This window comes from Streptomyces sp. NPDC053493 (genome assembly GCF_044544825.1).
GTDB lineage: Bacteria > Actinomycetota > Actinomycetes > Streptomycetales > Streptomycetaceae > Streptomyces.
The window spans coordinates 1,087,661-1,198,996 of sequence record NZ_JBITXS010000001.1 but is presented as its reverse complement, the minus strand read 5'-3'; the positions used below and the strand labels follow the sequence as shown (position 1 = coordinate 1,198,996).

Annotated in this window: 107 protein-coding genes and 4 tRNA genes (2 of these 111 only partly in view); 71 read left to right on the top strand and 40 right to left on the bottom strand. The window is 72.0% G+C overall.

Going from position 1 to position 111,336, the window contains the following annotated elements; genetic code table 11:
• Together ACIGO8_RS05510 and ACIGO8_RS05505 are read left to right on the top strand one after the other, a co-directional pair.
• Positions 1-842, top strand: partial view of an oxaloacetate decarboxylase gene (locus tag ACIGO8_RS05510; RefSeq protein ID WP_399724087.1) — the 3' portion only. 52 nt of this gene lie to the left of the window's left edge; only the last 842 of its 894 coding nucleotides appear in the window; the start codon falls outside the window, past its left edge; it ends in the stop codon at positions 840-842.
• Positions 839-1,105, top strand: a complete 267-nt coding sequence (locus ACIGO8_RS05505) for a hypothetical protein (RefSeq protein ID WP_399724084.1) — start codon at positions 839-841, stop codon at positions 1,103-1,105. Before ACIGO8_RS05510 ends, ACIGO8_RS05505 begins: the two co-directional genes overlap by 4 nt.
• 94 nt (positions 1,106-1,199) lie before the next feature.
• On the opposite strand, the gene ACIGO8_RS05500 is transcribed toward ACIGO8_RS05505, so the two are convergent.
• The 5 genes from ACIGO8_RS05500 to ACIGO8_RS05480 all read right to left on the bottom strand — a co-directional run bounded on the left by ACIGO8_RS05500 (position 1,200) and on the right by ACIGO8_RS05480 (position 5,017).
• A complete protein-coding gene (locus ACIGO8_RS05500) occupies positions 1,200-1,409 on the bottom strand; it encodes a hypothetical protein (RefSeq protein WP_399724081.1) in 210 nt (69 codons plus the stop codon).
• A gap of 103 nt (positions 1,410-1,512) precedes the next feature.
• Positions 1,513-2,019, bottom strand: coding sequence for a DUF664 domain-containing protein (locus ACIGO8_RS05495; protein ID WP_399724079.1), 507 nt, complete (start codon positions 2,017-2,019; stop codon positions 1,513-1,515).
• 122 nt (positions 2,020-2,141) lie between these two features.
• Positions 2,142-4,148 carry a serine/threonine-protein kinase gene (locus ACIGO8_RS05490; protein ID WP_399724076.1) on the bottom strand — a complete coding sequence of 669 codons (2,007 nt, stop codon included), beginning with the start codon at positions 4,146-4,148 and terminating at the stop codon, positions 2,142-2,144.
• 95 nt (positions 4,149-4,243) lie between these two features.
• Positions 4,244-4,648, bottom strand: coding sequence for a DUF1992 domain-containing protein (locus ACIGO8_RS05485; protein ID WP_399724073.1), 405 nt, complete (start codon positions 4,646-4,648; stop codon positions 4,244-4,246).
• Between the two features lie 165 nt (positions 4,649-4,813).
• Entirely contained in the window at positions 4,814-5,017 is a 204-nt protein-coding gene (locus tag ACIGO8_RS05480) for a cold-shock protein (RefSeq protein ID WP_046908818.1), read from the bottom strand.
• A gap of 261 nt (positions 5,018-5,278) precedes the next feature.
• On the opposite strand from ACIGO8_RS05480, the gene ACIGO8_RS05475 reads away from it, so the two are divergent.
• Complete coding sequence (locus ACIGO8_RS05475) at positions 5,279-6,148, top strand: menaquinone biosynthetic enzyme MqnA/MqnD family protein (RefSeq protein ID WP_399724070.1); 870 nt, start codon at positions 5,279-5,281, stop codon at positions 6,146-6,148.
• A gap of 32 nt (positions 6,149-6,180) precedes the next feature.
• Here ACIGO8_RS05475 and ACIGO8_RS05470 read toward each other — a convergent pair whose 3' ends face one another.
• Complete coding sequence (locus ACIGO8_RS05470; protein ID WP_399724068.1) at positions 6,181-7,257, bottom strand: alpha/beta hydrolase; 1,077 nt, start codon at positions 7,255-7,257, stop codon at positions 6,181-6,183.
• A 181-nt stretch (positions 7,258-7,438) separates the two neighbouring features.
• Between ACIGO8_RS05470 and mqnC the strand changes: the two genes are divergently transcribed.
• The 4 genes from mqnC to ACIGO8_RS05450 all read left to right on the top strand — a co-directional run bounded on the left by mqnC (position 7,439) and on the right by ACIGO8_RS05450 (position 11,432).
• On the top strand, positions 7,439-8,638 hold the full coding sequence (gene mqnC, locus ACIGO8_RS05465) for a cyclic dehypoxanthinyl futalosine synthase (RefSeq protein WP_399724065.1): 1,200 nt from the start codon (positions 7,439-7,441) through the stop codon (positions 8,636-8,638).
• A 16-nt stretch (positions 8,639-8,654) separates the two neighbouring features.
• Complete coding sequence (locus tag ACIGO8_RS05460) at positions 8,655-9,254, top strand: imidazolonepropionase-like domain-containing protein (RefSeq protein WP_399724063.1); 600 nt, start codon at positions 8,655-8,657, stop codon at positions 9,252-9,254.
• 123 nt (positions 9,255-9,377) lie between these two features.
• The gene (locus ACIGO8_RS05455) at positions 9,378-10,070 is read left to right on the top strand and encodes a demethylmenaquinone methyltransferase (protein WP_399724060.1); all 693 of its coding nucleotides are present in this window, start codon (positions 9,378-9,380) and stop codon (positions 10,068-10,070) included.
• 75 nt (positions 10,071-10,145) lie between these two features.
• The gene (locus ACIGO8_RS05450) at positions 10,146-11,432 is read left to right on the top strand and encodes a geranylgeranyl reductase family protein (protein ID WP_399724057.1); all 1,287 of its coding nucleotides are present in this window, start codon (positions 10,146-10,148) and stop codon (positions 11,430-11,432) included.
• Here ACIGO8_RS05450 and ACIGO8_RS05445 read toward each other — a convergent pair.
• Complete coding sequence (locus tag ACIGO8_RS05445) at positions 11,398-12,372, bottom strand: GlxA family transcriptional regulator (protein WP_399724054.1); 975 nt, start codon at positions 12,370-12,372, stop codon at positions 11,398-11,400. The genes ACIGO8_RS05450 and ACIGO8_RS05445 overlap by 35 nt on opposite strands.
• 103 nt (positions 12,373-12,475) lie before the next feature.
• Between ACIGO8_RS05445 and ACIGO8_RS05440 the strand changes: the two genes are divergently transcribed.
• The gene (locus ACIGO8_RS05440) at positions 12,476-13,345 is read left to right on the top strand and encodes an NAD(P)-dependent oxidoreductase (RefSeq protein ID WP_399724051.1); all 870 of its coding nucleotides are present in this window, start codon (positions 12,476-12,478) and stop codon (positions 13,343-13,345) included.
• Positions 13,346-13,429: 84 nt separating this feature from the next.
• Here ACIGO8_RS05440 and ACIGO8_RS05435 read toward each other — a convergent pair whose 3' ends face one another.
• Entirely contained in the window at positions 13,430-14,254 is an 825-nt protein-coding gene (locus ACIGO8_RS05435; protein WP_399724048.1) for a C40 family peptidase, read from the bottom strand.
• Between the two features lie 658 nt (positions 14,255-14,912).
• Here ACIGO8_RS05435 and ACIGO8_RS05430 point away from each other — a divergent pair.
• The 16 genes from ACIGO8_RS05430 to ACIGO8_RS05355 all read left to right on the top strand — a co-directional run bounded on the left by ACIGO8_RS05430 (position 14,913) and on the right by ACIGO8_RS05355 (position 32,833).
• A complete protein-coding gene (locus tag ACIGO8_RS05430; protein WP_003956195.1) occupies positions 14,913-15,272 on the top strand; it encodes an NADH-quinone oxidoreductase subunit A in 360 nt (119 codons plus the stop codon).
• A gap of 17 nt (positions 15,273-15,289) precedes the next feature.
• Positions 15,290-15,844 (top strand): NADH-quinone oxidoreductase subunit B family protein, encoded by a 555-nt coding sequence (locus tag ACIGO8_RS05425; RefSeq protein ID WP_265863904.1) that lies wholly within the window; start codon positions 15,290-15,292, stop codon positions 15,842-15,844.
• A gap of 88 nt (positions 15,845-15,932) precedes the next feature.
• On the top strand, positions 15,933-16,664 hold the full coding sequence (locus ACIGO8_RS05420; RefSeq protein ID WP_399724045.1) for an NADH-quinone oxidoreductase subunit C: 732 nt from the start codon (positions 15,933-15,935) through the stop codon (positions 16,662-16,664).
• Positions 16,661-17,983 (top strand): NADH-quinone oxidoreductase subunit D, encoded by a 1,323-nt coding sequence (locus ACIGO8_RS05415; protein ID WP_399724042.1) that lies wholly within the window; start codon positions 16,661-16,663, stop codon positions 17,981-17,983. The genes ACIGO8_RS05420 and ACIGO8_RS05415 overlap by 4 nt, the downstream gene beginning before the upstream one ends.
• Positions 17,980-18,723 (top strand): NADH-quinone oxidoreductase subunit NuoE, encoded by a 744-nt coding sequence (nuoE, locus tag ACIGO8_RS05410; RefSeq protein WP_399724040.1) that lies wholly within the window; start codon positions 17,980-17,982, stop codon positions 18,721-18,723. Before ACIGO8_RS05415 ends, nuoE begins: the two co-directional genes overlap by 4 nt.
• Positions 18,723-20,072: an NADH-quinone oxidoreductase subunit NuoF gene (gene nuoF, locus ACIGO8_RS05405; RefSeq protein ID WP_399724036.1), complete on the top strand. Its 1,350-nt coding sequence runs from the start codon at positions 18,723-18,725 to the stop codon at positions 20,070-20,072. Before nuoE ends, nuoF begins: the two co-directional genes overlap by 1 nt.
• A complete protein-coding gene (locus ACIGO8_RS05400; RefSeq protein ID WP_399724033.1) occupies positions 20,069-22,549 on the top strand; it encodes an NADH-quinone oxidoreductase subunit G in 2,481 nt (826 codons plus the stop codon). Before nuoF ends, ACIGO8_RS05400 begins: the two co-directional genes overlap by 4 nt.
• A gap of 29 nt (positions 22,550-22,578) precedes the next feature.
• Positions 22,579-23,907 (top strand): NADH-quinone oxidoreductase subunit NuoH, encoded by a 1,329-nt coding sequence (nuoH, locus tag ACIGO8_RS05395; RefSeq protein WP_399724340.1) that lies wholly within the window; start codon positions 22,579-22,581, stop codon positions 23,905-23,907.
• The gene (gene nuoI / locus ACIGO8_RS05390; RefSeq protein ID WP_399724030.1) at positions 23,900-24,514 is read left to right on the top strand and encodes an NADH-quinone oxidoreductase subunit NuoI; all 615 of its coding nucleotides are present in this window, start codon (positions 23,900-23,902) and stop codon (positions 24,512-24,514) included. Before nuoH ends, nuoI begins: the two co-directional genes overlap by 8 nt.
• Entirely contained in the window at positions 24,511-25,368 is an 858-nt protein-coding gene (locus ACIGO8_RS05385; RefSeq protein WP_399724027.1) for an NADH-quinone oxidoreductase subunit J, read from the top strand. The genes nuoI and ACIGO8_RS05385 overlap by 4 nt, the downstream gene beginning before the upstream one ends.
• Positions 25,365-25,664 carry an NADH-quinone oxidoreductase subunit NuoK gene (gene nuoK / locus ACIGO8_RS05380; RefSeq protein WP_399724024.1) on the top strand — a complete coding sequence of 100 codons (300 nt, stop codon included), beginning with the start codon at positions 25,365-25,367 and terminating at the stop codon, positions 25,662-25,664. The genes ACIGO8_RS05385 and nuoK (ACIGO8_RS05380) overlap by 4 nt, the downstream gene beginning before the upstream one ends.
• Positions 25,665-25,674: 10 nt before the next feature.
• The gene (gene nuoL / locus ACIGO8_RS05375) at positions 25,675-27,615 is read left to right on the top strand and encodes an NADH-quinone oxidoreductase subunit L (protein ID WP_399724022.1); all 1,941 of its coding nucleotides are present in this window, start codon (positions 25,675-25,677) and stop codon (positions 27,613-27,615) included.
• Positions 27,616-27,620: 5 nt separating this feature from the next.
• Positions 27,621-29,207, top strand: a complete 1,587-nt coding sequence (locus ACIGO8_RS05370; RefSeq protein ID WP_399724020.1) for an NADH-quinone oxidoreductase subunit M — start codon at positions 27,621-27,623, stop codon at positions 29,205-29,207.
• Complete coding sequence (nuoN, locus tag ACIGO8_RS05365) at positions 29,204-30,865, top strand: NADH-quinone oxidoreductase subunit NuoN (RefSeq protein WP_399724018.1); 1,662 nt, start codon at positions 29,204-29,206, stop codon at positions 30,863-30,865. Before ACIGO8_RS05370 ends, nuoN begins: the two co-directional genes overlap by 4 nt.
• A 159-nt stretch (positions 30,866-31,024) precedes the next feature.
• The gene (locus ACIGO8_RS05360) at positions 31,025-31,966 is read left to right on the top strand and encodes an AraC family transcriptional regulator (protein WP_399724015.1); all 942 of its coding nucleotides are present in this window, start codon (positions 31,025-31,027) and stop codon (positions 31,964-31,966) included.
• A 42-nt stretch (positions 31,967-32,008) separates the two neighbouring features.
• A complete protein-coding gene (locus tag ACIGO8_RS05355; RefSeq protein ID WP_399724010.1) occupies positions 32,009-32,833 on the top strand; it encodes a carbohydrate-binding protein in 825 nt (274 codons plus the stop codon).
• Between the two features lie 42 nt (positions 32,834-32,875).
• Here ACIGO8_RS05355 and fahA read toward each other — a convergent pair whose 3' ends face one another.
• Entirely contained in the window at positions 32,876-34,108 is a 1,233-nt protein-coding gene (fahA, locus tag ACIGO8_RS05350) for a fumarylacetoacetase (RefSeq protein WP_399724008.1), read from the bottom strand.
• 224 nt (positions 34,109-34,332) lie between these two features.
• On the opposite strand from fahA, the gene ACIGO8_RS05345 reads away from it, so the two are divergent.
• On the top strand, positions 34,333-35,598 hold the full coding sequence (locus ACIGO8_RS05345) for an LPXTG cell wall anchor domain-containing protein (protein WP_399724005.1): 1,266 nt from the start codon (positions 34,333-34,335) through the stop codon (positions 35,596-35,598).
• Between the two features lie 66 nt (positions 35,599-35,664).
• Here ACIGO8_RS05345 and ACIGO8_RS05340 read toward each other — a convergent pair whose 3' ends face one another.
• On the bottom strand, positions 35,665-37,662 hold the full coding sequence (locus ACIGO8_RS05340) for a CocE/NonD family hydrolase (protein WP_399724002.1): 1,998 nt from the start codon (positions 37,660-37,662) through the stop codon (positions 35,665-35,667).
• Positions 37,663-37,926: 264 nt separating this feature from the next.
• Here ACIGO8_RS05340 and ACIGO8_RS05335 point away from each other — a divergent pair, with 264 nt between their 5' ends.
• The gene (locus ACIGO8_RS05335; protein ID WP_399723999.1) at positions 37,927-38,937 is read left to right on the top strand and encodes a polyprenyl synthetase family protein; all 1,011 of its coding nucleotides are present in this window, start codon (positions 37,927-37,929) and stop codon (positions 38,935-38,937) included.
• Between the two features lie 94 nt (positions 38,938-39,031).
• Positions 39,032-40,264 (top strand): outer membrane lipoprotein carrier protein LolA, encoded by a 1,233-nt coding sequence (locus ACIGO8_RS05330; protein ID WP_399723997.1) that lies wholly within the window; start codon positions 39,032-39,034, stop codon positions 40,262-40,264.
• A gap of 90 nt (positions 40,265-40,354) precedes the next feature.
• Here the strand turns inward: ACIGO8_RS05330 and ACIGO8_RS05325 are convergent, their stop codons facing one another.
• The 3 genes from ACIGO8_RS05325 to ACIGO8_RS05315 all read right to left on the bottom strand — a co-directional run bounded on the left by ACIGO8_RS05325 (position 40,355) and on the right by ACIGO8_RS05315 (position 44,035).
• The gene (locus ACIGO8_RS05325; RefSeq protein WP_399723994.1) at positions 40,355-41,677 is read right to left on the bottom strand and encodes a M28 family metallopeptidase; all 1,323 of its coding nucleotides are present in this window, start codon (positions 41,675-41,677) and stop codon (positions 40,355-40,357) included.
• A 149-nt stretch (positions 41,678-41,826) separates the two neighbouring features.
• Entirely contained in the window at positions 41,827-43,080 is a 1,254-nt protein-coding gene (locus ACIGO8_RS05320; RefSeq protein WP_399723990.1) for a serine hydrolase domain-containing protein, read from the bottom strand.
• A 31-nt stretch (positions 43,081-43,111) separates the two neighbouring features.
• Positions 43,112-44,035 carry an alpha/beta hydrolase gene (locus ACIGO8_RS05315; RefSeq protein ID WP_399723988.1) on the bottom strand — a complete coding sequence of 308 codons (924 nt, stop codon included), beginning with the start codon at positions 44,033-44,035 and terminating at the stop codon, positions 43,112-43,114.
• 117 nt (positions 44,036-44,152) lie between these two features.
• On the opposite strand from ACIGO8_RS05315, the gene ACIGO8_RS05310 reads away from it, so the two are divergent.
• Positions 44,153-45,277, top strand: a complete 1,125-nt coding sequence (locus tag ACIGO8_RS05310) for a helix-turn-helix domain-containing protein (RefSeq protein WP_399723985.1) — start codon at positions 44,153-44,155, stop codon at positions 45,275-45,277.
• A 10-nt stretch (positions 45,278-45,287) separates the two neighbouring features.
• On the opposite strand, the gene ACIGO8_RS05305 is transcribed toward ACIGO8_RS05310, so the two are convergent.
• Together ACIGO8_RS05305 and ACIGO8_RS05300 are read right to left on the bottom strand one after the other, a co-directional pair.
• Entirely contained in the window at positions 45,288-45,944 is a 657-nt protein-coding gene (locus ACIGO8_RS05305; RefSeq protein ID WP_399723982.1) for a hypothetical protein, read from the bottom strand.
• Positions 45,945-46,043: 99 nt separating this feature from the next.
• A complete protein-coding gene (locus ACIGO8_RS05300; protein WP_399723979.1) occupies positions 46,044-46,370 on the bottom strand; it encodes an ArsR/SmtB family transcription factor in 327 nt (108 codons plus the stop codon).
• A 93-nt stretch (positions 46,371-46,463) separates the two neighbouring features.
• On the opposite strand from ACIGO8_RS05300, the gene ACIGO8_RS05295 reads away from it, so the two are divergent.
• Both ACIGO8_RS05295 and ACIGO8_RS05290 read left to right on the top strand, forming a co-directional pair.
• Positions 46,464-47,666, top strand: a complete 1,203-nt coding sequence (locus ACIGO8_RS05295; RefSeq protein WP_399723975.1) for an MFS transporter — start codon at positions 46,464-46,466, stop codon at positions 47,664-47,666.
• Positions 47,663-48,223 carry a DUF1203 domain-containing protein gene (locus ACIGO8_RS05290; RefSeq protein ID WP_399723972.1) on the top strand — a complete coding sequence of 187 codons (561 nt, stop codon included), beginning with the start codon at positions 47,663-47,665 and terminating at the stop codon, positions 48,221-48,223. Before ACIGO8_RS05295 ends, ACIGO8_RS05290 begins: the two co-directional genes overlap by 4 nt.
• On the opposite strand, the gene ACIGO8_RS05285 is transcribed toward ACIGO8_RS05290, so the two are convergent.
• Both ACIGO8_RS05285 and eno read right to left on the bottom strand, forming a co-directional pair.
• Positions 48,213-49,199: a HEAT repeat domain-containing protein gene (locus tag ACIGO8_RS05285; RefSeq protein WP_399723970.1), complete on the bottom strand. Its 987-nt coding sequence runs from the start codon at positions 49,197-49,199 to the stop codon at positions 48,213-48,215. The two genes, ACIGO8_RS05290 and ACIGO8_RS05285, sit on opposite strands and share 11 nt — an antisense overlap.
• 89 nt (positions 49,200-49,288) lie before the next feature.
• Entirely contained in the window at positions 49,289-50,593 is a 1,305-nt protein-coding gene (eno, locus tag ACIGO8_RS05280) for a phosphopyruvate hydratase (protein WP_399723967.1), read from the bottom strand.
• Between the two features lie 186 nt (positions 50,594-50,779).
• Here eno and ACIGO8_RS05275 point away from each other — a divergent pair, with 186 nt between their 5' ends.
• A complete protein-coding gene (locus tag ACIGO8_RS05275; protein ID WP_399723964.1) occupies positions 50,780-51,202 on the top strand; it encodes a MarR family winged helix-turn-helix transcriptional regulator in 423 nt (140 codons plus the stop codon).
• 69 nt (positions 51,203-51,271) lie between these two features.
• Here the strand turns inward: ACIGO8_RS05275 and ACIGO8_RS05270 are convergent, their stop codons facing one another.
• A complete protein-coding gene (locus ACIGO8_RS05270; protein WP_399723961.1) occupies positions 51,272-52,051 on the bottom strand; it encodes an NAD(P)H-dependent oxidoreductase in 780 nt (259 codons plus the stop codon).
• Between the two features lie 148 nt (positions 52,052-52,199).
• On the opposite strand from ACIGO8_RS05270, the gene ACIGO8_RS05265 reads away from it, so the two are divergent.
• Positions 52,200-53,060 carry a helix-turn-helix transcriptional regulator gene (locus ACIGO8_RS05265; protein WP_399723958.1) on the top strand — a complete coding sequence of 287 codons (861 nt, stop codon included), beginning with the start codon at positions 52,200-52,202 and terminating at the stop codon, positions 53,058-53,060.
• Here ACIGO8_RS05265 and ACIGO8_RS05260 read toward each other — a convergent pair.
• On the bottom strand, positions 53,057-54,004 hold the full coding sequence (locus tag ACIGO8_RS05260; protein ID WP_399723955.1) for a helix-turn-helix domain-containing protein: 948 nt from the start codon (positions 54,002-54,004) through the stop codon (positions 53,057-53,059). The two genes, ACIGO8_RS05265 and ACIGO8_RS05260, sit on opposite strands and share 4 nt — an antisense overlap.
• Before the next feature lie 268 nt (positions 54,005-54,272).
• Positions 54,273-54,671: an ATP-binding protein gene (locus ACIGO8_RS05255; protein ID WP_399723953.1), complete on the bottom strand. Its 399-nt coding sequence runs from the start codon at positions 54,669-54,671 to the stop codon at positions 54,273-54,275.
• A 140-nt stretch (positions 54,672-54,811) separates the two neighbouring features.
• Here ACIGO8_RS05255 and ACIGO8_RS05250 point away from each other — a divergent pair, with 140 nt between their 5' ends.
• From ACIGO8_RS05250 to ACIGO8_RS05240, 3 genes are read left to right on the top strand one after another with little or no spacing between them, the layout of a single operon-like run.
• On the top strand, positions 54,812-55,726 hold the full coding sequence (locus ACIGO8_RS05250) for a Scr1 family TA system antitoxin-like transcriptional regulator (RefSeq protein WP_399723949.1): 915 nt from the start codon (positions 54,812-54,814) through the stop codon (positions 55,724-55,726).
• Positions 55,723-55,914: a DUF397 domain-containing protein gene (locus ACIGO8_RS05245; RefSeq protein ID WP_399723946.1), complete on the top strand. Its 192-nt coding sequence runs from the start codon at positions 55,723-55,725 to the stop codon at positions 55,912-55,914. Before ACIGO8_RS05250 ends, ACIGO8_RS05245 begins: the two co-directional genes overlap by 4 nt.
• Positions 55,911-56,597 (top strand): DUF6882 domain-containing protein, encoded by a 687-nt coding sequence (locus ACIGO8_RS05240; RefSeq protein WP_399723943.1) that lies wholly within the window; start codon positions 55,911-55,913, stop codon positions 56,595-56,597. Before ACIGO8_RS05245 ends, ACIGO8_RS05240 begins: the two co-directional genes overlap by 4 nt.
• A gap of 24 nt (positions 56,598-56,621) precedes the next feature.
• Here ACIGO8_RS05240 and ACIGO8_RS05235 read toward each other — a convergent pair whose 3' ends face one another.
• The 3 genes from ACIGO8_RS05235 to ACIGO8_RS05225 all read right to left on the bottom strand — a co-directional run bounded on the left by ACIGO8_RS05235 (position 56,622) and on the right by ACIGO8_RS05225 (position 59,203).
• Positions 56,622-57,074: a VOC family protein gene (locus tag ACIGO8_RS05235; protein WP_399723941.1), complete on the bottom strand. Its 453-nt coding sequence runs from the start codon at positions 57,072-57,074 to the stop codon at positions 56,622-56,624.
• A gap of 148 nt (positions 57,075-57,222) precedes the next feature.
• On the bottom strand, positions 57,223-58,236 hold the full coding sequence (gene rarD / locus ACIGO8_RS05230) for an EamA family transporter RarD (protein ID WP_399723939.1): 1,014 nt from the start codon (positions 58,234-58,236) through the stop codon (positions 57,223-57,225).
• 100 nt (positions 58,237-58,336) lie between these two features.
• A complete protein-coding gene (locus ACIGO8_RS05225) occupies positions 58,337-59,203 on the bottom strand; it encodes an NmrA family NAD(P)-binding protein (protein WP_399723937.1) in 867 nt (288 codons plus the stop codon).
• A 95-nt stretch (positions 59,204-59,298) separates the two neighbouring features.
• Between ACIGO8_RS05225 and ACIGO8_RS05220 the strand changes: the two genes are divergently transcribed.
• The 4 genes from ACIGO8_RS05220 to ACIGO8_RS05205 all read left to right on the top strand — a co-directional run bounded on the left by ACIGO8_RS05220 (position 59,299) and on the right by ACIGO8_RS05205 (position 65,058).
• Complete coding sequence (locus ACIGO8_RS05220) at positions 59,299-59,679, top strand: winged helix-turn-helix transcriptional regulator (protein ID WP_399723934.1); 381 nt, start codon at positions 59,299-59,301, stop codon at positions 59,677-59,679.
• Positions 59,680-59,765: 86 nt separating this feature from the next.
• Entirely contained in the window at positions 59,766-60,602 is an 837-nt protein-coding gene (locus ACIGO8_RS05215) for a hypothetical protein (protein WP_399723931.1), read from the top strand.
• Positions 60,599-62,872 (top strand): bifunctional serine/threonine-protein kinase/ABC transporter substrate-binding protein, encoded by a 2,274-nt coding sequence (locus ACIGO8_RS05210; RefSeq protein WP_399723928.1) that lies wholly within the window; start codon positions 60,599-60,601, stop codon positions 62,870-62,872. Before ACIGO8_RS05215 ends, ACIGO8_RS05210 begins: the two co-directional genes overlap by 4 nt.
• Before the next feature lie 2 nt (positions 62,873-62,874).
• Positions 62,875-65,058: a bifunctional serine/threonine-protein kinase/ABC transporter substrate-binding protein gene (locus ACIGO8_RS05205; RefSeq protein ID WP_399723926.1), complete on the top strand. Its 2,184-nt coding sequence runs from the start codon at positions 62,875-62,877 to the stop codon at positions 65,056-65,058.
• Positions 65,059-65,085: 27 nt separating this feature from the next.
• Here ACIGO8_RS05205 and ACIGO8_RS05200 read toward each other — a convergent pair whose 3' ends face one another.
• The 5 genes from ACIGO8_RS05200 to ACIGO8_RS05180 form a co-directional block, all read right to left on the bottom strand.
• The gene (locus ACIGO8_RS05200; protein ID WP_399723923.1) at positions 65,086-66,165 is read right to left on the bottom strand and encodes a 2-oxoacid:ferredoxin oxidoreductase subunit beta; all 1,080 of its coding nucleotides are present in this window, start codon (positions 66,163-66,165) and stop codon (positions 65,086-65,088) included.
• A complete protein-coding gene (locus ACIGO8_RS05195; RefSeq protein ID WP_399723920.1) occupies positions 66,158-68,095 on the bottom strand; it encodes a 2-oxoacid:acceptor oxidoreductase subunit alpha in 1,938 nt (645 codons plus the stop codon). Before ACIGO8_RS05195 ends, ACIGO8_RS05200 begins: the two co-directional genes overlap by 8 nt.
• A 274-nt stretch (positions 68,096-68,369) precedes the next feature.
• Positions 68,370-69,053: a LuxR C-terminal-related transcriptional regulator gene (locus tag ACIGO8_RS05190; protein WP_399723917.1), complete on the bottom strand. Its 684-nt coding sequence runs from the start codon at positions 69,051-69,053 to the stop codon at positions 68,370-68,372.
• 230 nt (positions 69,054-69,283) lie between these two features.
• Positions 69,284-70,570: a sensor histidine kinase gene (locus ACIGO8_RS05185; protein ID WP_399723914.1), complete on the bottom strand. Its 1,287-nt coding sequence runs from the start codon at positions 70,568-70,570 to the stop codon at positions 69,284-69,286.
• Positions 70,571-70,776: 206 nt separating this feature from the next.
• Positions 70,777-71,937 (bottom strand): sensor histidine kinase, encoded by a 1,161-nt coding sequence (locus tag ACIGO8_RS05180; protein WP_399723912.1) that lies wholly within the window; start codon positions 71,935-71,937, stop codon positions 70,777-70,779.
• A gap of 243 nt (positions 71,938-72,180) precedes the next feature.
• Between ACIGO8_RS05180 and ACIGO8_RS05175 the strand changes: the two genes are divergently transcribed.
• From ACIGO8_RS05175 to ACIGO8_RS05115, 13 genes are all read left to right on the top strand, one after another.
• On the top strand, positions 72,181-72,597 hold the full coding sequence (locus ACIGO8_RS05175; protein WP_399723909.1) for an NADH-quinone oxidoreductase subunit A: 417 nt from the start codon (positions 72,181-72,183) through the stop codon (positions 72,595-72,597).
• Positions 72,588-73,175, top strand: a complete 588-nt coding sequence (locus ACIGO8_RS05170; protein WP_399723906.1) for an NADH-quinone oxidoreductase subunit B — start codon at positions 72,588-72,590, stop codon at positions 73,173-73,175. Before ACIGO8_RS05175 ends, ACIGO8_RS05170 begins: the two co-directional genes overlap by 10 nt.
• Positions 73,172-74,677 (top strand): NADH-quinone oxidoreductase subunit C, encoded by a 1,506-nt coding sequence (locus ACIGO8_RS05165; protein ID WP_399723903.1) that lies wholly within the window; start codon positions 73,172-73,174, stop codon positions 74,675-74,677. Before ACIGO8_RS05170 ends, ACIGO8_RS05165 begins: the two co-directional genes overlap by 4 nt.
• Entirely contained in the window at positions 74,674-75,642 is a 969-nt protein-coding gene (locus ACIGO8_RS05160) for an NADH-quinone oxidoreductase subunit H (RefSeq protein ID WP_399723900.1), read from the top strand. The genes ACIGO8_RS05165 and ACIGO8_RS05160 overlap by 4 nt, the downstream gene beginning before the upstream one ends.
• The gene (locus ACIGO8_RS05155) at positions 75,642-76,220 is read left to right on the top strand and encodes a NuoI/complex I 23 kDa subunit family protein (RefSeq protein ID WP_399723897.1); all 579 of its coding nucleotides are present in this window, start codon (positions 75,642-75,644) and stop codon (positions 76,218-76,220) included. The genes ACIGO8_RS05160 and ACIGO8_RS05155 overlap by 1 nt, the downstream gene beginning before the upstream one ends.
• Entirely contained in the window at positions 76,217-76,765 is a 549-nt protein-coding gene (locus ACIGO8_RS05150) for an NADH-quinone oxidoreductase subunit J (protein WP_399723895.1), read from the top strand. The genes ACIGO8_RS05155 and ACIGO8_RS05150 overlap by 4 nt, the downstream gene beginning before the upstream one ends.
• Entirely contained in the window at positions 76,765-77,136 is a 372-nt protein-coding gene (gene nuoK / locus ACIGO8_RS05145) for an NADH-quinone oxidoreductase subunit NuoK (protein WP_399723891.1), read from the top strand. The genes ACIGO8_RS05150 and nuoK (ACIGO8_RS05145) overlap by 1 nt, the downstream gene beginning before the upstream one ends.
• Positions 77,133-79,133 carry an NADH-quinone oxidoreductase subunit L gene (locus tag ACIGO8_RS05140; protein WP_399723888.1) on the top strand — a complete coding sequence of 667 codons (2,001 nt, stop codon included), beginning with the start codon at positions 77,133-77,135 and terminating at the stop codon, positions 79,131-79,133. The genes nuoK (ACIGO8_RS05145) and ACIGO8_RS05140 overlap by 4 nt, the downstream gene beginning before the upstream one ends.
• 27 nt (positions 79,134-79,160) lie before the next feature.
• Positions 79,161-80,846 (top strand): NuoM family protein, encoded by a 1,686-nt coding sequence (locus tag ACIGO8_RS05135; protein WP_399724337.1) that lies wholly within the window; start codon positions 79,161-79,163, stop codon positions 80,844-80,846.
• Positions 80,843-82,363 carry an NADH-quinone oxidoreductase subunit N gene (locus tag ACIGO8_RS05130; RefSeq protein ID WP_399723886.1) on the top strand — a complete coding sequence of 507 codons (1,521 nt, stop codon included), beginning with the start codon at positions 80,843-80,845 and terminating at the stop codon, positions 82,361-82,363. The genes ACIGO8_RS05135 and ACIGO8_RS05130 overlap by 4 nt, the downstream gene beginning before the upstream one ends.
• Positions 82,364-82,398: 35 nt before the next feature.
• Positions 82,399-82,869 carry a large conductance mechanosensitive channel protein MscL gene (mscL, locus tag ACIGO8_RS05125; RefSeq protein ID WP_399723883.1) on the top strand — a complete coding sequence of 157 codons (471 nt, stop codon included), beginning with the start codon at positions 82,399-82,401 and terminating at the stop codon, positions 82,867-82,869.
• Positions 82,870-83,038: 169 nt separating this feature from the next.
• Entirely contained in the window at positions 83,039-83,902 is an 864-nt protein-coding gene (gene htpX, locus ACIGO8_RS05120; protein ID WP_399723879.1) for a zinc metalloprotease HtpX, read from the top strand.
• Positions 83,899-84,306 (top strand): YccF domain-containing protein, encoded by a 408-nt coding sequence (locus ACIGO8_RS05115; RefSeq protein WP_399723877.1) that lies wholly within the window; start codon positions 83,899-83,901, stop codon positions 84,304-84,306. Before htpX ends, ACIGO8_RS05115 begins: the two co-directional genes overlap by 4 nt.
• Positions 84,307-84,386: 80 nt before the next feature.
• On the opposite strand, the gene ACIGO8_RS05110 is transcribed toward ACIGO8_RS05115, so the two are convergent.
• On the bottom strand, positions 84,387-85,619 hold the full coding sequence (locus tag ACIGO8_RS05110) for an APC family permease (RefSeq protein WP_399723874.1): 1,233 nt from the start codon (positions 85,617-85,619) through the stop codon (positions 84,387-84,389).
• A 57-nt stretch (positions 85,620-85,676) separates the two neighbouring features.
• Here ACIGO8_RS05110 and ACIGO8_RS05105 point away from each other — a divergent pair, with 57 nt between their 5' ends.
• Positions 85,677-85,946, top strand: coding sequence for a GlsB/YeaQ/YmgE family stress response membrane protein (locus tag ACIGO8_RS05105; protein ID WP_399723871.1), 270 nt, complete (start codon positions 85,677-85,679; stop codon positions 85,944-85,946).
• Between the two features lie 2 nt (positions 85,947-85,948).
• Here ACIGO8_RS05105 and ACIGO8_RS05100 read toward each other — a convergent pair whose 3' ends face one another.
• The 3 genes from ACIGO8_RS05100 to ACIGO8_RS05090 form a co-directional block, all read right to left on the bottom strand.
• Complete coding sequence (locus tag ACIGO8_RS05100) at positions 85,949-86,596, bottom strand: alpha-ketoglutarate-dependent dioxygenase AlkB family protein (RefSeq protein WP_399723868.1); 648 nt, start codon at positions 86,594-86,596, stop codon at positions 85,949-85,951.
• Positions 86,593-87,090 (bottom strand): methylated-DNA--[protein]-cysteine S-methyltransferase, encoded by a 498-nt coding sequence (locus ACIGO8_RS05095; protein WP_399723865.1) that lies wholly within the window; start codon positions 87,088-87,090, stop codon positions 86,593-86,595. The genes ACIGO8_RS05100 and ACIGO8_RS05095 overlap by 4 nt, the downstream gene beginning before the upstream one ends.
• A 96-nt stretch (positions 87,091-87,186) precedes the next feature.
• On the bottom strand, positions 87,187-87,678 hold the full coding sequence (locus ACIGO8_RS05090) for a YajQ family cyclic di-GMP-binding protein (RefSeq protein WP_399723862.1): 492 nt from the start codon (positions 87,676-87,678) through the stop codon (positions 87,187-87,189).
• A 170-nt stretch (positions 87,679-87,848) separates the two neighbouring features.
• Between ACIGO8_RS05090 and ACIGO8_RS05085 the strand changes: the two genes are divergently transcribed.
• Positions 87,849-87,930, top strand: a tRNA-Tyr gene (locus tag ACIGO8_RS05085).
• Between the two features lie 80 nt (positions 87,931-88,010).
• Here the strand turns inward: ACIGO8_RS05085 and ACIGO8_RS05080 are convergent.
• Both ACIGO8_RS05080 and ACIGO8_RS05075 read right to left on the bottom strand, forming a co-directional pair.
• Positions 88,011-88,667: an NAD(P)H-binding protein gene (locus tag ACIGO8_RS05080; RefSeq protein WP_399723860.1), complete on the bottom strand. Its 657-nt coding sequence runs from the start codon at positions 88,665-88,667 to the stop codon at positions 88,011-88,013.
• Between the two features lie 2 nt (positions 88,668-88,669).
• Positions 88,670-89,956, bottom strand: a complete 1,287-nt coding sequence (locus ACIGO8_RS05075; protein WP_399723857.1) for an amidohydrolase family protein — start codon at positions 89,954-89,956, stop codon at positions 88,670-88,672.
• 226 nt (positions 89,957-90,182) lie between these two features.
• Between ACIGO8_RS05075 and ACIGO8_RS05070 the strand changes: the two genes are divergently transcribed.
• The 6 genes from ACIGO8_RS05070 (at position 90,183) to ACIGO8_RS05045 (ending at position 92,754) form a co-directional block, all read left to right on the top strand.
• Positions 90,183-90,255, top strand: a tRNA-Thr gene (locus ACIGO8_RS05070).
• Between the two features lie 43 nt (positions 90,256-90,298).
• Positions 90,299-90,371: transfer RNA gene (locus ACIGO8_RS05065), tRNA-Met, on the top strand.
• 88 nt (positions 90,372-90,459) lie between these two features.
• Positions 90,460-90,624 (top strand): 50S ribosomal protein L33, encoded by a 165-nt coding sequence (gene rpmG, locus ACIGO8_RS05060; protein WP_003956487.1) that lies wholly within the window; start codon positions 90,460-90,462, stop codon positions 90,622-90,624.
• Between the two features lie 83 nt (positions 90,625-90,707).
• Positions 90,708-91,160 (top strand): MaoC family dehydratase N-terminal domain-containing protein, encoded by a 453-nt coding sequence (locus tag ACIGO8_RS05055; RefSeq protein WP_399723855.1) that lies wholly within the window; start codon positions 90,708-90,710, stop codon positions 91,158-91,160.
• 2 nt (positions 91,161-91,162) lie between these two features.
• Positions 91,163-91,591 carry a MaoC family dehydratase gene (locus ACIGO8_RS05050; protein WP_399723852.1) on the top strand — a complete coding sequence of 143 codons (429 nt, stop codon included), beginning with the start codon at positions 91,163-91,165 and terminating at the stop codon, positions 91,589-91,591.
• A gap of 56 nt (positions 91,592-91,647) precedes the next feature.
• Positions 91,648-92,754 carry a UDP-N-acetylmuramate dehydrogenase gene (locus tag ACIGO8_RS05045; protein WP_399723849.1) on the top strand — a complete coding sequence of 369 codons (1,107 nt, stop codon included), beginning with the start codon at positions 91,648-91,650 and terminating at the stop codon, positions 92,752-92,754.
• A 36-nt stretch (positions 92,755-92,790) separates the two neighbouring features.
• Here ACIGO8_RS05045 and ACIGO8_RS05040 read toward each other — a convergent pair whose 3' ends face one another.
• Entirely contained in the window at positions 92,791-93,423 is a 633-nt protein-coding gene (locus tag ACIGO8_RS05040) for an NAD(P)-dependent oxidoreductase (RefSeq protein ID WP_399723846.1), read from the bottom strand.
• Between the two features lie 87 nt (positions 93,424-93,510).
• Between ACIGO8_RS05040 and ACIGO8_RS05035 the strand changes: the two genes are divergently transcribed.
• On the top strand, positions 93,511-94,107 hold the full coding sequence (locus tag ACIGO8_RS05035; RefSeq protein ID WP_399723844.1) for a TetR/AcrR family transcriptional regulator: 597 nt from the start codon (positions 93,511-93,513) through the stop codon (positions 94,105-94,107).
• Positions 94,108-94,134: 27 nt separating this feature from the next.
• On the opposite strand, the gene ACIGO8_RS05030 is transcribed toward ACIGO8_RS05035, so the two are convergent.
• Both ACIGO8_RS05030 and ACIGO8_RS05025 read right to left on the bottom strand, forming a co-directional pair.
• The gene (locus tag ACIGO8_RS05030; protein ID WP_399723841.1) at positions 94,135-95,175 is read right to left on the bottom strand and encodes an adenosine deaminase; all 1,041 of its coding nucleotides are present in this window, start codon (positions 95,173-95,175) and stop codon (positions 94,135-94,137) included.
• A gap of 155 nt (positions 95,176-95,330) precedes the next feature.
• Positions 95,331-96,557 carry a pyridoxal phosphate-dependent aminotransferase gene (locus ACIGO8_RS05025; protein ID WP_399723838.1) on the bottom strand — a complete coding sequence of 409 codons (1,227 nt, stop codon included), beginning with the start codon at positions 96,555-96,557 and terminating at the stop codon, positions 95,331-95,333.
• A 313-nt stretch (positions 96,558-96,870) separates the two neighbouring features.
• On the opposite strand from ACIGO8_RS05025, the gene ACIGO8_RS05020 reads away from it, so the two are divergent.
• The 10 genes from ACIGO8_RS05020 (at position 96,871) to ACIGO8_RS04975 (ending at position 110,229) form a co-directional block, all read left to right on the top strand.
• Positions 96,871-96,943, top strand: a tRNA-Trp gene (locus ACIGO8_RS05020).
• 106 nt (positions 96,944-97,049) lie between these two features.
• A complete protein-coding gene (gene secE / locus ACIGO8_RS05015; protein ID WP_399723835.1) occupies positions 97,050-97,337 on the top strand; it encodes a preprotein translocase subunit SecE in 288 nt (95 codons plus the stop codon).
• 44 nt (positions 97,338-97,381) lie between these two features.
• On the top strand, positions 97,382-98,263 hold the full coding sequence (nusG, locus tag ACIGO8_RS05010; RefSeq protein WP_399723833.1) for a transcription termination/antitermination protein NusG: 882 nt from the start codon (positions 97,382-97,384) through the stop codon (positions 98,261-98,263).
• A gap of 159 nt (positions 98,264-98,422) precedes the next feature.
• Positions 98,423-98,857, top strand: coding sequence for a 50S ribosomal protein L11 (rplK, locus tag ACIGO8_RS05005; protein ID WP_128980827.1), 435 nt, complete (start codon positions 98,423-98,425; stop codon positions 98,855-98,857).
• Positions 98,858-98,935: 78 nt separating this feature from the next.
• Entirely contained in the window at positions 98,936-99,664 is a 729-nt protein-coding gene (gene rplA / locus ACIGO8_RS05000; protein ID WP_399723829.1) for a 50S ribosomal protein L1, read from the top strand.
• Between the two features lie 164 nt (positions 99,665-99,828).
• Positions 99,829-100,824 carry a hypothetical protein gene (locus ACIGO8_RS04995; protein WP_399723826.1) on the top strand — a complete coding sequence of 332 codons (996 nt, stop codon included), beginning with the start codon at positions 99,829-99,831 and terminating at the stop codon, positions 100,822-100,824.
• Between the two features lie 333 nt (positions 100,825-101,157).
• Complete coding sequence (gene rplJ, locus ACIGO8_RS04990; protein ID WP_399723824.1) at positions 101,158-101,688, top strand: 50S ribosomal protein L10; 531 nt, start codon at positions 101,158-101,160, stop codon at positions 101,686-101,688.
• 120 nt (positions 101,689-101,808) lie between these two features.
• Positions 101,809-102,195: a 50S ribosomal protein L7/L12 gene (gene rplL / locus ACIGO8_RS04985; protein ID WP_399723821.1), complete on the top strand. Its 387-nt coding sequence runs from the start codon at positions 101,809-101,811 to the stop codon at positions 102,193-102,195.
• Positions 102,196-102,738: 543 nt separating this feature from the next.
• Entirely contained in the window at positions 102,739-106,221 is a 3,483-nt protein-coding gene (rpoB, locus tag ACIGO8_RS04980; protein ID WP_399723819.1) for a DNA-directed RNA polymerase subunit beta, read from the top strand.
• A 108-nt stretch (positions 106,222-106,329) separates the two neighbouring features.
• A complete protein-coding gene (locus tag ACIGO8_RS04975; RefSeq protein WP_399723817.1) occupies positions 106,330-110,229 on the top strand; it encodes a DNA-directed RNA polymerase subunit beta' in 3,900 nt (1,299 codons plus the stop codon).
• Between the two features lie 79 nt (positions 110,230-110,308).
• Here the strand turns inward: ACIGO8_RS04975 and ACIGO8_RS04970 are convergent, their stop codons facing one another.
• The 3 genes in view from ACIGO8_RS04970 to ACIGO8_RS04960 are tightly spaced (at most 42 nt apart) and all read right to left on the bottom strand, a layout consistent with a single transcriptional unit that may run on beyond the window.
• Positions 110,309-110,572, bottom strand: a complete 264-nt coding sequence (locus tag ACIGO8_RS04970; RefSeq protein WP_399723815.1) for a hypothetical protein — start codon at positions 110,570-110,572, stop codon at positions 110,309-110,311.
• A complete protein-coding gene (locus ACIGO8_RS04965) occupies positions 110,559-110,822 on the bottom strand; it encodes a hypothetical protein (RefSeq protein WP_399723812.1) in 264 nt (87 codons plus the stop codon). The genes ACIGO8_RS04970 and ACIGO8_RS04965 overlap by 14 nt, the downstream gene beginning before the upstream one ends.
• Before the next feature lie 42 nt (positions 110,823-110,864).
• On the bottom strand, positions 110,865-111,336 hold the 3' portion of the coding sequence (locus ACIGO8_RS04960; protein ID WP_399723809.1) for a peptidoglycan-binding protein. Its footprint extends 440 nt past the window's final position; the window shows 472 of its 912 coding nt (coding positions 441-912); its start codon lies off the right edge, out of view; its stop codon occupies positions 110,865-110,867.

The following is a 111,336-nucleotide window of genomic DNA, read 5'->3' as shown; positions in this document are numbered from 1 at the left end:
CGCTGATCGGCGTCTACGACATGTACTCGGCCTCCGTGGCCGCCGAGCACTACGACGGGATGTTCGTCTCCGGCTTCGGCTTCGCGGCCTCGTACTACGGGCTGCCCGACATCGGGTTCATCGCCTGGCCGGACATGGTGTCCTTCGTGCAGCGGCTGCGCGGCGCGTTCCCGCGCCACCACCTTCTCGTGGACATCGACGACGGCTACGTCGATCCCGAGGTGGCCTGCCATGTCGTCGAGGGCCTCGAGCGCATCGGGGCCTCCGGCGTGATCCTGGAGGACCAGAAGCGGCCGCGGCGCTGCGGCCACGCGGACGGGAAGCAGGTGCTGCCGCTCGACGAGTACCTGGCCAAGCTGGAGATGGTGCTCCAGACCCGGCGCGACATGGTGGTGGTGGCCCGTACGGACGCCACGGACGAGGACGACATCCTGCGCCGGGCCGCGTGCCTGGCGGCCACCGACGCCGACGTGGTCCTGGTGGACGGCGTACGCAGCGTGGAGTGGATCCGGCGGATCCGTGAGGTGGTCGACGGCAAGCCGCTGCTGTTCAACCAGATCGCGGGCGGCAAGTCGCCGCGGCTCTCGCTCGGCGAGCTGTCCGAGCTGGGCGTGGACGTGGCGATCTACAGCACGCCGTGCCTCTTCGCGGCGCACGAGGCGATGGACTCGGCGCTCGCGGAGCTGCGGCGCTCCGACGGCCGGCTGCCGTCCTTCGACCCGGACAGCGGGATCGGCGTTGCCGCCTCGACGCGGCTCCTGGAGCGGAACATCGCCCGCCACCACGACGCCGAGCCGCACCGGGTCCGGCCCCGCCAGGCGCCCGCGCGGGTCGGCGCGTGAGCCCGCTGATCCCGCGGCCGCGGGCCGCCCTGCCCGTCCTCGGCGCGGTGCTGCTCGCGGCCTCCGCCGCGGCGCCCGCCGCCGCGGGCGGCAGCCTGGTGACGGTGATCGACAACTCGCACGCCGACTCGGTCCTGGAGGTCGACCGGGCCGCCAACGTCCAGTACGGCAGCAGCGGCACGGCCGGCAGCGACCACGACGGAAGCGCGGTCGACGCCGTCTCGGCGCTGGTCGGCGCCGTCCACCCGGACAGGCAGGACTGACCGCTCCCTCCCCGCGGTACGCCGAACGGCCGGACACCTCCCTCGCGGTGTCCGGCCGTTCACGCTGCCCGGGCCCGTCAGCCGCCGGCCGGCGTCAGTCCTCCTGCAGGTCCGGCTGCCCCTGCTCGTTGAGCTCGACCGGCTCCGGCCCCTCGTGCTCGTGGGCGACGGCGACGGCGACGGCGACGGCGGCGGAACCGGCGGGCGCGGCAGGCGCGGCGACCGCGGTGGCGGCGAAGCCGAGGACGGCGCCGGTCAGGGCGAGGGCGGCGACAAGGGCGCGGGAGGTGGTGGAAAGGTTCATGCCCGGGAAACGAGCCCGCCGGGCGGCCGGTCACGCAGTGTGACGCGGGAGAGGGAGAGGCGCGCGCCGCCGCCCCGAGCGCCCCGGCCGGCCGAGCGCCCCGCTACCGCCGTTCGACCAGGCCGCGTACGTACGCCGCCTGCCCGACGTGCTGGTTGCCCTCGGCGACCACGCTGATCAGGCGGACACCGAGGGTGACGTGCGGCGTCCAGCGGGTGTCGACGACCCGGTCCAGGTCCGCGTTGGTGACCGAGCCGACGTGCTCGACCGTACGGGCCTGGACGGCGTCGTGGTAGCCGAGGAGCAGGTCCGCGGACGCGCGGACGGCGGCGACCTGCTTGCTGCTGTGGCCGAAACCGGTGGCGTCCTCGGGGAAGGGCAGGCCGAAGCGGCCCGACCAGCCGTCGGCCGTCCACGTCTGCTCGGTGCCGAAGGCGTCGGCGATGTGGTCGTCCTGAACGCGGGTCAGGTGCCAGACGAGCCAGGCGATCGTGTTGGCGTCGGGGTCGACCCGTACGGTGAGGTCGTCCTCCGACAGCCCCTCGACCGCCTCGTGCACGGCCTCGCGGACCCGGCCGAACGCGTCAAGGAGAAGGTCGGCGCTCTTCATGGCCCCACCGTACGACGAACACCGGCACCGCGCCGGTCCACGCCCGCCCGGCCGGGGAGGCCCGCCCACCAGACCGGTGCAGCCCGGCCTCCCGGCCGGTGACCCGGCGCCCGGGCCCCGCCTCAGGCGCGCTCGTAGTGGTAGCCGTCGCCGTGGGAGGGGCCCACGTCGTGCGTGATGCCGGTGGGCACGGCGAGCTTGAAGGCCGACGTGTCGCCGTTCGCGCAGTAGGGATAGCCGCCCGAGCGGGCCTGGTCCACGATGGTGGCGCCCAAATTGATCCGCTTGCCGCCGTCGGTGACCGAGGTCAGCTTGGCCACGTACTCGCAGTGCGCGCCGTTGACGTCGTTGATCATCCGGGCGGCGATCTGGCCGGGCGCGACCCGGTAGAGGTAGACGGTTCCCGGCTGGCCGATGTTGTACGGGCTCGTGTACTTCCAGGTGCCGACGAAGGCCGACGGGACGCGGTTGTCGGAGGCCGGCGCCGGCTGGGGAGCGGTGGTGGCGGGCGGCCTGGTGGTGGTGCCGCCCGACGCGCTCCCGCCGCCCGACGCGCTGCCGCCGCCCGACGACCCGCCGGACGCGCCGCCCGAGGAGCCGCCCGCGCCGCTCGCGGAGCCGCCGCCGCCGCCCGATCCCGTACCGCCGCCGGACGCCGGCAGACCGCCGCCGGAGCCGCCGCCCGGCCCGCCGGGCGGCTGGGCGCCGGCGGTCGGCGTGCCGCCCGGAGCGGCCGTGGCCGGCCGGCCGGGCGACGGGGCGCCGGTGGTGGGCGTGCCGGACGGCCCGCCGGCCGTGGCGGTGACCGAGGGCCCGGGGCCCGCGCCGACGTCGTGCTGCCGCGCGTTGTCGTCGATCAGCTTCACCACCGTGCCGCTGACGCCGAGGACGACGAAGACGGCGGCCACGACCGCCCACACGCGGGAGGCGCGGCGCGGCTCGCGCCGCCCGCCGGCCCCGGCGGTGGCCGGCGTTCCCGATGCCGCCCCGGCGCCCGAGGTCCCGGCGCCCGACGCTCCCGCGCCGGCGGCTCCCGCGGCGTCGTCCGGAGTCTTCGGGAGCAGCCCGACCGTGCCCGTACCGGCCGCCGCCGCGCCCTGCGCGCCGCCTTCCTCCGCGGCCTTCGTCTGCGCCGCCTCCCGCTCCAGCTCCTCCGACAGCGCCTCGGCGTCCAGCAGCCGGGCCGCCTGCCGGGCGAGCCGGGCCACCAGCTCGGGCGGCAGCCAGGCCCCGGCCGTGGGGCCGCGGCCGGACTCCTCGCCCGGCAGGGCCGGGTCGGCGAGCAGGGCCGCGATGCCGGGGCGCTGGTCGGGATCCTTGACGAGGCAGCGGGCGATGAAGGCGCGCAGCTCCTCGGACTCGACCCGGTCGAGCTCGGGCTCGGCCTCGACGATCTGGAACATGATCGCGTGCTGGTTGCTGGCGCCGTGTCCGAACGGCAGCCGGCCGGTCGCCGCGTACATCAGGACGCAGCCGAGCGCGAAGACGTCGGCGGCCGGGCCGAGCGACTCGCCCCGCACCTGCTCGGGAGCCATGAAGCCGGGCGAGCCGACCACCATGCCGGTGCTGGTCAGCAGCGACTCGACCGACGGCTCCAGGGCGCGCGCGATGCCGAAGTCGATCACTCGCGGGCCTTCGACGGTGAGCATCACGTTGGACGGCTTGAGGTCGCGGTGCAGGATGCCGGCGCCGTGGATGCCCTGGAGGGCCCGGAGCAGGCCGAGCGCGAGGGCGAGGATCGAGTCGGCGGGCAGCGGGCCGTGCTCGCGGACGACCTGCTCCAGTGAGGGCCCGGGCACGAAGCCGGTGACGACCCAGGGCCGGTCGGCGTCCGGGTCGGCGTCCAGGACGGGTGCGGTGTAGTGCTCGCCGACCTTCCGTACGGCCTCGATCTCGCGCCGGAAGCGGGCCCGGAACTGCGGGTCCTGCGCGTGTTCCGCGTGCACGACCTTCACCGCCACGGTCCGGCCGCTCCCGGAGCGGGCCAGATAGACCCGTCCCATGCCTCCGGAGCCGAGCCGTCCGAGCAGCCGGTACGGCCCGATCAGCCGCGGATCGCCGGAGCCGAGCGGCTCCAGTCCGCTGCCGCCCCGCCCCTTCGCGTCACGTTTGCCTTTCTCGCCGCTCATGCCGGTGAAGTCCCCCTGGTCGTCCCTGATGCATGGTCAAGTGGAGCGCGCCTCAGGGTAGATGAGGACTCACGAGGAGGGGACGACGGTTGCGGTTACCGCTCGGTACGGGCCCGGCGCCACTGTGCGACGGCCTCCTCGACGTCGAAGAGGGCCAGCTTCAGTGGCGGCCCGGCCGGCGGGCGGGCGAGGGCCTCGGCGATCTTGGTGTTGATCTCGCCGAGGATCCGGCGCAGCTGCGACTCGGAGACGGCGGCCCGGGCGGCCCGCGCCGCGTCCTCGGCCTCCTTGCGCAGGGCGAGGGCCGGCGGCAGCACCGAGGCACCCTCGCGGTGCATCTTCCGCTTGATCCACCACAGCTCGTCGTAGGGCGCGGTGTCCTCGGCGAGCGGCTTGCCGAAGCCCTCGAGCCGGGAGAAGTCGCCGCGCTCGGCGGCCTCGCGGATCTGCTTGTCCACGAATGACTCGAAGCTGACGCCGGGCGGTTTCCGTTCGGTCATGCGTCCAGCGTACGAAGGCCCGCGGCCGGGCCGGTAGGGCGCGGGAAACGGCAGGAGCCCCGTCAGCCCGGGGCGGAACGGCAGGAGCCCCGTTCCGTGCGCTGGGCGCGCACGGAGCAGGGCTCCTTGGGTACAGCTCTAGAGATCGCGATCGATCCGGGTCACTTAGACCGGGGTGACGTTCTCCGCCTGCGGGCCCTTCGGGCCCTGGGTGACGTCGAAGTTCACCTGCTGGTTCTCCTCGAGGGAGCGGAAACCAGACGCGTTGATCGCGGAGTAGTGGACGAAGACATCCGGGCCGCCGCCTTCCTGGGCAATGAAGCCAAAGCCCTTTTCAGCGTTGAACCACTTCACGGTTCCGGTAGCCATGAGCCCTCCTATGGGCCAAAGGGTCGCCCTGCTCCAGAACCTGCAACCAAGTCTGAAAACTACAAAAGCCTGCGGGTTACATGCTCCGCAGGCTCTGTACTGCAAGGGAAACCAAACTGCAACTTGCGTTGAGCGTAGCACGCAGCGTGCTCGAAGCGGTAGAGGTAAAGATCACGTCACCCGCATGTTTGATCCGTTCGAGTGTGCTGACACGTGGGACCCGGGGAGGTCCACGCTACGAGACGGGTCTAGCCTCGCGATGTGGACAATGCAACCGATGACCACCAGCCCAGCCGGCCCCGCGTCGGCCACATCCAGTTCCTGAACTGTCTGCCCCTGTATTGGGGCCTGGCCCGCACCGGGACGCTCCTCGACCTCGAGCTGACGAAGGACACCCCGGAAAAGCTCAGCGAGCGGCTGGTGCGCGGCGACCTCGACATCGGGCCGGTCACCCTCGTGGAGTACCTCCGCAACGCGGAGTCGCTGGTCGCCCTGCCGGACATCGCCGTCGGCTGCGACGGGCCCGTCATGTCCTGCGTGATCGTCTCGCAGCGTCCGCTGGAGCGTCTGGACGGGGCGCGCGTGGCGCTCGGCTCGACCTCCCGCACCTCCGTGCGCCTGGCGCAGCTGCTGCTGGCCGAGCAGTACGGAGTGACGCCCGACTACTACACGTGCCCGCCCGACCTCGGCCTGATGATGCAGGAGGCGGACGCGGCGGTGCTGATCGGCGACGCGGCGCTGCGGGCCTCGCTGCACGACGCGCCGCGGCTCGGGCTCCAGGTCCACGACCTGGGGCTGATGTGGAAGGAGTGGACGGGTCTTCCGTTCGTCTTCGCGGTGTGGGCGGTCCGCAAGGACTTCCTGGCGCGCGAGCCGGAGACCGTGCACGACGTCCACCGGGCCTTCCTGGCCTCGCGTGACCTGTCGCTCGAGGAGGTCGCCAAGGTGGCGGAGCAGGCGGCGCGCTGGGAGGCCTTCGACGCGGAGCTGCTGGAGCGGTACTTCCGTACGCTCGACTTCCGCTTCGGCCCGGAGCAGCTGGCCGGTGTCCGGGAGTTCGCCCGCAGGACCGGCCCGACGACCGGTTTCCCCGCGGACGTACGGGTGGAGCTCCTCGCCCGCGCCCACTGACGGCCCACCGGTCGGCGCGCGCGGGCGGCGGCTCAGGCCTCCGAGCGGATCGGGCCCTGCATGTGCGCGCTGATCCAGGCGATCGTCCCGTCGTTCATGCCCCGCATGTAGGACGCGGCGTTGTGCTTGCCGTCCTGGATGATCTGGAGGCGGGTCTTCACCGGGCCCCTGGTGTACTTCCGCATGAAGTTCCGCAGGTTCGTCAGGCCCGATTCGCGGGTGCCGATCTGGAAGCCGATGAACACCTCGTTGCCGGGCGTGTCGGGCTTCCTGCCGAGGGCGGCGGCCAGCCTCTCCGGGTTGTTGGCCTGCCGCTCCGCCTCGTGTCCCTTCCACAGCGGGGAGTCCGGGACGGTGTCGGGTCCGGAGGCGATGACGGCCTTGAACTTGTCCGGCTTCTGCAGCACGGACTTCAGTCCGGCGAAGCCGCCCGAGGACGAACCCATGAAGGCCCAGCCGTCCCGGGACCTGAAGGTGCGGAAATTGGCCCGGACGAAATCCGGCACGTCCTCGGTCAGCCAGGTGCCGATTTTCGCCTGGCCCGGAATATCACTGCCGTCCCGGTAGAACTCGGCGTCCGGGTTGAGCACGGGCATCACGACGATGAACGGAAGGCTCTTTCCCTCGTCCGCCCAGCGGCTGATGTTGCCCTGGAGGTCGATGCCCTTGCCCGTCCAGTAATTCGTCGGGTAGCCCTTTCCGCCCGGCAGCGAGATGAGGACCGGGAAGCCGCTGTCCGCGTAGGCCGGGTCGAAATACTGCTTCGGCGCCCACACCCACACCCGGCCCGTGAATCCCGACTTCTCGCCCGCCAGTTCGGTCACGCCGATCTTCGTGCCGTCCTCGAGGCTGCGGTGCACGGTGAAGGAGGCCTTCGGCCCGGTCGGGAAGACGGTCTCGGGCACCGCCGGCTCCGGCACGCCCGCGTGCCGGCCCTTGCCGCCCGGCTTGTGCGTCTGCACGGCCGCCTGCCGCTGCGCGCCCTTGCTGCTTCTCGGCGTGTCGAACGACACCGGGTCGCCCTCGTCGGAGCAGCCGGCGACCAGCGTCAGCGTGGTGCCGAGGGCGAGGGCGGCCGCGAGGGTCCGGGAGATGCGGCGTCGGTTCATGGCGGGCTCCGGTACTTCGGTCAGGTCTGGATCGGAAGATTCCGGGTCATACGGCGGATTCCGATGAAGGAGAGGGATCCGGCGCCCGATCGGTTGGCTCGGGACCGGCCCGAATCCGCCACGAGGTGCTGGCGTAGGCTGGTTCGGTCTCGTCAGCACCCCTCCGAAAGGGACACACCCGGTGACCGAGAAGGCCGAACTCCAGTCCGTTCTCGACCGCGCCGCCGCGGGTGGCCGGATCACTCCCGAGGAGGCGCTCGACCTCTATCGTTCGGCGCCGCTGCACGCCCTCGGTGCCGCCGCCGACGCCGTGCGCCGCCGCCGGTACGCGGGGACCGAGCACATCGCGACGTACATCATCGAGCGCAACATCAACTACACGAACGTCTGTGTGACGGCGTGCAAGTTCTGCGCCTTCTACGCGCCGCCGAAGGACACCAAGAAGGGCTGGACCCGCGACCTCGACGACATCCTGCGCCGCTGCGCGGAGACCGTGGAGCTCGGCGGCACCCAGATCATGTTCCAGGGCGGCCACCACCCGGACTTCGGCGTCGAGTACTACGAGAAGCACTTCGCGGCCATCAAGGCGGAGTTCCCGCAGCTGGTCATCCACTCCCTCGGCGCCTCCGAGGTCGAGCACATGGCCCGCATCTCCGGCGTCTCCGTCGAGGAGGCCATCACCCGCATCCACGCGGCCGGCCTCGACTCCTTCGCCGGCGCCGGCGCCGAGCTGCTGCCGGAGCGCCCGCGCAAGGCGATCGCCCCGCTGAAGGAGAGCGGCGAGCGCTGGCTGGAGATCATGGAGATCGCCCACAAGCTGGGCGTCGAGTCCACCTCCACGATGCTGATGGGCACCGGCGAGACCAACGCCGAGCGGATCGAGCACCTGCGGATGATCCGTGACACGCAGGACCGGACGGGCGGCTTCCGTGCCTTCATCCCGTACACGTACCAGCCGGAGAACAACCACCTGAAGGGCCGTACGCAGGCCACCCTCTTCGAGTACCTGCGCATGATCGCCGTCAGCCGGCTCTTCATGGACAACATCGCCCACATCCAGGGCTCGTGGCTCACCACGGGCAAGGAGATCGGCCAGCTGACCCTGCACTACGGCGCGGACGACCTCGGGTCGATCATGCTGGAGGAGAACGTCGTCTCGTCGGCGGGCGCGAAGCACCGCTCGAACCTGCGCGAGATGATCGACATGATCCGCACCGCCGACCGCGTCCCGGCGCAGCGCTCCACCACCTACGAGCACCTCGTCGTCCACGACGACCCGGCGAACGACCCGGTCGACGAGCGCGTCGCCTCGCACATCTCGTCCACCGCGATCGAGGGCGGCACGGCGCACCCGGAGCTGAAGCTCCTCGACGCGCACTGACCGGGGACCGAAGCCCATGCTGACGCTGCACGTCGCCGACGGGTCGCCCGAGAGCGCGGTCCTGGTCGACGGCGCGCGCCTCGCGGCCGTCGGCCCGTACGAGGAACTGGCCGCCGCGCACCAGGACGCGCGGCTGCGCCGGTGGCCCGGCATCCTCACGCCCGGGCTGCTCAACCCGTACGGCCCCGAGCTGCTCGAGCAGACCTACCACCCGGACCCGCGCGAGGCCGCGGAGTTCGGCACCGAGCCGGTCACGGGCGAGCGGGCGCGGGCCCTGTTCCGCGCCGACCCGGCGCGGCTCGGCGCGAGTGCCCGGCGCGGGGTGCAGCGGCTGCTCGCGCACGGGACGGTCGCCGTCGCCGGCGAGCTGACCGGCCGCGCCGCGCAGGACGCGGTGCGCCGGGCCGGGCTCGCCGTGGGGCAGCGCCCGCCGAACCTGCCGGGCCCGGCGGCCCTCTCGCCGACGCCGCTGGTGCTGCTGCCGCGCCTGGCGGCGGGCGGCCCGGCGCGCTTCGCCGTCTTCGACGTACCGGACCGGGCGGCGCTGGTCCGGCAGGGCGCGGGCACGTGCGTGGCGACGGTCCTCGGCGGCCGCCTCGTCTACCGCGCCCGCTGACCGCGACGCGGTCCTCGGCTGCCGAGGCGCCCGGCGGACCCGCACCCGGCCGCCGGGGCCCGCCCTGCGACAATGCGGGCGTAACGTCATCCAGCAGTACGACACGAGCGAGGCCGAACGCCAGTGACCCGCGCACACCTGGACAAGCAGCCGCACGAAGTCGCCTCGATGTTCGACGACGTGGCGGAGAACTACGACCTCACCAACGACGTCCTGTCCCTCGGCCAGGACCGGTACTGGCGCAAGGAGGTCGCCAAGGCGGTCGACGCCCGTCCCGCGCAGAAGGTCCTGGACCTCGCCGCCGGCACCGCGACCTCCTCGCAGCCGTTCGTCCGCGCCGGCGCCTACGTCGTGCCCTGCGACTTCTCCCTCGGCATGCTGCGGGTCGGCAAGAGGAAGCACCCGTGGATGCCGTTCACCGCCGGCGACGGCACCCGGCTGCCGTTCAAGGACGACGTCTTCGACGCCGTCACCATCTCCTTCGGCCTGCGCAACATCCAGGACACCGACCAGGCCCTGCGCGAGCTGTACCGGGTGACGAAGCCCGGCGGCCGGGTCGTCATCTGCGAGTTCTCGCACGCCACCTGGGCGCCGTTCCGCACCGTGTACGAGGAGTACCTGATGCGCGCCCTGCCGCCGGTGGCGCGCGCCGTGTCGTCCAACCCCGACGCGTACGTCTACCTCGCCGAGTCGATCCGCGCCTGGCCCGACCAGCCGGCGCTCGCCGAGATGCTGCAGAAGGCCGGCTGGTCGAAGGTGGCCTGGCGGAACCTGACGGGCGGGATCGTGGCCCTGCACCGCGGCTTCAAGGCCTGACCCTCCGCAATAGACTGCGACCGCCCCCATCCCTCGACCTTCGACGTCGACCTCGAACCCCCGGGAGACCCCGCCGTGACCGAGCAGCCCCTGTCCGAGCACAGCGCAGATGTGATCGTCGTCGGTGCGGGCCCGGCCGGCTCGACCACGGCGTACTACCTGGCCAAGGCCGGACTCGACGTCCTGCTCCTGGAGAAGACCGCGTTCCCGCGCGAGAAGGTCTGCGGCGACGGCCTCACCCCGCGCGCCACCAAGCAGCTCGTCTCCATGGGCATCGACATCTCCGAAGAGGCCGGCTGGCTGCGCAACAAGGGCCTGCGGATCATCGGCGGCGGCGTCCGGCTCCAGCTCGACTGGCCGGATCTCGCCTCCTACCCGGACTACGGACTCGTCCGCAAGCGCGACGACTTCGACGAGATGCTGGCCCGCCAGGCGCAGAAGGCCGGCGCGCGGCTCTACGAGCGCTGCAACGTCGGCGCCCCGGTCGTCGACGACCGCACCGGCCGGATCACCGGCGTCCACGCCAAGCTCGGCGAGGAGAAGCGCGAGGTCACCTTCCACGCGCCGCTCGTGGTCGCCGCCGACGGCAACTCCACCCGGCTGTCGCTCGCCATGGGCCTGCACCGGCGCGAGGACCGGCCGATGGGCGTGGCCGTCCGGACGTACTTCACCACGCCCCGCCACCAGGACGACTACCTGGAGTCCTGGCTGGAGCTGTGGGACCGGCGCGGCCCGCAGGACCGGCTGCTGCCCGGCTACGGCTGGATCTTCGGCATGGGCGACGGCACCTCCAACGTCGGCCTCGGCATCCTGGACTCCTCCTCCGCCTTCCGCGAGCTGGACTGGCGCGAGGTGCTCAAGGCGTGGTGCGCGTCCATGCCGGAGGACTGGGGCTTCACTCCGGAGAACATGACCACGCCGATCCGCGGCGCCGCCCTGCCGATGGCCTTCAACCGCCAGCCGCACTACACCAAGGGCCTGCTGCTGGTCGGCGACGCCGGCGGCCTGGTCAACCCGTTCAACGGCGAGGGCATCGCCTACGCGATGGAATCCGGCCAGATCGCCGCCGACGTCATCGTCCAGGCGCACGCCCGGGCCACTCCCGCCCAGCGCGAACTGGCGCTGCGCAACTACCCGCGGATCCTCAAGGACACCTACGGCGGCTACTACACGCTGGGCCGCGCCTTCGTGAAGCTCATCGGCAACCCGAAGGTCATGAAGATCGCGACCCAGCGCGGCCTGAGCCACCCGGTCCTCATGAAGTTCACGCTGAAGATGCTGGCCAACCTCACCGACCCGACGGGCGGCGACGCGATGGACCGCATCATCAACGGCCTCTCGAAGGTGGCCCCGAAGGCGTGAACGAGCGCCGGTAGGCGGTGGGGGAGAGGCCGACCGTACGGGTGAAGTGGCGGCGCAGGTTCGCCGCCGACCCGAGGCCGCTCTCCTCGCCGATCCGCTCCACCGGCAGATCGGTCGCCTCCAGGAGCGCCTGCGCCCGCGCCACCCGCTCCCGCAGCAGCCACTGCAGCGGCGTGGTGCCGTGCACCTCCCGCACCCGCCGGTGGAAGGTGCGCGGGCTCATCCGGGCCCGGCGGGCCAGCTGCTCCACGGTCAGCGGCTCGTGCAGGCGCTCCAGGGCCCACCGGAGCGCCGGGCCGAGGTCGTCCTCGTCGCGCGGCGGCAGCGGCGCCGGCACGTACTGCGGCTGTCCGCCGGGCCGGTGCGCCGGGACGACGAGCCGCCGGGCCAGCTCGCCCGCCACCGCCGCGCCGAGGTCCTTCCGTACGAGATGCAGGCACAGGTCCAGGCCGGCGGCGGCGCCCGCGCCGGTGAGCACGCGCCCCTCGTCGGTGTAGAGCACCGAGGCGTCGACGGTCACCCGCGGGTGGCGGGCGGCCAGCGCGGGCGCGTAGTTCCGGTGGACGACGGCGCGGTGGCCGTCGAGCACCCCGGCCGCCGCGAGCGCGAAGGCGCCGGTGCACATCGACACCAGGCGGGCTCCCGCCGCGTCCGCCTCCCGGAGCGCCGCGACGAGCTCGGCCGGCAGCTCCCCGCGGCCCTCGGCCACCGCGTCCGGCACCGACGGCACGACGACCGTGTCCGCGCCCGCCAGGCCGTCGAAGCCGTGCGTGGCGTGCGGGGCCGGTCCGCACACGCGGAGCGTGTACCAGGGGTCGGCCAGGTCGGTGTGCGGCACTCCGAACACCATGGAGATCGTGGACAGCTCGTACAGGTCCCAGGGAGAGAGGACGCCCTGTGCGTCGGGGACGAGGGCGACGGCGACCGTTCCAGCGCTCATGGGCCCGACCGTACGCGAACCGTCTGACACCGTGGCAGGAACCGTGCGCCACGGGTCAGTTCCGCCGCTGTCGGCGCGCTCACCGCGCTGCGAGCGTGGAGCCATGCGTACACAGCCTGTTCCCGTCACCGTCGTCGGCCTCGGACAGATGGGCGCCGCCCTCGCGGGCGCGTTCCTCGCCGCCGGCCATCCCACCACCGTCTTCAACCGGACGCCCGACAAGGCCGCCCCGCTCGTCGAGCGGGGCGCCGTCCGCGCCGCCACCGTCGCCGAGGCCGTCGCGGCGAGCGAGCTCGTCGTGGTCTGCGTCCTCGACTACGACGCCGTCCACGCCCTCCTCGGTCCGGTCGCCGGCGCCCTGCGCGGCCGGGTCCTGGTCAACCTCACCTCCGGCTCGCCCGAGCAGGCCCGCGCGGCGGCCGAGTGGGCCGCCGGGCACGGCATCGGCTATCTCGACGGCGGGATCATGACCACTCCGCCCGGCGTCGGCGACAGCGCCAACATGATCCTCTACGCGGGAGGTCCGGAGCTCCTGGCCGCCCACCGCCCGGCCCTGGAGGTCCTCGGCGACCCGGTCGACCTGGGCCCGGACGCGGGCCTGGCCTCGCTGTACGACGCCGGGCTGCTCGGCCTGATGTGGTCGGTCTTCGGCGGCTGGCTGCACGCCACCGCGCTCGCGGGCGCGGACGGGGTGCCGGCCGCGGAGTTCACGGCGGTGGCGGTGCGCTGGCTGCGCACGGTGTCCTGGTTCCTCACCACGTACGCCGGGCAGATCGACGCGGGGGAGTACCCGGGCGACGACGCCACCATCGACGTCCAGGTGGCGTCGATCGCGCACCTGCTGCACGCGGGCGAGGAACGCGGGATCGACAACCGGCTGCCGCGGCTGCACCTGGAGCTGATGCGGGAGGCGGTCGAGGCCGGACACGGCGGCGACAGCTACGCGAGGATCATCGAGTCGTTCCGGAAGTAGCCGCCCGGTCCGGACGAGACGCGGCGAAGGGCCGTCGCTCCCCCGAGGAGTGACGGCCCTTCGCCGTGCGCGGAGCGGGCGGGATCAGAGGATCCGCACGGCGCCCGACGGCGGGTCCCAGTCCAGGTCGCGCTCGACGACACCGGTGGACGGGTTCTGCGCGCCGACGTACTTGCCGCCGCCGACGTAGATGGCGACGTGGTACGAGCCGCTGCGGCTGCCCCAGTAGAGGATGTCGCCCGGCTGGAGGTCGCTCAGGGAGACGGAGGTGCCCATGCTCGACTGCGAGCTGGAGACGCGCGGCAGGTCGATGTTGGCCTGGCGGTAGGCGGCCTGCACGAGGCCGGAGCAGTCCCAGGAGTTGGGGCCGGTGCCGCCGGAGACGTAGGCGTCGCCGACCTGGGCGCGGGCGAAGGCCACGATGGCGGCGGCGGAGCCGGTGACGGCCTGCGAGGAGGAGCTCGAGGAGCCGCTGTCGGAGGCGGACGCGGAGTACGCGGAGAGCGAGGTGCGCTGCGCGGTGCGGGAGGCGCGCTCGCGGGCCTCGGCGCGGGCCTTCTCGGCCTTCTCGGCCTCGGCCTTGCGGTCGGCCTCCTCCTTGGCCTTCTTGGCGTCCTTGGCGGCCTTCTGCAGGGCGGCGTTCTCCTGGGCGGCCAGGGTCTGGTCCAAGGCCTCCTGCTGGCTCGCCTCGGCGGAGGCGGAGACGGCGCTCGCGAGGTCGGCGTCGAGGGAGCCCAGGGTGGGCATCTCGAGGGTCGTCTCGGTCACCGGCTCGGCGTTCGCCGGCGCGGCGGCGCCGGCCACCGCGATGGTGCTGAGGACGCCACCGGCAACTCCTGCCCGGAACGCGAGCTTCGAGGCGCTGCGGCGGGGCTTCCGGTGGCTGGGTATGTGAGCGGTCTGGGACATGAGTACAACCGCTATCAGGGCTTCACGGTTCCCTTCAAGAAACGTGGGTTGCGCCACAGTTACGTCCGGAACCTTCTAATCCGCTTCTCTCGCACCCTTATTGACGCCGTAACGGGCAAAACGGTCACGGCCCATTGCCGCCTTGATCACGCGTTTTCAATGAAACGCCCGAATTGCCCGCCGCTTACCACCTCTTCACGTGGATGGCCAAGCCCCGCTCTTCCGGTGGCCGAGGTAGTGTGGTGCAGGTCACATCGGGGCTCGTGAACGCGCGCACGTGTCCACCCGGGTACGCCGGACCCCTCGACCGGGCGACGGCCGGTTCCCTTATCACTCGGGCGCGTCCCATCGCCAATTTGCGTGTAGTGCCCAGCGCTTGATAGTGCAAGACCCCTCCGACCAGCGCTTTCCGGCGCGGATGTCACATATGGTGATCGCCTGGGTGCTTCGCGTGGCAAGATCACCGCTCATCCGACTTCATGATCGTTCGTCGGGTGGTGGAGATCACAAAGTCCTTGTCGTACCCCGTGTCGCAGATCACAGAGGGCCGGGCTTAAGATACGCGGCGTCGGGCTTGTGAACTGCCTCACATGTGGCGATCTTCCGCGAGCCGACGGTGCGGTCCAACGGTCAAGGACGACTGGAAGGAGCGAGGAGCGTGAATGCGTACGCGCCCATCCTCGTGCTCGGTGCCCTGGGAGCGGGGTTTGCGATCTTCTCCGTGGTCATGGCCACGCTCATCGGGCCAAAGCGGTACAACAGGGCGAAACTCGAGGCGTACGAGTGCGGCATCGAGCCGACACCGACGCCGGCCGGAGGCGGTCGCTTCCCGATCAAGTACTACCTGACGGCGATGCTCTTCATCGTCTTCGACATCGAGATCGTCTTCCTCTACCCCTGGGCGGTCAGCTTCGACGCCCTGGGGCTTTTCGGGCTCGTGGAGATGCTGCTCTTCGTGCTCACCGTCTTCGTCGCCTACGCGTACGTGTGGCGGCGCGGCGGCCTGGAATGGGACTGAGGGGCTGAGGAGCACCCATGGGACTCGAAGAGAAGCTGCCGAGCGGTTTTCTGCTGACGACCGTCGAACAGGCCGCGGGCTGGGTCCGGAAGGCCTCCGTCTTCCCCGCGACCTTCGGCCTCGCCTGCTGCGCCATCGAGATGATGACCACCGGAGCGGGCCGCTACGACCTGGCCCGCTTCGGCATGGAGGTCTTCCGCGGCTCCCCGCGCCAGGCCGACCTGATGATCGTCGCCGGCCGGGTCAGCCAGAAGATGGCGCCCGTCCTGCGGCAGGTCTACGACCAGATGCCGAATCCCAAGTGGGTCATCTCCATGGGGGTTTGCGCGTCCTCGGGCGGAATGTTCAACAACTACGCGATCGTGCAGGGCGTCGACCACATCGTCCCGGTCGACATCTATCTGCCGGGCTGCCCGCCGCGCCCGGAGATGCTGATGGACGCGATTCTCAAGCTCCACCAGAAGATCCAGGGCTCCAAGCTCGGCGTGAACGCGAAGGAAGCGGCCCGCGAGGCGGAGGAGGCGGCGCTCAAGGCGCTGCCGACCATCGAGATGAAGGGTCTGCTGAGGTGACCGACGCACGCGCGGCCACCGGGCCGCAGCCGACGACGAAAGCCGCGCCTCCGCGCCGCGCGGGCGGAGAAGGGAACGGGACGGCACCGTGAGCGACGAGACACCCAACCCCGAGAAGGAACTCAGCGCGCAGAACCTGCCCGGCCAGCGCGGTGACCACGGCGAGGAGGTCCGCCTCCAGCGCGGCATGTTCGGTGCCGCCGACGGCGGCGACACCTCCGGCTACGGCGGCCTCGTCCGCTCGGTCCGCCTGCCCGGACCCGCCACCCGCCCGTACGGCGGCTGGTTCGACGAGGTGGCCGACGAGCTGGAGGGCGCCCTGGAGGAGCAGGGCCTCGTCCCGGAGAACGCGATCGAGAAGACGGTCGTCGACCGCGGCGAGCTCACCTTCCACGTCGAGCGCGAGCACCTCGTCCGCGTCGCCCGCACCCTGCGCGACGACCCCGCCCTGCGCTTCGAGCTGTGTACCGGCGTCTCCGGCGTCCACTACCTCGGCGACAAGGGGCGCGAGCTGCACGCCGTCTACCACCTGCGCTCGCTCACCCACGGCCGGCTGATCCGCCTGGAGGTCTCGGCGCCCGACGCCGACCCGCACATCCCGTCGCTCGTCTCGGTCTATCCGACCAACGACTGGCACGAGCGCGAGACGTACGACTTCTTCGGCATCGTCTTCGACGGCCACCCCGCCCTCACCCGGATCATGATGCCGGACGACTGGCAGGGCCACCCGCAGCGCAAGGACTACCCGCTCGGCGGCATCGCCGTCGAGTACAAGGGCGCCCAGATCCCGGCTCCGGACCAGCGGAGGTCGTACTCGTGAACACTCCTGACGCCTCCGCGCGCGAGACCACCGAAGGCACCGTCTACACGGTCACCGGCGGCGACTGGGACGAGGTCGTCCAGACCGCCGCCAAGGCCGACGACGAGCGCATCGTCGTCAACATGGGTCCGCAGCACCCGTCCACCCACGGCGTGCTCCGGCTCATCCTGGAGATCGACGGCGAGACCGTCACCGAGGCCCGCTGCGGCATCGGCTACCTCCACACCGGCATCGAGAAGAACCTCGAGTACCGGACCTGGACGCAGGGCACCACCTTCGTCACGCGCATGGACTACCTCACCTCGTTCTACAACGAGACGGCGTACTGCCTCGGCGTGGAGAAGCTGCTCGGCATCACCGACCAGATCCCGGACCGGGCGAGCGTCATCCGGGTGCTCCTCATGGAGCTCAACCGGCTCTCCTCGCACCTGGTGTGCATCGCCACCGGCGGCATGGAGCTCGGCGCCACCACGATCATGATCTACGGCTTCCGGGACCGCGAGATGATCCTGGACCTGTACGAGCTGATCACCGGCCTGCGCATGAACCACGCGTTCATCCGGCCCGGCGGCCTCGCCCAGGACCTGCCGCCCGGCGCCGTCGACGCCGTGCGCGAGTTCGTGAAGACCATGAAGAAGAACCTGCCGGAGTACGACAAGCTCGCCACCGGCAATCCGATCTTCAAGGCCCGGATGCAGGACGTCGGCTACCTCGACCTCACCGGCTGCATGGCGCTCGGCGCCACCGGACCGATCCTGCGCTCCGCGGGCCTCCCGCACGACCTGCGCAAGACCGACCCGTACTGCGGCTACGAGAACTACGAGTTCGAGGTGCCCACCGCCGACAGCTGCGACGCCTACGGCCGCTTCCTGGTCCGCCTGGAGGAGATGCGCCAGTCGCTGCGGATCGTCGAGCAGTGCCTCGACCGTCTGGCGCCGGGACCGGTCATGGTCGGCGACAAGAAGATCGCCTGGCCCGCCCAGCTCGCCCTCGGCCCCGACGGCCTCGGCAACTCCCTCGACCACATCAAGAAGATCATGGGCACCTCCATGGAGGCCCTGATCCACCACTTCAAGCTGGTCACCGAGGGCTTCCGGGTCCCGGCCGGGCAGGCCTACGCGGCCGTCGAGTCGCCCAAGGGCGAGCTCGGCGTCCACGTCGTCTCCGACGGCGGCACCCGCCCCTACCGGGTCCACTTCCGCGACCCGTCCTTCACCAACCTCCAGGCCATGGCCGCGATGTGCGAAGGCGGCCAGGTCGCCGACGTCATCGTCGCCGTCGCGTCCATCGACCCCGTGATGGGAGGCGTCGACCGATGACGGACGGACACACCAGTCTCGGGATGCCCCAGCTGCCCGCGCCCGACTACCCGGCCGACGTCCGCGCCCGCCTCGAAGAGGACGCGAAGGCGATCGTCGACCGCTATCCGGGGTCCCGCTCCGCGCTCCTGCCGCTGCTGCACCTCGTGCAGGCGGAGGAGGGCCACGTCACCCGGACCGGCATGCGGTTCTGCGCCGAGATGCTCGGCCTGACCACCGCCGAGGTCACCGCCGTCGCCACCTTCTACTCCATGTACCGGCGCAAGCCCTCCGGCGACTACCAGGTCGGCGTCTGCACCAACACGCTGTGCGCGGTCATGGGCGGCGACGCCATCTTCGAGGAGCTCAAGGAGCACCTCGGCGTCGGCAACAACGAGACCACCGCGGACGGCAAGGTCACCCTCGAGCACATCGAGTGCAACGCGGCCTGCGACTTCGCGCCCGTCGTGATGGTCAACTGGGAGTTCTTCGACAACCAGACGCCCGAGTCCGCCAAGCGGCTCGTCGACGACCTGAGGGCCGGCCGGCCCGTCGCCCCGACCCGCGGCGCGCCCCTGTGCACCTTCAAGGAGACCGCCCGCATCCTCGCCGGCTTCCCCGACGAGCGCGAAGGCGCCGTCGAGGCCACCGGCGGCGCGGGACCGGCCTCACTGGTCGGCCTGCGCCTGGCCAAGGGCGAGTCCCCGCACCACCGAATCGTCCATCCGCGCGGCGAGGCAGCCAGTGAGGAGGGGGAGTGATGACCTTGGCGGCCGAGATCAACAACAGCAGCCCCGAGAAGCTGCTGTCACCCGTCCTGTCGGCGTTCTGGGACGAGCCGGAGTCCTGGACCCTGGAGACCTACCGGCGGCACGAGGGCTACGAGGGCCTGCGCAAGGCCCTCGCCATGTCGCCCGACGACCTCATCGCGTACGTCAAGGACTCCGGTCTGCGCGGACGCGGCGGCGCCGGCTTCCCGACCGGCATGAAGTGGCAGTTCATCCCGCAGGGCGACGGCAAGCCGCACTACCTCGTCGTCAACGCCGACGAGTCCGAGCCCGGCACCTGCAAGGACATCCCGCTCCTCTTCGCCAACCCGCACTCGCTCATCGAGGGCATCGTGATCGCCTGCTACGCGATCCGCTCCTCGCACGCCTTCATCTACCTGCGCGGCGAGGTCGTGCCCGTGCTGCGCCGCCTCCACGAGGCCGTGCGGGAGGCCTACGAGGCGGGATACCTCGGCAAGGACGTCCTGGGCAGCGGACTCGACGTCGAACTCACCGTGCACGCCGGCGCCGGCGCGTACATCTGCGGCGAGGAGACCGCCCTGCTCGACTCGCTCGAAGGGCGCCGCGGCCAGCCCCGGCTGCGCCCTCCCTTCCCCGCGGTCGCCGGTCTGTACGCCTGCCCCACCGTCGTGAACAACGTCGAGTCCATCGCCTCGGTTCCCGCGATCCTGAACAAGGGCAAGGACTGGTTCACCTCGATGGGCACCGAGAAGTCCCCGGGCTTCACGCTCTACTCGCTCAGCGGCCACGTCGCCTCGCCCGGCCAGTACGAGGCCCCGCTCGGCATCACCCTGCGCCAGCTCCTCGACATGAGCGGCGGGATGCGGCCCGGCCACCGGCTGAAGTTCTGGACCCCGGGCGGCTCCTCCACGCCGATGTTCACCGACGAGCACCTCGACGTCCCGCTCGACTACGAGGGCGTCGGCGCGGCCGGCTCCATGCTGGGCACCAAGGCGCTGCAGTGCTTCGACGAGACCACCTGCGTCGTGCGGGCCGTCACCCGCTGGACCGAGTTCTACGCCCACGAGTCCTGCGGCAAGTGCACGCCCTGCCGCGAGGGCACCTACTGGCTCGTCCAGCTGCTGCGCGACATCGAGGCCGGCAAGGGCGTCATGTCCGACCTCGACAAGCTGAACGACATCGCCGACAACATCAACGGCAAGTCCTTCTGCGCCCTCGGCGACGGCGCCGCCTCGCCGATCTTCTCGTCCCTGAAGTACTTCCGCGACGAGTACGAGCAGCACATCACGGGCAAGGGCTGCCCCTTCGACCCCGCCAAGTCGACGGCCTGGGCGGACAAGCACCGGGAGGTGAACGCATGACCGTCACCACGTCCGCCCCCGGCGGCGGGGCCGCGGCGGTGCCGCCGGAGGACCTCGTGACGCTGACGATCGACGGCATCGAGGTCTCCGTCCCCAAGGGGACCCTGGTGATCCGCGCCGCCGAACAGCTCGGCATCGAGATCCCGCGCTTCTGCGACCACCCGCTCCTCGACCCGGCCGGCGCCTGCCGCCAGTGCATCGTCGAGGTAGAGGGCCAGCGCAAGCCGATGGCGTCCTGCACGATCACCTGCACCGACGGCATGGTCGTCAGGTCGCAGCTGACCTCGCCGGTCGCCGAGAAGGCCCAGCACGGCGTGATGGAGCTGCTGCTCATCAACCACCCGCTGGACTGCCCGGTCTGCGACAAGGGCGGCGAGTGCCCGCTGCAGAACCAGGCCATGTCGCACGGGCAGGCCGAGTCCCGATTCGAGGGCGTCAAGCGGACCTACGAGAAGCCGATCCCGCTGTCCACGCAGGTGCTGCTCGACCGCGAGCGGTGCGTGCTGTGCGCGCGCTGCACCCGCTTCTCGCAGCAGGTCGCCGGCGACCCGATGATCGAGCTGATCGAGCGCGGCGCGCTCCAGCAGGTCGGCCTCGGCAACGGCGACCCGTTCGAGTCGTACTTCTCCGGCAACACCATCCAGATCTGCCCGGTCGGCGCGCTCACCTCCGCCGCCTACCGCTTCCGCTCCCGGCCCTTCGACCTGGTGTCGTCGCCGAGCGTGTGCGAGCACTGCGCGGGCGGCTGCGCGACCCGCACCGACCACCGCCGCGGCAAGGTCATGCGACGCCTTGCCGCCGAGGACCCGGAGGTCAACGAGGAGTGGATCTGCGACAAGGGCCGCTTCGCCTTCCGCTACGCGCAGCAGCGTGACCGGCTGACGACGCCGCTGGTGCGCAACGAGGCCGGCGTGCTCGAGGCGGCGTCCTGGCCCGAGGCGCTGGAGGCCGCCGCGCGCGGGCTGGTGCGCGGGCGCACCGGCGTCCTGGCGGGCGGCCGGCTGACGGTCGAGGACTCCTACGCGTACGCCAAGTTCGCCCGGGTCGCGCTCGACACCAACGACGTCGACTTCCGGGCCCGCGTTCACTCCGGCGAGGAGGCCGACTTCCTGGCCTCCGTCGTCGCGGGCCGCGGCCGGGACCTGGACGGCTCGGGGATCACGTACACCTCGCTGGAGGCGGCGCCCGCCGTGCTGCTCGTCGGCCTGGAGGCCGAGGAGGAGGCGCCCGGCGTCTTCCTGCGGCTGCGCAAGGCCTGGCGGAAGAAGGGCCAGAGGACGTACGCGGTCGCCGCGTTCGCCACCCGCGGCCTGGAGAAGGCGGGCGGCACGCTGCTCGCCGCCGCTCCCGGCACGGAGACGGAGTGGCTGGACGCCCTCACCTCCCGGGTGGGGCTCTCGGCGGATGGGCTCGCCGCCGCCGAGGCGCTGCGCCAGGAGGGCGCCGTCATCGCCGTCGGCGAGCGGCTCGCCGGAGTGCCCGGCGCGCTCACCGCCGCCGTGCGGGCCGCGACCGCCACCGGCGCGAAGCTGGTGTGGATCCCGAGGCGGGCCGGCGAGCGCGGCGCCGTCGAGGCGGGCGCCATCCCGGCGCTGCTGCCCGGCGGCCGGCCCGCGACCGATCCCCGCGCGCGCGATGAGGTCGCGGCGGTCTGGGGCGTACGCGAACTCCCGCACGGTTACGGCCGCGACACCGGCCAGATCGTCGAGGCGGCCGCCACCGGCGAACTCGGCGCGCTGCTCGTCGGCGGCGTCGACGTCGACGACCTGCCGGACCCGGCACGCGCCCGTGAGGCCCTCGAAGCGGCGTTCGTCGTCTCCCTGGAGCTGCGCCCCGGCGCGGTCACGGAGCGGGCGGACGTGGTGCTGCCGGTCGCCGCGGTCGCCGAGAAGCCCGGCACCTTCCTTAACTGGGAGGGACGGGCCCGGATGTTCGAGGCGGCGCTCAAGCCGGAGCAGATGACCCGGCCGCTGCCGCCCACCGACGCCCGCGTCCTGCACATGCTGGCCGACGCCATGGACGCCCACCTCGGGCTGCCCGACCTGCGGTCGGCGCGCCGCGAGCTGGACCGCCTCGGCGGCTGGCGGGGCGAGCGGGCCTCCGAGCCGGCCGAGCCCGGCCAGGCCGCCGCCCGGCCCGGCGACGGCGAGGCAGTCCTCGCCGGCCACCGGATGCTGCTCGACCTGGGCCGCCTCCAGGAGGGCGACGAGGCGCTGGCCGGCACCCGCCACGCCGCCGTGGCCCGCCTGTCGCCCGCGACGGCCGCCGACACCGGCGTGAAGGACGGCGACCTCCTGGAGGTCACCGGTCCCACCGGCTCGGTCGTCTTCCCCCTGGCCGTCACCGAGATGCCCGACCGGGTGGTCTGGCTCCCGCTGAACTCCCGGGGCCACGGCGTCCTCGCCGGCACGGGCGCCCGGCCCGGCGACCCGGTCCGTATCGGCCCGGCCACCACGTCGACGGAGGTGCAGGCGTGAACACGCTCCTCGCCGCGGAAGACCTGTCCATGTTCGGGCGCGACCCCTGGTGGCTCGTCGCGATCAAGGCGGTGTTCTGCTTCGCGTTCCTCATGGTGACCGTGCTCTTCTCCATCGTGTGGGAGCGCAAGGTCGTCGCCTGGATGCAGTTGCGCATCGGGCCCAACCGGCACGGTCCCTGGGGCATGCTCCAGTCGCTCGCCGACGGCATCAAGCTGATGCTGAAGGAGGACGTGATCGTCCGCCGGGCCGACAAGGTCGTGTACGTGCTGGCGCCGATCGTCGCCGCCATCCCGGCCTTCATGGCGATCGCCGTGATCCCCTTCGGCCCGGCCGGCAACGAGGTGTCGATCTTCGGCCAGCGCACCACGATGCAGCTGACCGACCTGCCGATCGCGATGCTCTACGTCCTCGCGGTCGCCTCGGTCGGCATCTACGGCATCGTGCTGGCCGGCTGGTCGTCCGGCTCCACCTACCCGCTGCTCGGCGGTCTGCGTTCCTGCGCGCAGATGATCTCGTACGAGATCGCGATGGGCGCGGCGTTCGCCTCCGTCTTCCTCTACTCCGGGTCGATGTCGACCTCGGCGATCGTGGAGGCGCAGGCCGACCGCTGGTACGTCGTCCTGCTGCCGGTCTCCTTCATCATCTACATCGTCACGATGGTGGGCGAGACCAACCGGGCGCCGTTCGACATGCCGGAGTCCGAGGGCGACCTCGTCGGCGGCTTCAACACCGAGTACTCGTCCATCAAGTTCGCGATGTTCATGCTCGCCGAGTACGTGAACATGGTGACGGTCTCGGCCGTGTCGGTGACCCTCTTCCTGGGCGGCTGGCGGGCCCCGTGGCCGATCAGCACCTTCTGGGAGGGCGCCAACCACGGCTGGTGGCCGATGCTGTGGTTCGTCCTCAAGGTGCAGCTGCTGCTGTTCTTCTTCATCTGGCTGCGCGGCACGCTGCCCCGCGTCCGCTACGACCAGCTGATGAAGCTGGGCTGGAAGGTCCTGATCCCGGTCTCGGTGGTCTGGCTGATGCTGGTCGCCACCGTCCGCGCGCTGCGCAACGAGAACTACGACTTCCAGTCGATCGTGCTGTACGTCGCCGGGGCCGTCCTCGCGGTGCTGCTGCTCTCCTTCGTGGTGGACCTCTTCCGCGACAAGAAGGCCAAGGGCCAGGCGCCCGCGGCCGAGAGCACCCGGCCGTTCGACCCGATGGCGGGCGGCTTCCCCGTACCGCCCAAGCCCGGACAGTCCCTGCCGCCCGTACCGCGGCGCCGGCCCCGCGGCGAGCGGGAGCTGATTGTCAGTGGTGGCTCCGATACTGCTACTGCGAGTGAGGGAAAGGAGACGGACGGTGTCTGATTTCCAGAATCCGGTGGCCGGCTTCGGCGTGACCTTCAAGGCCATGTTCAAGAAGCGGCTGACCGAGCAGTACCCGGAGCAGCAGAAGACGACGGCGCCCCGCTTCCACGGCCGCCATCAGCTCAACCGTCACCCCGACGGCCTGGAGAAGTGCGTCGGCTGTGAACTGTGCGCCTGGGCCTGCCCGGCCGACGCCATCTACGTGGAGGGCGCCGACAACACCGACGAGGAGCGCTACTCGCCCGGCGAGCGCTACGGCCGCGTCTATCAGATCAACTACGCCCGCTGCATCCTGTGCGGGCTGTGCATCGAGGCGTGCCCCACGCGCGCGCTGACGATGACGAACGAGTTCGAACTGGCCGACTCCTCCCGCGAGAACCTGATCTACACCAAGGAGCAGCTGCTCGCCGGCCTGGAGGAGGGCATGGTCGACACGCCGCACGCCATCTACCCGGGCACCGACGAGCAGGACTACTACCGGGGCTCCGTCACCGAGGCCGCGCCCGGCACCGTCCGTCAGGTCGCCGTCTCCAAGGGCGAGGCGCAGGAGGGCGAGTCGACGTTCGGCGAGTCGGAACCGGCGTCGGGGAAGGTGGTGGGCCGATGAGCGCGCTCGCCGCCGCCACGACCTCCACCGGCGAGGCCTTCCAGTTCTGGGTGCTCGGCACCGTCGCCCTGATCGGCGCGCTGTGCACGATCCTCATGCGCAAGGCCGTCCACTCGGCGCTCTGCCTCGCCGGCACGATGATCATCCTCGCGGTGTTCTACCTCGCCAACGGCGCGTACTTCCTGGGCATCGTCCAGATCGTCGTCTACACCGGCGCGATCATGATGCTGTTCCTCTTCGTGGTCATGCTGGTCGGCGTCACCGCCGCCGACTCGCTGAAGGAGACCATCAAGGGCCAGCGCTGGTGGGCCGCGGCCTGCGGGCTCGGCTTCGGCATCCTGCTGGCCGCCGGCATCGCCAACGCCTCGCTGAAGGACTTCAACGGCCTCGGCACGGCCAACACGGCGAACGGCGGAAACGTGGAGGGCCTCGCCGCCCTCGTCTTCACCAAGTACGTCTTCGCCTTCGAGATCACCGGCGCCCTGCTGATCACGGCCGCCGTCGGCGCCATGGTCCTCACCCACCGCGAGCGCACCGAACGCGCCCGCACCCAGCGCGAGCTGTCCGAGCAGCGCGTCCGCGAGGGCCGGCACGTGCCGCCGCTGCCCGCGCCCGGCGTCTACGCCCGGCACAACGCGGTGGACATCGCCGGACTGCTGCCCGACGGCACGCCCGCCGACCTCACCGTCATCTCGACCCTGCGCAAGCGCGGCCAGATCCGGGACGTGTCGAGCGAGGCGCTCGCCGACCTCAAGGCCCTCGAACAGCGCTCCGAGGAGCGCCTCGGCCGGGACCGGGAGGACGTCCGGGACATCCGTGACCAGGTCCGGGACGAAGAGGAGGCCACCCGGTGAATCCCGTCAACTACCTGTATCTCGCCGCCCTGCTGTTCACCATCGGCGCGGCCGGGGTCCTCATCCGGCGGAACGCGATCGTGGTCTTCATGTGCGTCGAGCTGATGCTGAACGCCTGCAACCTCGCGTTCGTCACCTTCTCCCGTATGCACGGCAACCTCGACGGCCAGGTCATCGCCTTCTTCACGATGGTCGTGGCCGCCGCCGAGGTCGTCGTCGGACTCGCGATCATCGTGTCCGTCTTCCGTGCCCGCCACTCGGCCTCGGTCGACGACGCCAGCCTGATGAAGCTGTGAGGGGCTGACCGTGGACAATCTCATCGCGCTGCTCGTCGCGGCGCCCCTGCTCGGAGCGGCCGTCCTGCTGTGCGGCGGACGGCGGCTCGACAAGACCGGGCACTGGCTCGGCACCCTGATGGCCGGCGCCTCCTTCGCGATCGGCCTGGCCCTGTTCGCCGACATGCTCTCCAAGAGCGCCGACGACCGGGCCCTGCACCAGCGGCTGTTCAGCTGGATCCCGGTCGAGGGCTTCCAGGCGGACATCGCCTTCCAGCTCGACCAGCTGTCGATGACCTTCGTGCTCCTGATCACCGGCGTGGGCACGCTCATCCACGTCTACTCGATCGGGTACATGGAGCACGACGAGCGGCGCCGCCGCTTCTTCGGCTATCTCAACCTGTTCGTGGCGGCGATGCTGCTGCTCGTCCTCGCCGACAACTACCTCCTGCTCTACTTCGGCTGGGAGGGCGTCGGCCTCGCCTCGTACCTCCTGATCGGCTTCTGGCAGCACAAGCCCAGCGCGGCCACCGCCGCCAAGAAGGCCTTCCTGGTCAACCGGGTCGGCGACATGGGCCTGTCCATCGCGATCATGCTGATGTTCACCACCTTCGGGACCTTCGCCTTCGGGCCGGTCCTGGAGGCCACCGGCGAGACCGGTGAGGGCAAGCTGACCGCGATCGGTCTGATGCTGCTGCTCGCGGCCTGCGGCAAGTCCGCCCAGGTGCCGCTGCAGTCCTGGCTCGGCGACGCGATGGAGGGCCCGACCCCGGTCTCGGCCCTCATCCACGCCGCCACCATGGTGACCGCCGGTGTCTATCTGGTCGTCCGCTCCGCCGACATCTTCAACGCGGCGCCGGACGCCCAGCTCGTCGTCACCGTCGTCGGCGCCGTCACGCTCCTGTTCGGTGCGATCGTCGGTTGTGCGAAGGACGACATCAAGAAGGCGCTGGCCGGTTCGACGATGTCGCAGATCGGCTACATGATGCTCGCGGCCGGCCTCGGCCCGATCGGCTACGCCTTCGCGATCATGCACCTGGTCACCCACGGCTTCTTCAAGGCCGGACTCTTCCTCGGCGCCGGTTCGGTCATGCACGGCATGAACGACGAGGTCGACATGCGCAAGTACGGCGCCCTGCGGACGTACATGCCGGTCACGTTCGTCACCTTCGGCCTCGGCTACCTCGCGATCATCGGCTTCCCGGGCCTGTCCGGCTTCTTCTCCAAGGACAAGATCATCGAGGCGGCCTTCGCCAAGGGCGGCACCGAGGGCTGGATCCTCGGCGCGGTCACCCTGCTCGGCGCGGCCATCACCGCGTACTACATGACCCGCGTGATGATCCTGACCTTCTTCGGCGAGAAGCGCTGGCAGCCCGCGCCCGACGCCGACCAGGTGGCCAGCGCCGAGCCGGCCGCCGAGCACGCGGAAGGCCGGATGCCGCACCCGCACGAGTCGCCGAAGTCCATGACGGTCCCGATGATCCTGCTGGCCTTCGGATCGGTCTTCGCCGGCGCCTTCTTCGGCGTCGGGGAGCGCTTCGTGAAGTGGCTGGAGCCGGTCACCGGCTTCGAGCACGGCCACCCGCCGATCGGCGCCGCCGCGATCACCACCTCCACCGTCGTGGTCATGGTGCTCGGCGTCGGCCTCGCCTGGCTGCAGTACGGGCGCCGGCCCGTGCCGGTGGTCGCCCCGCGCGGCTCGCTGCTCACCCGGGCCGCCCGCCGCGACCTGCTCCAGGACGACTTCAACCACGTCGTCTTCGTCCGCGGCGGCACCCACCTGACCCGCTCCCTCGTCTACGTCGACCACAGCCTCGTGGACGGAGTGGTCAACGGCACCGCGGCCTCGGTCGGCGGCCTGTCCGGCAGGCTGCGCAAGCTCCAGAACGGCTACGCCCGGTCGTACGCGGTCTCCATGTTCGGAGGTACGGCGGTGCTCATCGCCGTCACCCTGCTGATGAGGGCGGTGTAACTCCCATGTCCTTCCCGCTCCTTACGGTGACGGCAGCGGTGCCCGCGGTGGGCGCCGTTCTCACCGCCGCGGTGCCCGCCGCCCGCCGCACCGCCGCCAAGTGGCTCGCGCTGCTCGTCTCGCTCGCCACGCTCGCGCTCGCGGCCGTCGTCTTCGTCCGCTTCGAGCCCGGCGGCGAGCGCTACCAGCTCACCGAGTCGCACTCCTGGATCAAGGACTTCGGCGTCCGCTACGAACTCGGCGTGGACGGCATCGGGGTGGCGCTGATCGCGCTCACCGCGCTGCTGATCCCCTTCATCGTCCTCGCCGGCTGGCACGACGCCGACCCGATGGAGACCTCCTCCAAGCGGTGGCGGCCCACCCAGGGCTTCTTCGCCCTGATCCTCATGGTCGAGGCGATGGTGATCCTCTCCTTCGAGGCCACCGACGTCTTCCTCTTCTACATCCTGTTCGAAGCCATGCTCATCCCGATGTACTTCCTCATCGGCGGCTTCGGCGACCGCGCCCACGCCGGCACGGACGAGAACGCGGCCGCCCAGCGCTCCTACGCGGCGGTCAAGTTCCTGCTCTACAACCTGGTCGGCGGCCTGATCATGCTGGCCGCGGTCATCGGGCTCTACGTCGTCGCCGGCAACTTCTCGCTCACCGAGATCGCCGAGGCGCGGGCGAACGGCTCGCTGGAGATGGCGACCAGCACCGAACGGCTGCTGTTCCTCGGCTTCTTCTTCGCCTTCGCGGTGAAGGCGCCGCTGTGGCCGCTGCACACCTGGCTGCCGAACGCGATGGGAGAGGCCACCGCCCCGGTCGCGGTCCTCATCACCGCGGTCGTCGACAAGGTCGGCACCTTCGCGATGCTCCGCTTCTGCCTCGGCCTCTTCCCCGAGGCGTCGAAGTGGGCCACACCGGTGATCGTCGCCCTCGCCCTGATCAGCATCGTCTACGGCGCGCTGCTCGCGGTCGGCCAGCGGGACATCAAGCGCCTGGTGGCCTACGCGTCGATCTCCCACTTCGGCTTCATCATCATGGGCATCTTCGCGATGACCAGCCAGGGCCAGTCCGGTGCCACGCTCTACATGGTCAACCACGGCATCTCCACGGCCGCCCTGATGCTGGTCGCCGGCTTCCTGATCTCCCGGCGCGGTTCGCGGCTCATCGCCGACTACGGCGGTGTGCAGAAGGCGGCGCCGGTGCTCGCCGGCACGTTCCTGATCGGCGGTCTCGCCACCCTGTCGCTGCCCGGACTCGCCCCGTTCGTCAGCGAGTTCCTGGTCCTGGTCGGCACCTTCGCGCGCTATCCGGTGGCCGGGATCATCGCCACCACCGGCATCGTGCTCGCCGCGCTCTACGTCCTCGTCCTCTACCAGCGGACGATGACCGGCCCGGCGAAGGAGGAGACCCGGAGCATGCCGGACCTGCGGGCGCGCGAGCTCGCCGTGGTGGCCCCGCTGATCGCCGTGCTGATCTTCCTCGGCGTCTTCCCGAAGCCGCTGACCGACGTCGTCAACCCGGCGGTGCGGCACACCATGTCCGATGTCCAGCAGAAGGACCCCCAGCCTTCTGTGCCGATTCAAAACCTGGAGGCGGCCAAGTGAGCGCATCAGCCGTCGCACCCGCTGTCCACACCCTGTGGACGACGGCCGCCGGGCCGATCGAGAAGATCCCGGCACCGCACATCGAGTACACCCAGCTCTCACCGGTGCTCATCGTGGTCGGCGCGGCCGTCCTCAGCGTCCTCGTCGAGGCGTTCGTGCCGCGCAAGGGCCGCCACCTCAGCCAGGTGTTCCTGAGCGTCCTGGCCCTCGCCGCCGCCTTCGCGGCGGTCGTCGGCCTCGCCGCCGGAGGCTACGGCACCACCAAGGCCCACATCGCGGCCATGGGCGCCATCGCCGTCGACGGACCCGCCCTGTTCCTCCAGGGCACGATCCTGCTCGCCTCGATCGTCGCCGTCCTCACCTTCGCCGAGCGCAGGCTCGACCCGGCCGACCACGGCCACAAGGTCGACTCCTTCGCCGCCGAGGCCGCCGCCGTCCCCGGCAGCGAGCAGGAGCGGGCGGCCGTCAAGGCCGGTTTCACCACCACCGAGGTCTTCCCGCTGGCCCTGTTCGCGGTCTCCGGCATGCTGGTCTTCCCGGCCGCCAACGACCTGCTGACGCTCTTCATCGCCCTGGAAGTCTTCTCGCTCCCGCTCTACCTGCTGTGCGCCGTCGCCCGCCGCAAGCGGCTGATGTCGCAGGAGGCCGCGGTCAAGTACTTCCTGCTCGGCGCCTTCTCCTCGGCGTTCCTGCTCTTCGGGATCGCCCTGCTCTACGGCTACGCGGGCTCCGTGTCGTACGCCACCGTCGCCGACGTCGTCAGCGGCGACGTCACCGCCATCGACCCGGCGCTCGCCGCCACCATGGGCAACGACGTCCTGCTGCTCATCGGCTTTGCCATGGTGATGACGGGCCTGCTCTTCAAGGTCGGCGCCGTCCCCTTCCACATGTGGACGCCGGACGTCTACCAGGGCGCGCCGACGCCCGTCACCGGCTTCATGGCCGCGGCCACCAAGGTCGCCGCGTTCGGCGCGATGCTGCGGCTGCTGTACGTGGTGCTGCCCGGCCTCACCTGGGACTGGCGGCCGGTCATGTGGGCCGTCGCCATCGTCACCATGCTGGGCGGTGCGATCGTCGCGATCACCCAGACCGACATCAAGCGGATGCTGGCCTACTCGTCGATCGCGCACGCCGGCTTCATCCTGGCCGGTGTCATCGCGGCCACGCCGAGCGGCGTCTCGTCGGTGCTGTTCTACCTGGTCGCGTACTCCTTCGTGACGATCGGCGCCTTCGCCGTGGTCACGCTGGTGCGCGACGCGGGCGGCGAGGCCACGCACCTGTCCAAGTGGGCCGGGCTCGGCCGCCGTTCGCCGCTGGTCGCGGCGGTCTTCGCGGTGTTCCTGCTCGCCTTCGCCGGCATTCCGCTGACCTCCGGGTTCTCCGGCAAGTTCGCGGTGTTCAAGGCGGCGGCGGACGGCGGCGCGGGCGCGCTCGTCGTGGTCGGTGTGGTCTCGTCGGCGGTCGCCGCGTTCTTCTACATCCGGGTGATCGTGCTGATGTTCTTCAGCGAGCCGAAGGCGGACGGCCCCACCGTCGCCGTGCCCTCGGGCCTGACCTCGCTCGCCATCACGGCCGGTGTGGTGGTCACGCTGGTGCTCGGCTTCGCGCCGCAGTACTTCCTGGACCTGGCCAACCAGGCGGGCGTGTTCGTCCGCTAGCCGTACCGCGCCCCAAGGGCCCGGCCTCCGCGCACCGCGGCGGCCGGGCCCTTCCGCGTCGGCCTTCGGCCACCGAGCGCCCAACGGGTCGCCCCGCCAAGGTCGCTGTGCCATCGTGGAGGACCGGATTGGTCTCGACCAGTTGAGGGAGGCCGCACGATGCGGGGCACCACCGTGCCGCCCGGCACCGCCTGCGCCGAGCCCGGGCCCGGCGCGCTGCCCGTCCACCGGCTGGAGGTACGCCTCCCCGACGGCGTGCCGTTCGCCGTCGGCAGCTTCGACAGCATCGGCCCGATGTCCCGGGCCGCCTTCCCGCACCGCCACACCTTTTACGAGTTCGTCCACGTCACCCGGGGCACCGGCACCCACGTCGTGGACCTGGCCCGGTGGGAACTGCGCCCGCCGCACCTGGGCCTGATCCTGCCCGGCCAGGTCCACCACTGGGAGGACGCCCGCGACCTCGACGGCACCGTCGTCCTGTTCACTCCCGAGTTCCTGCTCGACCACCCGGGCGACCGGGAACTCCTGCGCCGCCTGGGCGAACATCCCTGGCTCCGCCTCGACCCGGCCGCGCACGCCCGCACCGCCCGGCTGATGGCCGAACTCACCGAGGAGTACGGCCAGGTCGACGCCGGCTTCGCCACCGTGCTCCGGTCGCTGCTGCACGTCCTGCTGGTGCGCACGGCCCGGCTCGGCGACCGCGCCGAGGGCCGCCGGCGCCCGCCGCCACCCGGACGGCAGGCGGCCGTCGCCGAGGAGTTCGCCCGGCTCGCCGCCCGTACCGGAGCGGACGGCGCCCGGTCCGTACGGGAGTGCGCGGAACGGATCGGTGTCACTCCCGGCTATCTCACCGAGGCCGTACGGGCGGTGCTGGGCCGCACGCCGGCCGGACTGCTGCGGGAGGCCCGCGCCCAGGAGGCCCAACGCCTGCTGGCCCGTACGGACCTGTCGGTGCGGCAGGTCGCGGCCAGGACGGGCTTCGAGGACCCGGCGTACTTCTGCCGCTTCTTCCGCCGGGAGGTCGGGATGAGCCCGGGCGACTTCCGAAAGCACCACGACCGCCGGGTTCCGTCCATCGAAGCGGGCCCGGCCGCGCCCTAGGTTTCTGGTCGATCGTTCAGCCCCCCCACTCGAGGAGCAGGCATGGACAGCGAGACCAGCACCGGGCACATCACCCGCAAGGCGGTCCTGCGGGCGGCCGTCGCGGCCGGCATGGCCGTCCCCACGGTGCTCATGGGCGTCCCCGCGCTCGCCCGTACCCTCACCGGCGGCACCGTCGCGCCCGCGCTCACGCCGGAGTGCGACGACGGCGACCACCCCACCGTCGAGCAGATCGAAGGCCCCTACTTCAAGCCCGCCTCGCCTCTGCGGTCGAGCCTCCTGGAGCCGGGGCTGCCCGGCGTGCGGCTCACCCTCAGCGGCTACGTCTTCGGGCGGGCCTGCCTGCCGGTGGCCGGGGCGCTGCTCGACTTCTGGCAGGCCGACACCAACGGTGCCTACGACAACGCGGGCTTCCGCCTGCGGGGCCACCAGTTCACCGGCGCCGACGGCTCCTTCAAGCTCAGCACGATCGTGCCCGGGCTCTATCCGGGGCGCACCCGGCACCTCCACGTCAAGGTGCAGGCCCCGGGCCGGCCGGTCCTGACCACCCAGCTGTACTTCCCGGGAGAACCGCGCAACAACACCGACTCGATATTCGACGCACGGCTGCTGATGACCGTGCGCGACGCGGGCGGAGCCAAGGAGGCGGCGTTCGACGTCGTCCTCGACGTGCCGCAGACCCCGGGGCCGACGCCCACGCCGACCCCGACGCCGACCACGCCCGGCGGCACCTGGGCCGTGGGGACCGCGTACCGGGCCGGGGACGCGGTCACCTACGCCGGGCGGGCCTATGTGTGCCTTCAGGCGCACACGGCCCAGCCCGGCTGGGAGCCGCCGACGGTGCCCGCCCTGTGGCGGGCGGCCTGAGGCACCGGCACCGGGACGGCGGCTCCCGGCCGGCCGAGGAGGTCAGGCCGCGGCGTTCGGCACGATCCGGCCGGTGACCTCGCCGAGGGCGACCCGGGTGCCGTCCGGGCCCGGGGCCCAGGCGGTCAGGGTGACCTCGTCGCCGTCCTCCAGGAACGTCCGCTTGCCGTCGGACAGTTCGAGCGCGTCGCGGCCGTTCCAGGTGAGCTCCAGGAGCGAGCCGCGCTGGCCGACCTCGGGGCCGGAGACCGTACCGGAGCCGTACAGGTCACCGGTGCGCAGGGAGGCGCCGTTGACGGTCATGTGGGCGAGCTGCTGGGCGGCCGTCCAGTACATGGTGGAGAACGGCGGCTCGGCCACCGCCTCGCCGTTGATGCTGACGGTGATCCGCAGGTCGAAGCCGCCGGGCTCCTCCTCCGTGGAGTCGTCCAGGTACGGCAGCAGGCCGAAGTCCCGGGCGGGCGGCGCGACGCGGGCCGCGTCCAGGGCCTCCAGCGGCGTCACCCACGCCGACACGGAGGTCTGGAAGGACTTGCCGAGGAACGGGCCCAGCGGGACGTACTCCCAGGCCTGGATGTCACGCGCCGACCAGTCGTTGAGCAGCGTCAGACCGAAGACGTGCTCGCGGAAGTCGCCCAGCGCGACCGGCCGGCCCAGCTCGGACGGCGTGCCGACGAGGAAGCCGACCTCCGCCTCGATGTCCAGCTTGACCGACGGGCCGAAGACCGGCGCCGGGTCGGCGGGCGTCTTGCGCTGGCCGGCCGGGCGGACGACGTCGGTGCCGGAGACGACGACGGTGCCGGCGCGGCCGTGGTAACCGATCGGCAGGTGCTTCCAGTTGGGCGTGAGCGCGTCGCCGTCGGGACGGAAGATCCGGCCGACGTTGGTGGCGTGGTGCTCGCTGGCGTAGAAGTCGACGTAGTCGGCGACCTCGTACGGCAGGTGCAGGGTGACCGCGTCCAGCGGGTGGAGCAGCGGCTCCACGACCGGCCGGTGCGCGGGCACGGTCAGCCAGCCGGTGAGCGCGCGCCGCACGTCGCGCCAGGCGGTGCGGCCGGCCGCGAGCAGCGGGTTGAGGCTGGGCTGCGCGAGCAGCGCGGCGTAGGGAGATCCGAGGGCGTGCGCCGCGGCGCCCGCGTCGAGCACATGCCCGCCGATCCGGACGCCGAGCCTCCGCCGCTCGGGCTCGTCGGCGGTGGAGAAGACGCCGTACGGAAGGTTGTGCGGGCCGAAGGGGTCGCCCTCGGGCAGGTCGAGCGGGCTCTGCTCGGGCATCGGTGCTTGCCTCGCTTTCCAGGTGTGTGGAGGACACGTTACGGCGCGCGCGAGGGCCGGGAGGGTGAGCGAGGTCACACCGGAAGTGCCGACCCGGTGGGCAACTGTCGGACCTTTACCTCGGTCATATGTTCGCCGGGCTGCCGCGCCGCGTGAGACACCCGCAGGCGCGGCGGCCCCCCAACTCCGTCCGTCGTCTTCGTCCGACCAGAAAAAGGTCCACCTTGAAGATTCGCCGCATCGTCGCGACCGCCGTGGCCGCCGCCGTGACCACGCCGGTCGTGCTCCTCTCCGCCGCGCCCGCCTTCGCCGACACGAAGCCGGCCGCGACCGCCGAGCAGCAGGACAGGAAGCCGACGATCGAGGAACTGAAGCTCGGCGTCGAGAAGGCGCAGAAGGCGTACGACGCCGCCGTCATCGCCCACGACAAGGCCGAGAAGGCCTTCGACGACCTCCAGAAGGACGGCAGCGAGCTGAAGGTCAAGGCCCAGCAGGCCAAGGCCGCCGCCGCGACCGCCGCCGAGGAGGCCGCCAAGGCCAAGAAGGCCGTGGACGACGCCCAGAAGAAGCTGGACGAGGCCGCCGAGGCCGACAAGCCCGCCGCCCAGCAGGAGCTGGACACGGCGAAGGCCGCCCAGGCGACCGCCGACGCGACCGCCAAGACCGCCGACGAGACGGCGAAGGCGGCGCAGAAGACCTTCAGCGACGCGCTCGTCGCGGCCGCCGCCGAGTCCGAGCGGGCCCGCCAGGACAAGGTGAAGGCGTCCGACGCCCTCAAGGCCGCCCAGAAGGCGCTCGACGAGGCCCTGGCCGAGGATCCCGACGGCTGCGAGGACGTCTACGACACGCTCACCCTCCGCCTGTCCGGCCCGAAGAAGATCACCGCGGGCAAGAGCGGTGACTTCTCGCTGCGGATCACCAACGGCACCGGCCTCCGGCTGGACCGGCCGAGTGCCCTGGTCAACGTGATCGACACGGCCAAGGGTGACGGCAGCCTCAACAAGTGGGTGCACGTGAAGGCGTCGGTGAACGGTTCGTCGTGGAACGACGTCCCGGACGCGGACTTCGGCGTCGTCGATCTCAAGTCGCTGGACAACCGCGCCACGGCCGAGGTGAAGTTCCGGGTGACCGTGGACGCCAAGGCGCCCAAGATCACCGCCGCGTTCCTGGCCACGGCCGACTACGACAACAACGACGGTTCGTGCGGCTGGGGCGGCGGCGCCTTCGCCGACTTCGACATCGTCAAGGCCGCCAAGCCCGCCCCGGGCAAGCCCGGCACCGGCTCCACCGGTGGCAACGGCAACACCTCGGCGCAGGGCGGCTCGTCCAAGACGCCCGTGACCAGCACCGGCACCACCGGGGGCACGCTCGCCAAGACCGGTGCGGGCTCCGCCACGATGCCGATCGCGCTCGCGGGCGGCGCGGCGCTCGTGCTGGGCGCCGGCGCGGTGGTCGTCGGCCGTCGCCGCAAGGCCGGCGCGGACGCGTAACCCTCACCACAGGGCAGCGGGAGGGCCCCGTTCCGGCAGGACCGGAGCGGGGCCCTTCCGCTGTCCCTATCCCGCCGTGCGCGGGATGCGCTCCTCCCATGTGCGGTGGAAGACGACCTCCTCGCCCTCCGTGCAGACCACCTCGTCGGAGGTGTGGAAGGCGTCCGCGTCGCAGGAGATCTCCGAGCGGGTCTCGACGCGGACGTCCCAGGCCAGGTCCGGCCGGTGCAGGCGGATCGACCAGTCGGAGCGGGTGCGGGCGGTCAGCGGCCCGGACTCGGCGACGGTGCAGGTCTCCAGGGCGTCCTCGGTGACCTCGAGGCCGTCCGGGTAGAGCCGGGTGCCGCCGGGGCGCGGGTCGACCTCCAGGCGCCATTCGCCCTTGGCGACGTCGCGGACGACGAGCCGTTCGGGCTGCGGCTCCTCCAGGGTGCGCGGCGAGCTGACGCCGAGCGGCTCGGCGTGTTCGGGCCCGGCGAACTCGACGGTGTCGTCGGTGGGGGCGCGGACGGGGAGGGTGAGGGAGGAGCCGGCCGGGTCGAGGGTGAAGCCGGCGGCGTCGGGCCGGGGCCAGATCCAGGGCCAGTACGTGGAGGAGACGGCGAGCCGGACGCGGTGGCCGGGCGGGAAGGCGTGGCCGATGGCGCCGAGTTCGAAGGCGTACGGCTCGGTCTCGCCGATCCGGGCCGCCACCGCCCGGTCCGGGCCGTGGCGGGCGGAGAAGTTCAGCGCGCCGCGGGTCACCAGGGTGGAGGAGCCGTCCGGGGCGATGTCGCAGAGCCGGGCGATCACCTGTCCGGTGGGCGCGGCGGTGCGCAGCGCGAGGCGTACGGAAGGGCGGCCGAGGATCTCGACGGGTGCGCCGTCCTCGGGCACGGGGAAGTCGAAGCAGGCCGAGTGGGCGTCCTCGGCGCGCTGGTCGGGCGGCAGGTCGGCGTCGTTGCCGCAGGGCATGAAGCGGCCCGCGTCCAGGCCGGTCTGCTGGGGCGAGTCGACGACGACCGGGTCGCCCTGGAGGCCGTACGTGACGGGTGTGACGTGCGGGGACGGCCAGGCCGGGTCGGCGACCCAGCGGCCGGGCAGCTCCTCGTAGACCGTGGCGGGCGGGTGCGAGGCGGTGATCCAGGAGCGCAGCAGCGGCTCGGCCATGACGTCGCCGGCCCGGCCCTTGAGGTGGTGGTCCCACCAGCGCAGCGTCTCCTGGAGGAAGCCGATGGCCGGTCCGGGCGGCCGGCCGCGGTCCGGGTACTGGTGCGACCAGGGCCCGATGATGCCGCGGACCCGGTCTCCGGGCAGGTGTTCGACGAGTCGCAGCACGGTGTCGCGGTAGGGGTCGTGCCAGCCGCCGACGGCGAGCACGGCGGCCTTGATCGCCGAGTGGTCCTCGCGGACGCTGCCGTGCCGCCAGTAGGCGTCGCGGGTCTGGTGGGCGAGCCAGGTGTGGACGGAGGGCCGCACGCCCTCCAGGCGCTCCAGCCACGTCTCGCGCCACGTCTCGCCCGCGTGGAGCGGGTCGGGCGGGCGGGAGGCGAAGGCGAGCAGGGCCGCGGACCAGGCGTGCATGCCGACGGCGAGGACGGAGCCGCCCAGGTAGTGCACGTCGTTGTCGTAGCGGTCGTCGGTCGAGCAGACGGTGACGACGGCCTTGAGCGGCTCGGGCGCGAGGGCGGCGATCCGGAGCGCGGTGAAGCCGCCCCAGGAGATGCCGAACATGCCGACGGCGCCCGAGCACCACGGCTGCCCGGCGAGCCAGTGCACGACGGCGACGCCGTCGGCGAGCTCGGTGGCGTCGTACGGGTCGCCCGGCAGGCCCCCGCTGTTGCCGTGGCCGCGCACGTCCACCCGTACGGAGGCGTAGCCGTGGCCCGCGTACCACGGATGGCGCTGCCGGTCGCGCGGCGCGGTGCGGTCGGTCAGCCGGTACGGCGTGTACTCGAGCAGGGCCGGTACGGGCTCGTCGGTGAGCGGCCGCCAGACGCGCGCGTAGAGCTCGGTGCCGTCCGGCATCGGGACGCGGAGGTCCTCGTGCCGGGTCTCGTACGGGAAGTCGGTACGGATCTTCATGGTGCTGACCTCGTGCCTGCCTCGGCTCGTGCCGGTGTCGAGCACTGTTCGGTGCAAAAGAGGTACTTCTGGTCGTATCAGCTGATCACGAACATACCGGGGGTGACGGGAAGGCGCCCACGGTGATCGAAACGTGACCGGATACGCTGGCTTGAGTGAATGGACCGACACATCGACAAACCGCGTCGCCGGGGAGTCGTGGGCGTCCGGTCCGGCAAGCGGCAGGAAAGCGTCATCAGGCGTCAGCAGACAGGAGACCCCCTCGTGACCGTCGTCGGGCCGTTCGGTCTTAGCGTGCGGGACCAGGCTCTCGAAGCCGATGTCCAGACCGGTTTGGCCGCCGTGGAGGCCGGCCTCCTCGACGCCACCAAGAGCGACGTGCCGTTCATCACCGAGGCCGCCCAGCACCTGGTCCTGGCCGGCGGCAAGCGGTTCCGGCCGCTGCTCGTGATGCTCACGGCGCAGTTCGGCGATCCCTACGCGCCGGGTGTCGTTCCCTCGGCCGTCGTCGTCGAACTCACCCATCTGGCCACGCTCTACCACGACGACGTCATGGACGAGGCGGCCGTGCGGCGCGGTGTGGACAGCGCCAACACCCGCTGGGGCAACTCGCTCGCCGTCCTCACGGGTGACTTCCTCTTCGCCCGCGCCTCGCACACGCTGGCGGACCTCGGACCCGAGGCCGTACGCATCCAGTCGGAGGCGTTCGAACGCCTCGTGACCGGCCAGATCCTGGAGACGGCCGGCCCGCAGGAGGGCCGCGACCCGGTCGAGCACTACCTGGACGTCCTCGGCGGCAAGACCGGCTCGCTCGTGGCCGTCTCCTGCCGCTTCGGCGCCATGATGGCCGGCGCCGACGACAGCATCGTCGACATCCTCACCCAGTACGGCGAGCGGCTCGGCGTCGCCTTCCAGCTCGCCGACGACGTCCTCGACATCGCCTCCGACTCCCACGAGTCCGGCAAGACCCCGGGCACCGACCTCCGCGAGGGCGTCCCCACCCTGCCCGTGCTCTACCTGCGGGCCGCCGCGGCCGCCCACGGGCGCCCGGAGGACCTGGAGCTGCTCGCCCTCGTCGACGGCGACCTCACCGACGACGCCCGGCACGCCGAGGCGCTGCGCCGGCTGCGCGTCCACCCGGCCCTGGAGCAGGCCCGCCGCGACACCCTGCGCTACGCGGAGGAGGCCCGGGCCATGCTCGCGCCGCTGCCCGAGGGCTACGCGAAGGCGGCCCTGGAGGAGCTGTGCGACGCCGTGGTGCACCGCGCGGGCTAGGCCTCGCCTAGGGGTTCTCGGGGTGGGGTCATCCTCGAGAGGTACGCCGGGTTGATCCCGGGGGCTGACGATTCCGTGGGGCCGGGCTGGTGTGATGGATCCATCAAGCACGGTCCATGAGGGCACGGAGGGAACGCAGACCATGGCAGCACAGCGCAAGGCGAGTCGTTACGTCGTCCCGGTCGCGGTGGCCGGTGTGGCCGCGGCGACCATCGGGCTCGTACCCGCGCTCGCGGCGTCGGGTGACCCGGACCTGCCGGAGATCACCGCGCAGCAGCTCATCGAGAAGATCGCCGCGTCCGACACCCAGACGCTGTCCGGCACGTTCAAGATCAGCACGGACCTGGGGCTGCCGTCCTTCGCGGGTCTGCTGCCGTCGGCCCCGGCCGGCGGGTCCGCCTCGGCCGACCCGTCCGCGAAGCTGACCGAGCTGGTCTCCGGCTCGCACACGCTGCGGGTGGCGGCCGACGGTCCGGACCGGCAGAAGCTGACGCTCCTCGACGGCTCGGACGAGTACAGCCTCATCCACAACGGGGACGACGTCTGGGCGTACGACAGCAGGTCGAACGAGGTCTTCCACGAGAAGGACGGCAAGAAGGGCGAGGGCCACCGGGGCGAGGCGCCCGAGGAGAAGCTGCCCGCCACGCCGAAGCAGCTCGCCGACGAGGTGCTCAAGGCGGCCGGCGACACCACCTCGATCACCGTCAGCGGTACGGCGAAGGTGGCCGGCCGGGACGCCTACCAGCTCGTCGTCACGCCCAAGCAGTCCGGCTCGACGGTCGAGTCGGTCACGATCGCGGTGGACGCGGCCAACGGCACTCCGCTGAAGTTCACCCTCGCCTCCGTCAGCGGCGGCAAGCCGGTCGTCGACGCGGGCTTCACCAAGGTCGACTTCGGCAAGCCGGACGCCGGCACCTTCGCCTTCACGGCGCCCAAGGGCGCGAAGGTGACGGAAGGCGCGGCGGAGCGGGCCGGCAAGGACGCCGAGGACGAGTTCGACAAGGGCTTCGGCAAGGAGTTCGGCGGCCTGTTCGGCGACCTCGGGAAGCCGGGGAAGAACGGTCCGCAGGGTCCGGAGGTCATCGGCGAGGGCTGGACCACCATCGCGAAGCTGGACTCCGGCGCACCGGCGCCGAAGACCGACGAGGCGCCGCAGGAGGTCCAGGGCTTCCTGGACGCCCTCGGCGAAAAGGTGAGCGGGAAGTTCGGCTCGGGCACCGTCTTCAAGACGAAGCTGGTGAACGCGCTGCTGACGCAGGACGGCCGGATCTACGTTGGCGCCGTCACGCCGCAGACGCTCGTGGACGCCGCGAACGCCGGCAAGTAGCCGGCGCACGGCGCGTGTTGGGACCCCGGGTGGGTCGGGGCGATGGTCACCGACCCACCCGGGCGTTTCTGTGTGCTTCCGGCCGGGGCCTTACGGGAAGGTCAGCTTGAAGCTGTTGATGTAGCCGGTGTCGATCGACGCCTTGTCCTGGACGCGCAGCTTCCAGACGCCGTTGGCGACCTCGGTGGAGGCGTTCACGGTGTAGGTCTGGTTGATGTTGTCGGCGCTGCCGCCGGCACGGTTGTGCAGGTTGTAGACCGAGCCGTCGGGGGCGATGAGGTCGACGACCAGGTCACCGATGTAGGTGTGGACGATGTTCACACCGACGGCGAGGTTGCTGGGCGCGTTGCCCGTGATGCCGGAGACGGTCACGGAGGAGGTCACCGCGGCGCCGTTGTCCGGGACGGAGACGTCGGCGGTGTTCTCGAAGACCTTGCCGGTCGGCGGCGTGGTCGTGCCGGTCGCCAGGTTCCAGATCGCGTACGCGATGGCGTCGGCGTTGCGGTCCAGGGCGGTGTCGTTGATGTTCGCCGTGGTATCGCACGAGGAGTGGTAGCAGCGGTCGAAGGCCTGGCCGGCCGTGCCGCCCCACTTCTGCGCCTGGGCACTGGTCTTGGTGTAGTCGGCGCCGGAGAAGAGGCCGCCGACCGGGACGCCCGCGCTCTTGAACGGCGCGTGGTCGGAGCGGCCGTCGCCCTCGGTCTCGATCTCGGTCGGGATGCCGAGGCCGGCGTAGTAGTTCTTGAAGGTCTGCTCGATGGTCGGGTCGTCGTCGTAGACGAAGTAGCCCGGGTTCGGCGAGCCGATCATGTCGAAGTTCAGATAGCCGCTGATCTTCGCGCGCTCGGTGGCCGCCAGGTTGTTGACGTAGTACTTCGAGCCGACCAGGCCGAGCTCCTCGGCGCCCCACCAGGCGAACCGTATGTGCTTGGTGGGCTGGAGCTGGGCGCGGGAGACGGCGAGCGCGGTCTCCAGGATGGCGGCGGAGCCCGAGCCGTTGTCGTTGATGCCGGGGCCCGAGGTGACCGAGTCGAGGTGCGAGCCGGACATGACGACCTGGTTCGGGTCGCCGCCCGGCCAGTCGGCTATCAGGTTGTAGCCGGTGGCGCTGTTGTACGTGAACTGCTGGAGCGTGGTGGTGTATCCGGCCGCGTCCAGCTTGGCCTTCACGAAGTCGATGGACGCCTTGTAGCCGGTACGGCCGTGGGCGCGGTTGCCGCCGTTGTTCGTGGCGATCGACTGCAGGTCGGTCAGGTGCTGCTTGACGTTGGTGACCGAGATGTCGGGCGGCGTGACGGCCGCGGCCGAGTCCGGCGCGGCGGGCGCGGCGGAGGCCGGGACGGCGCCGGCGAAGGCGCCGAGGACGAGCGCGGAGGCGCCGGCCAGGGCGGAGAGTCTCGCGGAGAGTTTCATGTGGGGGCTCCGGATTCCGAACTGGGGATGGGACGGAACGTACGAGCGCCTCGCACCGTGGGTGGTGCGAGGCGTTGGAGCTGTGCGGCTGCGCTGTGTGTGACGAATGTTCAGCGAGAGTTTGACTTCGCGTCAAGAGCAGAAACCGGTCAGGAGTGTTCGCTTACCGAACATCCGAGCGTCCGCTGCCGCAGGGTGGCGAGCGCGCCGTCGATCGGATGGGGCTGCGGCCGCCCCGGTCCGTTCCACCGCATCAGGTTGACGGCGAAGGAGACCTGCCGCCCGCCGTCGTCCCGGGTCATCGTGACCGTGCCGGCTCCCCAGACCGTGCCCTCGTTGCCCCAGAAGGTGCCGCAGCCCGGGACGTCGAGCCGGTGCAGCCCGAGGCCGTACTCGATCCTCGAGCCGTCGAGTGCGATCACCGGGACCGTGCGCCGCATCTGGGCGAGCGAGGACGGTGCGACGACCCGGCCGGCGAGCAGCTCGCCGTAGAACCGGTTCAGGTCCTCCATGGTGGACACGAGCCCGGCGCCGGTCATCACCCACGACATGTCGTAGGTGCTGTAGTCGCGCGGCGGGTCGAGCACGCCCCACAGCGCCTCGTACATCCTCGAGTGCGGACCCTTCAGGCGCGCTCCGGTGGGGAAGGCGGTGTGCCGCAGCCCGGCGCGCTCGATGACGTGGCGGGTGATGTACTCCTCGGCGGTGGAGCCGGTCACCCGCTCCAACAGCTGCCCGAGCAGCAGGTAGTTGGTGTTGGAGTACACGCCGGGAGTGCTGCCGGGCGTGCCGGACGGCGGCGCGGCGAGACCGAGGGCGATCAGCTCGGCCGGGCGGAACCGCCGATAGCGGTTGTCGTCCAGGCTCTGGGCGGATACGCCGGAAGGGCCGCCCTGGATGGACGGGAAGGCGTAGGGGATGTACTCGGCGATGCCGCTGGTGTGGTTGAGCAGCATGCGCACCGTGACCGTGCGGCCGCGCTCGCCCGGCACCAGGTCCGGCAGGTAGTCGCCGACCGGCGCGTCCAGCCGGACCCGGCCCGCCTCGACCTGCTGGAGGACGGCGGCGGCGACGAAGGTCTTGGTGATGCTGCCGACGCGGTGCCGCATGTCGGGCGTGACGGGCCGGCCGGTGGCCAGGTCCGCGACGCCGGCGGCCCCGCGCCAGGTCCGGCCGGAGTCCCGGACCTCGGCGAACACGCCCGGTATGCCCGCCGCGTGGACGCCTTCCAGGGCGGCGCGCAGCTCCGCGCCGTCGAGCCGGGTGGACGCGGGCGGGCGGGCCACGCCGTCGGGCCCGCCGCCGGCCGGGCCCGCGGGTGTGCCGGCGGCCGCCGCCGTGACCGTGCCGGTGCCGATGGTCAGCGCGGCCATGCCGCCGCACAACGCCGTACGGATCTTCATGGGTTCGGTTCCTTTCGTCGTTCCGGGAGGTTCAGGCGAGGGCGCGCCGCAGCACCGCGCCGAGCTCGGCGTTCTGCCGCTGGGAGACGTCGGCGGAGACGATCGCCTGCGAGCCGTGGAAGGTGCCGGGCCACTGGTGCAGCTCGACCGACACGCCCGCCTGCATCAGGCGCAGCGCGTAGTGGATGTCCTCGTCGCGGTTCGGGCACAGCTCCGCCGTGGCGATGTACGCGGGTGGCAGCCCGGTCAGGTCCTCGGTCCGGGCCGGGGCGGCGTACGGCGTGGCGGGCCGCCCGCCGAGGTAGTGCCGCCAGGAGGCGGCGGCCTTGTCGCGGTCGATCCAGGGCGTGTCGGTGAAGTTCCGCTGCGACCAGGTCTCCTGCCGGTCGTCGAGCTGCGGCTGGTTGAGCAGCTGGAAGCGGATCGCCGGGCCCTGCTCGTCCCGTGCCCGCAGGGCCACCGCCGCCGCGAGCCCGCCGCCCGCGCTGTGCCCGCCGACCGCGATCCGGCCGGGGTCGACACCGAGTCCGGCGGCGTGGGCGACGGTCCACTCCAGTACGGCGTAGGCGTCCTCCAGCGCGGCCGGGTACGGGTGCTCGGGCGCCAGCCGGTAGCCCACCGAGACCACGACCGCTCCGGAGCCGGCGGCGATCCGGGTCGCCCACGGGTGCTCGGTGCGCACGTCGCCCATGACGTAGCCGCCGCCGTGCAGCCAGACGAGGGCGCCGCGCGCGCCGCGCGGGCGGTAGACGCGCACCGGCACGTCCGGCACGTCCGGCGCGTCCCGTACGCCCGCGCCGCCGGCCGGGACCGTGAGGTCCTCGACCGTCATGCCGGGCGTCTCGGGCGAGGGAATCGCGGCGGCCAGCGCGGCGAGGCCTTGGCGGGCGGAGGCCGGGTCGACCAGCTCCGCCTTGGGGAACAGCGGGACGAACACTTCGAGTTCGGGATCCATGACGCCATCCTCACGGCGGGCGTCCGCACGGGTCGCCCGACGGCCGTCGCGCATCGGGCGGCGATCGCGCGCCGTTCGGCGCGCCCGCCGCACGGCCCGCGTTCGTATCCTTCCTCCATGGAGGCACTGGCCTTACGGCTGTCGGGACTCGATCCGTACGTGGACGGCGCGATCCGGATCGTCGCGTTCTACGACACGCTGATGCGCCGCCGCGTGGACCTTCCGGCGCTCGCCCGCGCCTCCGCGGGTCTCGCCGAGTGCGTGACCGGGATCCGCCTCCACGGGGGCGAGCGACCGATCCGGGTGTCGCCGCTGGGCACGGAGGCGGCGCCGGAGGGCCTTCCGGCGGCCTCGACCACGGCGCCGGTCACCCTGGACGACGAGGAGATCGGCGCGGTGTGGCTGGAGCGCCCGGGCCCGCCGAACGCCCTCGACGACCTCCTCCTGGACCGGCTCGCGATCGCCGTGGCGGCGGCCGTGGAACGCTACGGCCCGGCCCGTACGACGATGGCCGACCCGGCGCTGGTCGAACTGGCCGTCGCCGCCGAGGCGGACGAGGCGGCCCGGGCCCGGGCCCTGCGCCTGCTGGGCTTCGCCCCGGGCCTGCCGGTCCACGTCGTCGCCGTACGCACCACGCTCCCGCTCGACCGGGTCGGCGCCCTGCTCTGCCCGGCCGGCCTGGTGAAGGCCGCGCCCCTGGGCGACGTGGGCGTGCTGCTGACGGCCGCACCCGTGGACCGCGCCGCCTTCCCGCCGGCCGTCCGCGCGGGCCTGGCCTCCGCCGCGGGTCCCGCGGGCCCCGACCGACCCAAGAGCTCCGACCGACCCGAGGGCCCCGGCCCCGGTCCGGCCGGCCTCGGCTCCGCGGCCGGCCTCGGCCGGTCCTGGCAGCGGGCCCGGACGGCGCTGCGCTTCACCACGGCGCGCGAACCCGTCGTCGACTACGCGGACCTGGGCGCCCTCGCCCTCCTCGCCGAGATCCCGCGCGAGTCGGCGCGGGCGAACCCGGACGTGGTCGCGCTCGAGCGGATCGCCGGCGGCATGGAGGACCTGGAGACGCTCGAGGCCTACTGCGCCACGGGCTCGCTGCGCCGCGCGGCCGAGCTCCTCCACCTCCACCACAGCAGCGTGGCGCGCCGGCTCGACCAGCTGGGCAGGGCCATGGGCCTCGACCTCACGGCTCCGGCGGGCCTGACGCGGGCGCGCCTCGCGCTGGCGGCCTGGCGGCTGCTGGACGACTGAGGGCCCGGCCCTACGACCGCGGTGCGCTGTCCGAGCGCCAGGTGGCGGGACGCGCGTGCCCCGGCAGTTCGGCGCGCCCGGTGGCCCACAGCAGGGTGCGCCAGGGATCCGCGCCGCCGGGCGCGTCGGGGAACAGGCGGGCGAGGACCCGCGCGCAGAGGGCGGCGGGCGGGGTCCAGGCGAGCCCGAGGCCTTCCGCCACGTCGTGCGTGTGCACCAGCGTCTCCCGTACGCCCAGCGCCGCGAAGCCCTCGGGGTCCGTCACTCCGGCGCCGTGGTGGGCGCGGACGTGGGGCGGCGTCGTGCGCACCATGGCGACCAGCAGCGCGCCGCACGCCTCCAGGACCTGCAGCAGTCCGGCCGGGCCCGCGGCACGCTCCGCGTGGACGAAGACCATGGGTGCCTCGGGCCGCTTCCGGGTCAGGGCGAGAGGCACATGGGTGTCGAGCGGCGGGCTCTGCGGCCCGATCTGCACGGCGTAGTACAGCAGGTCGTTGGCGATGTGCTCGACGGTCTCCCAGCAGTCCCACTCCAGCGAACCGGCCCGGGAGCCCCACCCGTCCACGGGTGCGTGGCGAAGGAGTTCCACGGCGAGCCGCACGGCGAGGCCGACGTCGTCCGCGGTGACGGGCGACGGGACGGAACCGGTGGCGTCTGATCGGGACATGCCGAAACGGTATCGCGGGCGCCCCGGGAGCGGCCGGAGAAGCGGGCGACCCTCGCCGCCGGGACGGGCCTCGCCGCCGGGACGGGCCGCGCCGTCGGGCTAGCGGGCGGCGCCGACGACGGCGTCGAGCAGGCCGGGGAAGCGGGCGTCGAGGTCGGCGCGCCGCAGCTGGACGTAGCGCTTGCGGCCGACGACCCGGGTCGAGGTGACGCCGGCCTCCCGCATGATCCGCATGTGGTGCGACACCGTCGACTTGTGCAGGGCGACGCCGAGGTCCTCGGGCGCGCAACTGATCTGCTCGCCGGTCGCGTAGAGCGTCAGCAGGTGCAGGCGCACCGGGTCGGCGAGTGCGTGCAGCACCTTGACCAGCTCGATCTCGGCCGCGTCGGGCTGCGGCAGCCACTCACCGTCCTGCGTGTCGTCCATGCGGGCACCTTCCCTCGGCACTCAACTGTTTGACAATCATCCAACAGTCCCTATTGTTTGGCGTACTTCAAACAATAGTGGAGGGGACCACTCATGCGGCTGCGCCTGCGCCTGCTCCTGCTCGCCCTCGGCACCTTCGCCGTCGGCACCGACGGCATGGTCATCGCCGGAATCCTCGGACTCGTCTCCCACGACCTGGGCGTCTCCATCTCGGCGGCCGGGCAGATGATCACCGTCTTCGCCCTCGCCTACGCGCTCCTCGCGCCCGTCCTGGCCACCGTCACCGCCCGGCTGCCGCGGCGCCACGTGCTGCTCTCGGCGCTGGCCGTCTTCACCGTCGCCAACGCGCTCACCGCCCTCGCACCCGACTACCCGGTGCTGCTGCTCACCCGCGTCCTCGCCGCCGCCGGCGCCGCGCTCTACAGCCCCACCGCGAGCGCCGTCGCCGCCTCCCTCGTACCGCCGGAGCGCCGCGGCCGGGCGCTCGCCACCGTCATGGGCGGCATGACCGTCGCCACCGCCCTCGGCGTCCCGCTCGGCACCTGGATCGGGCGCGCCGACTGGCGCCTGACGATGTGGCTGGTCACCGCGCTCGGCGCGGCCGCCTTCGCCGGCCTCGCGCTCTTCCTGCGCGAACTGCCCGCGCCCGCACCGGCCGTGAGCCTGCGCGCCCGGCTCGCCCCGCTCGCCGACCGGCAGGTCCTCGCCGCGACCACCACGACCTTCCTCGTCTTCGTCGCCGTCCAGACCGTCTTCATCTACTTCACCGTCGTCGCCGCCCCGGCCACCGGCGGCGACCAGGGCCGGCTCACCCTGCTGCTCCTGGTGACCGGTCTCTTCTCCGTCCTCGGCAGCACGGTCGGCGGCCGCGTCGTCGACCGCTACGGCCCGCGCGCGGTGATGCTCGTCGCCGGCGGCTTCGCGACCCTCGTCCCGGCCGCCTATCCCTGGCTGATGCAGTCGATGCCGACCGCGCTCGTCGCCGCCGCGCTCAACCCGCTCGCCGGCTGGGCCCTCGCCGTCGCCCTGCCCGCCCGGCTTGTCGCCGTCGACCCGCCCAACGCGCCGCTGCTGCTGTCCCTCAACAGCACCGCCCTCTACCTCGGCATCGCCGCGGCGGGCGGCACCGGCACCGCCGCCCTCGGCCTCCTCGGCGACCGGTGGTTCCCGCTCGCCTCCGCCGCGCTGATGCTCCTCGCGCTCGCGGTCGCCGCCCTGACCACCCGCCCGCGGCCGAACGCGACGTCCGGAAACCGCCAGCCGGCCGAACGGGCCAGCGTGACGCTGGACGCATGACGACCACGACCACGACCACGACCGGCACCAGCAGCACGACCACCGCCTTCGAGGCGCGGGCGATTCCCGCCGCCGCTCTCGACGAACTGCGCCGCGCCGACGACGCCGGACGGGACTGCCGGCCGTTCGTCGCCGACGAGGAGGCGGCCGGAAACCCGCTGCGGTGCTGTCTGCGGCTGTCGCGCGAGGGCGAGCGGATCGCGCTCGTCTCGTACGCGCCGCTGCGGCGGTGGGCGGCCGAGACAGGAGCGGAGCCCGGCGCGTACGACGAGCAGGGCCCCGTCTTCGTCCACGCCGAGGACTGCGGCGGGCCGGACGGGACGGCCGGCGGGCAGGAATATCCGTTCGCCCGGCCCGGCGCGCTGCGCACCCTGCGCCGTTACGACGCAGGCGGCCGGATCGTCGGCGGCCGGCTCCTGGAGATCCCGCAGGACGCGACCGCGGGCTTCGACCAGGCCCTCGCCGAGGCCTTCGCCGATCCGCGGGTCGCGCTCGTGCACGTACGCGCCGTGGAGTACGGCTGCTTCCAGTACGAGGTACGGCGTCCTACTCGCTGAACAGCTCCACCAGTTCGCGCACTCCGGCGTCCGGGTCGTGGGCCAGCCGCCGCAGCAGGGCGTCCGCCTCGGGCGTCTCGCGGTGCGCGAGGCCCTCGACGACGGCCTCGCGCACCGCGGACGCGGGATCGCCGGCCAGTTCCGCCAGGAGGGCGCCGGCCTCGGGCGTCGGGCGGTAGGCGACGGTCTCGGCCACCGCCTGCCGTACGCCGGTCTCGGCGTCGCCCGCCAACTCCCGCAGCAGCCCGTCCACTCCGGGCGTGGACCACGAGGCCACCGCCCGGGCGAGCAGCCGCCGCACCTGCGGGTCCGGGTGCCCGGACAGCCGGGCGAGGCGGGCCACCGGGCCGCGGCGGCGCAGCCCGTACCCGCGCAGGGCCTCGCACAGCGCCGCCGTGTCGCCCGCCGCCACGGCCCGCTCGACCCGGGCGAGCAGCACCCGCGGCGCGGGCGCCGGGCCGTCGTCCGGGTGCGGCCTGCGCTCCCGCAGCCGCCGCGAGCCGTAGCCGCCGGGCACCCGGCAGCCGGCGCAGGTGCAGGGCGTGACACCGTGCGCCCCGGGGAAGTACCGCCAGCCGTTGACCTGCCGTACCGCCCGCAGGTGCCGTATCTCGCCGCGCGCGACCGGCCGCGGCAGGAACACCTCCCAGCCGCGCGGGTCCTCGACCCGCCCGAGCCGGCCCACCGCGCCGGCCGCGGTCGTCTCCTCCGGCTCCCGGTCGCCGTAGCGCCCGACGGTCACGGCCTCACCGTCGGGCAACCGCACGTGCACGGCGACCAGTTCACGCGACCCGGGCCGCCGGGACAGCTCGCGCAGCCACTGGTGGGTCAGCGTGTACGAGGGCAGTACGGGAAACAGGTACACGCCCCGCCCGTCGCCGAGCCCGCTCCCGCGACCGTGGCTCAGCGCCCGGATGCCGCCCCGCCGGATGCGCGCCGCGCGGTCCGCCGGCGCCAGGTGTACGAAGGTCGCCATGCGCCGATGTTAGGCCGCGCCCGGAAAGCCCCGCCGGACGCCCTGGTTCGGCCGGGGCCGGGGCCGGGGCCGGGGCCGGAGTCGGCCGGTCAGCGGGCCAGGGCCGAGCGGCCCGCGTAGCGTGCCGCGGCGCCCAGCTCCTCCTCGATGCGGATCAGCTGGTTGTACTTCGCCGTGCGGTCGGAGCGGGACAGGGAGCCGGTCTTGATCTGACCGCAGCCGGTCGCCACCGCCAGGTCCGCGATGGTGGTGTCCTCCGTCTCGCCCGAGCGGTGCGACATGACGGCCGTCCAGCCCGCCTGGTGCGCCGTGGCCACCGCGGCCAGCGCCTCGGTCAGGGTGCCGATCTGATTGACCTTGACCAGGATCGAGTTGCCGACTCCGGTGCGGATGCCCTCGCGCAGCAGCGTCTCGTTCGTGCAGAAGACGTCGTCGCCGGTGAGCTGGCAGCGGTCGCCGACGCGGGCGGTCAGCTCGCGCCAGCCGTCCAGGTCGTTCTCGGCCATCGGGTCCTCGATGGAGACGACGGGATAGGCGTCGATGAGCTTGGCCAGGTAGTCGGCGTTCTCGGAGGGCGTGCGGCGCACGCCCTCGCCCGCGTAGTCGTAGACACCGTCGCGGAAGAACTCCGAGGACGCGGGGTCCATGATCAGGCCGATGTCCGTGCCGGGCCGGTAGCCGGTGCGCTCGATCGCGCTCACCACGAAGTCCAGCGCCTCCTCGGCGGTCCGCAGCGCCGGCGCGAAGCCGCCCTCGTCGCCGACGGCCGTGGAGTGCCCGGCGGCCAGGAGGTCGCGGCGCAGGGTGTGGAAGACCTCGCTGCCCATGCGGACGGCCTCGGCGAAGGTGTCCGCGCCCACCGGCGCGATCATGAACTCCTGGAAGTCCAGCGGATTGTCGGCGTGGGCGCCGCCGTTGACGATGTTCATCATCGGCAGCGGCAGGAGGTGGGCGTCGGCGCCGCCGAGATAGCGGTAGAGGGGCTGGCGGTGGGCCGCGGCGGCGGCCTTGGCGGCGGCGAGGGAGACGCCGAGGACCGCGTTGGCGCCGAGCCGGGACTTGGTGGCGGTGCCGTCGAGGGCGATCAGCGCGGCGTCGAGGCCCGCCTGGTCCGACGCGTCCCGGCCGCGCACGGCGGCGGCGATCTCGCCGTTGACGTGGGCCACGGCGCGGTCGACGCCCTTGCCGTGCCAGCGCGCGGTGTCTCCGTCGCGCAGCTCCACGGCCTCGCGGGCCCCGGTGGAGGCGCCGGAGGGCACGGCGGCGCGGCCCAGGGAGCCGTCGGCCAGGACGACGTCGACCTCGACCGTGGGATTGCCCCGGCTGTCGATGATCCCTCGGGCGGTGACGGTCCGGATACCGGTGTCGACGGTCCCGACTGCCTGTGTGGACATGGGTGTTCCTCCCCGTGGTCGTGGTGCCGGGCCTGGCTGCGACGACGCCGGCGCTGAACCCGACGACCCAAACCATACAGCAATGCTGTTCAGTTCCCCTGTTCAGTTCGTCTGTTCAGTTCTGCTGTGCACTATCGCGGTGCGGTCGGCCGGACCGCCCGGCCGGACGGCGGGATAAAGTGCCCTATGCCCACCTCGGAAGCCGCCGCCATCGCCGTCGAACTGCGCACCGCGATGGGCAAGCTCACCCGGCGCGTCAAGGACGAGGACCGCATTCCGCTGGGCCAGGCGGCCGTGCTCGGCGCGCTCGACCGCAACGGCGCCATGACCACCAGCGACCTCGCCGCCGATCAGCGCGTCCGCCCTCAGTCCATGGCCCGGTCGGTGGGACTGCTCATGGAGCAGAAGCTGATCACCCGCCGCGCCCACCCCACCGACGGCCGCAAGTCGCTGGTCGAGCTGTCGGACGCGGGCCGGGCCGCGCTGGAGGCGGAGCGCGGCCGCCGGGCCGGCTGGCTCGCGCAGGCCATCGAGGACGAGCTCACCGACGAGGAACGGGACCTGCTGGCCCGCAGCGTCGGCCTCCTGGAGCGGCTCGCCACCCGCTAGACCGGCCCCCGCCACACCGCCACACCGCCACGGCGCCGGCCCGGCCGCCGCCCCGCCCCGGCCGGACGATCAGCCGCGCACGTGCAGTCCGAAGCCGGTGCGGCCCGCCGGCTCCAGACCCTCCTTCAGCTGCAGCGACGGGATCTCGTAGTCGCCGAAGTTCTGCCGCCGGAACGGGATCGGCTCGGTCGACTCCAGCGTGAGCAGGCGCTGCCGCCACGCCTTGGCGACGTCCGGGTAGTCCTCGTCGGTCATCCGGTCGGTGCTGTACAGCACGAACGGCGGCAGCACCTCGACGCCCGGGTAGTAGAGGATCCCGTGGTGGAACGGGAACAGCAGGTCCTCGATGGGGCCGTTGATCCCGCGGGCGGCGTAGTGCGGCTCCGGGCCGCCGACGGTCACCGACAGCATCGCCCTCCGGCCCGCCAGGGTGCCCTCGCCGTAACGCTCGCCGTACTTGGTGTCGCTGTGCTCGCCCACGCCGTACGCGAAGCGGTAGGTGAACACCCGGTCCACCCAGCCCTTGAGGATCGCGGGCATCGTGTACCACCACAGCGGGAACTGGAAGATGATCGTGTCGGCCCACAGCAGCTTCTCCTGCTCGGCGAGGACGTCCGCGGTGAGCGTCCCGGCCTCGAAGGCCCGGCCCGAGTCCTGGGCGACCCGCAGCGGACTCGACGCGCTCGGGCCGTAGTCCGCCGCGTCCACGACCGGCTTCCAGTCCATCGCGTACAGGTCGCTCACCCGTACCTCGTGCCCGGCGCCCTCCAGGGTGGACACCGCCAGGTCCTTCAGCGAGCTGTTGAGCGACTTCGGCTCCGGGTGGGCGTGGACGATCAGCGTCTTCACGGCGACTCCTTCGGATCGGATGCCCTCGATCCTGGGCGCCCGGGCGCCCGGTGTTCAGGGACGCCTCGACCCACGGACCGGACTTCCTGGTAACGGCAGGGCCACCCTTCACCGGTGTCAGGGGCGCCACCGCGGCGATACTGGCCGCATGGACGATCTCGCGGGCTTCCTGCGGACCCGGCGTGCCCGGGTCGACCCGGCGAGCGCCGGCATCCCGACGGACAGCCGCCGCCGGGTCGAAGGGCTGCGCCGCGAAGAGGTCGCGCACCTGTCCGGCGTCAGCGTCGACTACTACGTACGCCTGGAGCAGGGCCGCGCGACCCAGCCCTCCGAGCAGGTCCTCGACGCGCTGGCCCGCGTCCTCGGGCTGGACGAGACCGAGCGCGGGCACCTCTACCGGCTCGCGCGGCAGCGCCGCCGCCGCGTGAAGGCGCCGGGCGGGCGGGTCAGGCCGGAGTTGCAGCGCGTCCTCGACCTGGTCGCCGGAGCACCCGCGCTGATCATGAACCACCGCCTGGACGTGCTCGCCGGCAACCGCCTCGCCGGACTTCTCTACGGCCGGCCGATGCCGGGCCTGAACACCGCCCGGCACCTCTTCCTCGAGGAGGCCGAACGCGGCCTGTACGCGGACTGGGAGAACTGCACCCTCGACGCCGTCGGACATCTGCGCCTGGCCGCCGGCAAGTATCCCGACGACCCGCGCCTGGCCTCGCTCGTCGGCGAACTGGCCATGGGCAGCGAGCGCTTCCGCCGCCTCTGGGCCCGCGCGGACGTCCGCGCCCGCACCCACGGCGCCAAGTCCTACCGGCACCCGCTGGTCGGACCGCTCGAACTGCACCACGAGAACTTCGCGCTGCCGGACGAGTCGGGCATGGAGCTGCTCGTCCTGTCCGCGGCGCCCGGCAGCCCGGCCGAGGACGGCCTGCGTCTGCTCGCCGGCCTGGACACGCCCGCGGATACGCCCGCGGGCGCGCCCGCGGACACGGCTGCGGACGCGGCCCGTTCCTAGGCGGCCGCTCCGGCGGCCGGGCGGCAGTCGCGGCAGCGGCCCGGGACCGGGGCACGGAAGGGACGGTCGCAGCCGTCGCAGGTCTGGAAGGGATCGGGGGCCGGCGGGCGGGCCGGGAGAGGCGGCGGGAGGAGGACCGTCAGGCGGTGGGCGAGCAGGCCGGCCGGGTGGACGAGGTCGTCCGGGAGGCAGGCGGAGAGCGTCCGTCTCACGGCGTCGGGATGGATGCCGCGATCGAGCCAGGCGGTGACGCCGGGCGCGAGGCGCCGGACGTCGCGTTCGGCGAGCAGCAGCCGGGGTTCGTGGGCGCGGAGGCCGACGAGGAGCGCGGCGGCGGGCCGGTGCCGCTCGGCCAAAGGCGCGGGCGGAGGCGCGGGCGGGGGTGCCGCCGAAGCCCCTGCCGGGGATGCGGCCGACGGTGCGGGCGGCGGAGGAGCGGGCGGCGGGGGAGCGGGCCGTGGAGGAGCGGCCGAAGGTGCAGGCGGCGGGGGAGCGGCCGGTGGCGGAGGTGGCGCGGGCGGCGAGGGCCTGGGGCGCGGCGGGCGGCCGGGGCGGTCGCGGCGCGGCGGGCGCCGCGGGCCCGGCGTCTCCGGGCCGGGATCCGGTTCAGCCCCCGGGCGGTTGTACGAGATCGTGAGCGTGATGAGCCGCCCGTTGGGCAGCCGCACCCGCTCGCGGACCAGATAGCCGTGGGCCTCCAGCTCGCGCAGGGCGCGGGTGACGCGGAGCTCGCTCTCGGGAACCGCGGCGGTGATGGCCTTGATGCCCACGGAGGCGCCGTCGGGCAGCGACTCCAGGTAGAGGGCCAGTCCCCGCGCCGTCAACGACAGCGTGCGGTGCTGGGCGAGGCGGTTGTCGACGACCGCGTAGTGGGACGTCAGGCGGACGTTCCGGTGAATGAGCCCGGAAGTGCGCGGCGGCGCGCTAAGGTGCAGTGAAGCCATCGGGAAGGTACTGCTTCCTGGTGGTCAGGCCCTCGATCGGGATCGCTAGTCCCGGCCGAGGGCCGACGTATGTCTGGGGTTGTCGGCGTGAGCATATGCCAGGCAACCGGCCCGAAATCCAGCCCAGTTGGTACATGTCACCCGAGTGGGTGACGGGCCGAACCGGCGCTCCGCGGGGAGGCTGGAGGGGTGGGGTGGGTACTTTCCCAGGTACTTACTTCTTTGACGTCGAGCGCCGCCGCGTCGCGCGCGCCCGGGACCCGGCCGGTCAGCGCAGGGCCACCTCCGCCCACACCGTCTTGCGGGGCGCGGGCCCCTGCCGTACGCCCCAACTCCGCGACAGTCGGCCGACGATCAGCAGTCCGCGCCCGCCGGCCGCGACCGGGAGCCGGTCGCCCCGGGTGTCGGTGACCTCGACGCGGAGACGGTCCTCGGCGGCGTGGAGCGCGAGACGGAAGTCCCGTCCGGGCACCCGGCCGTGGGTCACGGCGTTGGCCGCCAGCTCGGCCACGATCTGCGCCACCGGGCCGGACACGGCCTCCAGCTCCCACGAGCGCAGCTGCTCGACGGCGAGGAGGCGGGCGAGCCGGGCGCCGCGCGGCGTAGCGGAGAGCTGGATTCCGAATTGGCGTACGGACGCCAAGAGTTGGGTCGGTTCCTCATTCATGTCACTCAGCGTGGCGAGCTGTGCTTACGCTGCCCATCGAACAAGCCCTTACGTACGGTGACTGTCCCGCGACTGTCCGGCCCTGTCCTGACTGTCCCGCGCGCCGTCCCGGGTAGGGCCGCCGAAGGAGGTGGGCACGCATGGGCGTGAACGGTGTGAACGGTGGGGCCGGCGGGACCGATGGGGCCGGCCGGGCCGGTGCGGAAGGCGTCGACACGGCGGAGGAGCCGGGCTGGGAGGTCGAGCCGGGCGACGAGTCGGGCGCGGCGGTCGTCGCCACGGTCGGCCGGCAGATCCGGCTGTGGCGGGAGGTGAAGGGCCTGCGGGCGGCCGACCTGGGTGACCTGATCGGTTACGGCGAGGACCTCGTCCGCAAGGTCGAGCGCGGCGCCCGCATCCCGCGCCCGGAGTTCCTGGACAAGGTGGACGGCGCGGTCGGCGCGGGCGGGCTGATCGCCGCGATGAAGCGGGACGTGGAGGAGGTCCGCTACCCGAAACAGGTGCGCGATCTGGCGAAGATGGAGGCGCGAGCGGTCGAGTTCTGCCTCTACTCGAACTTCAACGTGCACGGTCTGCTGCAGACCGACGAGTTCTCGCGCGCGATCATGCGGACCTGGCGTCCGGCGTACGGCCCGGAGGAGCTGGACCGCTACCTCGCGGCACGCAGGGGCCGCCGCGCGGTGCTGCAGAAGAGCCCGGCGCCGGAATTCAGCTTCATCCAGGAAGAGGTGTCGCTGCGACGGCCGGTGGGAGGGAGAATGGTGCTGCGTCGTCAGCTCGAGCATCTGCTGGAGGTGGGCGAGTTGCCGCACGTCGAGATCCAGGTGATGCCGACCGAGCGGGCCGACCATCCCGGAACGGGCGGCCGCATCGCGATCCTCAAGTTCGAGGACGGCACCGCGGTCGGGCGCATGGACGGTGACTTCGGCGGCCGCCCCGTCTCCGATCCCAAGCGGCTAAGGATCTTGGATCTGCGCTATGGCATCATCCGCTCCAAGGCCCTCACTCCGGCGGAGTCACGGGACTTCATCGAGCAACTGCTGGGAGAGACATGATCCGCAAGCCCGAGCTTGACTGGTTCAAGAGCAGCTACAGCGACAGCGGAAACGGCAACGACTGCGTCGAGGTCGCCACCACCCCCGGCACCGTCCACGTCCGCGACTCCAAGGACACCGAAGGACCGCGCCTCGCCTTCGGGCCCGGCGCCTGGGCCGGCTTCGTGGCGCACGCGTCCGCACGATGAGCCGCTTCAGCGAGGCGTTCCTCGTCGAGGCCGAGCGGCACGCCGCGTGGGGCGCGGCGCAGTTGGAGGTGCTCAACCGGTTCCTGCCGGACGGCGACTGGACCGCCGACCTGACGGCCTGCCGCTACCGGCAGGGCGGGCTCGACCTGCGGGTCGGCGTCCTCGGCACGTACGACATGAACGAGCGGTCCTGGATGTGGGGCTGGGCGAACCCGGGCCTGCGCGGGACCGAGGTCGTCGCGCTCGCGGCGGCGGTCGAGCGGTACGGGCGGGCGCACGGCATCGCCGAGCTCACCCAGGAGGTCCTCGACCTGTCCGGCTTCGACGACCCGCGGCGCGCGGCCGAGATGCTGGCCTTCACCGGCATGGGCGTGGCCGAGGCGCCGGGCTATCTGGGCGTGCCGGCCGGCCCGGGCACCCAGGTCTACTTCCTGCCCGACGATCCCGTGGTGCCCCGGGCCACGCCGGACCCGGTCGGGCTGCCGCGGACGCTGCTCACCGGTCAGGGCCTCATCGGGCACGCGCCCCGGCACGTCGTCGCCGGCTACCTCGACCACCACGGCATCCCGCGGCGCGCCGAGGGCGACGACCGCATCGTCGCCGCCCTGCCCGGCGGCGGCACCGCCGAGATCACCTTCGACGCGCAGGGCCGTATCGCGGGCGTGGGCATCGACAAGCTCTAGGCCGGGCCGGCCTGCGCGCCGCGGTCAGTGCACGCAGAACTCGTTGCCCTCCGGGTCCGCCATGACCGTCCAGGAGCCGCCCGGCTCCGCGACCTCGTGCAGCACCTTCGCGCCCAGGCCCTCCAGGCGCGCGACCTCGGCGTCGCGGGTGCCCGGCTCCGGGTGGAGGTCGAGGTGGAGACGGTTCTTGCCGGTCTTCGGCTCCGGCACGCGCTGGAAGAGGATCCGGTGGCCGAGACCGGTGTCGGTGTCCGGGTCGTAGGGCTCGTCCGGATGGCGGACGGCGGCCAGATCCCGCCAGGCGAGGCGGTCCTGGACGGTGAGCGTGACCTCGGGCGGTACGGCTCCGGCGGCGAGCAGCCGGGAGACGAGCGGGCTGTGGTCCTCCTGCCGGTACGCGAGGGCGGCGGCCCAGAAGGCGGCCTGGGCGTGCGGGTCGGCGGCGTCGACGACGAGCTTCCAGTGGAGTGCGGTCATGGTCTCTTTATAGGGCCGGGGCCGCGGCCGCACGCGGCTTCCGCGAGACCAAGCTCACGGCCGGGAGCAGGGCCCTCGGCCACGACCTCGCCACGCTGCGCCCGACGGCCGTCCGCCGGCTGATCCGCGAACCCGGCCTGCCGGCGAACTAGACCGCCCGCCGCGCCTCGGCGCCCTGCGTGGCCTCGGCCGCCTCGGCCGCCTCCTCCGCCGCCGCGATCTCCGCCGCCGCCGCGGCCTCCCGTGCCGCCGCCTCCATGGCCTCGCGGCCGCGGCGGGCCGTGCGCAGCGCGTCCCAGCTCAGGACCGAGAGCGCCAGCCACACCAGCGAGAAGCCCGCCCAGCGCTCCGGCGGCATGGCCTCGTGGAAGTAGGCGACGCCCAGCAGGAACTGGAAGACCGGTGCCAGGTACTGGAGCAGGCCGAGGGTGGACAGCGGTACGCGGATCGCGGCCGCGCCGAAGCAGACCAGCGGCGCCGCCGTGATGACGCCGGTGACCGCGAGCAGCGTCGCGTGGCCCGCGCCGTCGGAGGTGAAGGTGGACCGGCCCTGCGTCCCGAGCCAGATCAGATAGCCGAGCGCGGGCAGGAACTGCACGGCGGTCTCGGCCGCCAGCGACTCCAGGCCGCCGATGTTGACCTTCTTCTTCACCAGGCCGTACGTGCCGAAGGAGCAGGCCAGCACCAGCGAGATCCATGGCAGCCGGCCGTAGCCGACCGCGAGGACGACCACCGCGGCGACCGCGATGCCGACGGCCGCCCACTGCGCGGGCCGAAGCCGCTCCTTGAGGACGAGGACGCCGAGGGCGATGCTGACGAGCGGGTTGATGAAGTAGCCGAGCGAGGACTCGACGACGTGGCCGGCGTTCACGGCCCAGATGTAGACGCCCCAGTTGACGGTGATCAGGCCGGCCGCGAGCGCGATCAGGCCGAGCCGGCGCGGAGAGCGGACCAGTTCGCCGAGCCAGGCCCAGCGGCGCAGCGCGAGCAGCGCGAGGGCGACGACGACGAACGACCAGACCATCCGGTGGGCGAGGATCTCGACCGCGCCGGCGGGTTCGAGGAGCGGCCAGTAGAGAGGGAAGAGGCCCCAGATGCCGTACGCGGCTATGCCGTAGAAGAGTCCCGCTCGTTCCGCTCGTGCGTCGTGCTCCGTGTCCACCGGACCTCCTGCCCTGCCGGCCCTGCGCCGCGCGTCCTTGTCGAAGGTAGCGCCGCACCGGGCCGGCTGTCATGCCCGTATCGCCATACGGTCCTGACCGTTACCGGGCGGCGAGCGCGTCCTTGATCGTCTCGGCGACCGGCGTGGTCGGCCGGCCGATCAGCCGGGACAGATCGTCGCCGCGCGCGGCCAGCGCACCGTGCCCGACGGCCCGGTCGACGTCGACCAGGATCTCGGCGAACGGGCGCGGCACACCGGCGCCGGTGAGGATCTCCAGGTGGGTCTCGCCCGGCACGTCCGCGTAGCCGATCTCCCGGCCGGACAGGCGGGCGACCTCGGCCGCGTACTCGGCGAGCGACCAGGAGACGTCGCCGCTCAGCTCGTACGCCCGGTTCAGGTGTTCGTCGAGCGGGCCGGTCAGGACGGCGGCGGCCGCGGCGGCGTAGTCGGCGCGGGCCGCGGAGGCGATCCGGCCCTCGCCGGCGCTGCCGACGACGGAGCCGTGGGCGAGGACGGGCGCGAGGTTGTCGGTGTAGTTCTCGGTGTACCAGCCGTTGCGCAGGAAGGTGTACGGCAGTCCGGAGTCCAGCACCGCCTGCTCGGTCGCCTTGTGCTCGTCGGCCAGGACGAAGTCGGCCTCGGGCCCGCCGAGGATGCCGGTGTACGCGAGCTGGGCGACGCCCGCGGCCTTCGCGGCGGCCACCACGGCGGTGTGCTGGGCCACCCGCTGCCCGACCTCGCTGCCGGAGATCAGCAGCACCCGGTCGCCGGCCTCGAAGGCGCCGGCGAGCGTCTCGGGCCGGCCGTAGTCCGCGATCCGCAGCTCCACGCCGCGCTCGGCGAGGTCGGCGGCCTTCTCCTTGTCGCGGACGACGGCGGCGACGGACGCGGCGGGCACGGTGGCGAGGAGGGCGTCGATGACGAGGCGGCCGAGACGGCCGGTGGCTCCGGTGACGACGATGCTCATGGCGTTTCTTCCCTTGCGGTCGGGTGCGGCAATGCACTCACCGTACGAGGGGCGCTAACCTTTCGTAAGTACCCACTTTGAAGTAAGGTACTTCCATGGGAGTAAGGAAGCCGCCGAGCGTGAACGAGCCGATGTGCCCCTCGCGCGGCGTCCTGGAGCACGTCACCAGCCGCTGGGGCGTCCTCGTCCTCGCGGCCCTCCTGGAGCGCTCCTACCGCTTCAGCGAGCTGCGCCGCGCGGTCGGCGGCGTCAGCGAGAAGATGCTCGCCCAGACCCTCCAGACCCTGGAGCGCGACGGCTTCGTCCACCGCGACGCCAAGCCCGTCATCCCGCCCCGGGTCGACTACAGCCTCACCGCGCTCGGCCAGGAGGCCGCCCGGCAGGTCTGGGAGCTGGCCCGCTGGACCGAGCGCCGGGTGGAGGCCGTGCAGGAGGCGCGCGTGCGTTACGACACCGTGCGCGAAGCGTCCCAATGACGCTGTAGCGCCGCCCAGTTGAGCCGCCGGGCCGTACGATCTCCCTCACCGACCGGGGGATCGTGTGACCGACCGTGGGGGGAAATGTGGCGCATCTGAGGCGAAGACTGCTGCGCGCGTGCGGGGTGGTGACGGCGGGCGGGGCACTGCTCCTGGCCGGATGCTCCGGAGGAGCCGGCGGAGGCGGGACCGACGGGAAGAGCGGCGGCAAGGGCGGCGCGAGCCCCAGCGCCTCGGCGCCGTCGACCACGAAGCCGAGCCCGTCCGCGAGTCCCACCGACATCGACTTCACCCCGGACCCGAAGCGCGCGCCCAAGACCGCCGCCGACGCCCGGCGACTGGCCCTCGCGGTCGTGGCCGGCCCCGACGCCTGGGGCCCCGACTACGTCAAGCGCACCCCGTACCTGAGCGACCCCGCCTTCTGGCCGGTGCTCAACGAACGCTGCGAGTGGGAGGGCGGCGAGCTGCCCCGCTCCGTCCTCGCCAGCGTCACCGCCTACAGCGAGATCCCGGCCACCGGCGGCAAGGGCCCGCTGCGCGTCGCCTCCGTCGTCACCGTCCACCGCACCGCGAACGACGCCGACTGGGAGATGGCCGAGACCCTGGAGGAGGCGCTGCGCTGCCCCGACCAGACCCTGCGCGACGGTGAACGCGTCACGGGCCTCGCCTCCCTCGGCATGCCCTACGGCACCGGCGGGAACGCCCACGCGACCGACTCCCTCTCCGAACACGGCTCCTACCTCAACGACGCCTTCAAGGGGCCGCAGCAGTACAGCTGGTACGAGTCCCGCATCGGCCAGGTCACCGTCGCCACCGTCGTCAAGGGCGCACCCGGCTACACCAGCGACGTCACCTCGGTCCAGACCCAGGCCCAGGTCACCATGGAGGCGCGCCTCAAGGCGCAGACGGGAGCCGCGTCGTGAGCCCGACGTCCCAGCCCGCCCCGCAGCCGGCTCCCGAGCCCGCCGCCGACCTCGCCGCGCTCCAGCCGCTGCTCCCCGCCGACCCGTCCACGATCGCCGGCTACCGGCTCCTCGGCCGCCTCGGCGCCGGCGGCATGGGCGTCGTCTACCTCGGCCGCACCGACACCGGCGCGCTCGCCGCCGTCAAGGTCACCCACGCCGACCACGCCGACCAGCCCGACTTCCGGGCCCGCTTCCGCCGCGAGGTCGAGGCCGCCCGCCGCGTCGACAGCCCCTGGGCCGTACCCGTGACCGGCGCCGATCCCGACGCGCCCGAACCGTGGATGGCCACCGCCTTCGTGCCCGGCCCCTCCGTCGGCGAAGCCGTCCGCGCCCACGGGCCGCTGCCCGAGCGGAGCGTACGGATCCTCGGCGGCGCCGTCGCCCGGGCACTCGCCGCCGTCCACGCGGCCGGCATCGTGCACCGCGACGTGAAGCCCGGCAACATCCTGCTGGCCGTCGACGGGCCCCGGCTCATCGACTTCGGCATCGCCCGCGCCACCGGAGAGACCGGGCTCACCTCGGCCGACATGGTCGTCGGCACACCCGGCTTCCTCGCTCCCGAACAGGCCGAGGCCCGCGCCGACGACATCGGCCCCGCCGCCGACGTCTTCTCCCTCGGCTGCCTCCTCGCCTTCACCGCCACCGGCCGCCCGCCCTTCGGCACCGGCGCCCTGGACGCGCTGCTCTACCGGACCGTCCACGACGAGCCCGACCTCGCCGGTGTGGAAGGCGCGCTGCTCGACCTCGTACGGCAGTGCCTCGCCAAGGACCCGGCCGCGCGCCCCACCGCCGCGGAGGTCGCCGACCGGCTCACCGAGGACAGCCCCGGCGACGCCGCCGACTGGCTGCCCGCGCCCGTCGTCGCCACCATCGCCGCCCGCTCGGCCGCCATGCTCGCGCTGCCCGACATCGACCCGACCGCGCCCGGCACCGACCCGGCCGCCCCGGCCTCGCCCAGCAGACGCCGCTTCCTGCTGCTCGGCGCCGGCGCGGCGGCGCTCGCGGCCGGCGGCGGCGCCTACGCCCTGTGGAACTCCCGCCGCGACGACGGCGGCACCGACGGCAAGCAGGCCGCGCCGAAGCCCCGGGACACCTGGGCCATCGGCGTCCTCGCCGACCTCTCCGGGCCCGCCAAGGAGATCGGGCAGGCTCAGGAGCGCGGCGCGCGCCTCGCCGTCGAGCGGTTCAACGCCGTGCACAAGGGCAAGCCCTTCCGGCTCGAACTCAAGGTCTCCGACGACCGCGGAGACCGCGCCGGCGCCTTCGCCGCCGCCCGCAAGCTCACCTCCGACCCGGCCGTGATCGCCGTCCTCGGCCCCACCTCCGACGACACCGGCATCGCCGCGCTGCCCGCCTTCGAAGAGGCCGGCGTGCCGCTCCTCACCACCTCGGCCGGCTACAACCTCTTCACCCTGCGCGGCGAGATCGGTCCGCCCAACTCGACCGTGCTGCGCGCCATCCCGAGCCACTTCATGGCGGGCGCCTTCCTCGCCTGGACGACCACCCTGCTGCCGCAGGTCAAGCGCCCCGGAATCCTCCAGGAACGCACCGACGACCAGTACAGCTGGCAGTACGTCCGCGGCGCCGTCTTCGCCTTCCGGCAGGCCGGGATCAAGCCGCACTACCGGGTGATCCCGGGCCGGGCCACCGACTACCGCCGGATCATCGGCGAGATGACCGACGCCGGCATCGACGCGTACATCCACTGCGGTGTCCGCTCCACGGCCGTGCTCGCCGCCCGCGCCCTGAACGAACTCGGCTTCACCGGGCCCCGGTTCGCCGGCCAGCACGTGTTCGGTCCGCAGTTCCTGAAGGAGGCCGGGAGCGCCGCCGAGGGCTGGTACGTCTGCGCGCCCGTCATCGACCCCGTCCAGCGGGCCGCCGACCCCAGGCAGAAGCCCGCCGACCGCAAGCTCACCCAGGACTTCCTCGACGCCTACCGCAAGCGCTACGGCACCACTCCCGCCTTCTACACCGGCGAATCCTTCGACGTGGTCACCATGGTCACCAGCTGGCTCGCCAGGACCGCCAAGGGCCCGCTCACCCGCAAGGGCCTGTGGGAAGCCCTGCGCGCTCAGAAGTACACCGGCGCCATGGGCGGTTACTCGTTCGACAAGAACGGCGAACTGTCCGGCGTCGGCACCTTCGTCTACGGAGTGCAGAAGGGCGCCTACAAGCTCATCGGCGGCGCGCCCGCCGGTCCCGCCAACAAACCGAAGAAGAGCTGACGGTGCAGCCGCTCAAGAAGGCCGACCCGTCCGCCCTCGCCGGCTACCGCCTCCTCGGGCGGCTCGGCGCTGGCGGCATGGGCGTGGTCTACCTCGCCCGGTCCGCCGGCGGCGCGCTCGCCGCGCTCAAGCTGATCCGCGCCGAACACGCCGCCGACCCGGGCTTCCGGGCCCGCTTCCGCCGCGAGGCGACCGCCGCCGAGCGGATCACCGGCCGCTGGGTGGTCCGCGTCCTCGGCGCCGACACCGAGGCCCGCGAGCCGTGGCTCGCCACCGAGTTCGTGCCCGGGCCCTCGCTCTCCGAGGCCGTCGCCCTGCACGGCGCGCTGCCCGAGTCCGCCGTCCGCGCGCTCGGCGCCCGGCTCGCCGACGCCCTCGACGGCATGCACACGGCCGGGCTCGTCCACCGGGACGTCAAGCCCGGCAACGTCCTCCTCGCCCTCGACGGGCCCCGGCTCATCGACTTCGGCATCGCCCGGGTCAGCGGCGCCACCGCGCTCACCGCCACCGACGCGATGATCGGCACGCCCGGCTTCCTCGCTCCCGAGCAGGCCCGGGTCATGGGCGCGGGCGAGGTCGGCCCGGCCGCCGACGTCTTCTCGCTCGGCTGCGTCCTCGCCTACGCGCTGACCGGCCGCCGTCCCTTCGGTACGGGCGCGGTGGCCGCGGTCGTCTACCGCACCGTCCACGAGGAACCCGACCTCGACGGCCTGCCGGAGCCGCTGCGGCCGCTGATCGAGGCCTGCCTCGCCAAGGACGCCGCCGACCGGCCGGGCGCCGCCGAGGTGCGCGACGCCCTCGGCCCGTACGAGCACCCGCCGGCGGGCGACTGGCTGCCGCCCGGACTGCCCGCCCTGATCGCCCGGCGCTCGTCGAGCGTCCTGGACCTGCCGGTCGCCGACCCGACCCTGCTCAACGCGGAGGAGACGCCGTCCACTTCGCGGCGCCGGTTCCTGGTCCTCGGCGCCGCCGGGGCCGTGGCGGGCACCGGCGGCCTCACCGCCTGGCTGCTGGGCCGCGACCCGGCCGGCGGCACCGGCGCCGGCGGCGCCACGGGCGCGCCGAGGGCGGCGTACACGCTCGGCCTGCTCACCGACCTCAGCGGCCCGGGCAAGGCCGACGGGCGCGCCCAGGAACGCGGGCTGCGCCTCGCCCTGGAGACCTTCAACACCGGCGCGGACCGGCCCTTCGACCTGGCGCTCAAGGTGACGGACGACGGCGGGGACCCGAAGCGGGCCGCCGCCGGGGCGCGCGCCCTGCTGCGGGACCCGGCCCTGGTCGCCGTGCTCGGCCCGACGAGTGCCGGCACGGCGGTCGCGGCGGCGGACGCGCTCGTCGACGCGAAGGTGCCGGTGCTGAGCGTGGCGGCGTCGGTCCCCGCCGGGACCACGATCCGGGGCCAGACACCGGACCTGCGCACCTACTTCGAACTGCGGCCGCCCGCCCAGGCGAACATCCTGCCCTTCGGCCGCTACCTCACCGAGCACGACCGGGACCGCACGGCGGTCGTCGAGGACCGGGCCGCCGGCACCTACTCCTGGCTCGCCGCCCAGACCGTGCGGCAGTCGCCGCCCGCCCACGGCACGGCCACCACGCACCAGGTCGCGGCCGGCAGCGAGGACTTCGGCCCGGCGGTGCGGTCGGCGCTCGCCACCTCACCGACCGGCGTGATGTACGTGGGGTCGTCGCCGCGCCGGGCCGCCCTGTGCGCCAGGGAACTGCTGAAGCAGGGCTGGCGAGGTCCGCGGGGAAGCGTCGAGGCCGCGTTCGGGCCGGAGTTCCTGGCCGTGGCGGGCGCGGCCGGCGAGGGCTGGTACTTCGGGACGGGCTATGTCGATCCCGGCACCGTCCCGGCCGCGAAGCAGTTCACGGCCGCGTACCGCGCGCGCTGGAAGCTCGGCGCCTCGGAGCCCGTCGACCGCTTCGCGGTGGAGGCGTACGACGCCTTCTTCTGGGCGGCGCAGGCGCTGCGGACCGCCGTGCGGAGGAACACCGGGCACCCGGGCGCGGCGATGGCGACCGCGTTCATGAAGGACCACCGGTCCTACCGGGGCGTGGCCAGGACCTACGACTCCCGGACCGACGACAGCTCGCCGCGCGCCCTCGACGGCCTCACCCTCTGGCAGATCCGCTCCGGAACGCCGCGCTGCCTCGGCCCGTTCGCCGAGGCAGCGAAGCGCGACTGACCGGGGGCCGGCCGCCCGGCCGCCCGGTCAGCCCACCACCGTCCAGGTGTCCTTGCCCGCGAGCAGCTGCGCCAGGTCGCCCTTGCCCTGCTGCTCGACCGCCTTCTCCAGCTGCTCCGCCATCAGCGTGTCGTACACCGGCCGCTCCGCCGACCGGAACACGCCGATCGGCGTCTGGTGGAGCGTGTCGGGGTCGGCGAGCCGGGAGAGGGCGAAGGCGGTGGTCGGCGACGCGGAGTGGGCGTCGTGGACGAGGACCTGGGCCTCGTTCTCCGGCGTGACCGTGACGACCTTGAGGTCGCCGGTGGCCGGGTCGCGGACGACGCCCTTGTCGAGCGCGGCGCCGAAGCGGATCGGCTGCCCGTGCTCCAGGCGGATGACGGCCTCCTTGGCCTGGTCGTTGTTCTTGAGGACCTCGAAGGCGCCGTCGTTGAAGATGTTGCAGTTCTGGTAGATCTCCACCAGCGCCGTGCCGTTGTGCTGGGCGGCCTGGCGCAGCACCTCGGTGAGGTGCTTGCGGTCGGAGTCCACGGTCCGGGCCACGAAGGAGGCCTCCGCGCCGAGCGCGAGGGACACCGGGTTGAAGGGCGCGTCCAGGGAGCCCATCGGAGTCGACTTGGTGATCTTGCCGAGCTCCGAGGTGGGGCTGTACTGGCCCTTGGTCAGGCCGTAGATCCGGTTGTTGAAGAGCAGGATCTTCAGGTTGACGTTGCGGCGCAGCGCGTGGATGAGGTGGTTGCCGCCGATGGACAGGGCGTCGCCGTCACCGGTGACGACCCACACCGACAGGTCGCGGCGCGAGGTCGCGAGACCGGTGGCGATGGCCGGAGCGCGGCCGTGGATGGAGTGCATCCCGTAGGTGTTCATGTAGTACGGGAAGCGGGACGAGCAGCCGATGCCGGAGACGAAGACGATGTTCTCCTTCGCCAGGCCGAGTTCGGGCAGGAAGCCCTGCACGGCGGCGAGGACGGCGTAGTCGCCGCAGCCGGGGCACCAGCGGACCTCCTGGTCGGACTTGAAGTCCTTCATCGACTGGGCGGCCTCGGCCTTGGGCACCAGTTGCAGAAGGGACTCCGTCAGCTCCGGCGTCCGGGCCGACTCACTCATCGATGACCTCCTTGAGAGCGGCGGCGAGCTGCTCGGCCTTGAACGGCATGCCGTTGACCTGGTTGTGGCTGCGGGCGTCGACGAGGTACCTCGCCCGGATGAGGGTGGCGAGCTGGCCCAGGTTCATCTCGGGCACGACGACCTTCTCGTACCGCGCGAGGACCTCGCCCAGGTTCCTCGGGAACGGGTTGAGGTGGCGCAGGTGGGCCTGGGCGACCGGGTGGCCGGTGCGGCGCAGCCGGCGGACGGCGGCGGTGATCGGCCCGTAGGTGGAGCCCCAGCCGATGACGAGGGTCTGCGCGCCGTCCGGGTCGTCGACCTCGACGTCGGGCACCTCGATGCCGTCGATCTTGGCCTGCCGGGTGCGGACCATGAAGTCGTGGTTGGCCGGGTCGTAGCTGATGTTGCCGGTGCCGTCCTGCTTCTCGATGCCGCCGATGCGGTGCTCGAGGCCGGGCGTGCCGGGCAGGGCCCACGGGCGGGCCAGGGTCTCGGGATCGCGCTTGTACGGCCAGAAGACCTCGGTGCCGTCGGCCAGCGTGTGGTTCGGGCCGGTGGCGAACGGCGTGGTCAGGTCGGGCAGTTCGTCCGTCTCCGGGATCCGCCAGGGCTCGGAGCCGTTGGCGAGGTAGCCGTCGGAGAGCAGCAGCACCGGCGTGCGGTAGGCGAGCGCGATCCGGGCCGCGTCGATCGCCGCGTCGAAGCAGTCGGCGGGCGTCCTCGGCGCCACGACCGGCACCGGCGCCTCGCCGTTGCGCCCGTACATGGCCTGGAGGAGGTCGGCCTGCTCGGTCTTGGTCGGCAGACCGGTGGACGGGCCGCCGCGCTGGATGTCGACGATCAGCAGGGGCAGCTCGAGCGACACGGCGAGGCCGATGGTCTCCGACTTCAGCGCCACACCGGGGCCGCTCGTGGTGGTGACGGCGAGCGAACCGCCGAAGGCGGCGCCGAGCGCGGCGCCGATGCCGGCGATCTCGTCCTCGGCCTGGAAGGTGCGCACGCCGAAGTTCTTGTGCTTGCTGAGCTCGTGCAGGATGTCCGAGGCCGGCGTGATCGGGTACGAGCCGAGGTAGAGCGGCAGGTCCGCCTGGCGGGCGGCGGCGACCAGACCGTAGGACAGGGCCAGGTTCCCGGAGATGTTGCGGTACGTGCCGGTGGGGAAGGCCTTGGTGGCGGGCGCGACCTCGTAGGAGACGGCGAAGTCCTCGGTGGTCTCGCCGAAGTTCCAGCCGGCCCGGAAGGCGGTCACGTTCGCCTCGGCGATCTGCGGCTTCTTGGCGAACTTCTGGCGCAGGAAGGCCTCGGTGCCCTCGGTGGGCCGGTGGTACATCCAGGACAGCAGCCCGAGCGCGAACATGTTCTTGGAGCGCTCGGCCTCCTTCCGGGTCAGACCGAAGTCCTTCAGGGCCTCGACCGTCAGGGTGGTCAGCGGCACCGGGTGCACCCGGTAGCCGTCCAGCGAGCCGTCCTCCAGCGGAGAGGTCTCGTAGCCGACCTTGGCCATGGCGCGCTTGGCGAACTCGTCGGTGTTGACGATGATCTCGCCGCCCTTGGGCACGTCCGCGATGTTGGCCTTCAGGGCGGCCGGGTTCATCGCGACGAGGACGTTCGGCGCGTCACCCGGAGTGAGGATGTCGTGGTCGGCGAAGTGGAGCTGGAACGAGGACACGCCCGGCAGCGTGCCGGCGGGCGCCCGGATCTCCGCCGGGAAGTTCGGCAGCGTGGAGAGGTCGTTCCCGAAGGACGCCGTCTCCGAGGTGAAGCGGTCACCGGTGAGCTGCATGCCGTCGCCCGAGTCGCCCGCGAAGCGGATGATCACCCGGTCGAGCCGGCGGACTTCCTTCGCGGAGCCGTGCTCGGCCGTCGCCGGGGCGCTGCGCTGCTCCCCGACCAGGGCCTCACCGGCCTCGCTACTGACCTGGCTGGTCACTGAACTGGACCTCCCTCGCGGCAAGGGTTCTGGGAGACGGCCGGAGACCGGCCGTCCCGTGGCCCACCCTACGTCCGTAGGCAGGGCCCTCCCGGGACTTCCCACATCGTGGACCTCTTTTTGAGACGCCCCGCGATGCCCATTTATTGTCAATTGTCGCTCTCGGTGAACCCTTGAGTCCAACCGGAGGTCGCGCTCCGCACATTCTTCGTCACGCGGCGGAGTTTTCCCGCCAGCGCCACATCCGCGCTACATCTGACAGGGTGTCAGTTTTTCAGGAGTTGAGATAGGTCAGGACGGCGAGTACCCGCCGGTGATCCCCGTCACTCGGTGACAGTCCCAGCTTCAGGAAGATGTTGCTGATGTGCTTCTCCACCGCGCCGTCGCTCACCACCAGCTGCTTGGCGATGGCCGAATTCGTACGTCCCTCCGCCATCAGCCCGAGCACCTCACGCTCGCGCGGAGTCAGCGCCGCCAGCACGTCCTGCTTACGGCTGCGGCCGAGCAGCTGCGCCACCACCTCCGGATCCAGCGCCGTACCGCCCCGGGCCACCCGCACCACCGCGTCCACGAACTCCCGGACCTCGGCCACCCGGTCCTTCAGCAGATAGCCGACGCCCGTGCTGGACCCGGCGAGCAGCTCCGTCGCGTACTGCTCCTCCACGTACTGCGAGAGCACCAGCACCCCGATCCCCGGGTGCTCCTTCCGCAGCCGCACCGCCGCCCGCACGCCCTCGTCGGTGTGCGTCGGCGGCATCCGCACGTCCGCCACCACCACGTCCGGCGGGGCGCCCTCGCCCGCCAGGTCGGACACGGTCTTCACCAGCGCCTCGCCGTCGCCGACGCCGGCGACCACCTCGTGCCCGAGGTCGGTGAGGAGCCGGGTCAGACCCTCGCGGAGCAGCACCGAGTCCTCGGCGATGACCACCCGTACCTTGTCCGCGCGCTGGTCCGTCACGGGACCGCCTTTCTGCCTGTGTGGTGCCTGAGCTGAGCGCTCACAGCATCGCAGCAGAAGGGACGCGGCAGGGGCGAGAGGGGTTCAATCGGGCCCGCGGTGGTCGGGGGCGGGGTCGGTGGGGGACGAGGGCCGGTGGAGGACGGGGTCGGTCGGGCCCGCGGTGGTCGGGGGCGGGGTCGGTGGGGACGGGGGCCGGTGGAGGACGAGGTCGGCCGGGCCCGCCGTGGTCAGGGACGCCAGGGGAGCTCGGCCGTGACCGTCGTCGGGCCGCCGGCCGGGGAGTCGACCGCGAGCACGCCGTCGACCGCGTCCAGCCGTTCCGTCAGACCGGCCAGGCCCCGCCCCGCCGCCACGTCCGCGCCGCCCACGCCGTCGTCCCGCACCTGGAGCATCAGCCGGCCGTCCGTCCGCCACACGTCCACCGCGGCGCGCCGGGCCTTGGCGTGCTTGGAGACGTTCTGCAGCAGCTCGGAGACGGTGAAGTAGGCGATGCCCTCGATCGCCGCGGCCGGCCGGGCCGGCAGGTCCACGTCCACCGACACCGGCACGGTGCAGCGCGCCGCCACCGCGGACAGCGCCGCGTCCAGGCCGCGGTCGGTGAGCACGGCCGGGTGGATGCCGCGGGCCAGGTCCCGCAGCTCCTGCAGGGCCAGCTTCACCTCGCCGTGCGCCTCGTCGACCATCGCCGCCGCGGCCCGCGGGTCCTCCGCCAGCTTCTCCTTCGCCAGGCCCAGGTCCATCGCCAGCGACACCAGGCGGGCCTGCGCGCCGTCGTGCAGGTCACGCTCGATCCGGCGCAGGTCGGCGGCGGCGGTGTCCACGACGACGCCCCGGTCCGACTCCAGCTCCGTCACCCGCGAGGCCAGCCGCGACGGCCCGAGCAGGCCCGCCACCATCAGCCGGTCCACGGCCACCAGACCGCGCAGGATCCAGGGACCCACCAGGACGAAGACCAGACCCACCGCGCTCGTGACCCCGATCTCGAAGGGCGTGTCCAGATAGAAGCTGTGCGTCTCGTCGCCGTACAGCTGGAGCCCGGCCTGACCGGCGTACATCGGGAAGGCCCACTGCCACAGCGGATACGTGAAGAGCGTCCAGCCCCAGCACCACAGCGCCACCGTCACCGCGAAGGAGAACACCGCCCACGGCAGGTGCAGCAGCGCGTACAGCAGGTGCCGCCAGGACACGCCGCTCTTCAGCGTCGCGCCCATCCACGACAGCGCCCCGCCGGTCCGTCCGCGCACCGGCTCCGGCGCCCGCACGTCGAGCCCGAGCATGCCCCGCGCCCGCGCCCGCTCCACGGCCCCGAAGCCCCGGCACAGCGCCAGCGTCCCGGCCAGCACCGGGACGCCGAGGAACGTGACGAGCAGCCCGGCGCCGGCCGAGACCAGCGTCACGGCCAGGCAGAAGTACGCGACGCTCAGCGGGAGACCGGTCAGGACGTACCCGACCGCGCGCCACGTGCGGCCCTCGAAGGGCGCACGCAGGGCGGCGGGGAGAGGGAGGGAGGCCATCGGGTGTCCGTTTCTGGGTGGTGGTGGCGTGGCGGCGTGGCGGCGTGGTGACGGGGTGGTCACATCCGGCGCTCCTACCTTCGCGCCCGGGGCGGCGCCGGGACCATGAGGCGGGTCGGCGTCTGCGGGCGGGGGTTATCCCTACCGGGGGCTCTGCCCGGGGGCCCGGCCGGGCGGGCCTAGGGGGTGGCCTTACGGGGTGGCCTTTACGGGTGCGGGAGCGACCGGGTGCGCCAGGGCAGTTCGGCGGTGACGCTGGTCGGGCCGCCCTCGGGAGAGTCCACGACGAAGACGCCGTCGACCGCGCCGAGCCGTTCCGTCAGACCGGCCAGGCCCCGCCCCGCCGCCAGGTCCGCGCCGCCCACGCCGTCGTCCCGCACCTGGAGCATCAGCCGGTCCTCCTCGCGCCACACGTCCACGGCGGCGGACCGGGCCTTGGCGTGCTTGGAGACGTTCTGCAGCAGCTCGGAGACGGTGAAGTAGGCGATGCCCTCGATCGCCTCGGCGGGCCGCTCGGCCAGGTCGACCGAGACCTTCACCGGCACGGTGCAGCGCGCCGCGATCGAGGAGAGCGCGGCGTCCAGGCCGCGGTCGGTGAGGACGGCCGGGTGGATGCCGCGGGCCAGGTCGCGCAGCTCCTGAAGCGCCAGCTTCACCTCGCCGTGCGCCTCGTCGACCATCGCCGCCGCGGCCTCCGGGTCGTCCAGCACCTTCTCCTTGGCGAGCCCGAGCCCCATCGCCAGGGCCACGAGACGGGCCTGCGCGCCGTCGTGCAGATCACGTTCGATGCGGCGCAGGTCGGCGGCGGCGGTGTCCACGACGACGCCACGGTCCGACTCCAGTTCGGCGATCCGCCGCTCCAGCTCGTCGGAGGGCGAGAGCAGTCCGCGCACCATGGCCCGGTCGGCGTTCGCGAGCCCGCGCGCCACGAACGGCAGCACCGGCCACAGCACCAGCAGCGACACCATCGTCACCCCGAAGGTCAGCACGCCCCACGGCAGCCGGACGAACCCGTACAGCTGGCTGCGCCAGGCCACCGGGTCCTTCACCCGCGACCACACCCAGGCGAGGAAGCCGTGGCCGCGGGGCAGTGGGCTCGGGGTCTCGACGTGCAGGCCGAGCAGGCGGCGGGCCCGGGCCCGTTCCGACCGGCCCATCCCGCGCGCGCCGGACAGACCGAGCGCGAGGAGCGGAAGGCCGACGACCGTGACCGCCAAGCCCGCGCCGAGCGCGATCGTCACCACGGCGTAGAGGAATCCGGCCAGCGCGCAGGGGAGGTCGGCGAGGAGGTGCGCGACCTCCTTCCAGGTGTGGCGGCCGTAGGCGAACCGCGCGGGCGGCGGAGGGTTGTCGGTGAGATCGCTCATGAGGCCAAGGCTGCCGGTAGAGGGTGCCGACACGCCATGGGGAAGGTCGCCGGGACGGGCCGGGGGATAACCCCACCCGATCCGGATCCGACCCGGCATCCGATCCGGCATCCGATCCGGATCCGATCCGGCATCCGATACGGGCGCCGATAGGGCACCCGCGACTGCTTACGCTCTCTTTAGCAGGGCCTAGACTCGCGTGCGTATCCATGGGGAATGAGACACCGAGACCGAGGGGCGGACGTGCGAGAACCGACCGTTGTCGCGGCTGAGCATGCGACGGAGCATGCGGCGGACTACTTCCGGACGTACTCCGTCGTCGGGCTGCTCGCCGTCCTCGGCGTGCTCTTCGTCGCGATCGCCTTCGGCGCGGGCCGGCTGCTGCGGCCCGTCGTGCCGACACCCGAGAAGCTCCTCACCTACGAGTGCGGTGTCGACCCGGTCGGCGAGGGCTGGGCCCACACGCAGGTCCGCTACTACGTGTACGCCTTCCTCTATGTGATCTTCGCCGTCGACTCGATCTTCCTCTTCCCGTGGGCGACGGTCTTCGCCGCGCCCGGGTACGGGGCGACGACGCTGGTCGAGATGTTCGTGTTCCTCGGCTTCCTCGCCGTGGGACTGCTCTACGCGTACAAGAAGGGCGTACTGGCATGGACGTAACACCCCTGCCGGCCCTGCCGGTCCTGCCCGCCCCGAAGCTGGGCCCGCTCGCCCGCCTGGCGCCAGAGCCGATGAAGGTGGTCCTGAACTGGGGCCGCCGCTACAGCCTGTGGGTCTTCAACTTCGGCCTCGCCTGCTGCGCGATCGAGTTCATCGCCGCGTCGATGGCCCGCCACGACTTCATCCGCCTCGGCGTGATCCCCTTCGCGCCGGGCCCGCGCCAGGCCGACCTGATGATCGTCTCCGGCACGGTGACGGACAAGATGGCGCCGGCCGTGAAGCGGCTCTACGAGCAGATGCCCGAGCCGAAGTACGTGATCTCCTTCGGCGCCTGCTCGAACTGCGGCGGCCCGTACTGGGACTCGTACTCCGTGACCAAGGGCGTGGACCAGATCATCCCGGTCGACGTCTACGTGCCGGGCTGCCCGCCGCGGCCGGAGGCGCTGCTCCAGGGCATCCTCAAGCTCCAGGAGAAGATCGCGCGGGAGAGCCTGGAGGAGCGGTACGGGACGGCGCCGTCGGTCTCCCAGCTCACCAGCCCGCTGGTCGCCCCGCCGGCCCCGGGAGGCACGGCGTGAACACCTACGACACCAACGCCTTCGACGCGCTTCCCGACTCCGTCACGGAGCTCTTCGGAGAGGAGGCGACGGCGGAGCGGGCCTACGACCTGCTGACCGTCGACGTGCCGACGGCCTCCTGGATCGCGGCGCTGGAGATCGCCCGCGACAAGCTGGGCTGCACGTACTTCGACTGGCTCAGCGCGGTGGACGAGCCGGGCGTGGGCTTCCGGGTGTGCGCGCACGTGGCGTCGGTGGGCGCGGCGGGCGTGCGCCGCCTGCTGCTGCGCACCACGGTCCCGCACGCCTCGCCGTCCCTCCCGTCGGCGATCTCCGTCTACGCGGGCGCGGCGTGGCACGAGCGCGAGACGTACGAGATGTTCGGCGTGACCTTCACGGACCACCCGCACCTGGTCCACCTCCTCCTCCCGGAGAACTTCGAGGGCCACCCGCTCCGCAAGGACTTCGTCCTGGCCGCGCGCGTGGCCAAGGCCTGGCCGGGCGCGAAGGAACCGGGCGAGTCCCACGACCCGGGCGCGCCGAAGCGACGCCAGATGCTGCCGCCGGGCGTTCCGGACCCCAACGAGTGGGGCCCGCTGAAGGGCCAGCTCCCTCCGGCCCCCACCCGCCCCGACCGCCGCCCCCGCCCGACCCCCGAGGGCACCACCGCCCCACCCCGCCGCGCCCGCAGCGCGAGCGCCGGCTCCGCGACCCAGCGCCCGACCGAGGCCGAGGACACCCCGCCGTCGGCAGCCCCGCGCCGCGCCCGCACGGCGAGCGCCGGCTCCGCGACCCAGCGCGCCACGGAGGCGCCTGCCGCCGCCGACGACACCACGCCGGCGGGCCCGCCCTCCGCCGAGGAGACCACGCCCCCGGCCGGCCCACGCCGCACCCGCAGCGCGAGCGCCGGCTCCGCGAGTCAGCGCGCCGCGGAGGCGCCTGCGGCCGCCGAGGACGTCACGCCTCCGGCGGGCCTGCCCGCCACCGAAGGGACCACGCCCCCGGCCGGCCCGCGTCGTGCCCGCAGCGCGAGCGCGGGCTCGGCGAGCCAGCGCGCGACCGAGGCGCCGGGCGGCCAGCCCGAGACGCCCGCACCGCCGACGGCCCCACGCCCGGCCCGTCGCACCCGCAGCACGGACGCCCCCTGGCACCACGCCCGCCCGGCCTTCGACGACGAACCGGAAGCTCCCACCGAGCCCGGGACTCCGACGCCGGATGCGGCGGAGGCGCCGCCCCGCGCCGGGGCGGAGCCCGCAACGGACGCCGGGCCTGCCAAGGCTGAGCCCACGGCGCCGCAGGCACCGGGCGCGGGGGCGGAGCCCCCGGCCGACGGCACGGCCGCGCCCGCCAAGGGCGAGCCCGGCGGCACGGCGGCAGCGCCCGAGCGAGCGGAGCCCCAGGCACCGCCCGCCGAGGGCGAGGCAGCCCCGGACCCGGCGCCGGACACGGACAACGGCGCGCCCGCCGAGGGCGAACGGCGCGCATCCACCACTGACACCACCGACGGAGGCGATCCCGCGTGAACGACGTACTCGACGTCGCCCTCCGGCTGCTGCTCGTCTTCGCCGTGTTCCTCGTGCTGCCGCTCGTCGTCGGGCAGACCGAGCACAAGGTCATGGCCCACATGCAGGGGCGGCTCGGACCCATGTACGCCGGTGGGTTCCACGGGTGGGCGCAGCTCGTCGCCGACGGGGTGAAGTTCGCGCAGAAGGAGGACGTCGTCCCGAGGGACGCCGACCGGCGGGTGTTCCAGCTCGCGCCGGCCGTCGCGCTCCTGCCGTATCTCCTCGTGCTCGTCGCGATTCCGATCGGGCCCAGCGAGGGCGCCGTCGGGCAGGTCGTCGACGCCGGCATCTTCTTCGTGCTCGCCGTGATGGGCGTCGGAGTGCTCGGCAGTCTGATGGCCGGCTGGGCGTCGGCCAACAAGTTCTCGCTGCTCGGCGCGCTCCGTACCGCCGCCCAGCTCCTCGCGTACGAGCTGCCGATGCTGCTCGCCGCCGCGTCCGTCGCGATGGCGGCCGGCACCGTCTCGCTGCCCGGCATCCTGGGCGCCTTCGAGTGGTGGTGGGTGCCCTGGCAGATCGTCGGCGCGCTCGTGTTCTTCACCGCCGGTCTCGCCGAGCTCCAGCGGCCGCCGTTCGACATGCCCGTCGCCGACTCGGAGATCATCTTCGGCGCGTACACCGAGTACACCGGTCTCCGCTTCGCGCTGTTCCTGCTCGCCGAGTACGCCGGCATCGTCGTCCTGTGCGGCCTCACCACCGTCCTCTTCCTCGGCGGCTGGCACGGCCCCGGCGGCGCCGACGGCCTCGGCTGGCTCTGGACCCTGCTCAAGACGGCCGTACTCGCCTTCGTCGTGATCTGGCTGCGGGTCTCCTACCCGCGGCTCCGCGAGGACCAGCTGCAGAAGCTGGCCTGGACGGCCCTCGTCCCGCTCGCCCTCGCGCAGATCGCGCTCACCGGCATCGTGAAGGTGGCGATCCAGTAATGCCCATCCCCGGTTCCGGCCTGGCCAAGGGCCTCGCCGTCACCCTGCGCACGATGACCCGCAAGAGCGTCACCGCGCAGTACCCGGACGCGCAGCCCGAGCTGCCGCCCCGCACCCGCGGGGTCATCGGGCTGTTCGAGGAGAACTGCACGGTGTGCATGCTGTGCGCCCGCGAGTGCCCCGACTGGTGCATCTACATCGACTCCCACAAGGAGACGGTCCCGGCCGCCGTGCCCGGCGGCCGCGAGCGCAGCCGTAACGTCCTCGACCGCTTCGCGATCGACTTCTCGCTGTGCATGTACTGCGGCATCTGCATCGAGGTGTGCCCGTTCGACGCGCTGTTCTGGTCGCCCGAGTTCGAGTACGCCGAGACCGACATCCACGAGCTGACGCACGAGCGCGACAAGCTCCGCGAGTGGATGTGGACGGTGCCGGAGCCGCCCGCGCTCGACCCGCGCGCGGAGGAGCCGAAGGAGATCGCCGCGGCCCGCAAGGCGGCGGAGAAGGCCGCGGCCCAGGCAGCCCAGGCCCAGGCCGACGCCGAGGCAGCCCAGGCCGAGCAGGAGGGCCCGCAGTGACCCTCGCAGCCCAGAGCACCGGCTTCCTCTCGCCCACCGGCGTCGAGATCGCCTTCGTCCTCGTCGGCCTCGCCACCCTCGGCGCCGCCCTCGTCAGCGTCACCACCAAGCAGCTCGTCCACGCCGCCCTGTGGCTGGTCGTGGCGCTCGGCGGGCTCGCCGTCGAGTACCTGCTCCTGACCGCCGAGTTCATCGCCTGGGTCCAGGTGCTGATCTACGTCGGTTCCGTCGTCGTCCTCCTCCTCTTCGGTCTCATGCTCACCAAGGCCCCCATCGGCCGCTCCCCGGACTCCGACTCCGGCAACCGCCCGGTCGCCCTCGCCGTCGCGCTCGCCGCCGCGGCGGCGCTGGTCTGGGTGGTCGTCGACGCGTTCCGCACCACCTGGATCGACCTCGACGGGCCCGCCCGGGGCTCCACCCAGGTGTCCGGCGAGATCCTCTTCCGGCACTGGGTGCTGCCCTTCGAGGCCCTGTCCGTGCTGCTGCTCGCCGCGCTCGTCGGCGCGATCGTGCTCGCCAAGAAGAAGAACGGGGACGAGCGCTGATGCACCTCGCCTACCCGGCCGTCCTCGCCGCCCTCCTCTTCTCCGTCGGCCTGTACGGAGTCCTCGCCCGCCGCAACGCGATCCTGGTCCTCATGTCGGTCGAGCTCATGCTCAACGCCGTCAACCTCAACCTGGTCGCCTTCGACGTGTGGCTCCGCGACACCCTGCACGCGGGCCAGGCCCTCACCCTCTTCACCATCGCCATCGCCGCCGCGGAGATCGGTATCGGTCTCGCGATCGTCCTGATGGTCTACCGCAACCGCGGCATCTCGGACGTCGACCGACTCCGCGACACCAAGGAAACGCCGTCCGCCGACGAGCGGCCCGGCGCCGAGCCGTCCGCCGACGAGAAGGCCGAGGCCACCGCGTGACCACCACGACCCTCGCCGTCCTCGTCCCGCTCCTGCCGTTCCTCGCCGCGGCCGCCGGCCTGCTCCTCGGCCGGACCGCGCCCTCCTTCGTCCGGCCGCTCGCCGTCCTGCCGACGCTCGCCGCCGCCGTGCTCGCCGTCGTCGTGGCGGCCCGGCAGGGCGGGGGGAAGGCCGTCGACGCCGCCACCCAGCTCACCCCGACCGGCTCGGTCCCGATCGACCTCGCCCTGCACATCGACGGCTTCGCCGCCCTGGTCGCCGTCCTGGTCGGCACCGTCGCCACCTGCGTGCAGGTCTACTCGACCGGCTACCTCCGCAGCGACCCGCGCTATCCCTCGTACGCCGCTCTCGTCTCCCTCTTCACCTCCGCGATGCTGCTCGTCGTCTACTCCGGCGACCTGATGGTGCTCCTGGTCGGCTGGGAGATCATGGGCATCTGCTCGTACTTCCTGGTCGGGCACTACTGGGAGACCGCCGAGGCCCGCTCGGCCTCGCTCAAGGCCTTCCTCGTCACCAAGCTCGGCGACGTGCCCTTCCTGATCGGCCTGTTCGCGCTCGCCGCCGACGCCGGCACCTTCCGGATCACCGGCGTGCTCGGCGCGGTCGCGAGCGGCGGACTCGACCACCCGACCCTGGTCGCGCTGCTGCTGCTCGCCGGCGTCGCCGGCAAGTCGGCGCAGTTCCCGCTGCACACCTGGCTCCCGGACGCCATGGCCGGCCCGACGCCCGTCTCCGCGCTCATCCACGCGGCGACGATGGTCGCCGCCGGCATCTACTTCGTCGCCCGGCTGCTGCCCGTCTTCGCCGCCTCCGGCGCCGCGCTGACCGTGCTCGCCGTGATGGCCGCCGTCACCATGACCGGCTCGGCGCTCGCCGCGCTCGCCCAGGACGACATCAAGCGGGTCCTCGCCTACTCGACGATCGGCCAGCTCGGCTACATGTCGGGCGCTCTCGCGGTCGGCGACCGCGGCGCCGCCGTCTTCCACCTCCTGTCGCACGGCGCCTTCAAGGCGCTGCTCTTCCTCGCGGCGGGCGCGGTCATCCACGCCGCCGGCACCAACTCGCTCACCGCCATGTCCCGCATGAGCGGCCTGGCCAAGCGCATCCCGGACGCCTACTGGACGATGACGATCGGCCTGCTCGCGCTCGCCGCTATCCCGCCCTTCGCCGGCTTCTTCTCCAAGGAGGCCGTCCTCGTCGCCGCCGAGCACACCGCCACCGGCGAGCGCACCGTCGCCCCGGCCGGCGCCGGCTGGATCGTCCTGGTCGCCGGACTGCTCACGGCCCTGCTCACCGCCGCGTACGCGGCGCGGCTGTGGCTGCTCGCCTTCCGCGGCCGCGGCGCCGAGGCGCCCGACCACGGCCGGCAGCCGATCGCCATGACGACCGTCCTGTGGGTGCTCGCCGTCCCCTCCCTCGGCTTCGGTCTGACCGCCGCCTACCTCGACGACTGGTTCGACGGGAACCCGCTGACGCCGACCGTCACCACGGCCGTCCTCGGCACCGGCCTCGCCGTCGTCGGCGCCGCCGTCATGTACGCGGCCTGGCAGCGCACCCGCGGCCTCGCGGCCCGCACCCCGCTCGGCGCGGTCGTCGCCCACCCCGAGGGCGACGCCGGTCTCGTCGAGGCGGAGGCCATCGCGAGCCACGCGCCCGTCTACGGCGACGTCGCCTGGTCCCCGGACCCGGCCGACCCGGGCCGCGCCCTGCTCGGCCCGCTGCACCGGCCCGCCGCCGAGGGCTTCCACCTGGACGCCGTCTACCGCACCCTCTTCGTCCGCCCCGTGCTCGCCGCCGCCTCCCTGGTCCGCTTCCTGGACCGCGAGGTCGTCGACACCTACGTACGCGGCGCGGGCAGCGGCGCCAAGGGCCTCGGCTGGCTCGTCCGCCGCGCCCAGACCGGCAACGTGCAGACCTACCTCAGCGCCCTGCTCGCCGGCTCCGTCGTCCTGGCGATCGTCGCCGTCGTCCTCGCCAACGCCGCCGCCGGAGCGTGAGCCGTGATCGATATCAGCGAATCCGTGATGCAGTTCCTTCTCGCGTTGATCGTCGCCGGGCCGCTCGCCGGCGCCGCGCTCGCCCTCCTCCCGGCCCCGCCCGGGCTGAAGGGAAAGTCACCCGACCAGGCCGTGCTCCGCCACGGCGTCACCGTCACCGGCGTGATCCTGCTCGCCGCGATCGTCCTGGCGCTCGGCTTCGACCACGACCACCCGTCGACGATGCAGGCCACGACCGACGTCAGCTGGATCCACGCCTTGGACGTGCGCATCCACCTCGGTGTCGACGGCATCTCCCTCCCCCTTCTGCTCCTGACCGCGCTGCTGACCTTCCTCTGCGCGCTCCACAGCTACTTCAAGCCCCCCACGGGCCCGTCCCCCAAGGCCTTCGTCGCCCTGCTCCTCGTCCTCGAGTCCGGCACCCTGGCGACCTTCGCCGTCCTCGACCTCGTCCTGTTCTTCCTGGCCTTCGAGACGGTCCTCATCCCGATGTACTTCCTCGTCGCCCGCTGGGGCGGCGAGGGCAGGCAGGCCGCCGCCTGGAAGTTCATCCTCTACACGCTGCTCGGCTCCGTCGTGATGCTGCTCGGCCTCCTCCTCATCGGCCTCAAGGCGGGCACGTTCGACATGGTGGCACTCGCCACTGACAACGGCCGCGGCCTGACCACGTCGGTGCAGGTCATCGCCGTTCTCGCGATCGGTCTCGGGCTCGCCGTGAAGGCCCCGATGTGGCCGCTGCACAGCTGGCTCCCGGACGCCCACACCGCCGCGCCGACCGTCGGCTCCGTGCTCCTGGCCGGCGTGCTGCTGAAGATGGGCACGTACGGCTTCGTCCGCATCGTGCTGCCGATCGCGCCCGACGGCATGCGCACCTTCGCGCCGTACCTCGCCGCCTTCGCCGTCGCCGGGATCGTCTACGGATCGCTCGCCTGCCTCGCCCTCGCCAAGCCCGGCAACAAGGGCGACCTCAAGCGGCTGATCGCGTACAGCTCCGTCGGCCACATGGGCTTCGTGCTCCTCGGCATCGCCACCATGACGCCCACCGGCGTCAACGGCGCGCTCTTCGCCAACATCGCCCACGGCCTCATCACCGGCCTGCTCTTCTTCCTCGTCGGCGCGGTCAAGGACCGCTACGGCACCGCCGACCTGGACACCCTCGCCGGCGCCACCGGCGCGGCCCTCTACGGCCGCGCGCCGCGCCTCGGCGCGCTGCTCGCCTTCGCCGCCGTCGCCTCGCTGGGCCTGCCCGGCCTCGCCGGGTTCTGGGGCGAGATGCTCGCCCTGTTCGGCGCCTTCGACCCGGCCGCCGGGCTGAGCCGGCCGGCCTTCCTCACCTTCATGGCGATCGGCGCCTTCGGCACCCTCCTCACCGCCGCCTACCTCCTCGTCGTCGTCCGCCGCGTCTGCATGGGCGGCCCCCGCCCGGCCGACGCGACCGGCGCGACGGCCGGCGGGCCGGTCGGCGGGCCGGCCGCCGGGACCACCGGCGCGGCTCCCGGCGCCTCCGGCGCTCCCGGCGCCTCCGGCGTTCCCGGCGCGGCTCCCGGCCTGGCCTCCGCCGGCCCGGCGGTGATCGCCGACGTCCACGGCTTCGAGATCGCCGCCTGGGCCCCGCTCGTCGCCCTCACCGTCCTCGCCGGACTGTGGCCCGCGGTCCTCCTCGGCCTCACCGACCCGGTCGTCCAGCAGCTCCTCGCGGGAGGCACCCAGTGACCGCCACGGCAGCAGCCGCCAGCCTCGTCCAGTCCGTCGACTGGCTCGCGATCGCCCCGCCCACCCTCACCGCCGCGGTCGCGCTCGCCGTCCTCGTCGCCGACCTCTTCGTGCCCGAGGCGCGCAAGCAGCTCCTCGGCTGGACCTCGGTCGCCGGCCTGGCCGCCGCGCTCGCCCTGCTCGCACCGCTGCGCGACGGCGACCGCTCGACCTTCTGCCTCACCGCCGACACCCAGGTACGGGCCTGCAGCTACACCGCCGACCACTTCACCCTGGTCATCCAGTTCCTGGTGCTCGGCGGCGCGCTCGTCACCGCGCTGCTCTCGCTCGCCGACACCCGCGACAAGCTCCCGGCCGGCGAGTACTGGTTCCTGCTGCTGTCCTCGGCGGCCGGCGCCGCCCTGCTGCCCGCCTCCCGCGACCTCGCCACCCTCGTCGTCGCCCTCGAAGTGGCCTCGCTGCCCGCGTTCGCGCTGGTCGGCCTGCGCCGAGGCGACCGGATGTCCAGCGAGTCCGCGCTGAAGTTCTTCCTGTCGTCCGTCACCGCCACCGCCGTCACCCTGCTCGGCGTCAGCTTCGTCTACGCGGCGACCGGCACCCTGCACCTCACCGAGGTCGCCCAGCGCCTCGGCGACGTGCCCGACCAGCTCCAGGTCCTCGCCCAGGCGGGCGTCGCGCTCACCCTCGTCGGCTTCGCCTTCAAGACGGCCGCCGTGCCCTTCCACTTCTGGGTGCCCGACACCTACGTCGGCGCCCCGCTGCCCGTCGCCGCCTACCTCTCCGTCGTCGGCAAGGCCGTCGGCTTCACCGGCCTCATCCTGGTGACCGTCGTCGCCTTCCCCACCTACGCCGACGTGTGGGGCCCGGCGCTCGCCGTCCTCGCCGCGCTGACCATGACCGTCGGCAACGTGGCCGCCCTGCGCCAGGTCTCCACGCGCGCGTGGAGCGCGGTACGCCTCCTCGCCTGGTCCTCCGTCGCCCAGGCCGGCTACCTCCTGGTGCCGATCGCCGCCGCCGCGTACTCCGGCGACGACCAGATCGGCGCGACCGTCGCGTACGCCCTGATGTACGCCGTCGTGAACCTCGGCGCCTTCGCGGTCGTCACGCTCGCCGCCCGCACCCGCCCGGAGAACCGGCTCGCCGACTACCGCGGCCTGTACGCCTCCAGCCCGGTGACCGCCCTCGTGCTCGGCTTCTTCCTGCTGAACCTCGCCGGTCTGCCCCCGGGTATCATCGGCCTCTTCGCCAAGGTGACCGTCTTCTCGGCGGCCGTCGACGCCGGCCTCGGCTGGCTCGCCGTGATCATGGGCGTCAACGTCGTGATCGGCCTCTACTACTACCTGCGGTGGACGGCCCTTCTCTTCCGCGCGCCCGTGGGCGCGCCGGAGGCGGCCCCCACGCCGCAGCGGGCCGCGGCCCCGATCACCCTGGCCATCGCGCTGACCGCCGTCGCGGGCGTCGTGCTGTCGGGCTACCCGCAGTTCGCCCTCACCTTCGCGGCGACCAGCCTGTTCTGACCCCCCACACGCACGACACCAAGGAGCGCACCGCCGTGCTGAACGGTTTCAAGGACTTCATACTTCGCGGAAACGTCGTGACGATGGCCATCGGTCTGGCCGTCGGCTCGGCGTTCACCGCCGTGGTCACCGGCTTCAGCAAGGCGTTCATCACTCCGCTCATCGGCCTGGCCACCGGCTCGGTCGGCGACTTCAGCGAGGCGCAGTTCACCGTCGGCAAGACCGTCTTCCCGTACGGTCTGGCGATCGCGGCCGCCATAGCGTTCGTCATCACCGCCGCCGTCCTCTACTTCCTGATCGTCGTGCCCATGACGAAGATCCAGGCGCGGTTCGCCAAGGAGGAGGCCGCCGACCCGAAGTCGGAGAAGCGCGACTGCCCGCGCTGCTACGCCGAGATCCCGGCCATCGCCTCCCGCTGCGCCCACTGCACCAGCGAGGTCGAGCCGGTCGCCGACGCCCTGCTGAAGGCGGGCCTGGACCGGACTCCGGTGCCCGCCCAGCGCTAGGCCGCACCCTGGTCACGGGTGCCCTCACCCGTACGGCCCACACGGCACCCCGTGCGACCTGGGGAACCGGAACTTCCCGCCTGGCGTTGACCAGGAGGGGAGGGTCCACTGGAGGGTGGACTCCCATCGAGCAAAGGGTTCCCCTGCCGCACCACTTGGAGGGCGTACCGTGCACCGCCGGCACAACGGGCTGAGGACCGCCGTGCTCCTCGGAGGGCTCTCCGCCCTCATCATCGTCATCGGCAGCTTCTTCGGACGTACGGGTCTGATCGTCGCGCTCGTCGTGGCGCTCGCCACCAACGCGTACGCGTACTGGAACAGCGACAAGCTGGCGCTGCGCGCCATGCGCGCCCGGCCGGTGAGCGAGTTCGAGGCCCCGGCCCTCTACCGGATGGTCCGCGAGCTCTCCACCCAGGCCCGGCAGCCCATGCCACGGCTCTACATCTCGCCCACCCAGGCACCGAACGCCTTCGCCACCGGCCGCAACCCGCGCAACGCGGCCGTGTGCTGCACCGAGGGCATCCTCGCGATCCTCGACGAGCGCGAGCTGCGCGGCGTCATCGGCCACGAGCTGAGCCACGTCTACAACCGCGACATCCTGATCTCCTCGGTCGCCGGCGCCCTCGCCTCCGTGATCATGTTCCTGGTGAACTTCGCCTGGCTGATCCCGGTCGGCCGCTCCAGTGACGACGACGGCCCCGGCATCCTCGGCTACCTCCTGATCCTGATCCTCGGCCCGGTCGCCGCCTCGGTGATCCAGCTGGCCATCTCCCGCTCCCGCGAGTACGAGGCGGACGCCTCCGGCGCCCGGCTCACCGGCGACCCGCTCGCCCTCGCCGGCGCCCTGCGCAAGCTGGAGGCGGGCACCAAGCAGCTGCCGCTGCCGCCCGAGCCCAGGATCGAGACCGCCAGCCACATGATGATCGCCAACCCCTTCCGTCCCGGACAGGGGCTGTCGAAGATGTTCTCCACCCACCCGCCGATGGCCGAGCGCATCGCCCGGCTCGAGCAGATGGCAGGTCGACGCCCATGAAGACGGTCCTCAACATCATCTGGCTTGTCCTGTGCGGATTCTGGATGTTCCTCGGCTACATCCTCGCCGGCGTCCTGCTCTGCATCACGATCATCGGCATCCCCTTCGGGATCGCCGCCTTCCGCATCGGCCTCTACGCCCTGTGGCCCTTCGGGCAGACGGTCGTCGACCGGCGGGACGCGGGCGCGCCGTCCTGCGTCGGCAACGTGCTGTGGCTGGTCCTGGCCGGCTGGTGGCTGGCGCTCGGCCACATCACCACCGGCATCGCCCTCTGCCTGACGATCATCGGCATCCCGCTGGGCGTCGCCAACTTCAAGCTGATCCCGGTCTCGCTGCTCCCGCTCGGCAAGGAGATCGTCCCCTCCGACCAGGCGTACGGCGCGTACGGCTACCAGGTCCGCTAGCCACCGGCCCGCGGGGACGCCGACGGCCTCAGGGCACGGCCTCAGGGCACGACCTCAGGGCACGGCGTCAGGGCACGGCGTCAGGGCCGAGGGGGCGCGGGTCGTCCGCGGCTGACCGCGTACGCCACCACGCCGACCGCCAGCACACCGAGACCCGCGAGCACGGCCGCAGGCGGCAGCGCGAAGGCCAGCGCGCCGCAGCCGGCCAGCCCGAGGACCGCGAGCGGGCGCTCCCGCCGGCCCAGGGTCCAGGCGGAGGCGTTGGCGATGCCGTAATAGACGAGCACACCGAAGGACGAGAAGCCGATCGCGCCCCGCACGTCCGCCGTCGCCGCCACCACGGCCACCACCGCGCCCACCGCCAGCTCGGCCCGGTGCGGAACCCGGAAGCGCGGATGGACGACCGCGAGCGGCGCCGGCAGATAGCCGTCCCTGGCCATCGCGAGGGCCGTCCGCGACACGCCGAGGATCAGCGACAGCAGCGAACCGAGCGCCGCCACCGCCGCGCCCACCGTCACGAGCGGCACCAGCCAGTCGGCGTCCGCCGCCCGTGCCGCGTCCGCGAGCGGCGCCGTCGAGGCGGCCAGGGCCCGCGGCCCGAGCACGGCGAGCACGGTCACGGCGACCGCCGCGTAGACGACGAGCGCGATGCCGAGCGCGATCGGCACGGCCCGCGGAATGGTCCGCGCCGGGTCGCGCACCTCCTCGCCGAGCGTCGCGATCCGCGCGTAGCCGGCGAAGGCGAAGAACAGCAGCCCGGCCGCCTGCAGCACCCCGCCCGCCGGAAGGTCCGCGTCGAGCGACAGCCGGGCCGCCTGCCCGGCCCCGGCCGCGGTCACGACGACGGCCGCCAGGACGGCGAGGACGACCGCCACGATCACCCGGGTGAGCAGCGCCGACTTCTGCACACCGCCGTAGTTCACGGCGGTCAGCACGACGACCGCCGCGACCGCCACCGCGTGCGCCTGCTCCGGCCACAGATAGGCCCCGACGGTCAGCGCCATCGCCGTGCACGAGGCCGTCTTGCCGACCACGAACGCCCAGCCCGCCAGATGTCCCCAGAACGACCCGAGCCGCTCCCTGCCGTACACATAGGTGCCGCCGGAGGCCGGATACCGGGCGGCGAGCCGGGCCGAGGCCATCGCGTTGCAGTACGCGACCACGGCGGCGACACCGAGCGCCGGCAGCAGTCCCGGTCCCGCGGCTTCGGCGGCGGGGCCGAGCGCCGCGAAGATCCCGGCGCCGACCATCGAGCCGAGCCCGATGACGACGGCGTCGAACACCCCGAGCGAGCGGCGCAGTCCCTGTGTCATGTGCCGCACATTAAGGGGTGCGGCAACCGGGCGGGACCGGCGGGCGTCCTCCCAGGCATGAGCATCATCGGATGGATCGTTCTCGGCCTGCTCGCCGGTGTCATCGCGAAGATCCTGCTGCCGGGCCGCGACCCGGGCGGCCTGATCGGCACGACGCTGATCGGCGTCGTCGGCGCCTTCCTCGGCGGCTGGCTGTCGGCCCGCTTCCTGGACCGCCCGATCACGGCGGACTTCTACGACGGCGCCACCTGGCTGTCGGCGATCGGCGGCTCCCTGGTGCTGCTGATCGGCTACCGCATCCTTTTCGGCCACTCGCGAGAGCGCTGAAGCTAGCTCCGAGTCCGACCGGGGCCCGCGCCGAGACCGGTCTCGCGCAGGGTGATGTTGAGCCGGCCCGTGAGCCCGAGGGCGGGCTCCGCCGTGCCCGCGTACACCTTCGGCACACCGTGGTACGCGAAGCGCGACGCCCCGCCGAAGACGAACAGGTCACCGGACGCCAACTCGACGTCCGTCCAGGGCCGTCCGCGGTTCTCGGTGTTCCCGAGCCGGAACACACAGGTGTCGCCCAGGCTCAACGACACCACGGGCGTGGCGGACCGCTCCTCCTTGTCCTGGTGCATGCCCATCCGGGCGCCGTCCGCGTAGAAGTTGACGAGCGCGGTGTCCGGCGCGAAGCCGCCGTGCGACCCGTACGCCTCGACCAGCGCCTCCCGCGCCAAATCGGCCAGCCAGCCAGGCAGTTCGAGGGTGCCGGGCACATAGCGGTAGGGCTCCCAGCGCATGCCCAGGCACAGGGTCCGCACCGACATCACGCCGCCGCCCGGCAGCCTCGTGTGCCGGTACGACTCCGGGCCGCGCCCGAACTCACGGCAGGCCGCCACCAGTTCCCGCTGCCGCTCGAACGGCAGCCAGCCGGGCACGTGCACCGCGCCCGGCGCCGGCTCCGACCGCTCGCGCGGGAACAGGCCCGGGCTCACACCAGGGCGCCTTCGAGCCCGAGCAGCCGCTCCTTGCGGTCGAGGCCGGCCGCGTAGCCGCGCAGCGACCCGTCGGCCCCGATCACCCGGTGACAGGGCCGCACCACGAGCAGCGGATTGCGCCCGATCGCGGTGCCCACGGCCCGTACACCGGCACCGGAGGAGCCGACCCGCCGGGCGATTTCGCCGTACGAGACGGTCGTCCCGTACGGGATCTCCTCCAGGACCGCCCACACGCGCCGCTGAAACTCGGTCCCGCCCGGCGCGTACGGGATGTCGAACCGGTCCCGGCGTCCCGCGAAGTACTCGGCGAGCTGCCCGCCGATCTCCTCGAACGCCGCCGGGTCACGGACCCATCCGTCCCGGACCGCCACGGCCCCCTTCTGCCCCGGCAGCGACAGCGAGGCGAGCACCGTCCGGCCGCCCTCGGCGACCTGCCCCACCAGGAGCATCTCGCCCAAGGGGCCGTCGGCGTGCGCGTACACGGTGGTCATGGCTGGATCCTTTCCCCGCACCGTCTGTCGTCGTCCTCCAGTGTGCGAGGCCGCCCGCCACCCGGGCTGGCGGTTTTCGGACGCCGAATCCGGGACTCAGCGGTAGTTCACGAACTGCAGGGCGAAGTCGAAGTCCTTGCCCTTGAGCAGCGCGATCACGGCCTGCAGGTCGTCCCGGCTCTTCGAGCTGACCCGCAGCTCGTCGCCCTGCACCTGCGCCTTGACGCCCTTCGGGCCCTCGTCGCGGATGACCTTGGAGACCTTCTTCGCGTTGTCCTGGGAGATGCCCTCCTGGATGGACGCGAACAGCTTGTACTCCTTGCCGGACAGCTGCGGCTCGCCCTCCACGTCCAGCGACTTCAGCGAGATGCCCCGCTTGATCAGCTTGGACTGGAAGATGTCGAGGATCGCCTTGACCCGCTCCTCGCCGTTCGCCTGCATCAGGATCTTCTCGCCCGACCAGGTGATCGAGGCGTTGGTGCCCTTGAAGTCGTAGCGCTGCGTGATCTCCTTCGCCGCCTGGTTGAGGGCGTTGTCGACCTCCTGCCGCTCGACCTTGGAGACGATGTCGAAACTGGAGTCGGCCATGAGGTGAGGCTCCTTGCTCGGATGCGTTCGGGTACAGCACAAAGCGTAGCCACCCGCACCGCCGCCGACCCGTGATCAATCCGGTGGCGAAGCACCCCTGGGGATCAGGTATTGTTTACGTCGTTGCCAGGGAGCACCGCCGAAAAGCGGCTCCGGGGCAGCGATCCCATGGCGGTGTGCCCGAGTGGCCAATGGGAGCGGACTGTAAATCCGTCGGCTTAGCCTACCCAGGTTCGAATCCTGGCGCCGCCACGCGATGCAGAAGGTCCCCGGTGTTCGCACCGGGGACCTTCTCGCATGTCCGGGCCGGATGAACGCCCGGGGCGGCGGGGTCAGTTGCCCGCGATGTCCTTCACCGCGACCGTGACCGGGGTCGAGCCCGAGATCAGTTCGAGCGTCAGGCCGGCCGTCGCCGGGGTGTCGAGGAGTTCGGCGAGGACCGCGGCCACGTCGTCGCGCGGGACCGGGCCGCGGCCGGTGCGGGCCTCCAGGCGGACCAGGCCGGTGCCGGCGTCGTCGGTGAGCATGCCCGGGCGCAGGATCGTCCAGTCCAGGCCCGGGCGGGACCGGACGTCGTCGTCCGCGGCGCCCTTGGCGCGCTGGTAGACGTCGAAGACCTCCTCGCCCTGGTGCCCGGCGTCGGCGCCCATCGACGAGACGACGAGGAAGCGCCGTACGCCCGCCCGCTCGGCCGCGTCCGCGAGGAGCACCGCCGCCGCCCGGTCCACCGTGTCCTTGCGGTCCGCGCCGCTGCCCGGGCCCGCGCCCGCCGCGAAGACGGCCGCGTCCGCGCCCTCCAGGGCCGCCGCCACCTCCCCGACCGAGGCCGACTCCAGGTCGAGGACGACCGCCTCGGCGCCGGCCGCCCGCAGATCCGCCTCCTGGTCGGGGCGGCGGATGATCCCCACCGGTTGGTGTCCGCCCGCGGCGAGCAGCCGCTCCAGTCGCAGGGCGATCTTTCCGTGTCCTCCAGCGATGACTACGCGCATACTCACGACCGTACGGCTCCGGGCCCGCCCGGGCCCGTCGAATCCGGCCGCTCCGGGCGTGTCTGCCGCGGCAGGTCCAGGGCCGCCGCCGAGTCGCAGTACTCCCGCACCGCGCTCGTCCGGGCCACCACCCGCCCGCGGTGCACCACGATCCGGCTGTACGCGAGGGAGAGCACGCCCGCGAGCCGCTCGCCCCGCACCGCCAGCAGCTCCGCCGGGAAGCCCGCCTCCACCCGCACCTCCGCGAGGCCCATCGCCGCCCGCGCCGCCGCGCTCACCGCCCCGTACGCCTCGCCGGCCGGCAGCCCGCCCAGCGACGCCAGCAGATAGGCCGCCTCCAGCGGGTCGCCCCGGCCCACCGGGTTCGACATGTCCCGCAGCGCCCCGCTGCCCGCCGCCACCCGCACCCCGGCGGCCCGCAGCAGCCGCACCGGCGCCGTGCCGCGCAGCTCGGTGGCCCCGCAGCCGCCCTGCGGCAGGCAGACCACCGTCACACCAGCCGCCGCCAGCTGGTCCGCCGCCCGCCGGGCCTGTTCGGCGGGCAGCCGGCCGAGGCCCGCGCAGGGCCCGATCGTCACCCCGGGCCGCAGTCCCCCGGCCATCGCCGCGAGCCGGGCGAGCCGCGCCGGGTCGTCCCCGTCGGTGTGCAGGTCCACCGGGCAGCCGTGCTCGGCGGCGAGCTCCAGGACCGCCTCCACGTACCCGGCCGGATCCGGGTCCAGGTCCGGGCAGCCGCCCACCACCCCGGCGCCCATCTTCAGCGCGTCCCGCAGCATCGCGAGCCCGTCGGCGCCGGCCATGCCCGTCAGCAGCCGCGGCACCGCCACCGCCGTCAGGTCCGCCAGCCCGCGCAGCGAGCGCCGCGCCTGCAGCACGGCCTCCAGAGGACCGAGGCCGTGCACGTCGCCGATCCGCACCTGCGCGCGCAGCGCCGTCGCACCGTGCCCGAGCTGCAGCAGCGCGGCCTCGGTGGCCCGCCGCTGGACCTCCTCCGTGGTGTACGGCACGGGGCCGGGCGCGTCGGCGGTGAGCGCGGTGTCGGCGTGCGCGTGCGGCTCGGCGGGCGCCGGCAGCAGCAGATAGCCGGCCAGGTCGACCCGGGCCGCGCCGCCGGCGGCCAGGCTGCCGGCCGTGCCCACCGCCTCGATCCGGCCACCGCCGAGCCGTACGTCGACGGTCCGCCCGTCGGTGAGCCGCGCGTTCGAGAGCAGCAGCGACGCGGCGTCGGCGGCGGTGGCCGCGCCCCGGTCGTCGGGCGGTGGCTGGGGCTGCATGCTGTCGGCAGACATCGGGCTCGCTCCTCACGGCTCCAGGCTCACGGCTCGCCAAGACCAAGATCACGCAGGGTGGCCCCCGAGCCTAGGGGCGCCCGCACCCGCCTTCGAGGAGGAGCGCAATAGTCGTACTGATGAGGGCACGAGTGGCCTACGAGAGGGATGGGGAAGCCACCGTGCGCGGGGCCCGGGAAACGGATTTGGGTGATGGGCGGAGGACCGTGTAATGTCTTCCTCGCTCGCCCCAATAGCTCAGTCGGCAGAGCGTCTCCATGGTAAGGAGAAGGTCTACGGTTCGATTCCGTATTGGGGCTCTGGTGTGAAGGACCCGCCTTCGGGCGGGATCCAGATCATCAAAGCGGTGTAGCTCAGTCGGTAGAGCAAGCGGCTCATAATCGCTGTGTCACCGGTTCAAGTCCGGTCACCGCTACACACAGTAGCCGATTGTGGGGTCGGTCCTGCGATCGGCTACTCTTTCATGCGTTCATCCGTCCATCCGTCCGTCAAGGAGCACTCACGTGGCTGCCACCGACGTCCGCCCGAAGATCACGCTGGCCTGCGTGGAGTGCAAGGAGCGGAACTACATCACCAAGAAGAACCGGCGCAACAACCCGGACCGTCTTGAGATGAAGAAGCACTGCCCTCGCTGCAACTCGCACACCGCGCACCGCGAGACGCGCTAAACAGGCTCGTACACGAGGCCGTCCCCAGCCGGGGACGGCCTCGCGTCGTTTGTCAGGCAACATTTCCAGGAGGTTTCGAGGCGATGGCTCTCGACCAGTCCTTCGTGGGCCGGACCTATCCGCCCACCGCACCGTACGAGGTCGGCCGCGAGAAGATCCGCGAGTTCGCCGAGGCGATCGGGGACGCCAATCCCGCCTACACCGACCAGGAGGCGGCGAAGGCCCTCGGTCACCCCGACGTCGTCGCCCCGCCGACCTTCGTCTTCGCGATCACCTTCAAGGCCGCCGGCCAGGTCATCGAGGACCCGCAGCTCGGCCTGGACTACAGCCGGGTCGTGCACGGCGACCAGAAGTTCGCCTACACCCGCCCGGTGCGCGCCGGTGACCGCCTCTCCGTGACCAGCACCATCGAGGCCGTCAAGTCCCTCGCCGGCAACGACATCCTGGACATCCGCGGCGAGGTCCACGACGAGACCGGCGAGCACGTCGTGACCGCCTGGACCAAGCTCGTGTCCCGCGCGCCCGAGGAGGCCTGACCGTGACCGCGAAGATCGCTTACGACGAGGTCGAGGTCGGCACCGAGCTGCCCGCGCAGACCTTCCCGGTGACCCGCGCCACGCTGGTGCGCTACGCCGGCGCCTCCGGTGACTTCAACCCGATCCACTGGAACGAGAAGTTCGCCAAGGAGGTCGGCCTGCCCGACGTCATCGCCCACGGCATGTTCACCATGGCCGAGGCGGTCCGCGTCGTGACGGACTGGGCCGGCGACCCGGCCGCCGTCGTCGAGTACGGCGTCCGCTTCACCAAGCCGGTCGTCGTCCCGAACGACGACCAGGGCGCCGTGATCGAGGTCTCGGCGAAGGTGGCCGCGAAGCTGGACGACGGACGCGTCCGGGTGGACCTGACGGCGACGAGCGCCGGGCAGAAGGTCCTGGGCATGAGCCGGGCCGTGGTCAAGCTCGCCTGAGCCGTTGCATGTGGCCCCCGGTGTCCGACGGCGCCGGGGGCCTCGCCGTTTCAGCAGTGCAACAAACCGTCCATCGAAAACAACGTCCCCGTACTCTTGTGCCCGTGCACGTACTCCACGACGCCCCTCTCGCGCCCCTGACCACCTTCCGGCTCGGCGGGCCCGCCGCCCGGCTCGTCACCGCCACCACGGACGACGAGGTGGTCGCCGCGGTCCGCGAGGCGGACGCGTCCGGGACGCCGCTGCTCGTCATCGGCGGCGGTTCCAACCTGGTCATCGGCGACAAGGGCTTCGACGGCACCGCGCTGCACATCGCCACCCGCGGCTTCTCGCTCGACGGGACCCGGCTGGAGCTGGCCGCGGGCGAGGTCTGGACGGACGCCGTCGCGCGGACCGTCGAGGCCGGGCTCGCCGGTGTCGAGTGCCTGGCCGGCATTCCCGGCTCCGCGGGCGCCACGCCCATCCAGAACGTCGGCGCCTACGGCCAGGACGTGTCGGCCACGATCACCGAGGTCGTCGCCTACGACCGCCGGGCCGAGGAGACGGTGACGCTCACGAACGCCGCGTGCGCCTTCTCGTACCGGCACAGCCTCTTCAAGGACCAGCCCGACCGTTACGTCGTGCTGCGGGTCCGCTTCGAGCTGGAGGACGCCGGCGGGATGTCGGCGCCGATCGCGTACCCGGAGACGGCGCGGGCCCTCGGCGTCGAGGCCGGCGACCGGGTGCCGCTGGCGCTCGCCCGGGAGACCGTGCTGGGGCTGCGGGCCGGCAAGGGCATGGTCCTGGACCCGGAGGACCACGACACGTGGTCGGCGGGCTCGTTCTTCACCAACCCGATCCTCACGGCGGCGCAGTACGAGACCTTCCGCGCGCGGGTGGCCGAGCGCCTCGGCGACGGCGTCACCCCGCCCGCCTACCCGGCGGGCGAGGACGGCGCGGTCAAGACGTCCGCGGCCTGGCTGATCGACAAGGCGGGCTTCACGAAGGGTTACGGCTCCGGGCCGGCCCGGATCTCGACCAAGCACACCCTCGCCCTCACCAACCGCGGCGAGGCGACGACCGAGGACCTGCTGGCCCTGGCCCGCGAGGTGGTCGCCGGCGTGCGGGAGGCCTTCGGGATCACCCTCGTCAACGAGCCCGTGACGGTCGGCGTCGCGATCTAGGCCGCCTCTTCCGGCTCCAGCCGGGCTCCCGGCGCCTCAGTAGGCGACGCCGACGCCCTGCTTCACCGTCGCCGGGTCGTCGATCATCGCCAGCATCGCGTGCGCCACGTCGGCGCGCGCGAGGGAGCGGCCGCGGGGCGGATTGCCGCCGACCACGCGGCGGTAGCGGCCGGTGACCGGCTTGTTCGTCAGCTTGGGCGGGCGGACGGAGGTCCAGTCGGTCGCGCTCGCGGCGAGTTCGGCCTCCATCTCGCGCAGGTCGGCGTAGACGTCCTTGAGCAGCGAGCTGATGATCGCGAGCATCGCCTTGTCGGCGACGCCGTGCCCGTCGGGGACCGGGCCGAGCGGCGCGGCGCTGACGACGAGCAGACGGCGGGTGCCGGCCTCGTCCATGGCGTGCAGGACCGAGCGGGTCAGCCGGGCCGCGACTCCGGCGTCGGCGCGGCTGCGGGCGCCCAGGCCGGACAGGACGGCATGCCGGCCGGCCACGGCCTCGCCCAGGGAATCCGGGTCGGACAGGTCGGAGCGGAAGACGTCGAGGCGGGGACCCGTGACGGTGAACCGGGCCGGGTCGCGGACCACGGCCGTCACCTCGTGGCCGGCGTCGAGGGCCTGGCGGACGATCTCCTGGCCGATGCCGCCGGTCGCGCCGAAAACGGTGAGCTTCATGTCGCACCTCTCAGGGTGGGTAAGTGTTCACTCACCTCTAGAGTGGGTGGGTACTCACTCACCCGTCAAGCGTTATCGGGAGTCCCCGTGGACCAGAAGCCGACCCGGACCCGGATCATCGACGCCGCCCGCGACCTGATGCGTAACGCCGGCCTGGCCCGTACGACCACCAAGGAGATCGCCAAGGCGGCCGGCTGCTCGGAGGCCGCGCTCTACAAGTACTTCCCGAGCAAGGAAGAGCTCTTCGTCACCGTCCTGAACGAACGGCTGCCCAAGCTGGGCGACCTCCTCGGCACCCTCGCCGTCGACCCGCAGGGACGCGCGGTCGAGGAGAACCTCGTCGAGATCGCCCGCCGCGCCGCCCTCTTCTACGAGCAGACCTTCCCGATGGCGGCCTCCCTCTACGCCGAACCCCAGCTCAAGGCCCGCCACGAGGAGATCATGCGCGAACTCGGCGCCGGCCCGCACAAGCCCATCGAGGGCCTCGCCGGCTACCTGCGCGCCGAACAGGCGCACGGCCGGATCTCCGCCGACGCCGACCCGCAGGCCGCCGCGGCGCTGCTCCTGGGCGCCTGCGCCCAGCGCGCCTTCGCCTACGAGATGACGCCGGACCGCAGGCCGCCGCAGCCCCTCGACGACTTCGCCCGCTCGATCGCCCGCACGCTGATGGCCGGTATCGGCTAGCGGGTCGGCGGGTCAGCGGTCAGCGGGTCAGTGGGCGGCGGCCGCCGGCGCCGCCAGCCAGTCGTCGATCCCCGACAGCAGCTTGCGGCGGACGTCCTCCGGGGCCGCGGAGCCACGCACGGACTGACGGGCCAGATCGGCGAGCTCCGGGTCCGTGAAGGCGTGGTGCTCCCGGGCGATCTCGTACTGGGCTGCGAGGCGGGAGCCGAAGAGCAGCGGGTCGTCGGCGCCCAGGGCCATCGGCACGCCCGCGTCGAAGAGGGTGCGCAGCGGGACGTCCTCGGGCTTCTCGTACACGCCGAGCGCCACGTTGGACGCCGGGCACACCTCGCAGGTCACCCCGCGCTCCGCGAGCTTGCGCAGCAGCCGCGGGTCCTCCGCCGCCCGTACGCCGTGCCCGACGCGGGCCGCCCGCAGGTCGTCCAGGCAGTCCCGTACGGAGGCGGGCCCGGTCAGCTCGCCGCCGTGCGGGGCCGCGAGCAGGCCGCCCTCGCGGGCGATCGCGAAGGCCCGGTCGAAGTCACGGGCCATGCCGCGCCGCTCGTCGTTGGAGAGACCGAAGCCGACCACGCCCCGGTCCGCGTACCGCACCGCGAGCCGGGCCAGCGTGCGCGCCTCCAGCGGGTGCTTCATCCGGTTCGCGGCCACCAGCACCCGCATCCCGAGCCCGGTCTCCCGCGCGGCCGCGTCGACCGCGTCCAGGATGATCTCCATGGCCGGGATCAGACCGCCGAGCAGCGGCGCGTACGAGGTCGGGTCGACCTGGATCTCCAGCCAGCCGGAGCCGTCCCTGACGTCCTCCTGGGCCGCCTCGCGCACCAGCCGCTGGATGTCCTCGGGCTCGCGCAGGCAGGAGCGGGCGATGTCGTACAGCCGCTGGAAGCGGAACCAGCCGCGCTCATCCGTGGCCCGCAGCTTCGGCGGCGTGCCGCTCTTCAGCGCGTCGGGAAGGTGCACGCCGTACTTGTCGGCCAGCTCGAGCAGGGTGGTGGGCCGCATCGAACCGGTGAAGTGCAGGTGCAGATGGGCCTTGGGCAGTGCGGCGAGATCGCGGTAAACGTGCTCCATTGGCTGATCCTGCCGCACCCGAATGGACGAATACAGTCCGTTTCCCTGATCTTTCCTCGATCGGGACCTTGCCCGAACGCAAGAACGGGCCCCTGGTCCCGGAAGCTCCGGAAGGACCAGGGGCCCGCCGTAACCCACTCACGGTGAGTACGTCGTCAGTCGCGCGCCTCGGCGAGGAGCTTCTGGATCCGGGACACGCCCTCCACCAGGTCCTCGTCACCCAGCGCGTACGACAGGCGCAGGTAACCCGGCGTGCCGAAGGCCTCGCCCGGGACGACCGCGACCTCGGCCTCGTCCAGGATCAGCGCGGCCAGCTCGACCGAGTTCTGCGGGCGCTTGCCGCGGATCTCCTTGCCGAGCAGCGCCTTCACCGACGGGTACACGTAGAACGCGCCCTCCGGCGTCGGGCACAGCACGCCCTCGATCTCGTTGAGCATCCGCACGATGGTCTGGCGGCGCCGGTCGAAGGCGCGCCCCATCTCCTTGACCGCCTCCAGGTCGCCGGACACGGCGGCCAGCGCGGCCACCTGCGCCACGTTGCTCACGTTCGACGTGGCGTGCGACTGCAGGTTGGTCGCGGCCTTCACCACGTCCTTCGGGCCGATGATCCAGCCCACGCGCCAGCCGGTCATCGCGTACGTCTTGGCGACACCGTTGACGACGATGCACTTGTCGCGCAGCTCCGGCATGACCGCCGGCAGGGACGCCGCCGTGGCGCTGCCGTAGACCAGGTGCTCGTAGATCTCGTCGGTCAGCACCCACAGGCCGTGCTCGACGGCCCAGCGGCCGATCGCCTCGGTCTCGGCCTCGCTGTAGACGGCGCCGGTCGGGTTCGACGGGGAGACGAAGAGGACGACCTTGGTCTTCTCCGTGCGCGCGGCCTCCAGCTGCTCCACCGAGACCCGGTAGCCGGTCGTCTCGTCCGCCACGACCTCCACCGGGACACCGCCGGCGAGACGGATCGACTCCGGGTAGGTGGTCCAGTACGGGGCCGGGACGATGACCTCGTCGCCCGGGTCCAGGATGGCGGCGAACGCCTCGTAGATGGCCTGCTTGCCGCCGTTGGTCACGAGGACCTGGGACGCGTCGACCTCGTAACCGGAGTCGCGCAGCGTCTTCGCGGCGATCGCGGCCTTGAGCTCGGGCAGGCCGCCGGCCGGGGTGTAGCGGTGGTACTTCGGGTTCTTGCAGGCCTCGACGGCCGCCTCGACGATGTAGTCCGGCGTCGGGAAGTCGGGCTCACCCGCGCCGAAACCGATGACCGGGCGCCCGGCGGCCTTGAGGGCCTTGGCCTTGGCGTCGACGGCGAGGGTGGCGGACTCGGAGATCGCACCGATCCGGGCGGAGACCCGGCGCTCGGTGGGAGGGGTAGCAGCGCTCATGCGGCCCATCGTCCCAGACCCCGTCCGGGCCCGGCACGCAGGTTTCACGGAGCGGACAGGATCGGTCTTACCTGGTCGTAACCGGTGTCGGGCAGCCGGTCGCCAGGTGTCCTCGGGTCGTCCTCGGGCCGTCCTCGGGCGGTTCTGCGGCGGTTCCGCGGTGGTCTTCGGGACGTCTTGCGGCGTTTCCCGCACGGGTCCTTGGCAGGTCGGAGCCTTTCCTGTTCGACGTGGGGGCCCATGACCACGTACACTCACTGCTCGTTGGCCCGCACCGACCACATCTCACGATGCGGTAGGTTGGTGGCCACGAAGGGTCGTAGCTCAATTGGTAGAGCACCGGTCTCCAAAACCGGCGGTTGGGGGTTCAAGTCCCTCCGGCCCTGCTACACACACCGCCAGGTTGTGTGCGCATGTACGTACTTCATTGCACCGCCGTGCGGCTCCACCCCGGGCGCGGCACGGCCACGACCCGGAATCAGGTGAGAGATCGTGACGGACGCCGTAGGCTCCATCGACATGCCTGATGCCGACGACGCCGCTCCGGAATCGAAGAAGAAGAACCGGAAGGGCGGCAAGCGCGGAAAGAAGGGCCCTCTGGGCCGTCTCGCGCTCTTCTACCGCCAGGTCATCGCGGAACTCCGCAAGGTCGTCTGGCCCACGCGCAGCCAGCTGACGACGTACACCACCGTGGTGATTGTCTTCGTTGTCATCATGATCGGCCTCGTGACCGTGATTGACTATGGCTTCCAGGAAGCAGTCAAGTACGTCTTCGGCTGACTTTTTGTTCCACCCCATCTGTATCGCAGGAAGAAGCAGCCACCGTGTCTGACGCGAACCTGAACGACGCCTTCGAGTCCGAGTCCGTCGAGGACGAGCTCGACATCGTCGAGGCGGCCGACGAGGACCAGGCCGAGGCTGCGGACGTCGAGACCGACGAGGTCGAGGCCGACGACGTCGAGGCCGCCGAGGCCGAGGTCGAGGAGACCGAGGACGAGGCCGCCGAGGACCACGACACCGAGGTCGCCGACGTCGAGGCCGCCGAGGAAGAGGCCGAGGAAGCGGAAGAGGCCGAGCCCGCCGCTCCGGTCGACCCCGTCGCCGCCCTCCGTGACGAGCTGCGCGGCCTGCCCGGCGAGTGGTACGTGATCCACACCTACGCGGGCTACGAGAAGCGCGTGAAGGCCAACCTGGAGCAGCGCGCAGTCTCGCTGAACGTCGAGGACTTCATCTACCAGGCCGAGGTCCCCGAGGAAGAGATCGTCCAGATCAAGAACGGCGAGCGCAAGAACGTCCGGCAGAACAAGCTGCCCGGTTACGTGCTCGTCCGCATGGACCTGACGAACGAGTCCTGGGGTGTCGTCCGCAACACGCCCGGCGTCACCGGCTTCGTCGGCAACGCCTACGACCCGTACCCGCTGACCCTGGACGAGATCGTCAAGATGCTCGCCCCGGAGGCCGAGGAGAAGGCCGCCCGCGAGGCCGCCGAGGCCGAGGGCAAGCCGGCTCCGGCCCGCAAGGTCGAGGTGCAGGTCCTGGACTTCGAGGTCGGCGACTCGGTCACCGTCACCGACGGTCCCTTCGCGACCCTCCAGGCGACGATCAACGAGATCAACGCCGACTCGAAGAAGGTCAAGGGCCTCGTCGAGATCTTCGGTCGCGAGACCCCGGTCGAGCTCAGCTTCGACCAGATCCAGAAGAACTGACGCACCAGGTTTCCGGACAGGTCAGAGGGGCTGCTACAGCCGCTCTGACCTGCTCGGTTTTTGGCCGCGCAGCTATACCCGTTATCGTTGTGCGGTATGCCTCCATCCGGATGACCGGATGGATCGGCTGAAAACTCTCACTAGGACCCGGAGAGAGCTATGCCTCCCAAGAAGAAGAAGGTCACGGGGCTTATCAAGCTCCAGATCAACGCCGGTGCGGCGAACCCGGCCCCGCCGGTCGGCCCCGCGCTCGGTCAGCACGGCGTCAACATCATGGAGTTCTGCAAGGCCTACAACGCCGCGACCGAGTCGCAGCGCGGTTGGGTCATCCCGGTGGAGATCACGGTCTACGAGGACCGTTCCTTCACCTTCATCACCAAGACTCCGCCGGCCGCCAAGATGATCCTCAAGGCCGCGGGCGTGGAGAAGGGCTCCGGCGAGCCGCACAAGACCAAGGTCGCCAAGATCACCGAGGCGCAGGTCCGCGAGATCGCCACCACCAAGATGCCCGACCTCAACGCCAACGACCTGGACGCCGCCGCGAAGATCATCGCCGGCACCGCCCGTTCCATGGGCATCACGGTCGAGGGCTGATCACCCCCGTAGTCCTTCTGTGGTAGGGCCAGCGCCGGCCCGCACCACGACTCCAAACCTGAAACAACAGGAGCAGATGTGAAGCGCAGCAAGTCCCTCCGGGCTGCCGACGCCAAGATCGACCGGGAGAAGCTTTACGCCCCGCTCGAGGCCGTGCGTCTGGCCAAGGAGACCTCCACCACCAAGTTCGACGGCACCGTCGAGGTGGCCTTCCGCCTGGGCGTCGACCCGCGCAAGGCCGACCAGATGGTCCGTGGCACCGTGAACCTTCCGCACGGCACCGGTAAGACCGCCCGGGTCCTGGTCTTCGCGACCGGTGACCGTGCCGAGGCCGCGATCGCCGCGGGCGCCGACATCGTCGGCTCCGACGAGCTCATCGACGAGATCTCCAAGGGCAACCGCCTGAACGAGTTCGACGCCGTGGTGGCCACCCCGGACCTCATGGGCAAGGTCGGCCGCCTCGGCCGCGTCCTCGGCCCGCGTGGTCTCATGCCGAACCCGAAGACCGGCACCGTCACCCCCGATGTCGCCAAGGCTGTCAACGACATCAAGGGCGGCAAGATCGAGTTCCGCGTCGACAAGCACTCGAACCTGCACTTCATCATCGGCAAGGTGTCCTTCGACGACACCAAGCTGGTGGAGAACTACGGCGCCGCGCTGGAGGAGATCCTCCGTCTGAAGCCGTCCGCCGCCAAGGGCCGCTACATCAAGAAGGCCGCCATCACCACCACGATGGGCCCCGGCATTCCGGTCGACCCGAACCGCACCCGTAACCTCCTCGTCGAGGAGGACCCGGCCGCGGTCTGAGCCCTTCCGGCTCGGGAGCCCGTCAGGGCTCCAGCGTCCTGAAACCGCCCCCCACGCCTCTTCGTCAGGCGTGGGGGGCGGTTTATTTCGTGACGCCGCTGTCGGTGCCCTGGGATACGGTGCCGGGGGCGGTTTCGAACAGAAGAGCACGAGGGGTGGGACTCATGAGCATGTCCGGATGGAAGCGGGCGGGTGTCGCGCTGACCGTGGCGGCCGTGGTCGGCGGTGTGGCCGGCTGTGACGGCGGCGACGCCAAGAAGGCCGCGGAGGCACCGGCCAAGGCGGTCTCGGACGGCCTCGGAGACGTCACGAAGGCCCTCACGGCCGCCTTCGAGAAGACCTCGGCCGCCAAGTCGGTGAAGGTCAGCATGACCATCGAGATGACCGGCGCGGGCGCCCAGTCCGGCACCACGACGCTCAGCGGCGTGCAGTCCTGGGACCCGGCCGCGATGGACGTCACCATGGGCGGTCCGATGCTCGGCGGCGCCGGCGGCGCCGGTGCGGGCAACAAGGCCGGCCTGCCCGGCAAGATCCGCATGGTCATGCTGGACAAGGTCATGTACATGGACATGGGCGACAAGCTGGCGTCCGAGTTCGACGGCAAGCACTGGATGAAGATGGACCTCGGCGCCATGGCGAAGATGTCCGGCGATCCCGCGCTCGGCAGCCAGGCGGACAAGAGCCTGGACAACATGAACCAGGACCCGGCACAGCAGCTCGCCCTCCTGCTGAAGTCGCCGAACCTGAAGCACGTCGGCGCCGAGAAGATCGGCGGCACCGACGCCGAGCACTACAAGGGCACGCTGACCTTCGAGGACATGCTCAAGTCCAACAAGGCCTACGACGACGCCGTCCCGGAGAAGGACCGCAAGGCGCTCCTCGACAACGTCCGCAAGGCCGGCATCAAGGGCTACGACACGGAGATCTGGGTCAACTCCGACGGCTACCCGGTCCGGATGCTGCTCGGCATGAAGATGCCCATGGGCTCCATGAAGATGACCGCGAACTACACGGACTACGGCACGAAGGTCGCCGTCCAGGCGCCGCCGGCCAAGGACACGCTCGACTTCGCGCAGCTGATGAAGGACCTCGGCGCGGGCGCGCCGGCCTCCGGCGGCGCCGGCACCGCCGGAGCCACCGCCGGCTCCGCGGGCCTCTAAGAGGGAGAGCGGGGGCGTCCAGGGCCTTTTCAGGGCCCTGGGCGCCCCTCGCAGGGCCTCGTGGAGCCCGTTCCGGGGCCGATTTGCCCCTGGCCGTCACCGTCACGTACGCTTCACCAGAAGCCAAAGACCGCTGGTCGTCGCTGCGCCCGTCAGGGTGCGGAGGCCGAAGGATTCGCTGAGAGATGCGAACGACCCGCGCAGGTGACAGTGGAAGAGTTCCCGGATCCTCGTGAACCGGTCGAGCTGAGCCCCGTGCGCCTGCGCCCGGGGCGTTTTGTTTTGTTCAGCCCCTTCCGCGCGGTCCCATCACCCGGAAGGAGGCCGACGCTTATGGCAAGGCCCGACAAGGCTGCCTCGGTGGCCGAGCTGGAGGACCAGTTCCGCAGCTCGAACGCCGCTGTGCTGACCGAGTACCGGGGTCTCACCGTGGCGCAGCTCAAGACGCTGCGTCGTTCGCTCGGTGAGAACGCCCAGTACGCCGTGGTGAAGAACACGCTGACCAAGATTGCGGCCAACCAGGCCGGGATCACCGCGCTGGACGACCAGTTCACTGGTCCGACCGCGGTCGCCTTCGTCACCGGTGACCCGGTGGAGTCGGCGAAGGCGCTGCGTGACTTCGCCAAGGACAACCCGAACCTGATCATCAAGGGCGGTGTCCTTGAGGGTAAGGCGCTGTCCGCCGATGAGATCAAGAAGCTTGCGGACCTCGAGTCCCGCGAGGTTCTGCTCAGCAAGCTGGCCGGTGCCTTCAAGGGCAAGCAGACGCAGGCTGCTCAGCTCTTCCAGGCGCTGCCGACGAAGCTCGTCCGCACCGTGGACGCGCTGCGCGCCAAGCACGCCGAGCAGGGCGGTGCCGAGTAATTCGGCTCGCGCAATGATCCGAGCCGCCCGTCCGGGCGGAGCGGGTCGCAGCGGGCCGAACGTACGCCCGCCTCACATGTACATCCGGCACCTGCCGATTTAGTGGAAGGATCGCCCATCATGGCGAAGCTCTCTCAGGAAGACCTGCTCGCGCAGTTCGAGGAGATGACCCTCATCGAGCTCTCCGAGTTCGTGACCGCGTTCGAGGAGAAGTTCGACGTCAAGGCTGCCGCGGCCGTCGCCGTCGCCGCCGGTCCGGCCCAGGGTGGCGGCGACGCCGCCGCCGCCGAGGAGAAGGACGAGTTCGACGTCATCCTCACCGGCGCCGGCGACAAGAAGATCCAGGTCATCAAGGTCGTGCGTGAGCTGACCTCCCTGGGTCTGAAGGAGGCCAAGGACCTCGTCGACGGCACCCCGAAGCCGGTCCTCGAGAAGGTCAACAAGGAGGCCGCTGACAAGGCCAAGGAGGCGCTCGAGGGCGCCGGTGCCGCCGTCGAGGTCAAGTAACACCTCGTCGCGTCAGCGACTCCTCTGTTGAGCGTGTAACGCTTGCAGCGTGAAGGGCGATCATCCATCTGGGTGGTCGCCTTTCGGCGTTCCCGAGGACACGCGTGGCGGCGGTCGTGGGGCCCGCGGAAGCGGAGTATGGTGATCTTCGCCGTGCGCCCCGCAGAGGCGGGGGCCTTGACGAACCGCACGCAGCGCGCAATTCTCAGGACGCGTCGTCACAACGATCCGTTTCCGAGGCATGGATCGACGACCGAACGGGCAGTATCGAGGTGCGCCGCACGGCGCGAGGTGCGCGGAGTTGAGAACAACGAGGGTTGCGAATTACTCGCCCTGGACATCAGTGGGCCAAGTGGCTACACTGACCCTTTGCGCTGCCTGTTAGCTGCCCCCTGCCCGTCACCAGGGGCATACCCTCGCATCAGCATCCTGGGCCGACCGCCCCTGACCTGGCCTTTCAGCCGTTTCAGGGTCTCGTGTCCGGGGGCTCCGCTAGGGACCGGTACGCGCGTAGTGAGTCCGAGCCCTCGGAAGGACCCCCTCTTGGCCGCCTCGCGCAACGCCTCGACCAATACGAACAACGGCGCAAGCACTGCCCCGCTGCGCATCTCCTTTGCAAAGATCAAGGAGCCCCTCGAGGTTCCGAACCTCCTCGCGCTCCAGACCGAGAGCTTCGACTGGCTGCTCGGCAACGCCGCGTGGAAGGCTCGCGTCGAGGCCGCCCTTGAGTCGGGACAGGACGTCCCCACGAAGTCGGGTCTGGAGGAGATCTTCGAGGAGATCTCCCCGATCGAGGACTTCTCCGGGTCGATGTCGCTGACCTTCCGCGACCACCGCTTCGAGCCGCCGAAGAACTCGATCGACGAGTGCAAGGACCGTGACTTCACCTACGGTGCCCCGCTCTTCGTCACCGCCGAGTTCACCAACAACGAGACCGGCGAGATCAAGTCCCAGACGGTCTTCATGGGCGACTTCCCGCTCATGACGAACAAGGGCACCTTCGTCATCAACGGCACCGAGCGTGTCGTCGTGTCGCAGCTGGTCCGTTCGCCCGGTGTCTACTTCGACTCCTCCATCGACAAGACGTCCGACAAGGACATCTACTCCGCCAAGATCATCCCGTCCCGGGGTGCCTGGCTGGAGATGGAGATCGACAAGCGCGACATGGTCGGCGTCCGTATCGACCGCAAGCGCAAGCAGTCCGTCACCGTCCTCCTGAAGGCCCTCGGCTGGACCACCGAGCAGATCCTGCAGGAGTTCGGCGAGTACGAGTCCATGCGCGCCACCCTGGAGAAGGACCACACCCAGGGCCAGGACGACGCGCTGCTCGACATCTACCGCAAGCTGCGCCCGGGCGAGCCGCCGACGCGCGAGGCCGCCCAGACGCTGCTCGAGAACCTGTACTTCAACCCGAAGCGCTACGACCTCGCGAAGGTCGGCCGCTACAAGGTCAACAAGAAGCTCGGCGCCGACGAGCCGCTGGACGCGGGTGTCCTCACCACCGACGACATCATCGCGACCATCAAGTACCTGGTGCAGCTGCACGCCGGCGAGACCGAGACGGTCGGCGCCAACGGCAACCAGATCGTCGTCGAGACCGACGACATCGACCACTTCGGCAACCGTCGTCTGCGCAACGTCGGCGAGCTCATCCAGAACCAGGTCCGCACGGGTCTGGCCCGCATGGAGCGCGTCGTCCGCGAGCGGATGACCACCCAGGACGTCGAGGCGATCACGCCGCAGACCCTGATCAACATCCGGCCGGTCGTCGCCTCCATCAAGGAGTTCTTCGGCACCAGCCAGCTGTCGCAGTTCATGGACCAGAACAACCCGCTGTCCGGGCTGACGCACAAGCGTCGTCTGTCCGCGCTCGGCCCGGGTGGTCTGTCCCGTGAGCGGGCCGGCTTCGAGGTCCGAGACGTGCACCCGTCCCACTACGGACGCATGTGCCCGATCGAGACCCCCGAAGGCCCGAACATCGGTCTGATCGGTTCGCTCGCCTCGTACGGCCGCGTCAACGCGTTCGGCTTCGTCGAGACGCCGTACCGCAAGGTCGTCGAGGGCCAGGTCACCGACGAGGTCGACTACCTGACCGCCGACGAGGAGGACCGCTTCGTCATCGCCCAGGCGAACGCGACCCTGAACGACGAGCTGCAGTTCACCGAGGCTCGCGTCCTGGTCCGCCGCCGTGGCGGCGAGGTCGACTACGTCCCGCCGACCGACGTCGACTACATGGACGTCTCGCCGCGCCAGATGGTGTCGGTCGCGACCGCCATGATCCCGTTCCTCGAGCACGACGACGCCAACCGTGCCCTCATGGGCGCGAACATGATGCGTCAGGCCGTTCCGCTGATTAAGTCGGAGGCCCCGCTCGTCGGCACCGGCATGGAGTACCGCTGCGCCACCGACGCCGGCGACGTGCTCAAGGCCGAGAAGGCCGGTGTGGTCCAGGAGCTGTCCGCGGACTACATCACGGTCGCCAACGACGACGGCACGTACAACACGTACCGCCTGCACAAGTTCTCCCGCTCCAACCAGGGCACCTCGGTCAACCAGAAGGTCGTGGTGGACGAGGGCGACCGGGTCATCGAGGGCCAGGTCCTCGCCGACGGTCCCGCCACCGAGAACGGCGAGATGGCGCTCGGCAAGAACCTGCTCGTGGCCTTCATGCCGTGGGAGGGTCACAACTACGAGGACGCGATCATCCTGTCGCAGCGCCTCGTGCAGGACGACGTCCTCTCCTCGATCCACATCGAGGAGCACGAGGTCGACGCCCGTGACACCAAGCTCGGCCCCGAGGAGATCACCCGGGACATCCCGAACGTCTCCGAGGAGGTCCTCGCCGACCTCGACGAGCGCGGCATCATCCGCATCGGTGCCGAGGTCGTCGCCGGCGACATCCTGGTCGGCAAGGTCACCCCGAAGGGTGAGACCGAGCTGACCCCGGAGGAGCGCCTGCTCCGCGCGATCTTCGGTGAGAAGGCCCGTGAGGTCCGTGACACCTCGCTGAAGGTCCCGCACGGCGAGACCGGCAAGGTCATCGGCGTCCGCGTCTTCGACCGCGAGGAGGGCGACGAGCTTCCTCCGGGCGTGAACCAGCTGGTCCGCGTCTACGTCGCCCAGAAGCGCAAGATCACCGACGGTGACAAGCTCGCCGGCCGTCACGGCAACAAGGGTGTCATCTCCAAGATCCTCCCGATCGAGGACATGCCGTTCCTCGAGGACGGCACCCCGGTCGACATCATCCTCAACCCGCTCGGCGTCCCGTCCCGAATGAACCCGGGACAGGTCCTGGAGATCCACCTCGGCTGGCTCGCCAGCCGCGGCTGGGACGTCTCCGGCCTCGCCGACGAGTGGGCGCAGCGCCTCCAGGCCATCGGTGCCGACCAGGTCGCCCCCGGCACCAACGTCGCCACCCCGGTCTTCGACGGTGCGCGTGAGGACGAGCTCGCGGGTCTGCTCCAGCACACCATCCCGAACCGCGACGGCGAGCGCATGGTGCTCCCGTCCGGCAAGGCGAGGCTGTTCGACGGCCGCTCCGGCGAGCCGTTCCCGGACCCGATCTCGGTCGGGTACATGTACATCCTCAAGCTCCACCACCTGGTCGACGACAAGCTGCACGCCCGCTCGACCGGCCCGTACTCGATGATCACCCAGCAGCCGCTGGGTGGTAAGGCCCAGTTCGGTGGCCAGCGCTTCGGTGAGATGGAGGTGTGGGCGCTGGAGGCTTACGGCGCCGCGTACGCCCTCCAGGAGCTGCTGACGATCAAGTCCGACGACGTGACCGGCCGCGTGAAGGTCTACGAGGCCATCGTCAAGGGCGAGAACATCCCTGAGCCCGGCATCCCCGAGTCCTTCAAGGTGCTCATCAAGGAGATGCAGTCCCTGTGCCTCAACGTGGAGGTGCTGTCCTCGGACGGCATGTCCATCGAGATGCGCGACACCGACGAGGACGTCTTCCGCGCTGCGGAGGAGCTCGGTATCGACCTGTCCCGGCGCGAGCCGAGCAGCGTCGAAGAGGTCTGACGGGAGTCCGGTACGGGGACTCGGTGAACCATCGCTGAGTCCCCGGCCGGCCCCAGGACCCCCGTATCAGACCCACAGCCTTACAACCCTGAGAGGGATTGACGCATAGTGCTCGACGTCAACTTCTTCGACGAGCTCCGGATCGGTCTGGCCACCGCTGACGACATCCGTCAGTGGAGCCACGGCGAGGTCAAGAAGCCGGAGACCATCAACTACCGCACCCTGAAGCCCGAGAAGGACGGACTCTTCTGCGAGAAGATCTTCGGTCCGACCCGGGACTGGGAGTGCTACTGCGGCAAGTACAAGCGTGTCCGCTTCAAGGGCATCATCTGTGAGCGGTGTGGCGTCGAGGTCACCCGCGCCAAGGTGCGCCGTGAGCGGATGGGCCACATCGAGCTGGCCGCTCCCGTCACCCACATCTGGTACTTCAAGGGCGTTCCGTCGCGCCTCGGCTACCTGCTGGACCTCGCTCCGAAGGACCTGGAGAAGGTCATCTACTTCGCGGCGTACATGATCACGTACGTCGACGACGAGCGCCGTACGCGTGACCTGCCCTCGCTGGAGGCCCACGTCTCCGTCGAGCGCCAGCAGATCGAGAACCGTCGCGACTCCGACCTCGAAGGCCGCGCCAAGAAGCTCGAGAGCGACCTGGCCGAGCTCGAGGCCGAGGGCGCCAAGGCCGACGTGCGCCGCAAGGTGCGCGAGGGTGCCGAGCGCGAGATGAAGCAGCTGCGCGACCGCGCGCAGCGCGAGATCGACCGTCTCGACGAGGTCTGGAACCGCTTCAAGAACCTCAAGGTCCAGGACCTGGAGGGCGACGAGCTCCTCTACCGCGAGCTGCGTGACCGCTTCGGCACGTACTTCGACGGCTCGATGGGTGCCGCGGCGCTGCAGAAGCGCCTCGAGTCCTTCGACCTGGAGGAGGAGGCGGAGAAGCTCCGCGAGATCATCCGTACCGGCAAGGGCCAGAAGAAGACCCGTGCGCTCAAGCGCCTCAAGGTCGTCTCCGCGTTCCTGCAGACCGCGAACAGCCCCAAGGGCATGGTTCTCGACTGCGTGCCGGTCATCCCGCCGGACCTGCGTCCGATGGTGCAGCTCGACGGTGGCCGCTTCGCGACCTCCGACCTGAACGACCTGTACCGCCGTGTGATCAACCGCAACAACCGTCTGAAGCGTCTGCTCGACCTCGGTGCGCCCGAGATCATCGTGAACAACGAGAAGCGGATGCTCCAGGAGGCGGTCGACGCCCTCTTCGACAACGGCCGTCGCGGTCGCCCGGTCACGGGCCCCGGCAACCGTCCGCTGAAGTCCCTCAGCGACATGCTGAAGGGTAAGCAGGGTCGATTCCGTCAGAACCTGCTCGGCAAGCGTGTGGACTACTCCGCGCGTTCCGTCATCGTCGTCGGCCCGCAGCTCAAGCTGCACCAGTGCGGTCTGCCGAAGGCCATGGCGCTCGAGCTCTTCAAGCCGTTCGTGATGAAGCGCCTGGTCGACCTGAACCACGCGCAGAACATCAAGTCGGCCAAGCGGATGGTCGAGCGCGGCCGCACGGTCGTGTACGACGTCCTCGAAGAGGTCATCGCCGAGCACCCGGTGCTGCTGAACCGTGCACCCACGCTGCACCGCCTCGGAATCCAGGCCTTCGAGCCGCAGCTGGTCGAGGGCAAGGCCATCCAGATCCACCCGCTCGTCTGCACCGCGTTCAACGCGGACTTCGACGGTGACCAGATGGCCGTCCACCTGCCGCTCTCCGCGGAGGCGCAGGCCGAGGCCCGCATCCTGATGCTGTCCTCGAACAACATCCTCAAGCCCGCCGACGGCCGTCCGGTGACGATGCCGACCCAGGACATGGTCCTCGGTCTGTTCTTCCTCACCACCGACGGCGAGCTGCGTGACGTCAAGGGCGAGGGCCGCGCGTTCGGCTCCACGGCCGAGGCGATCATGGCGTTCGACGCCGGCGAGCTGTCGCTGCAGTCGCAGATCGACATCCGCTTCCCGATCGGCACCGTTCCGCCGCGCGGCTGGGTTCCCCCGGTCGCCGAGGAGGGCGAGCCGGAGTGGCAGCAGGGTGACAGCTTCCGTCTGAAGACCACGCTGGGCCGTGCGCTCTTCAACGAGCTGCTGCCCGAGGACTACCCGTTCGTCGACTACTCCGTCGGCAAGAAGCAGCTCTCCGAGATCGTCAACGACCTCGCCGAGCGCTACCCCAAGGTCATCGTGGCGGCGACGCTCGACAACCTGAAGGCGGCCGGCTTCTACTGGGCCACCCGTTCCGGCGTCACCGTCGCCATCTCGGACGTCGTCGTCCCGGAGGCGAAGAAGGCGATCGTCGCCGGCTACGAGGCGCAGGACGAGAAGGTCCAGAAGCAGTACGAGCGCGGTCTGATCACCAAGGAAGAGCGCACTCAGGAGCTCATCGCGATCTGGACCAAGGCGACCAACGAGGTCGCCGAGGCCATGAACGAGAACTTCCCCAAGACGAACCCCATCTTCATGATGGTTGACTCGGGTGCCCGAGGAAACATGATGCAGATGCGGCAGATCGCCGGTATGCGTGGTCTGGTGTCGAACGCCAAGAACGAGACCATCCCGCGTCCGATCAAGGCGTCCTTCCGCGAGGGCCTGTCCGTGCTCGAGTACTTCATCTCGACCCACGGTGCCCGTAAGGGTCTCGCCGACACCGCCCTGCGTACCGCCGACTCGGGTTACCTGACCCGTCGTCTGGTGGACGTCTCGCAGGACGTGATCATCCGCGAGGAGGACTGTGGCACCGAGCGCGGTCTGAAGCTGCGGATCGCGGCCAAGGACGAGGCCGGTGTGCTGCGGAAGGCCGACGACGTCGAGACCTCCGTGTACGCGCGGATGCTCGCCGAGGACGTCGTCGTGGACGGCAAGGTCATCGCGCCGGCCAACGTCGACCTGGGTGACGTGCTCATCGACGCCCTCGTCAAGGCGGGCGTCGAGGAGGTCAAGACCCGCTCGGTCCTGACCTGTGAGTCCGCCGTCGGCACCTGTGCCTTCTGCTACGGCCGCTCGCTGGCCACCGGCAAGCTGGTCGACATCGGTGAGGCGGTCGGCATCATCGCCGCCCAGTCCATCGGTGAGCCCGGTACCCAGCTGACGATGCGTACCTTCCACACCGGTGGTGTGGCCGGTGACGACATCACCCAGGGTCTGCCCCGTGTCGTCGAGCTCTTCGAGGCCCGGCAGCCGAAGGGTGTCGCCCCGATCTCGGAGGCGGCCGGCCGCGTCCGCATCGAGGAGACCGAGAAGACCAAGAAGATCGTCATCACGCCGGACGACGGCAGCGACGAGACGGCGTACCCGATCTCGAAGCGTGCCCGTCTGCTGGTGGGCGAGGGCGACCACGTCGAGGTGGGCCAGAAGCTCACCGTGGGTGCCACCAACCCGCACGACGTGCTGCGCATCCTCGGCCAGCGTGCCGTCCAGGTCCACCTGGTCGGCGAGGTCCAGAAGGTCTACAACTCGCAGGGCGTGTCGATCCACGACAAGCACATCGAGATCATCATCCGGCAGATGCTGCGCCGCGTGACGATCATCGAGTCCGGCGACGCGGAGCTCCTGCCGGGCGAGCTGGTCGAGCGTTCGAAGTTCGAGACCGAGAACCGTCGTGTGGTCCAGGAAGGCGGCCACCCGGCCTCCGGCCGTCCGCAGCTGATGGGTATCACCAAGGCCTCGCTGGCGACGGAGTCCTGGCTGTCGGCCGCCTCCTTCCAGGAGACGACCCGAGTCCTGACGGATGCGGCGATCAACGCCAAGTCCGACAGCCTCATCGGCCTCAAGGAGAACGTCATCATCGGTAAGCTCATCCCGGCCGGTACGGGTCTGTCCCGCTACCGCAACATCCGGGTCGAGCCGACCGAGGAGGCCAAGGCCGCGATGTACTCGGCCGTCGGCTACGACGACATCGACTACTCGCCGTTCGGCACCGGCTCCGGCCAGGCCGTTCCGCTGGAGGACTACGACTACGGTCCGTACAACCAGTAAGCGGTAGCGAAACGCCAAGAAGGGCGGCACCCTCGCGAGGGGGTGCCGCCCTTCGGCGTTCTCTCCGGTCGTACGGCGCTCAGCGCGCGGTCAGCTCCCAGGCCGTGACGGCGACGGTCGCCACCGCGGCCAGCGCGCCGATGCTGGCCAGCGGCCAGCGGGAGCGCTCCAGGGCGTCGAGCCGTGCCTCGTGGTCGGCGAGCTGCTTGTCGGTCTGGTCGCTGCGCTGGACGAGCAGCGCGAGCGAGCCGTCGACCCGGGCGAAGCCGGCCTCCAGCGTTCCGCGCAGTCGTTCCAGTTCGAGGGCCACCGCGACCGGGTCGTTCGGGTCAGGGTCGCTCATCGGCAGCCGCCTCGGGAAGGGCCGTCGGGAGCGTCTGCTCCGGGGCGGTGCGCAGCCAGGACGGCAGCAGTGCCTGGAAGGCCGGGAAGGCCATGACCCGGGTGAGGGCGCCGGCGACGGCGAGGGCCCCCGCGACCCAGGGCAGGGTGGCGGGGATGCCGGAGGCGTCGACGATCGCCGGCAGGACGACGGCGATGCCGACGGCTGTCTGCAGCACGGTGCGGACCGTGCGCTTGGCGGCTTCGGACATGGGTGGTTCTCCTTGCGTGGGGGTGCTGGTGCGGAGCGGGTGCTACCGCACGAACGGAACCTTGAGCGCGTTCCAGGAGGCGGCGCCGGGCCAGCCGTCGGCGTCGGAGCCGGAGAAGCCGAGCTTGCGCTGCCAGGCGGCGTAGGACTGGCGGTCGGTCTCGGACCAGCGCGGGCTGGGGCCGACCTGGTAGCGGCCGCAGCCCTCGGCGACCAGCCGGCGGCCCATCGCGGTGACGATCGGGGAGCTCGGGGTGGTCTTGAAGAAGGCGGTGCCGGGGAACGGCTGGTAGCGCGGGGCGGCCGGCTTGGCGGGCGGCGCCGGCTTGGCGGCGGGTGCCTTGCCGAGGCGCTGCTGGATCCGGTCGCGCATGCCGGGCATGCCGAAGCCGCGCGGGTCGTTCTTCCAGTCGGACCACTCGGAGTGGCCGATGACGGACCTGGCGCCCCAGCCGTGGGCGCGGCAGAGCGCCGCGGACACCCGCTCGATGGCGTCGAGCTGGGCGGGCGGCCAC

Excerpts from the sequence above, each read along its gene's own strand:
- ACIGO8_RS05500 (WP_399724081.1), bottom strand. The coding sequence starts at position 1,409 with ATGAACCTTTCCACCACCTCCCGCGCCCTTGTCGCCGCCCTCGCCCTG.
- ACIGO8_RS05495 (WP_399724079.1), bottom strand. The coding sequence starts at position 2,019 with ATGAAGAGCGCCGACCTTCTCCTTGACGCGTTCGGCCGGGTCCGCGAG.
- ACIGO8_RS05490 (WP_399724076.1), bottom strand. The coding sequence starts at position 4,148 with ATGAGCGGCGAGAAAGGCAAACGTGACGCGAAGGGGCGGGGCGGCAGC.
- ACIGO8_RS05485 (WP_399724073.1), bottom strand. The coding sequence starts at position 4,648 with ATGACCGAACGGAAACCGCCCGGCGTCAGCTTCGAGTCATTCGTGGAC.
- ACIGO8_RS05480 (WP_046908818.1), bottom strand. The coding sequence starts at position 5,017 with ATGGCTACCGGAACCGTGAAGTGGTTCAACGCTGAAAAGGGCTTTGGC.
- ACIGO8_RS05470 (WP_399724068.1), bottom strand. The coding sequence starts at position 7,257 with ATGAACCGACGCCGCATCTCCCGGACCCTCGCGGCCGCCCTCGCCCTC.
- ACIGO8_RS05460 (WP_399724063.1), top strand. The coding sequence starts at position 8,655 with ATGCTGACGCTGCACGTCGCCGACGGGTCGCCCGAGAGCGCGGTCCTG.
- ACIGO8_RS05445 (WP_399724054.1), bottom strand. The coding sequence starts at position 12,372 with ATGAGCGCTGGAACGGTCGCCGTCGCCCTCGTCCCCGACGCACAGGGC.
- ACIGO8_RS05440 (WP_399724051.1), top strand. The coding sequence starts at position 12,476 with ATGCGTACACAGCCTGTTCCCGTCACCGTCGTCGGCCTCGGACAGATG.
- ACIGO8_RS05435 (WP_399724048.1), bottom strand. The coding sequence starts at position 14,254 with ATGTCCCAGACCGCTCACATACCCAGCCACCGGAAGCCCCGCCGCAGC.
- ACIGO8_RS05425 (WP_265863904.1), top strand. The coding sequence starts at position 15,290 with ATGGGACTCGAAGAGAAGCTGCCGAGCGGTTTTCTGCTGACGACCGTC.
- nuoE (WP_399724040.1), top strand. The coding sequence starts at position 17,980 with ATGACGGACGGACACACCAGTCTCGGGATGCCCCAGCTGCCCGCGCCC.
- nuoF (WP_399724036.1), top strand. The coding sequence starts at position 18,723 with ATGACCTTGGCGGCCGAGATCAACAACAGCAGCCCCGAGAAGCTGCTG.
- ACIGO8_RS05400 (WP_399724033.1), top strand. The coding sequence starts at position 20,069 with ATGACCGTCACCACGTCCGCCCCCGGCGGCGGGGCCGCGGCGGTGCCG.
- nuoH (WP_399724340.1), top strand. The coding sequence starts at position 22,579 with ATGTTCGGGCGCGACCCCTGGTGGCTCGTCGCGATCAAGGCGGTGTTC.
- ACIGO8_RS05385 (WP_399724027.1), top strand. The coding sequence starts at position 24,511 with ATGAGCGCGCTCGCCGCCGCCACGACCTCCACCGGCGAGGCCTTCCAG.
- ACIGO8_RS05370 (WP_399724020.1), top strand. The coding sequence starts at position 27,621 with ATGTCCTTCCCGCTCCTTACGGTGACGGCAGCGGTGCCCGCGGTGGGC.
- ACIGO8_RS05360 (WP_399724015.1), top strand. The coding sequence starts at position 31,025 with ATGCGGGGCACCACCGTGCCGCCCGGCACCGCCTGCGCCGAGCCCGGG.
- ACIGO8_RS05355 (WP_399724010.1), top strand. The coding sequence starts at position 32,009 with ATGGACAGCGAGACCAGCACCGGGCACATCACCCGCAAGGCGGTCCTG.
- fahA (WP_399724008.1), bottom strand. The coding sequence starts at position 34,108 with ATGCCCGAGCAGAGCCCGCTCGACCTGCCCGAGGGCGACCCCTTCGGC.
- ACIGO8_RS05340 (WP_399724002.1), bottom strand. The coding sequence starts at position 37,662 with ATGAAGATCCGTACCGACTTCCCGTACGAGACCCGGCACGAGGACCTC.
- ACIGO8_RS05330 (WP_399723997.1), top strand. The coding sequence starts at position 39,032 with ATGGATCCATCAAGCACGGTCCATGAGGGCACGGAGGGAACGCAGACC.
- ACIGO8_RS05325 (WP_399723994.1), bottom strand. The coding sequence starts at position 41,677 with ATGAAACTCTCCGCGAGACTCTCCGCCCTGGCCGGCGCCTCCGCGCTC.
- ACIGO8_RS05320 (WP_399723990.1), bottom strand. The coding sequence starts at position 43,080 with ATGAAGATCCGTACGGCGTTGTGCGGCGGCATGGCCGCGCTGACCATC.
- ACIGO8_RS05315 (WP_399723988.1), bottom strand. The coding sequence starts at position 44,035 with ATGGATCCCGAACTCGAAGTGTTCGTCCCGCTGTTCCCCAAGGCGGAG.
- ACIGO8_RS05310 (WP_399723985.1), top strand. The coding sequence starts at position 44,153 with ATGGAGGCACTGGCCTTACGGCTGTCGGGACTCGATCCGTACGTGGAC.
- ACIGO8_RS05305 (WP_399723982.1), bottom strand. The coding sequence starts at position 45,944 with ATGTCCCGATCAGACGCCACCGGTTCCGTCCCGTCGCCCGTCACCGCG.
- ACIGO8_RS05300 (WP_399723979.1), bottom strand. The coding sequence starts at position 46,370 with ATGGACGACACGCAGGACGGTGAGTGGCTGCCGCAGCCCGACGCGGCC.
- ACIGO8_RS05295 (WP_399723975.1), top strand. The coding sequence starts at position 46,464 with ATGCGGCTGCGCCTGCGCCTGCTCCTGCTCGCCCTCGGCACCTTCGCC.
- ACIGO8_RS05290 (WP_399723972.1), top strand. The coding sequence starts at position 47,663 with ATGACGACCACGACCACGACCACGACCGGCACCAGCAGCACGACCACC.
- ACIGO8_RS05285 (WP_399723970.1), bottom strand. The coding sequence starts at position 49,199 with ATGGCGACCTTCGTACACCTGGCGCCGGCGGACCGCGCGGCGCGCATC.
- eno (WP_399723967.1), bottom strand. The coding sequence starts at position 50,593 with ATGTCCACACAGGCAGTCGGGACCGTCGACACCGGTATCCGGACCGTC.
- ACIGO8_RS05275 (WP_399723964.1), top strand. The coding sequence starts at position 50,780 with ATGCCCACCTCGGAAGCCGCCGCCATCGCCGTCGAACTGCGCACCGCG.
- ACIGO8_RS05265 (WP_399723958.1), top strand. The coding sequence starts at position 52,200 with ATGGACGATCTCGCGGGCTTCCTGCGGACCCGGCGTGCCCGGGTCGAC.
- ACIGO8_RS05260 (WP_399723955.1), bottom strand. The coding sequence starts at position 54,004 with ATGGCTTCACTGCACCTTAGCGCGCCGCCGCGCACTTCCGGGCTCATT.
- ACIGO8_RS05255 (WP_399723953.1), bottom strand. The coding sequence starts at position 54,671 with ATGAATGAGGAACCGACCCAACTCTTGGCGTCCGTACGCCAATTCGGA.
- ACIGO8_RS05250 (WP_399723949.1), top strand. The coding sequence starts at position 54,812 with ATGGGCGTGAACGGTGTGAACGGTGGGGCCGGCGGGACCGATGGGGCC.
- ACIGO8_RS05245 (WP_399723946.1), top strand. The coding sequence starts at position 55,723 with ATGATCCGCAAGCCCGAGCTTGACTGGTTCAAGAGCAGCTACAGCGAC.
- ACIGO8_RS05240 (WP_399723943.1), top strand. The coding sequence starts at position 55,911 with ATGAGCCGCTTCAGCGAGGCGTTCCTCGTCGAGGCCGAGCGGCACGCC.
- ACIGO8_RS05235 (WP_399723941.1), bottom strand. The coding sequence starts at position 57,074 with ATGACCGCACTCCACTGGAAGCTCGTCGTCGACGCCGCCGACCCGCAC.
- ACIGO8_RS05225 (WP_399723937.1), bottom strand. The coding sequence starts at position 59,203 with ATGAGCATCGTCGTCACCGGAGCCACCGGCCGTCTCGGCCGCCTCGTC.
- ACIGO8_RS05220 (WP_399723934.1), top strand. The coding sequence starts at position 59,299 with ATGGGAGTAAGGAAGCCGCCGAGCGTGAACGAGCCGATGTGCCCCTCG.
- ACIGO8_RS05200 (WP_399723923.1), bottom strand. The coding sequence starts at position 66,165 with ATGAGTGAGTCGGCCCGGACGCCGGAGCTGACGGAGTCCCTTCTGCAA.
- ACIGO8_RS05185 (WP_399723914.1), bottom strand. The coding sequence starts at position 70,570 with ATGGCCTCCCTCCCTCTCCCCGCCGCCCTGCGTGCGCCCTTCGAGGGC.
- ACIGO8_RS05180 (WP_399723912.1), bottom strand. The coding sequence starts at position 71,937 with ATGAGCGATCTCACCGACAACCCTCCGCCGCCCGCGCGGTTCGCCTAC.
- ACIGO8_RS05170 (WP_399723906.1), top strand. The coding sequence starts at position 72,588 with ATGGACGTAACACCCCTGCCGGCCCTGCCGGTCCTGCCCGCCCCGAAG.
- ACIGO8_RS05155 (WP_399723897.1), top strand. The coding sequence starts at position 75,642 with ATGCCCATCCCCGGTTCCGGCCTGGCCAAGGGCCTCGCCGTCACCCTG.
- nuoK (WP_399723891.1), top strand. The coding sequence starts at position 76,765 with ATGCACCTCGCCTACCCGGCCGTCCTCGCCGCCCTCCTCTTCTCCGTC.
- ACIGO8_RS05135 (WP_399724337.1), top strand. The coding sequence starts at position 79,161 with ATGCAGTTCCTTCTCGCGTTGATCGTCGCCGGGCCGCTCGCCGGCGCC.
- ACIGO8_RS05115 (WP_399723877.1), top strand. The coding sequence starts at position 83,899 with ATGAAGACGGTCCTCAACATCATCTGGCTTGTCCTGTGCGGATTCTGG.
- ACIGO8_RS05110 (WP_399723874.1), bottom strand. The coding sequence starts at position 85,619 with ATGACACAGGGACTGCGCCGCTCGCTCGGGGTGTTCGACGCCGTCGTC.
- ACIGO8_RS05105 (WP_399723871.1), top strand. The coding sequence starts at position 85,677 with ATGAGCATCATCGGATGGATCGTTCTCGGCCTGCTCGCCGGTGTCATC.
- ACIGO8_RS05095 (WP_399723865.1), bottom strand. The coding sequence starts at position 87,090 with ATGACCACCGTGTACGCGCACGCCGACGGCCCCTTGGGCGAGATGCTC.
- ACIGO8_RS05090 (WP_399723862.1), bottom strand. The coding sequence starts at position 87,678 with ATGGCCGACTCCAGTTTCGACATCGTCTCCAAGGTCGAGCGGCAGGAG.
- ACIGO8_RS05080 (WP_399723860.1), bottom strand. The coding sequence starts at position 88,667 with ATGCGCGTAGTCATCGCTGGAGGACACGGAAAGATCGCCCTGCGACTG.
- ACIGO8_RS05075 (WP_399723857.1), bottom strand. The coding sequence starts at position 89,956 with ATGTCTGCCGACAGCATGCAGCCCCAGCCACCGCCCGACGACCGGGGC.
- ACIGO8_RS05055 (WP_399723855.1), top strand. The coding sequence starts at position 90,708 with ATGGCTCTCGACCAGTCCTTCGTGGGCCGGACCTATCCGCCCACCGCA.
- ACIGO8_RS05040 (WP_399723846.1), bottom strand. The coding sequence starts at position 93,423 with ATGAAGCTCACCGTTTTCGGCGCGACCGGCGGCATCGGCCAGGAGATC.
- ACIGO8_RS05030 (WP_399723841.1), bottom strand. The coding sequence starts at position 95,175 with ATGGAGCACGTTTACCGCGATCTCGCCGCACTGCCCAAGGCCCATCTG.
- ACIGO8_RS05025 (WP_399723838.1), bottom strand. The coding sequence starts at position 96,557 with ATGAGCGCTGCTACCCCTCCCACCGAGCGCCGGGTCTCCGCCCGGATC.
- rplK (WP_128980827.1), top strand. The coding sequence starts at position 98,423 with ATGCCTCCCAAGAAGAAGAAGGTCACGGGGCTTATCAAGCTCCAGATC.
- ACIGO8_RS04995 (WP_399723826.1), top strand. The coding sequence starts at position 99,829 with ATGAGCATGTCCGGATGGAAGCGGGCGGGTGTCGCGCTGACCGTGGCG.
- rplJ (WP_399723824.1), top strand. The coding sequence starts at position 101,158 with ATGGCAAGGCCCGACAAGGCTGCCTCGGTGGCCGAGCTGGAGGACCAG.
- rplL (WP_399723821.1), top strand. The coding sequence starts at position 101,809 with ATGGCGAAGCTCTCTCAGGAAGACCTGCTCGCGCAGTTCGAGGAGATG.
- ACIGO8_RS04970 (WP_399723815.1), bottom strand. The coding sequence starts at position 110,572 with ATGAGCGACCCTGACCCGAACGACCCGGTCGCGGTGGCCCTCGAACTG.
- ACIGO8_RS04965 (WP_399723812.1), bottom strand. The coding sequence starts at position 110,822 with ATGTCCGAAGCCGCCAAGCGCACGGTCCGCACCGTGCTGCAGACAGCC.